Below are 115,343 nucleotides of genomic sequence, written 5' to 3'. Positions count from 1 at the left end.
GGGCATCACGTTCGCCATCACCGCGGTCGCCGCCTTCCTGTACGCGGGAGTCACGCGCCTCGCCTCCCCGCGCTACGCGACGGTCGTGGCCGTGCAGCCCGTACCGCTGCTGCTGGCCGAGCCGATGATCCAGAGCCCGGCCGGCTGGGGCATGGCCCTGACCGTGGTCGCCGTGCTCGACCTGCTGCTGCTCACCACGGTCATCCGCAGTGGCCGGCTGCTGCCCCAGTGGCCGTGGGGCCGTCCCGTGCCCGCCGACCGCGAGATCGTCGACCCCGCCCCACCCCGGCCCGAAGCCGCCGGCGAGGAACCCGACCTGGTCATCTCGGGCATGACCGGCCAGCGTCGCGGAGGCTGGCTGCGCAGCCGCATCTTCCCGGGCCCGCGTCCCGAGGGCGCGCCCCCGGCGGGCTCGGTCCCGGTCGAGCTGCCGGCCACCCCGCCCTCGGCCGACTGGCTCCGCGAGCTGACCTTCGCCCTGCTCTGCGTGGCCGGCGCGGGTGCGCTGCTCTATTCGTCGGTGGCGCTGCTGCAGGCCCGGGTGCTGCCCGACGCGCTGCGCTCCGGACTGGTGCTGGTGCTGGCCGCGCTCACCGCGTCGGCCGCGGCCTACCTGCTCGACAACCTGACCGCCCGCAACATCGCCGGCGGCGTGCTGACCCTGGCCGTGATCGGCGCGACCGCCCGGATCGCCGACGTCGTCTCGCCGCACTGGACGCTGGCCGTCGCCGCGGCCGTCATCGCGATCACCGGCGCCGTGGTCACGCTGGTGCCGGCCGACGTACGCCGCGGCCCGCAGATCGCCTCGGCCTTCGCGCTGGCCATCATCGGCCTGGTCCTGGTGCTCAACTGCATGCGGGCCGCGCTCGCCCCGCTGCAGGCGGCCCGCCCGGTCTGGGACGCCGAGACGGCCGGCTACGCCGGGCGGATGGCCGAGGCGGCGGGCGAACTCGGCTGGCTGCTGGCGTTCAGCGCCCTGCTGGTCACCATCGCGGCCGCCCTCGCCCTGCCGCCCAGCCTGCGCACCGAGGGCGCGGTCGTGGGCATCGCCCTGACCGCTCTGGCGCTGCCCGCCTCGCTCGGCCTGAACTGGTCCGAGGCGCCCTGGCCGCTGGTCATCGCCTCGGTCGCCATCGGTGCCGCCGGCCTGGCCGCGACCACCCGCCGGATCGCCATCGTGCATGTGGCCGCGGCCGGTGTGGTCGGCCTGTTCGGGGCCGGGGCCGCCCTGGGCGCGGCCTGGCTGACCGCCGCCGTGCTCACCGCACTGGCCGGCGCCGGCGTGATGATCGCCGTCGCGGCCCGGCAGATCCCGATTCGCCTCTACGCGTGGCTGGTCGGCGACTGGGCCTCCGGCGCGGCCGCCCTGGCCCTGCCCGGCGCCGTGGTCACCGCCGCGCTGGCCGTGGCCGACCGGGGCGACGGGCCGCCGCCGACCGAGGCGGTCACTGTCCCCGCGCTGGCCGTCGGCTTCCTGGCCGTGGCGGCCACGCTCAGCTACGCCGCCGTGTTCCAGGTGGCCCGCCGCGACGTCAGCCTGCCCCTGACCGTCGGCACCGGCCTCGGCGCGATCGCCCTGGCCCTGGCCGCGCTGCTCGCGCCCGGCGCCACCGCTCCCGACGTCTGGGTCGGCGCCCTGCTGCTGGTCGCGGCCGGCCTGCTGTTCTTCTCGAAGTCGATCGACAACGGCCGGCGCAGCGACCGCCTGCTCGACGGCCCCGACATCGCCGCCGCGGCCGCCACCGTGGCGATCTGCGGCGCCCTGGCCCGGGTGTTCGCGCTCGCCTTCCCGGCGGCGCCGCTCGCCGTGGCCGGTGTGGTCGTGCTGATCGTCGCGCTGGGTGTCGCCGTGCTGCCCGAAGACTGGAGCCGCGGGCCCAACCAGGGGCTCGCCGCGGCCGGCGTGGTCGTCGGGGCGATCGCCGGATATCTGGCGCTGGCCGGTGCCGTCCGCATGCTGGCCGTTCCGGCCGACCTCTGGAACGCCGACCTCACCACCTATCCCAGCCCCGGCCCGGGCGCCTGGCAGGCACCGTTCACCCTGGTCGCCATCGCGATCGCCGCCGCGCTGGCCGCGCCCCGCCCCTGGTCGCACCTGTTCTCGGCGATCGCCGGGGCGCTGGCCGCGATCGGGGCCCCGTTCGCGCTCGGGCTGCCCTGGTGGTCACCGCTGCTGATCGGCGGGGCGGTCGGGGTGGCGTACGCGATGGCCGCGGTCGCCGCCCTCGAACCGATCGCCGCCCTGTGCCGGGCCGGAGCGGCCGCCGTCGTGCTGCTGCACGCCGTGATCGCCTGCCTGGCCCGCCCCTGGTCCACCGCGCTGTCCCTGCTGCTCGTGGTGATGGTCGGCGCGCTCACCGCGGTCATGGCCCGCACCCGGGTCGCCCCGATCGAAGACCCGCCGCCCGGCACTCCCCTGCCCCCGCCCGGCCGTTTCTGGTCGCCGTCCACGGTCACCGAGACCGACCTGGCCCGCGACGACACCGGCATGCCCCGGCACCGGGCCCAGATCGGCGGCGCGGCCACCGGCGCCATCATGCTCGCGCTGCCCGGCGTCCTGGCCTCGGTCGCCGCCGACCAGGGGCACAACGCGCTCGTCGTGCTGACCGCGGCGCTGGCCGCCTCCAGCCTGAGCCTGGCCCTGCTGGCGCTGGCGGGCCGGCTCATCCCGCAGTTCCTGCCCTGGGCCACCGTCGGCCTGGTGCTGGGCGCGACGATCACCGCCTTCGCCTCGATCCCGACACCGCACCCGACCGCCCTCTACGCGGCCGCGGCGGCCCTGCTCGGCGTGATGGCCGAACTGCTGCGCGGCTCGATCCCCGCCCCCGGCCTCACCCTGGCCCGCGAGGGGGCGTTCTCGGGCAACCGTTACCGGGCCCGCCGCTGGACCACGGCCCGCCCGATCGGGCTGACCAACCGCTGGCTGGTCGACCCGGCCACCAGCGCGATCGTGCTCGCCCTGGTGCCGACGCTCCTGGCCATCTTCTCGATCGCCCCCGCCCTGCGCGCGGCCCTGATCGACCCGCTGGGCCAGATGACCCACATCTGGGACGGACCGATCCCGGCCCTGGCCGACCCCTCGTCGGGCTACGTCGACGGCGCCAGCGTGCTCGCGATCGTCCTGCTCACCGGCGCCTCGGCGCTGGCCGCGATCGGCTTCGGCGGCCGCGCGTCCGAGGCCGTCCCGGTGATCATGCCCGGCCTGGCCATCACCATCCTGATCACCCCGATCGCGCTGAACGCGGCCTACCCGACCGCCACCACCGCGGCCCTGGTCGTCTTCACGATCTCGATGCTCGGCCTGGCCCTCACCCCGCCGCCCGCCGGCCGCCGCTCGTCACTGCTCGGCACGGTCCGCGCGATCGTCTTCGTCATCGGCCTGCTGGCCGGCAACGCGGGCCTGGCCGGCAGCCTCGCCCAGCAGCGCCTCACGCTGTTCACGCTGGGCAGTGCGATCTTCGTCGGCCTGGCCGCCGCACTGGCCGGCCGCAGCCGCCACGCCCGCGTGCTGGGCTGGGTCTTCGCCGCCGTGATGGGTCAGTTCTTCGTGCTCACGGCCGCGATCGCGGCCGGCGTCGAACGCCCGTGGGCCGCCTTCGGCGTCCTCGCCGTCGGCGCCGCCCTGCTGATCCTCGAGGCCACCGTGCCGCGGCTCGGCCTCCCGCAATACCGCGCCGAGGCCACGACGATCGAGTGGAGCGGCTACGCGTCGGCGCTGCTGGCCGGCCTCATGGCGTGGGACTCACCGGCCCATCTGGCCGCGTTGCTGGCCGCCTGGGGCGCGGTGCTCGGCCTGGCCGCTGCCCGCGTGGGCCGCCCGCCCAACCAGCGCCGGGCCCTGTTCTGGACCGCGGTCGGCTTCGAGATCGTCGGCTGGTGGCTGTTCATCGCCCTGTCCGACGTCGCACTCCCCGAGGCCTACACGCTGCCGTTCGCTGCTCTGGCCCTGCTGGTCGGCGTCATCGAGTCGCGCGACCGCCCCGACCTGAGCAGCTGGGTCGCCTACGGTCCGGCCCTGCTGGCCGCGTTCGTCCCCACGATCGGCATCGTGCTGGCCGGCAACGGCGGCGAACTCCGCGAGGTCCTGCTCCTGCTGGGCGCGGTGGCCACCCTGATCATCGGTTCCCGCAACCGCCAGCAGGCCCCCGTCGTGGTCGGTGCCGCGGCCACCCTGATCGCCGCGATCCACTTCGCGGTCACCCTGGTCGGGCCGTGGCTGGTGCTGGTGCCGCTGGGCGTGATCCTGCTGTGGGTCGGCGCCACCAACGAAAACCGCCGCCGCACGCGCGAGGGTCTGCGCGGCGCTCTGGTCCGGATGCGATAAGAGCTTTCCCCGCCCGGCGTTGCTCTACGGCAGCCCCACCGGCTCGTCGGGCAGCAGCGGGCGCATGAACGTGCGGTCATAGCGCAGCACGCAACCCGACTCGTCGCGGATCCGGTCGGCCGCGATGAACTCGGGGTCGTGGCCGAACCGAGCGCGGTGATCACGCCCGAAACTACATTTGCGGCATGCGCACGCTCTACGTCGTCACCCACCCCGAGGCCACCCATCACGTCGACGGGCTGGTCGGCGGCTGGTTCGACTCCGACCTCACGCCGGCCGGGCTCGCACACGCCGCGAAGATCGCCGACGCCCTGGCCGCACGTACGGCAGCAGCCGAGATCTACTCGTCCGATCTGCTGCGCACCCGCCGTACGGCCGAGGTGATCGCGTCCCGCCTCGGAACCGGGGTCGTCTGGGACGGCGGGCTGCGCGAGAAGTCGTACGGGAAAGCCGGTGGTTGCCCTCAGTCCTGGTTGGACGCGCGTTTCGTGCCGCCGCCCCGCACCGGCGAGCGGATGCGGCACGACGAAGGTATCCCCGAGGCCGAAACCAAATACGACCTGGCCGCACGCGTGTACGCCGCGATGGACCGCATCCTCCGTTCGGACGCGGCCCATCAGGTGGTGGTCACGCACGGCATGGCCGCGACGTTCGTCGTGGCCGCGTGGATCGAGATGCCGCTCGAGGCGGCCGGGCGGGTCGCCTTCCGGTTCTCACCGGGCGGCATCACGACGCTCCACGAGGACGACCGTTTCCACAATCATGCCGTGGTCAGGCTCAACGAGGACGTTTCCTGAGAGCGAAGTGCCGCAGGCATGGTCGTGCCTAAGCCGCGGCCGAGCGACCGGCCACCGAGTTTCCGGGCTCACACCACCTGGTCAGCCCCGTCGTAGTAGGCCCACCAGTCGTCGCGGTGATGCTTGACGAGGGTGCCGTTCAGACGGGTGAAGAGCAGGTTGTCGCCGTTCTGCACGAAGGCGGCATCTTCCCCACCGCTGTCGAGCACGCGACGGACGAACGGCAACATGTTGAGCACCGACCGCTGGAGGTCGGCCGCCTTGTCCAAGCGGAAGGTCAGCGACACGAAGGGCGCCGGTTCCCACTCCCACCAGCCCGCGTCGCCCTGTGCGCTGACATAGCGATCTGGCCCGCTTCGCACGGTCAAGGTGAACCCGCGCCGGTCGGTGAGGTCGACCGAGAGCAGCGGTGCGTTTCCCGTCGGGCGGTCGTCCGGTTCCGCTGAGGCACGTTCAGCGACCTGATCGACCGACGACCGGCCGGCGAGGATCAGCACGTACTCGATAGCCATCCCGTCCACCCTCACTCATCCATCAGCGGCAGCTCGATCTGAACGACCTCACCGTCCCGCGTGATGGCCTTCACTTCCTTCAGCCCCTCGATCGGCCAGTCCAGAAATTGTCGCCGAAGCGCGGTGAGATCTCCGGACCAGTCCTCCAGATTCACGACGACCCGCTGCGTCTGTCCTTCTTTCACCTTGTCCTCCGCCTCCCACCAGATGCCGCGGACGGGCTTGCCGTCGTCGGGCGAGTAGCAGTCGAAGACACGGCCCTCGATCAGGTAGTCGGGCCGCGTCTCCGGTCGGCCAGTGTCTCCGGACTGATGCCGGGATGCCGCGACCCGTTGGCCGGACGCGTCGGTCTTTCGTGGAGTGCGTGTTGGATGTCCGCTCGGGGATCCGCCCGGGCTGCCGGTGCTCCGAGTGACCGATTCACCGAGCCGGCCGACCTGCGCCTTGCCGGCGGTCCGGATCTCGGCCTCTCGGATGGATCCCGGTTCGTCGCCGCCGTGAGAACGAGGTCGACCGCCACCGGTCCCTCCGGTGGCTCGTCTCCTCCGCCGTGCGGGCGCTTCGCCACCAGCCCATTGAAATCGACGGCGGCAAATGCGGGCTCAGTCGGCGGGGACGGCGGCCGGATTCGGGTGGCACAGCTGGGGATTGGCCAGCTCGGCGCAGGGGCGGTCGCCGTGGGCTCGGATGATGTCGGCGCCGACCTGGTTGGTCAGGTAGCGCAGGAAACTGGCCGCCAGTGAATGTGCGTCCGGGTCGCCGAACGTGTAGCCCAGTTCGGTCTCCCAGAACGGGTACGTGCCGTGATCAGCGTCGTCGACCGTTGCCGGGTGGCCGTCGATCCGGACCAGGGCCGAGCCGGACCGGCCGGTGGCGGCACCCAGTTCGCTGTAGCCGAGGGCACCCGGTGTATCCGCCACGGCCCGCAGCACGTCCTCGGTGGAGTTCCGGGCGCAGCGCACCACCCCGGCCGGCGTGCCCGGGTCGCGATCACGGCAATTGTCGGAGTTCGATCCGGGCTCGCGCACCCCGCCCAGCACCCGCCGCTGGAAGGCGGCCCGCGTCCCCGAGCCGGGATTGCGGCTGATCAACCGCACCGCCTCGTCCGCGCCGCCGATCTCCTTCCAGTTGCCGATCTCGCCGCGATAGAGCCGCCGGATCTGGGCCGTCGTCAGGTCTTTTACGCCCGTGTCCGCGTTCACGACCAGCGTGAACAGCACGAACGCGATCGGCCGGGCGACCAGGCCGGGCATGCCGTCGGGTTTCTCGCCGTCCGAGAAGGCCAGCTCGCCGGACTGGTCCAGGGCCAGCAAACCCTCGCCGCTGCCGCGCATCTCGAAGGCGAACTCGGCCGCCGGGCAGACGTCCTGATAGGACCGGGCCGCCTCGCGAATCACCGGTTCGAACGCCGTCGACCCGCTGATCGCCAGGCGGCCCTCGGCGCAGTCCAGCGGCGTCCGGGTGTCGCTGCGCAGGAACACCAGGGACTGCGCCACGACCAGCACGACCAGGAAGGCGATCAGCATCATGGCCCGCCTCGACGTTCCGATGCGGCTGCGCGTCTCGATGATGCGCCCGTCGCCGACGCCGCCCTTGATCGTGCCGACGACGATCGGGTCGGGATAGGCGCCGTCGGTCTTCTTCCGGCCGTCGGTGCTGTCCAGGGCGGCCAGCACCTTGTAGTGGTCGTGCCGGTTCATCGGCACTTTGGGCAGTTCGACGAGATCTTCCCGTACGGTCAATCCGCTCAGACTCGACCGCAGGTTCTCGTCACTCAACTCGGTCACCACCACACCCACGACACGACGGCCGGGGAAGCTGACCCTGATTCCGGCGCGGTCGTCATCCCGTACGGCGTAATCGTGCTCGTCGATGTTGGTGCGTCCGGTGTTCTCGATGCGGAGCAGGACGATGCTCGGGTCGACGAGCGGCACGCCCTCTTTGCTCAGCTCGCCCAGTGCCCCGGGCGCGGCCGTCTCGCCCACGTCGTTGGCCGTGGTGTCCATCTGGACGCGGTAGCCCAGACGCTTACGGCCCTTGACCAGGAACTCGTAGATCGCCGCGATGCCCGGCACGACGATGCCGAGTGACGCGAGCGCAACACTCCACCAGAAGTCGATGCCTCGAGATTAGGGGCCGCGCTTGAACGGCTAGTGAAGGTTACGGACCAGCTGAGGTGAAGGGTTCACATAGGACTCGCCGGGCGTGACGACCGTCGGCACCGTCTCGTTGCCGTCGGCCACGGCTCGCACCGAGGCGGCGGCTTCGGGATCGGTCCAGATGTCGACCCAGTGGTAGCGGCCCGCCTCGCGCGCCAGCACCGTACGCATCCGTAGACAGTAGGGACACCCGGGGCGCCAATAGATGATCGGGCGGCCGTCGGCGGCCTGTGCGGCCCGAGCCGTGGCGTCGGTGACCGAGCGGGGAAACGCCGGCGGCGAGACCAGCACACCGAGGACGACGAAGACAGCCAGGAACACGACGCCGGCGAGCACCGCGCCGTCACCGATCAGGGGCACGCCCGCGATCAGGCCGGCCGCGAGCAGAACGATCGACGGAAGCCAACGTCGCATGGGCCGAGGCTACCCGAGCAGGCGCTCGCGGAGAGCGGCGTCCTTCTCCTCGACCAGCTTCTCGAGCGAGGCCTGGAAGTTCGCCATCTTCGTCCGCAGTGCGGGGTCGGACGCCCCGAGGACGCGTACGGCCAAAAGCCCGGCATTGCGCGCCCCGCCGATCGACACCGTCGCCACCGGCACGCCGGCCGGCATCTGGACGATCGACAGCAGCGAGTCCATGCCGTCGAGGTGCTTGAGCGGCACCGGCACCCCGATCACCGGCAGCGGGGTCAGCGCGGCCACCATGCCGGGCAGGTGGGCCGCTCCCCCGGCGCCGGCGATGATCACCTGCAGGCCACGGTCGGCCGCCGACTGGGCGTAGGAGACCATTTTTCCGACCGTACGGTGGGCGGACACCACCCCGACCTCGAACGGCACCTCGAACTCGGCCAGTGCGACCGCCGCCGCCTCCATCGTGGGCCAGTCCGAGTCGCTGCCCATGATGATCCCGACGCGCGGCGCCACTTATCGGCCCTCCTGAAGCCACTGGGCGGCACGGACCGCGCGGGCCCGCACCGAGGTCATGTCGTCGCCGAGCACGGTGACGTGCCCGATCTTGCGGCCCGGGCGGACCAGTTTGCCGTAGAGGTGCACGCGAGCGCCCGGGTCTTGGGCGAAGAGGTGGTGCAGGCGCTCGTCGATCGACATGCCGCCCGGTTCGCCGCCGAGCACATTGGCCATCACGACCGCGGGCGCGGTGAGCGAGGTCTCGCCCATCGGATAGTCGAGCACCGCCCGCAGGTGCTGCTCGAACTGCGACGTGCGGGCGCCCTCGATCGTCCAGTGGCCGGAGTTGTGGGGGCGCATCGCGAGCTCGTTGACCACGATGCCGTCGTCGGTCTCGAACAGTTCGACGGCGAGCAGGCCGACCACGCCGAGCGAGTTGGCCAGGTCGATCGCCAGCTGCTGGGCCTCGAGGGCGAGTGACTCGGACAGGCCGGGCGCGGGGGCCAGCACCTCGACGCAAATGCCGTCCTTCTGCACGGTCTCGACCACCGGATAGGCCGCCACCTGCCCGAACGGCGAGCGGGCGACCAACGCGGCCAGCTCGCGGCGCAGCGGCACCTTCTCTTCGACGATCAGCGAGGTCCCGGTGGCGACCAGATCCTCAGCGGCCGCGGGAGAGGACAGCATCCAAACACCGCGACCGTCATAGCCGCCACGAGTCGCTTTGGCCACGACCGGCCACTCGCCGCCGGAGAAATCGGAAATGTCCGAAGCGGTGGAAACGTGGGCCCAGCGCGGAACCGGCGCCCCCAACTCAGCGAGCCGCGAGCGCATCGAGCCCTTGTCCTGCGCGTAAAGCAACGCCGCGGAACCGGGGAAGATCTTCACGCCCTCGGCCTCGAGAGCGGCGATGTGCGCGGTCGGCACATGCTCGTGGTCGAAGGTGACCGCCTCGCACCCCTTGGCGAACTCGCGCAGAGCAGCCAGATCGGTGTGCGAGCCGAGACGCACGTCGGCCGCGACCAGGGCGGCGCTGTCGTCGGGCGAGACGCTGAGCACGCGCAGCGACTGGCCGAGGGCAATGGCGGCCTGGTGGGTCATCCGGGCCAGCTGGCCACCGCCCACCATGCCGACTACGGGCAGACCGGTTCGGGTATCCATGACCCGCCCAGCCTAGCCAAGCCCCAGCTCAGGCCAGGCGGGAGGTCAGGTCGTCGGGCGAGGTCACCGGCCGGTCGCAGACAAAACCGCGGCACACGTACGCCGTGGGCAGCCCACCCTGCAGCGGCCGGTCGGCGAGCAGCGGCACCCCGGCCCGATCCGGCTCCCCCGCGACGATCACGGTTCCGGGCGGAGCGTGCCGGTACGCCGCGGCCAGCAGCGGTTCCCCGGCACCGGGCGGGGCCACGATGGCGATCTCGTACGGCCCGGTCAGCGCCGCCTCGGCCACGGCCGCCGCATAGCCGGCGTAGCGGGGATGCGTGCCGATCACCGGGCCACCCGTGGCCAGGGCCGCGTCGGCCGCCTCGCGATAGCTGGGCTCGCCGCTGAGGGCGGCGTACGCCACCAGAGCCGCACAGATCGCCGACAGCCCCGACGGCGTGGCGTTGTCGGTCGGGTCGGCGGGCCGGGTGACCAGGCGTTCGGTGTCGTCGGCGGTGTCGTAGAACCCGCCGTCACCGGTCCCGAAGTGGGCCAGCGCCGCGTCCAGCAGTTCCCGCGCCCGGTCGAGCCAGACCGCGTCGGCGGTGAGCTGGTGCACGGCCAGGAACGCCTCGGCCACGCAGCCGTAGTCTTCGAGCACCCCGACCGGTTCGCCCACGACGCCGTCGCGCGACACGCGGCGTAGTCGCCCGTCGATCACGTGCCGGTTCGCCAGGACGTCCGCGATCTGGACCGCCGCATCTTTCGAAACGCCGGTCAGAACGCTGTGTTCGACCAGCGCGGTGACGGCGAGCCCGTTCCACGAGGCCACGACCTTGTCGTCGCGAGCCGGCTGGGGCCGGGACGCGCGGGCGTCGAGCAGCCGCCGGCGAACGTCCTGCCAGCGGGCGACCAGCGACGGATCGGCGGCGTCGATGTCGCGGGCCAGCACGAGCACGCTGCTGCCGTGCTCGAACGTGCCCGCCTCGGTGACCCGGAACAGGTCGGCCGCCCACTCGCCGTCCTCCTCGCCGAGCGCCTCGACGAGCTGGGCGGGCGTCCACGCGTACGTGAGACCCTCGACCCCGGCCGCGTCCGCGTCGAGGGCCGAGGCCAGTCCGCCGGACGGGGTGCCCAGGTCGCGTACGAGGAACTCGGCCGTCTCGTCGGCGATGCGGCGGGCGTATGGATCACCGGTCAGCCGCCACAGCTGGGTGTAGACCCGCAGGAGCAGGGCGTTGTCGTAGAGCATCTTCTCGAAGTGCGGCACTGTCCAGGTGGCGTCGACCGAGTAGCGAGCGAACCCACCGGCCAGCTGGTCATAGATGCCCCCACGGCCCATCCGCTCGGCCGCGGACCGGACCGCCTCGAGCGCCTCTTCGGACCCGGTGCGCTGGTAGTGCCGCAGCAGGAACAGCATCGACATGTGCGGCGGGAACTTGGGCGCGCCGCCGAAGCCGCCGTTCGTCGTGTCCTGCTCCTTGAGCAGGCCGGCGGCACCGGCCGCCAGCAGCTCGGCCGAGATCGGGGCTCGCGGCCCGCCGACCAGTTGCGACCCGCCGATCGCCTTGACCACGTTGGCGCCCTGCTCGATCACCTGATCCCGCTGGTCGCGCCAGGCGGTGGTCACCGAGGAGAGCAGGTTGGCGAAGTTGGGCCTGGGATAGTAGGTGCCGCAGAAGAACGGGTCACCCTCGGGCGTGGCGAAGACGGTCATCGGCCAGCCGCCCTGCCCGGTCATGGCCTGGGTAGCGGTCATGTAGACGGCGTCGACGTCGGGCCGCTCCTCCCGGTCGACCTTGATCGCCACGAAACCGTCGTTGACCAGCTTCGCGATCCCCTCGTCCTCGAAGGACTCGTGGGCCATCACGTGACACCAGTGGCAGGCCGCGTAGCCGACCGAGATCAGCACCGGCACGTCCCGGCGTCTCGCCTCGGCGAACGCCTCGTCGGACCACTGCCACCAGTCGACCGGGTTGTCAGCGTGCTGAAGCAGGTAGGGCGAGGTCGCGCCGGCGAGACGGTTGGCCATGCCCCCAGCCTCTCACCCGAAGGCCTCGACCACCCGGCGCAACTCGGTGTTCACGTAGTACCCGTGGTCGTCGAGGAGCTCTCGCATCACTTCGAGAGAGGCTTTACCCCCTTTTCCCGTACGGATCATCGCGTATCGCGCCGCAGCCGCCGGTGTCCGGCTCTGGCCCGCCGCGCAGTGCAAGAGCACCCGGTGACCCTCGTCACGCATGGTCGCCACCATGCGGGCGGCCTGGTCGAGCGCGAACGCCGTGTTCGCGTTCGCACCCGGCTGGTCGACCAGCCACACCTGGGCCTGGTTCCCGGCCGGGATCCCGGCGAACTGGGCCCGCCCGACCCGGCACAACGACACCACCGCGGTCACGCCGGCCTCGACCGCGTCGGTCACCAGGTTGCCCAGGATCACGCCGTCGTCGTCCGGGTGCGGGGTCATCAGCGACCGCGGGATCGGCGCGTCCATCCGGTCGCAGCCGGGCCAGCCGACCCGGTCCGACTTTCCGCCGCCCGCGGTCAGCAGGCCGAGGGCGATCAGGTCGGCCGCGCGCTTGTGCTCCCATCCGTGCACGGCCCGCTGCCACGACAACGGGACGCCCGAGGTCCCCCACCGCGCGCCCAGCAGTGCCCCCGCGATCGCGGCCACGGTGTCGGTGTCGTTGCCCGCGCCGACCGCCGCGTACAGCGAGTCGCGCAGGTGATCGCAGGCGAAGGTGCACGCGCCCGGATCGTCGGCCGGCACCGGCGTACGGGAGATCGCCGACCAGGCCGCCTGCAGCGCGGTAACCACGAACCCGTTGTTCGGGAAGTGGGACGGCTCGTGCTGCTCGGCCTCGTCGATCCAGGCGGCCCACTGGTCGCGCCGCACGGCCGGGATCAGCTCGAGCCCTTCTCGCAGCCCGTCGAACGTCCCGTCGAGCACCGCCCGCCGCACGGCCGCGCACCACAGCACGCACCCGTCGCCGGCCAGCGGATCGAAGTGCGTCAGGTCGCTGACCACCCGGGCCGCCTCGGCCATCGCTTCCGGGTCGTCCAAAAATCCCAGAGCCACGATTCCCGTACGCATCAACGAGCCGTTCCCGGCACTCCGGCCCGTCTCCTCGTGCAGCACCCGGGCGGCATCAGCGACCGCCGCCCCCAGTCCGGCCACCGGATGATCGCGAACCGCGGTCAGCACCCGGCTCGTCTGTATGCCGACGTCGGTCGCCCCTTCGGCCCGCCACCGCACGAAGTTCGCCGCGATCCGGTCCAGCGCCTCCGGTTCCCGCACGTCGGCCCCGGTCGCCGCGACCTCGGCGATGCAGACCGCCATCTGCGTGTCGTCGCTGTACTCGCCGGGCGCGTAGTCCCCGAGCCCGCCCCCGGTCATCCGGGGCACCTGTCCGTGCGGTGGGGGCGTGCCGAACTCGTACGGGACACCGAGCGCATCCCCGCAGGCCGCCGTCAGCAAGACGCCGGCCGCCCGATCGCTCTGCACCGCGCTGAGACTCATGCGCTCGATTCTCGGCACCGCCGCGCGACTCCGAAAGCGTTTCGCGGATTCAGACGGCGTCGTCGGCGCGCAAGGGGCGGATGTTGTCCGGCGCCGCCTCGGCCAGCTGGGTCAGCGCCTGCACGATCTTGTCGGCCGGCATCGGCTTGCAGAAGTGGTAGCCCTGGGCCGTGGGGCACTTGAGGGCGATGAGGGCCGCCCGCTGTTCCGTGGTCTCGACGCCCTCGGCCACCACCCGCACGCCGAGCCGCGCGCCCAGCTCGACCGCGCCGCGGACCACGGCCTCGGCCGCCCTCGACTCGATCATGTCGTCGACGAACGAGCGGTCGATCTTGATCTCGTCGACCGGGGCGCGGGTGACTATGGCCAGCGACGAGTAGCCGGTGCCGAAGTCGTCCAGGGACAGCTGGATGCCGTGTCCGCGCAGCTCGGCCAGCACCTCGTCGACGATCCGCTCCTCGCTGACCGCCACCGACTCGGTGATCTCGAGGACCAGGTGGGAGGCGGGCGCGTGGTGCCGGCGCAGCGCCTCGGCGACCTGGGCCGGGAAGCCGGGGTCGAGCAGGCTGCGGGCCGAGACGTTGACCGAGACCGGCACGTCGACGCCGGCCGCGTGCCAGCGACCGGCGGCCTCCAGAGCCAGGTCGAGCACCCGGGCGGTGAACGCCGTGTGCAGCTCGGCCGAGTGCTCGACGACCGGGATGAACTCGGTCGGTGAGAGCTGGCCGCGGCGCGGGTGCCGCCAGCGGACAAGCGCTTCGACGCCGGTCGGCGCGGCGGTGACCAGGTCGACCGCGGGCTGCAGGTTGAGCATGATCTGGTCGTCGGCGGCGAGCGCGTCCTGCAGCTCGGCCAGCATGGCCAGCCCGTCGGTGGTTACCGCGTCCTGGCTCGCGTCGAAGACCGACACCGACACCTGCTGCCGCTTGGCCTGGCGCAGGGCGAGCGAGGCGCGGCGCACCAGTTCGCCCAGGTCGGCCCGCCCGGCCGAGGTGGCCGCGACACCGACCGCCACCTCGACGGCGATCCGGACGCCGGACACCTCCATCGGACGGTTCAGGTGCTCGGCCAGTTCGCGGGCCCGGCGGACGGCCAGCGGCAGTGACGAGGGCAGCAGCGCGGCCGAGTCGGCGAGGACCGCGACGGTGGGCACGAGCAGCGCGAACTCGTCGTCGCCGGTGCGGGCCACCAGCTCGCCGTCGCGGGACAGCTCGCTCAGCCGCTCGGCCACCACGCGCAGCACCTCGTCGCCGTGCCGGTGGCCGAGGGTGCCGTTGACCTCGCGGAAGTCGTTGATGTCGAGCAGCAGCAACGCCACCGGGCGCCGCCGGTCGAGCGAGCGCAGCCGCTGGTCGCCCTCGGTCAGCAGGGTGGCGCGGTTGAGCAGGCCGGTGAGCCGGTCGTGCGTGCGGTCACGGGCGAGCCTCTCCTCGAGCTCGGCCATCTGGCTGCGGGTCGCCGCGTCGTGCAGCGCGCCGGCCAGGGCGTCACCGAAGGCCGAGATGGCCGCCTCGTCGCGCGGCACCGGCAGAGTGGGGTCGGCCAGCCAGACGGTCAGTTCGCCGACCGTGTCGCCGGCCACCGCCATCGACCGGGTGATCGCGGGACCGGGCAGGCCGGCCACCGCGTTGTCCTGGCCCGGGCCGTCCTCGGCGTAGCGGCGCTCGCCGTCGCGGCCGCGCACCTCGATCTCGACCCGGCGGGCGCCGAACACGTCGAGCGCGGCGCCCAGACCGGCCCGGACGACCTCGGTCTCAGTGCCGGCGGGCAGGGTGGCGGTGGCGGCCGAGAACGCCTCCCACATCCGGCGCTCCTCCTCGCCCCGCAGGTGGAAGCGATAGGTGCGCTGGAGCAGCCACAGCCCGGGGAGGAAGGCGAGCAGCCAGAGCGGGCCGTCGACGAGCGCGTGGACGGCGGCCAGCCCGACCACCAGGTTGCCGACGAACATCGGGATCTTGGCGTACGAGGCCCGGACGATGATCTGCCGGGGCGGCGCGTCGCGGTGCAGCGTGAGGGTCAGTGTGGCCAGGCTGAACGTGATGAGCAGATAGGTGAGAGCGCCCGCGACCACCGCCCCCACCGTGCGGAGGCTCTGCACCGGAGCGTCCCCGGCCAGCAGCGTCGCCACCAGGGTAGCGCCGGCCGTGCCGAGGCTCAGCGAGGCCGCCAGGTGAACCGTCTCGGCCGGGTTGCGATGAGAGTCCCACCAGGACAGCAGGGTCCAGGCGGCGAGCGCGCCGACCAGGGTCGCGGCGGGCAGCCAGCCGGGTGGCGCCACCACGAAACCGATGATGAAGGCGGCCTCGCCCCAGCTGACCGACACCATGCCGCGGCCGAGCCGGAAACGCAGCCGGGCCAGTTGCGCGGCCACGACGAGTGCGAGGGCGACTCCGATGCCGACGACGGACTCGAGTGGACGGTCGGCCGGGCGGTGCACGGGCAGCAGCACCCCGAGCACGGCGACCACGAGGGCCGAACCGGCCACGGCGGCGGTGAACGCGCGGACCCCACGGGAGCGGCCGGCGAGGCCGGACAGCTCGATCCAGGAACGACGGACGCGGGCGCCGGCAACCGGCGGCGCGGTCACGAGAAACCCCACTTGAGCAGCGGCACTGGCGAATGCACGTGCATCTGCAGTGGAGTAATCCGGGGGCGGGGAGTGGTCATTTTCGGCGCCCCCTTCCGCGCAGGGATCGAGGGCGGTTAAGCCCCCGGCGGAAGGCTAAATCAATACCGATGAACAGAACAGGGCTTGACGCACGACGCGTATCACCCTTAGGTCAGACCAATACGGTGAGTGCTGTCGCCCAGCGCGATCAGACCGGCCGCGACGAGGTCAAACGCGACGCGCGTCGCCGTCTGCCGATCCGCCGTCACGTTGCGTAGTAATGCCCGTGACCTCGTCGTCTCCGGGGGCACCGGAGCCCGCCGATCGACTCGCGTCGACGTCCGTTGTGGTCTCACCGGCACCGGGAGCGTCGAGATCAGCATTCAGACGCGCGATCTCAGCCTCACGCTGCGTCTGCTTCGCGTCAGGAAAACTGTCGGGAAGCCGACGCAAGCGCTTGTTCATGTTGCGGATCAGCAGAACAGTCGCTATGGACATCAGCACGATCACGAACAGCCCCATCGGGCCGGCCAGGCCGCCCGAGCGGGTGTCACCGAAGTTGTTGACCGCCAGCAGGTCCATGCCGTCCATGAGCCCAGCTTAGGCGCCTTCGGTCCGCTCTCAGCCGGTGGGTCGGCGACGAAAGCGCTCAGATGATGCCACGACCGGGCCGGGCCGGCGCTGGTAACGCGCCGACCGGCCGGTGGCAGGCGTCAGTGCGCGTCGACCGACTCGCGGATGCCCGCGAACAGGTCGGACTCAGGGACCGGGCTGTCGACCAGCGAGCGGGCGAGCTCGAAGTCTTCGGTCGGCCACACCTTCTGCTGCAGCTCGAGCGGGATCTTGAACCAGAACCCGTCGGGGTCGACCTGGGTCGCGTGCGCCCGCAGCGCGTCGTCGCGGGTCTCGAAGTATTCGCCGCACTCGACCCGCGTGGTGATCTTGTCGCCCCGGTCGTCGCGGTCGGCCCACTTCTCGAGCCACTCGGTGTACGGCGACTCCAGCCCCGCCGCGATCATGCCCTCGTGCAGCGCGAGCATGCGCGCCCGGGTCCAGCCGGAGTTGTAGTAGAGCTTCCGCGGCTGCCACGGCTCACCCAGCTCGGGGTAGGCCTCGGGGTCGCCCGCCTTGTCGAAGGCCACCACCGACACCTTGTGACACATGATGTGGTCGGGGTGGGGGTAGCCGCCGTTCTCGTCATAGGTGGTCATGACGTGGGGGCGGAACTCGCGGATCAGCTTGATCAGCGGGATCGCGGCGGTCTCGGGGTCTTCCAGGCCGAAGGCGCCCTCGGGCAGCGGGGGCAGCGGGTCGCCCTCGGGGAGGCCGGAGTCGACGAAGCCGAGCCAGGCCTGCTCGACCCCGAGGATCTCGCGCGCCCGGTCCATCTCGGCGCGGCGGATGGCGGAGATGTTCTCCAGAACGTCGGGGCGGTCCATCTTCGGGTTGAGGATGCTGCCACGCTCGCCGCCCGTACACGTCGCGACCATGACGCGGACGCCCTCGGCGACGTAGCGCGCCATGGTGGCGGCGCCCTTGCTCGACTCGTCATCGGGGTGCGCGTGCACCGCCATGAGACGCAACTGCTCGGCCACTGAAGCTCCTCGGACCAGTACCCGCGGCGGGCGGGCCGGTGTCGACTGCGAAGATGGACACTGCCATTCTTGCGGATCCCCCCGACAAGAAACGCACGAGAGGTGCCCACGGTGAGCGAGACGCGCACCACAGAACCGGTCTTCCCGGCCGGTCGGTACGGCAAGCGCCGTTCCGGCCGTCGGCGTCCGGTGCTGCCGATCGTCGCGATCGTGCTCGTCGTCGCGGTCTCGCTGATGGTGTCGATCAAGCTCTTCCAGCAGTTCGGGCAGACCGACTACGACCCGCAGATCGTGGGCTGGCAGGAACCGTCCGACGCGGTGATGACCATCGAGTTCAACGTCAGCGTGCCCGCCGGCGGGGCGGCCGAGTGCCTGTTGCGCGCCCGTGACTACGACGGCTATCAGGTCGGCTCCCGTACGGTCGTGCTGCGCGCCCCGGCCGGCGAGAAATCGATCAAGGCCCGCGAGGATGTGCCCACCACCGCCCGGGCCAGCGTCGGCGACGTGGTGAACTGCCGCCCGGCCCAGTAAGACAGCGCGCAAAGACGGAAAGACAGCGCGAAAAATCGGACGCAATCGCGCAATCCTGGCCCCATGCGTACCGCTGGTAAGCTAAGTAATTCGCTCCGTTCAGCATCCCCTCCAGTGGTGTTGAGCGATTTTCCATATTCGGCCCCACCCCGTTCCAGCAAGGAGACCGACCGTGACCAGTTCAGAGGCGCCCAAGACCTGGCTCTCTCAGGACGCTTACGACCGGCTGCAGGCCGAGCTCGACGAGCTGATCGCCGGTCGTCCCGCGATCGCCGCGGAGATCAACGCGCGCCGCGAGGAGGGCGACCTCCGCGAGAACGGTGGCTACCACGCCGCCCGCGAGGAGCAGAGCCGCCAGGAGGGCCGGATCCTTTACCTAAAGGAGTTCCTGCGCACGTCCGAGGTCGGCGAGGCCCAGACGGCCAACGAGGTGACTCCGGGCTCGGTCGTGACGATCTATTTCGACGACGACCAGAGCGACACCGAGACGTTCCTGCTGGGCTCGCGTGAGATCGCCTCCACCACCGACCTCACGGTCTACAGCCCCGAGTCAGCTCTCGGCACCGCCATCCTCGGCGCGGGCGAGGGCCAGACCGTCACCTACACGGCGCCCAGCGGCTCCGACATCAAGGTGACCGTGGTGAAGTTCGGCCCGTTCGAGGGCTGACCCCCAGCATCTGACGTGGCCCGTGGCGATCGCCGCGGGCCACTGTCTTTAAAGAGCGTTACTGCGGCGTCGAGTCGGTCAGCAACGACACCAGGTAGCCGGAGTTCCGCAGGGTGCTGATCAGCGCGGCCGAGTGATCGGGCCCGCGGGTCTCGACCGACAGCGCGACCTCGGCCTCGCCGAAGTTGAGCCGCTCGCTCTGCCGCGAGTGCGAGACGTCGACCACGTTGGCCCGCTGCTCGGCGATCTCGCCCAGCAGCCGGGCCAGTTCGCCGGGCCGGTCGGGGCAGCGGACCGCGAGCCGCAGGAAGCGCCCGGCCGAGGCCAGCCCGTGCTCGATCACGCGCAGCAGCAGCATCGGGTCGATGTTGCCGCCGGACAGGATCGCCACCACCGGACCGTCCGCCGGGGGCACGTACGCGCCGGTCAGCAGGGCCGCCACGGCCGCTCCCCCGGCCGGCTCGACCACTGTCTTGTGCCGCTCGAGCAGCACCAGCAGCGCCCCCGACAGATCCTCGTCGGTCACCGTGACGACCTCGTCGACCAGCTTGCTGACGTGCGCGAACGGCAGGTCGCCGGGCCGCAGCACGCAGATGCCGTCGGCGATCGTGACCCCGCGCTCGAGCTTGGTCGGCGCCCCGGCGGCCAGCGAGGGCGGATAGGCCGCCGCGCCCGCCGCCTGCACCCCGATCACCCGGATGTCGGGGCGCAACGCCTTGGCCGCCACGGCCACACCCGAGATGAGCCCGCCGCCGCCGACCGCGGTGACGATGGTGGTCGCCTCGGGGCACTGCTCGAGGATCTCCAGGGCCACCGTGCCCTGACCGGCGATCACGTCGGGGTGGTCGAAGGGGTGGATCAGCACGGCTCCGGTGGCCGCCGCGAAGGCGTGCGCCGCCTCCAGCGAATCGTCGACCGCCGTCCCCGCGTACTCGATGGAAGCTCCGTACCCCTTGGTCGCGGTGACCTTGGGCAGCGGCGCCCCCTCGGGCATGAACACCGTGGCCCGGGTGCCGAGCAGACCGGCGGCCAGCGCCACCCCCTGGGCGTGGTTGCCGGCGCTGGCCGCGACCACCCCGCGGGCCCGCTCGGCGTCGGACAGGCGGGCGATACGGGTGTACGCACCCCGGACCTTGTAGGAACCGGCGCGTTGCTGGTTCTCACACTTGAGCCACACCTCGGTGCCGGTGAGCTCGGTGAGCGGGCGCGACGGGATCAGCGGGGTCGTCTTGACCACGTCGGTGAGCAGCTCACGCGCGGCCCGGACGTCGGCCAGGGAGAGCAGGTCGAGCGAGTTCATTCCCCGAATGCTGCCACGCCCGTTTAAACGAAGGCGTGGCGCTGCCAGGGGTTGAGCATCTCGAACTGGCCGGCCACGGCGAGCAGCAGCGCCTCGGAGTCGGGCGGGCCGACCAGCTGGACGGCGACCGGCAGCCCGTCCGGCCGGGTGCCGACCGGGACGACGATGGCCGGGAGCCCGGCGATGTTCCAGGGTGCCGCGAAGGGGGCGTACTTCATGCTCACCGACATGTTGTGCCGCCACGAGCCACCCGCATAGCCGTCGGCGGGCGGCGGCGCCGAGGCCAGCGCCGGGGTGAGCAGCAGGTCGAGGTTGTTGTCGGCGAAGAACTGGATCGACTTCTCACGGAACGCGTCCCGCTGCGACTGGCGGACCAACCCGGCCCGCAGCGCCCACTTGCCCATCCGGATGTGCTGCCGGGTGCGGGGCTGCAGCTCGGCCAGGGTGTACGCCTCGGCCTCGCGGTAGGCCGACGCGAACCAGGTGGCCAGCGTGCCGATGCCCAGCGTCTGCGGATAGCTCGGGTTGGCGGTGACCGTGTCGTGCCCGGCCTGCACCAGCAGCTTGGACGCGGTGGTCACGGCCCCGGCGTTGGGCTCGTCGGCCTTGACGCCGGCCAGCGGTGACCGGGTCGAGATGCCGACCCGCAGCCGGTTCGGCTCGACCAGCTTGATCGGATCACGGCCGGCCAGCACCGAGAAGCCGAGCGCGGCGTCGGACACCGTGGTGGTGAGCACACCGTTCTCGACCAGGTCGTACCAGTTGGTCACGCCCATCTCGGCCGGCACCACGCCGCGCCCGGGCTTGAGGCCGACCAGCCCGCAGCACGCGGCCGGGATGCGGATCGAGCCGAGCCCGTCGTTGCACTGCGCGATCGGCACGAGGCCGGCGGCGACGGCCGCCGCTGCGCCTCCGGACGACCCTCCCGGCGTACGGTCGCGGTCCCAGGGGTTCCGGGTCGGCGCGCCCGACTCGTCGGTGACCGCCCAGAGCCCCATCTCGGGCATCCGGGTGATCCCGACGACGACCGCGCCCGCTCCGCGCAGCCGCCGGACGACCTCGTGGTCCTCCTCGGCGACCGGGGTGCGGGCGGCAGCCGAGCCGTTCCAGGTCGGCAGGCCCGCGACCGGCGTGTTCTCCTTCACCGCGACCGGCACGCCGGCCAGCGGGAGGTTGGCCAGATCCTCCTGGTCGTCGACCTTCTCGGCCTCGCGGATCGCCTCGCCGTCGCGGGTCAGCCGGAACGCGTCCAGCGACGGGTCGGTGATCGCGATCTGCTCGAGATGGTCGGCGACGATCTGGGTGGCGGTCACGTCTCCGCGCCGCACCGCCCGGGAGATCTGCTTCGCGGTGGCGCCCACCCAGGTCGTCGCGTCCGTCATGCCGTGCTCCGTTTTTCTCAGCCGAGTGCCTGCTCCAGGTCGGCGAGCAGATCGTCAACGGTTTCGATGCCGACAGACAGTCGCACGAGATCGGCGGGGACTTCAAGCGCGGAGCCCGCAGCCGACAGGTGTGTCATCTGGCCGGGGTGCTCGATCAGCGACTCGATGCCGCCGAGCGACTCGGCGAGCACGAAGAGCTTTGTCCGGTTGCAGATCTCGATGGCCTTTTCCTTACCGCCGGCCGCCCGGAACGAGACCATGCCACCGAAGCGCTGCATCTGCTTGGCCGCGATCTCGTGCCCCGGGTGCGTCTCGAGCCCCGGATAGAGCACCTGGGAGACGGCCTTGTGCTCACGCAGGTAGCCGACGATCCGCTCCGCGTTGTCACAATGCCTTTCCATCCGTACGCCGAGGGTCTTCACGCCGCGCAGGGTGAGCCACGCGTCGAACGGCCCGTTGACCGCACCCATCGCGTTCTGGAAGAAGGCCAGCTGCTCGCCGAGGTCGTCGGTCGCGGTCACCAGCGCACCACCGACCACATCGGAGTGACCGCCGAGATACTTCGTGGTCGAGTGCACGACGACGTCGGCGCCCAGGGCCAGCGGCTGCTGCAGATAGGGCGAGGCGAACGTGTTGTCGACCACCAGCAGACCGTCGTACTCGTGGGCCAGCCCGGCCAGCGCCGCGATGTCGGCGATGTTGAGCAGCGGGTTGGTCGGCGTCTCGGCCCAGATCATCTTGGTGACGCCGGGCCGGAACGCGGCGCGCACCTGGTCGAGGTCGTCGAGCGGAACGGCCGTCCAGTCCAGGCCCCAGTTCTCGGCCACCTTGGCGAAGAGCCGATACGTTCCCCCGTACGCATCACCCGGGATCACGACATGGTCGCCCGGACGGCACACGGCGCGGATCAGCGTGTCTTCGGCCGCGAGCCCGCTCGCGAAGGCGAGGGCGCGGCGTCCACCCTCGATCGCGGCCAGGCACTCCTGCAGCGCGTCGCGGGTGGGGTTGCCGGAGCGGCTGTATTCGTACCCGAGCCGCGGGGAGCCGACGGCGTCCTGGGCGTACGTGCTCGTCTGATAGATCGGAGGCACCACCGCGCCGGTCCGGGGGTCCGGATCCGAGCCGGCGTGGATGGCGAGGGTGTCGAACCCGTAGTCGTTAGCCGTCATGCTGCGCAAGGCTAGTCTCAGCTGGTGGCATCCTGCGTGTTCTGCGACATCGTGGCGGGGTCGGTGCCCGCTTTCCAGGTGATCGACTCGCCCGACGGGGTGGGGTTCCTCGACACCCGCCCGGTCTTCAAGGGTCACGTGCTGATCGTGCCGCGCGCGCACGTGGTGACGCTCGCCGACCTGCCCGTGGCCGATCTGCCCGGATATTTCGGACTGGTGCAGCGGGTGGCCGCGGCGGTTCCCGATGCGCTCGGGGCGCAGGGGACATTCGTGGCGAACAACAACGTGGTGTCGCAGTCGGTGGCACATCTGCACTTCCACGTCGTACCGCGTACGAAGGGAGATGGTTTGCGGGGTTTCTTCTGGCCCCGGACCAAGTACGCGGACGATGAAGAGGCCACGTCCTACGCCGCATCCATCGCCGCCAAGCTCGGGTAAGGGTTGCGCGTCCCCTGGTGTTACATCACCGGATGAAGGGAGTGACCGTGTTCCTGCGGCACAAGAAGCTCGAGCTGATTACCCCCGACCAGGCCCTGCCGGGCCGCCCCCTGGAGATGCCGGTCGCCGACACGCACACCGTGCTCGGCACCCCGCTCAAGGGTCCGTGGCCGGCCGGCTTCGAGGTCGCGGTCTTCGGGATGGGTTGTTTCTGGGGCGCCGAGCGGATCTTCTGGCAGTTGCCGGGCGTCCACTCGACCTCGGTCGGCTATGCGGGCGGTTTCACCCGCAACCCGACGTACGAGGAGACCTGCTCCGGCTCGACCGGCCACGCCGAGGTGGTCCAGGTCGTCTACGACCCGAGCCAGATCAAGTACGAGGACCTGCTGAAGGCCTTCTGGGAGAACCACGACCCGACCCAGGGCATGCGCCAGGGCAACGACGTCGGCACCCAGTACCGGTCCGCGATCTACACGACCACGGACGACCAGGCCCGCATAGCGCAGGCCTCACTGGAGGCGTTCCAGCCGGTGGTCACCGCGGCCCGGCACGGCCAGATCACGACGGAGATCCGGTCGCTCGGCACCTATTACTACGCCGAGAACTACCACCAGCAGTACCTCTCGGACGCCAAGAACCCGTACGGCTACTGCAACCACGGCCCCAACGGCATGACCTGCCCGGTCGGCGTCGCCCGCACGGCCTGATCAGGCGCTACCGCCCCCGGCAATCGCCGGGGGCGGTTTTCATGCCTGGGGGTGGAAAAGATCGACATGTCCCGACACGTTCCGCAGACTGGAGATCGATCGCGGTACAGCGGGAGGTGGGACGTGCCGACCTTTTACAACAACGACGAGCGCCAGGCCTGGAATCTCGCGGAATCGCTCACCGAGCAGGCCGAGGAGTCGATGCGGGAGGCCGAACAGGCCCTCGAGACCTGGAAGACCGGCAAGGAGATGAACCGGCTGCGCTGCATCCGGAAGGGGATCAGCGAGTCGGACGCGGAGATCCGGTGGTCGGCGTCGACCACGGCCAAGAACTCGATCACCAACAACGGCTTCTACGTCGGGCTCGCGACCATGTATTACAGCGCCGCCGCGGCCAACTACTCACGCGCGCTCTATCTGCGGAGCCTCGGCGGCCGGCCGATGGCCGCTTAAGAAGGATCCTTCTCGGCGACCGGCGCGGGCTTGGACTGCGCCGGACCGTTGTCGCCGGGCGCCGCCGAGGCGGGTGCGGCCAGAGCCAGACCGAGCACGGCGCCGGCACCGATCAGGCCGAGGCCGGCCAGCGAGATGGGTCGGCGATCGGTCTTCTCCATGTAGAGCCTCCTCAGAGCCAAGACCCACCACGGTGCCAGCAACACCTGTGACCCGGCTGTGCAGAACCTGCCAAACGCTTGGCCTGTGGGACGGTCACCCGTTCGGGCATCATTAACGGATGGAGATCGCCAGCGAAACAGAGCGTAAATACGACGTGCCCGCCGAGTTCGAGCTGCCCGATCTCACCGGCAAGGCCGGTATCACCAGCACGACCGGGGCCGAGACCCACGACCTCGACGCGACCTACTTCGACACCGACGATCTCGCCCTGATGAAGAACCGCCGGACGTTACGCCGCCGCACCGGGGGCGGCGACGCCGGCTGGCATCTGAAGACCCCGGGCGAGGGCACCAGCCGCACCGAGCACCGGGTGCCGTTGAACGGGAATCCGGACACGGTGCCGGCCGAGCTGATCGGGCAGGTGCGGGCGATCATCCGCCGCCAGCCGGTCAAGCCGGTGGCCCGCCTGCGCACGCACCGGGTCGAGACCCCGCTGCGCGACGCCGACGGCCGGACGCTCGCGCTGGTCGCGCAGGATCAGGTGATCGCCCTGACCGACGGCCACGAGCAGCGCTGGCAGGAGGTCGAGGTCGAGCTTGTCGACGGCGGCCCGCGGGTGCTCAAGGCGGTGGAGAAGGTGCTGCTCAAGGCCGGCGCCAGCCCCGCCTCGGGCCCGTCCAAGGTCTCCCGCGCGGTCGGCGACCGGGCCAAACCAGAGCCACAGATCACCAGCAAAGATCCCGTTCTCCGGTACGTGCGGGAGCAGCGCGACGCCATCGAGGCGTACGACCCGGGTGTCCGTCAGGGCGACCCGGAAGCGGTGCACAAGATGCGCGTCGGCACGCGGCGCCTGCGCAGCACCCTCAAGACGTTCAAGCGCACCTTTCCCGAGGCGGCCGACCTGGGCGACGAGCTCAAGTGGCTGGCCGACCTGCTCGGTCAGGTGCGCGACGGTCAGGTGCAGGAGGGCAAGCTGCTGGCCGGACTCGACGAGCAGGGTGAGCAGTTCCGGCCGGTGGCCGCGCGCATCCGTGAGCACCTCGACCGGCAGGTGGCCGAGGGCCGGGCCGCGCTCGACGAGGCGCTCGAGGGCGAGCGCTATCTGACCCTGCTCGACCGGATCGACCAGCTGGCCGCTCAGCAGACGGTGGAGAAGGACTCCATCGCCCGTACGCGGAAAAGCCTCGCCAAAGCCGACGGGCTGCTCGACGAGGCCCTGGCCCACGGCGAGGATCACGAGCTGCACGACGCCCGCAAGGCCTACAAGCGCGCCCGCTATGCCGTCGAGGTGTTCGAGGCGGAGGGCGGCAAGCCGGGGAAGCAGCTGGTCAAGTCGCTGACCGACCTGCAGGACGTGCTCGGCGCGCATCAAGACTCGGTGGTCGCCCGCGAGCTGCTGCACGAGCTCGGGCAGGACAGTTTCTGGTTCGGCGTCCTGTGGGCCCGGCAGGAGCAGGTGGGCAAGGACACGTACCGGGAACTGCCGGTGGTGGTCGAAGAGTCGCGCCGGAAGCGCCTGCGCTCGTGGCTGGGCTGAATGTTCATCTGCTGAACCGTTGAGTTGTCACCCGTACCGGGTATGTATTCGTCTTATGCAGTCGGAGGCGGAGCACACGCATCACAACGGCCACTTGGATGACTCGGACAACACGACGCCGCCCTATTCGGGGCCGATCGCGGAGCTGGGCGGCTATCGGGTTGCCGATGACGACGACGATGACCCGGTGCTGCTCAACGCCGACGGCACGCCGATCGACACCTGGCGCGAGGAGTACCCGTACGGCGAGCGCATGGCCCGCCACGAGTACGACCACCACAAGCGGCTCCTCCAGATCGAGCTGCTGAAGCTGCAGAACTGGTGCAAGAGCACCGGCGAGCGGATGGTGATCCTGTTCGAGGGGCGCGACGCGGCCGGCAAGGGCGGCACGATCAAGCGCTTCATGGAGCACCTCAACCCGCGCGGCTCCAAGGTCGTGGCGCTGGAGAAGCCCAGCGAGAAGGAAAGCACGCAGTGGTACTTCCAGCGCTACATCAGCCACCTGCCGTCGGCCGGTGAGATCGTGCTGTTCGACCGTTCCTGGTACAACCGGGCCGGCGTCGAGCGGGTGATGGGCTACTGCACCCGCCAGGAATACCTCGAGTTCATGCGTCAGGCCCCCGAGCTCGAGCGCATGCTGGTCCGCTCGAACATCAACCTGGTCAAGTTCTGGTTCTCGGTGACCCAGGGCGAGCAGCGCACCCGCTTCGCGATCCGGCAGGTCGATCCCGTACGGCAGTGGAAGCTCTCGCCCAACGACCTCGCCTCGCTCGACAAGTGGGGTGATTACACCGAGGCCAAGGAGGCGATGTTCTTCTACACCGACACCGCCGACGCGCCGTGGACCGTGGTGAAGAGCAACGACAAGAAGCGGGCCCGGCTCGAGGCGATGCGGCACGTGCTGGCCCGCTTCGACTACGACAACAAGGACCACGAGATCGTCGGCACGCCCGATCCGCTGATCGTGGGGCCGGCCGCGCTCGCCGTGGAGGGCACCGAGATGTCCCCGCGCGTATTCCCGCGTCTCTAGTGATTCAAAAATCCTTGGCGGTGCCGCCTCCCGGTGGTTAACGTGGCCGTACACGTGAAGGGAGGTGGTCCGAAGTTGTATAGCAACGGGACTCGTGAGGTGGCTGTCCGCTAGCCGCTGTCCTCGACAGCTTCGTAGTACTACGTCGAGACCGTGTGGCAGCGGTGCGGCGAATTCGAGATAGCCACCCGACCCCTGGGGATCCGGCCTTGTCCGACCGGACCACGCATGCGTGTGTGGAAGTCCCCAGGGGTCGCTTCATTTCCGATGGGGATTGCTGTGCGTGAGTTGGTCCTGCTCGGTACGGCGAGTCAAGTGCCGACCCGGCTGCGCAACCACAACGGCTACCTGCTGCGCTGGGACGACGAGGTGATCCTCTTCGACCCGGGTGAGGGCACCCAGCGCCAGATGCTGATGGCCGGTCTCGCGGTCAGCCCGCTGCGCCGCATCTGCATCACCCACTTCCACGGCGATCACAGCCTCGGCCTGCCCGGCATCCTGCAGCGCATCTCGCTCGACAAGGTGCCGCACCCGGTCACCGTGCACTACCCGGCGGACGGCCAGGAGTTCTACGACCGCCTGCGGCACGCCACCAGCTATTGGGACAACGCTTCCATCGTCGCTTCGCCCATCGCCGGCTCTTCTTGGAATGACGGACCGCTCACGGCGTTACCCCTAAGACATTCCCTTCCCACGTACGGCTACCGGCTGGACGAACCGAGCGGCCGTCGCATGGTTCCCGAGCTGCTGGCGGCCCACGGCATCGCCGGGCCCGCGGTCGGCGAGTTGCAGCGGACCGGCCGCGCCGGCGACGTCACGCTCGAGCAGGTCAGCGTCGAACGACCCGGGCAGAGCTTCGCCTTCATCATGGACACCGGCCTGTGCGACAACGTGTTCGCGCTGGCGGCCGGGGTCGACCTGCTGGTGATCGAGTCGACCTTCCTGACCGAGGACGCTGAGATGGCCGCCCAGGTGGGGCACCTGACCGCGGCGCAGGCGGGCCGGGTCGCGCGCGAGGCCGGTGTACGGACGCTGGTGCTGACCCACTTCTCGCAGCGCTATCCGGACCCGTCCCGGTTCCTCGACGAGGCCCGCGCCGAGTTCGACGGCGACATCGTGGTCGGGGCGGACCTCGAACGGGTTCCGGTGCCCCCGAGGCGGGCGGCCACCGCCGGAGGATGAGTGCGGCTACCGTCGGGCGATGAGCGTCTCCCTGCGTACGGCGAAAGAATTTGATCTGATCGCGGTCGGCGAGGTGCATCAGCGCTCGCGGGTCGCGGCCTATGCGGGAATCCTGTCGGCGTCGACGCTGGAACTGCGGACGGCGGCGGCGTTCGGCGAATGGTGGAGCGAACGGTACCGCTGGGAGCAGGACACGCACCGGATGACGGTGGCGGTCTCTTCCTCCGGTGCCGTCGTGGGGTTCACCTATGTGGGGCCGTCGGAGACCGAGGGGGCGGCCGAGCTGTACGCGATCCACGTCGCGCCCGAGCAGATCGGCACCGGGGTGGGGCGCCTGCTGATGGTGGACGCGCTGGAGAAGCTGGCCGGGCTCGCGGATCGGGCCGTGCTGTGGGTGCTCGAGGACAACACGCGGGCGCGGGGTTTCTACGAGGCCGGGGGCTGGCACGCGGACGGTGCCACGCGGGTCGAGCCGGTCAACGGGGAGCCGGTCGCGCAGTGGAGATACAGCCGAGCACTTCGTTGACGGCTGGGCAAGGGTAGCCTAACCTAACTCAGGACACTCACCTGGCCGCCACGTCAAGGTGTGGTCCACCGAGGACGATGTGCATGCCGCTGTCACGGTCCGTGCATCGCATACTCCCGGTACGTCCGGTCTTGCCGGGTCGGACGTGCCGGGAGTCTTTCGTTTGTGCTTCGGCTGGGCGGGAGTGCGAGACCGTGATGGAACGGGGGAACCTGTGGTCCCGCACTCCCGCCAACCGTCCCGCCCGAACCGGGGGACGCGTCTGGCCGGAGACGCTGGACCGACGGAGGCATGCCGGTCCTGGCCAGTTCAAGGGCGGGTCTTCAAGGCGGGAGATCGCGACGCTGGCGGGGCGCAGCGGACTCTCCGCCGGGCGACGTCATCCCGGGCCGGGTAGCCAGGCCTGCCGGGGGAGGTCAAGCTGACGGGCGACGTCGAAGACCGGATGAAGTTGTCCTAGTCGAAGCGGCCGCGGTTCGGCGCGACGCGCCGGCGGTCGTCCAGGCCGGGCATGGCCCGGATGCTGTTCAGGTCGTGGCGGACGGTCCACGCCTCACGCCACGGCCGGCGGGACGCGGCGTCGGCCCGTTCGGCGAGCCGCCGTGGTGCACACGGCCACTGCCATCCACACCAGACGCAGTTGTCGTCGCCGTCCGGTTCGGCGTGGCGTCCCAGCATCTGCTGCGCGTCCTGCCACAGCAGGATGTCCACGATGTCGGCCGGCATCGACTGGTCGGCGATGACCATGCGGTTCCCTCCGTCATACGTCCTTCTCGACCCATACAACCGCGATGCACCATCATCCGGTCGGACTTTCTGTGCGATTAGCGCGACCCAGAGTGACGGCCCGTTTCGCCGTGGGCGTACGGCACCCGGGCATCGACGCTGTTCGGCGCCGTGTTGAAGCACTCATGGATACCGAACACACGGGTGTCGATTCCGGGGCACTCGATGCCTACAGCCGTGTGGTGACCGGCGTCGCCACCAAACTCCTGCCGTCGGTCGCGGCCCTCTCCGTGCGCACCCCGCGCGGTCAGGGCGCCGGCTCGGCGGTCACCTTCACCGACGACGGATTCCTGCTCACCAACGCTCACGTGGTGTCCGGGGCGAACGGCGGAACCGCCGACTTCGCCGACGGCACCGAAACCCGCTTCGACGTGGTCGGCGCGGATCCCCTCTCCGACCTGGCCGTCGTACGCGTGCACCACCCGGGCGCCCCGGCCGCGCCGCTGGGCAACGCCGACGACCTCAAGATCGGCCAGCTCGTGGTGGCCGTGGGCAACCCGATGGGCCTGGCCGGCAGCGTCACGGCCGGCGTCGTGTCCGGGCTGGGCCGCTCACTCCCGGCCCGCGACGGCCAGCGTCTGCGCATCATCGACAGCGTCATCCAGACCGACGCGGCCCTGAACCCGGGCAACTCCGGGGGCGCACTGGCCGACTCGACCGGCACTGTGGTGGGCATCAACACCGCGGTGGCGGGCTACGGCCTGGGGCTCGCCGTCCCGATCAACGCGACGACCCGCTCGATCATCGGGGACCTGGTCGCCAACGGTCGCGTCCGCCGGGCGTGGCTCGGGGTGGCCGGGGTGCCCGCCCCGCTGCCGCCGGCGCTGGCCTCCCGACTGGGCCAGAAGCTGGGGCTTCGGGTGGTCGAGGTCGTGCCCGGCAGCCCGGCTGGAAGCGCCGGGATCTATCTGGGCGACATCCTCATCACGGCCGGCGGTCAGCCGACGCAGAGCGTGCAGGCGTTGCAGCGCCTGATGCTGGGCCCGGCGATCGGCACCGACCTGCCGATCACGCTGCTGCGCAAGAACGCGCTGGTGGACGTGGTCACCGTCCCGGCCGAGCTCACCTGAGAAAGCCGAGCTCACCTGAGAAACCGGACGGCCGCGCCGGAACCGCGGTGGGATACTCCCCCGCATGATCGAATCCGGCGCGGCCGTCCTGCTCGTGGCCATCGTGGACATGTCCGCGGCCGATCCCGCCGCGGGCCGCCGATACGAGGACGCGGTGCTGGCGCTGCTCCCCCGGCACGGCGGCTCCCTCGAGAAGCGGCTGCACAGCACCGACGCTCACGCCGAGGTGCATCTGATCCGCTTCACGTCGCGGTCGGGCTACGAGTCGTTCATGGTCGACCCGTCACGATTGGCGCTGCGCGCCGAACTCGGCACAGTGGCCCCGACAACCCGGGTGATCGAGGTCGACGGCTGATGGGCTCGAGTTAGAAGCGGCCCCCGCCCCCGCGTCGCCCGCCGCCGCCACCGCCGCCGCCGGACGTACGGCGTCCCCGTGAACCGCTGCCGCCGAAGCCGCCGCCCGAATAGCCGCGTGATCGTCCGCCGCCCCCGGAGAGGATGCCGCCCAGCACAGCCCCCGCGAACGCTCCCGCGTCGAACCCGCCCGACTGCCCCGGCCCGCCACCCCAGCCGGACCCGCCGCCGCCTCCCCAGCGCTGCACGTCGAGCCGGGCCGACTGCCCCGCGTTGGCCGCCAGCCGCCGGGCCTGACGGGCCTCGGCCAGCGCGGTCGCGGGATCGGTCTCGGCCAGGCTCTCGGCCACCGACAGGTGCCGCAGTGCCTCGGAGAGCGTCGCCCGCGCCCCGGAATCGACCGCGCCCCGCCGGGTCGTGATGAAGTCGTTGGTCGCGGCCACCTCGGCCCGGGCCACCGGCAGTTCCTGGGCCAGCAGGCCGCGATCGTGGGCCAGCCGCTCGGCGGCGTCTCGTGCCTCGGCCAGCGCCGCGTCCAGAGCCGCGTCGGCCGCCTGCAACTTGGCCACGGCCTCGATCGGGTCGGGCCGCGAGATCGCCAGCGCGGTCGCGACCTCGGCCAGCACCTGTTCCCCACCGCTGATCGCCGCGGCGAGACCCGCCGGAGCCGCTCCGCCCCCGTTCAGCGCCGCCTGCCCGGCTGCGATCTCACCGGTGATCTCGGCGATCAGCGCCTCGGCCGCCGCCCGCGCCGCGGGGAGGTCCGTCGCGGCCCGCCCGACGGCCGCGACCAGTTGCTCGGCCTGGTCGATCGCCTGCTCCGCCGCCCGTACGGCCAGTGCCGCCTCGGCCCGATCCCCACCCGGGACGTCGCTCGGCGCCGAACCGCCGGTTCCGCTCAGTTCGGCCCGCGCCTTTTCCAGCGCCGAAGCCGCGAACGAAAGCCGCTCCCGCGCCTGATCCAGATTGGTGGCGATCGCCGTGACCGCCCCACCCGAGTACCCGGTCAGCACCTGCTGCGCGGTCACCTCGGCCTGAGGCAGGGAGGCCTCGATCCCGGTACGGCGTCGATCGAGCTCGTCGGCCGCCTCGGCCGCCCGCCCCTCCAGGTCACGCAGCCGGTCGAAGGCTTCTGATTCCGCATCCAGCCGGTCGTCGGCGCCCCGGCAGAGCTCGACGATCCGGGTCAGCGTCTCGCGCCGCCGGGCCTCGTCCGGGGCCGGCTCCTCGTCGAGTGTCATCCGCAACCGGAACGCCTCGGCCACGTCCCGCCTCGACGCCTCGAGCGCGGCCGGGAACGGCGCTGTAGCCGTCGCACCGTACTGCGCCGCCGCCAGCCCGAGCTCCCGCTCCCCCGCCCGCAGGTCGTCGTCGAGCTCGATGAGCAGCGCGTTGGCCTGGTTGGTCAGTTCCTCGATGCTCGGCCCGGCGGGCGCGGCCGGAGCCGGGGCCGGGGCCGCCGGTGATGCCGCCTTTCGCCGCCGCCGCAGCCAGAACCAGGCGAGCGCGACGATCACCACCAGGACGACGACCAGCCACACCCACCCGGAGCCACCGCCGCCGTTCACGGCTTCGGCGTAGCCGTTGGCCCCCGCGATGACCGCACCCGACCAGTCGTTCCGGCTCAGCGCGGGCTCGATGTCGTCGGCGGCCACGGCGGACAGTTCGCTGTCGCTGAGCCGGGAGTCGTCGGGGAACGAATAGGCGTAGGCCCGGTCGCCGGTCGCCACCGCCAGCAGCGCGTCCCGGTCGCCGAGGTCACTGAGCCGGGCCGTCTCGTCGGTCCACTCCTGCGCCGGCGTCCCGTCGAACGAGTCGACCACGACCACGAACAGCTGCAACCCGGTCTTCTGCTGCAGCTGGCTGAGCGCGGCGTCGACCCCGCCCCGGTTGCTGAGCACCCCCGCCGGATCGGTCACCTGGGTGGCCAGCCGCTCGGGCGCTTGAGCCGCCGCCGGACCCGCCCCCACCAGCAGAACAGCGGCCGCAGCCACCAGCGGAAGAACAACCAGGCGACGCAGCTTCGATCTCACGAGCCCAACCTAAGCCCAAGAGCGTTCCCCGTACGCCTCAGTCCCAGCCCTGTGGATAACTCAGCGGCTGGTGATGACCAGCAAGTCCCCGTTTCATTTCGACGGGCTTACATTCAGCCTGTTCACAGCATTCCGAGGCTTCCTCGATCAGCTTCACCCCGTACGCTGGTCGAGCACGTCATACGTGCCTCAACCTCAAAGGGAGGCTGGACACAGTGAAGACTTCCAACCCGGTGCTCTCGCGCCTCGGCCAGGCGGCCGAGCGGGAGCGTACGGCCGGGTACGGGGCTTACGGCCCCGCCGGTGCCGCCCCGGGTTACGGTCAGCCGTATCCCGGCGCGTCGGACTACCCCGCCGCTCCGCCCGCCGTCCAGCCCATGACGGTCGACGACGTCGTCGTCAAGACGGTCACGCTGCTCGGCATCACCGGTGTCTCGGCGGTGGTCGCGTGGAACGTGATCCCCGACGCGATGACCGGTGCCGCCTGGATCGGTGCCGCGGTCATCGGCCTCGTTCTCGGCCTGGTCATCTCCTTCATGCGGATGGCCAACCCGGCTCTGATCGTGACCTACGCGGTCGTCGAGGGCGTCTTCGTCGGCATGGCGTCCAAGGTTTTCTCGGTGATCGCCGGCTACCAGGGCGTCGTGCTGCAGGCGGTGATCGCCACCTTCGGCGTCTTCTTCCTGACCGCGTTCCTCTACAAGGCCAAGGTCATCCGAGCCACGCCGAAGTTCCAGCGCGGCATGATCATCGTGATGGGCGGCCTGTTCGCCGTCATGCTGATCAACATCGTGCTGTCGCTGTTCGGCTTCAGCACCGGCCTGCGTGACAACGGCCCGCTCGGCTACATCTTCAGCATCGTCTGCATCGTGGTCGCCGCCCTGAGCTTCATCCTCAGCTTCAACGAGGTCGAAGAGGGCGTGCGCGCGGGCCTGCCGCAGCGCTACAGCTGGGTCGCCGCGTTCGGCATCCTGGTCAGCCTGGTCTGGCTCTACCTCGAGATCCTGCGCCTGCTGAGCTTCCTGCAGGGCGGGGACGACTAGCAACCGCCGCAAAGCAGAAGACCCGGGCTACCGACGTACGGTGGCCCGGGTCTTTGCTTGTGGTTCGAAAGATTAGTCTGACTGTTGTGACCGACTTCGCGACGTCGATCGACCGGCTGCTCAACCAGATCCGCGTGTGGGAGCAACCGCGCTGGAACGTCGACGACCGCGCCGAACGCACCTTCGCCCTGGTGCAACGGCTGGCCGACATGGGTGCCGACGCCGAGGGCCGCCCCCGCCGGCCGGTGCCGCGCGACCACGACATGATCCTGCCCGACCAGGTGCGCGTGCTGGCCGACGACCTGATCGCCGCCGGTGACGAGCGGGCCCTCCTCGGCGCGGCCGCCGCGGTCGACGAGTTGCGCAGCAACCTCAACACATAAAGCAGCAGCCTCAACACATAAATCCGCCGAGCCCGGCCGCTCGTGGCAGACCGGACCCGGCGGTGATCCGGGGGGAGCGGGCTAGCTGAGGCGCTCCAGGACCATGGCCATGCCCTGACCGCCGCCGACGCACATCGTCTCGAGGCCGATGCTCTTGTCGTGCCAGTCCAGGGCGTTGAGCAGGGTGCCGGTGATGCGGGCGCCGGTCGATCCGAACGGGTGACCGATGGCGATCGCGCCGCCGTTCACGTTCAGCTTCTCGATCGGGATGCCCAGGTCGCGGTACGACGGGATGACCTGGGCGGCGAAGGCCTCGTTGATCTCGACCAGGTCGACGTCGTCGATGGTCATGCCGGCCCGCTTGAGCGCCTGCCGCGACGCCTCGACCGGGCCCAGGCCCATGATCTCGGGGCTGAGCGCGGTCACGCCGGTCGAGATGATCCGGGCCAGCGGGGTGATGCCCAGCTCACGGGCCTTGGTGTCGCTCATGATGACGACCGCCGCGGCGCCGTCGTTGAGCGGGCAGCAGTTGCCCGCGGTGACCATGCCGTCGGGGCGGAACACCGGCTTGAGCTGCGACACCGCCTCGAGCGTGACCCCGGCGCGGGGGCCGTCGTCCTGCGACACGACCGTGCCGTCGGGCAGCGTCACCGGGGTGATCTCGCGCTCCCAGAAGCCGTCGGCGATCGCCTTCTCGGCCAGGTTCTGGCTGCGTACGCCGAACTCGTCCATGTCGCGGCGGGTGACGCCCTTGATCTGGGCCAGATTTTCCGCGGTCTGCCCCATGGCGATGTAGACGTCCGGGATCTGGCCGTCCTCGCGCGGGTCGTGCCAGGTGCGGCCGCCCTCGGCGTACGACTTCGTGCGGGCACGCGCCTCGTCGAACTTCGGGTTCTCCCAGCCGCCGCCCAACTGGGCCTGCAGAGCGCTGGGCAGACCGTCCGAGCTGCCGCGGGCGTACCGGGAAACGGTTTCGACTCCGGCCGACAGGAAGATGTCGCCCTCGCCCGCCTTGATCGCGTGGAAGGCCATGCGGGTGGTCTGCAGCGAGGAGGAGCAGTAACGGGTGACCGTCGCCCCCGGCAGCCCGTCGAGCCCGAGCTGGGTGGCGACCACGCGGGCCATGTTGAAGCCCTGCTCACCACCGGGCAGGCCGCACCCGAGGTAGAGGTCCTCGATCAGGGTCCGGTCGAGCTGCGGCACCTTGGCCAGTGCGGCGTCGACGATGGTGGCGGCGAGGTCGTCGGGACGCAGGTCCCTCAGCGATCCCTTGGCTGCACGGCCGATGGGGGATCGGGCGGTGGCGACGATGACAGCTTCCGGCATGGGCCCAATTTAACTCGCGAGTAACTTAGCCGGAAGTACAAATTCGTCACACACGCGGCATGTTCGACTACGGAGCCGTCATTGACCGTTCATCCGGCGGGCGTCATGGCCGCCTTGACCACGGCCGGATAGAGGGCGTGGGCCCAGACCCGGTAACCGTCGGCCGACGGGTGGAAGCCGTCGTAGCAGAGCGTGCCCGCGTCGGCCCGGAACACGGCGCCGGTCTCGTCGGCCAGCTGGACCACCGCGCCGCCCGCGGCCGTGACCGCCTTGGCCTGCGCCTTGGCCATCCGGCGACCCATCACCCCGGCGATCTGGCGCAGCGGCGGAGCGATCGCCCGCAGCGCGCCCAGGTCGGGGCAGGTGCCGACCACGACGCGTACGCCCGCATCGCGCAGCCGCCGCACGGCCGTGCCCAGCTGAGCCGCCGATTCCTCGGGGCTGCGCAGGCTGGTCGCGTCGTGCGCGCCGATCAGCACCACGGCCACGTCGGGCCGCTCGCCGAGCAGGGCCCGGGCCACCTGGGTGGCCAGGTCGGACGATCGCGAACCGGCCACGCCGACGCTGGACAGCAGCACGTGCCGCTCGCCGGTCTCGGGAGTGCCCTCGGCCAGCAGGCGGGCCAGCTGGCCGCCCACGGTCTCGCTCAGCCACTCGACGCCCACGCCGATCGCCGCCGAATCACCCAGCAGCACCAGCCGCAACGGCGGAGCCGAGACCGGGCCCATCGACGTGCGCAGCGCCAGGCCCATGGTCGGCTTGGCGTAGCGCCGGGCCTTGGCCGCGAGCACCTCGCCGATCAGCAGGGCGGCCCCGCCCACCGCGCCGGCGAGCACACCGGTGGCGGCCGCCTTGCCGATTCTCGCGTTCAGCCCCGCCATTCTCGCCTCCCTGCGTGACGCTGCATGGTCAGTGATCCTCCGGGGTCCACCCTACGGCGCTCGATGCCGAGCGGCCGCTGGGAACGGCTTCCGTCGCCGTCGCGGACGACGCCGAACGGTGGCCGAACCACGTGCGTGGCTCGCCGAACCACGGGTGCCGGCGCAGGACGGCCCACCGGCCCGCCGCGCTGACCTCCGTGCCCGGAGCCTGGACCGCCTCTTGAGCGGCCTCCTGAAGATTGCGTACCCCGTCGGCGGCCGGTGGAACCGTCCGATCGTCCTCGCCGAGGACGGCCATCAGCGTCGGCATCACCACGGCGGCGGCCCGCGCGTAGCCCTCGACCGACGGGTGGAACCGGTCGGAGCCGAACATGCGTACCGGGTCGGCCTCGAACATCTTCCCGAGCAGGCCACCGATCGACACCGTGCGCCCGCCCGCCTCGACCACCGCGACCGTCTGGGCCGCGGCCAGGTCACGGCTCCACTTGCGGGCCAGCCAGCGCAGCGGCGGCTTGATCGGCTGGATCGCGCCGACGTCGGGGCAGGTGCCGACGACGACCTTGCAGCCCACCTCGCGCAGCCGCCGGACCGCCTCGCCCAGGTGGCGTACGGCCCCGGACCGGTCGGACACGTGGGTGACGTCGTTGCCGCCGATGAAGATGACCGCCACATCGGGCCGGTATTCGAGAGCGTTGTCCACCTGATAGGGCAGGCCGGACGACATCGACCCGACAACGGCCAGGCGATGCAGCCGTACGGGTCGTCGCAGCCGCCGCGACACGCCGGTGGCCAGCAGCGCCCCCGGTGTCTCGCGGGGACGGTGCACGCCGTAGCCGGCCGCGGTCGAATCACCCAGGATGACCATGCTGATCGGCGGCCCGCCGAACTTGGCACCATAGAGGCCGTCGCCGCGCGGGGGCGGCGCCTCGGCCATCGGGATGATCCGGCGGGCCTCCGCGGCCTGCCGCAGCAGCAGACCGGCCGACACCGCGGTCACCGTGGCCAGGGCGCCCGTCACGCCACCGAGGACCTGACCGGCCAGCTTGATCCGCCGCCGGTCCTCCGCAGTGAATGAAATGGTGCTCACAGGCTCCCTCGCTGTCGCTCTGCCATCAGAATCCCGGAAACGGCAGGGGAATTCGAGGCTATCGCGCCGCTGCGAGAGGCAATCATGGCGCACACCGGTCATGCTGGTATGACCGGAAGGAGAACAGCATGGCGAAGACGCTGAAACGGGCGGCGGCGTTCACCGCGCTCGGCAAGGCCCTGATGTCCGGCTCCCGCGGCGGCCCGTCGCTGTCCACCCGCATCGCCGCGATCCCGCGCATGATGAAGGCCACCACCAAGGGTCAGTACGACGGCGGCATGCGCCTGGCCATGATGGCCGCGGCCACCGCCTACGTGCTGTCGCCGATCGACCTCATCCCCGAGGCGTTCCTGCTGATCGTGGGCCTGGCCGACGACGCCGTGATGGTGGCCTGGCTGGCCGGGTCGGTGCTGGCCGAGACCGAGCGCTTCCTGGAGTGGGAACGGGAGCAGGCCCGCATAGTCGTACCCTAGGGCGTGCGCTACTACGACAACGTCGTCGACATCATCGGGGACACCCCCCTGGTCAAGCTGAACAAGGTCACCGAGGGCATCCAAGCCACCGTGCTGGCCAAGGTCGAATACTTCAATCCCGGCGGCTCGGTGAAAGACCGGATCGCCCTGCGGATGGTGCTCGACGCCGAGGAATCCGGCCTGCTCCGGCCGGGCGGCACCATCGTCGAGCCCACCAGCGGAAACACCGGTGTCGGGCTGGCCCTGGTCGCGCAGCAGCGCGGCTACAAGTGCATCTTCGTCTGCCCCGACAAGGTCAGCGAGGACAAGCGCAACGTCCTGAAGGCGTACGGGGCCGAAGTGGTCGTCTGCCCGACGGCGGTCGCCCCCGAAGATCCGCGCTCCTACTACAACGTCTCCGACCGCCTCGCCCGTGAGGTGCCCGGCGCGTGGAAGCCCGACCAGTACTCGAACCCGGCCAACCCCCGCTCGCACTACGAAGAGACCGGCCCCGAGCTGTGGAAACAGACCGAGGGCAGGATCACGCACTTCGTCGCGGGCGTGGGCACCGGCGGCACGATCAGCGGGGTCGGTCGCTATCTGAAAGAGCAGGGTTCCGTACGTGTCATCGGCGCCGACCCCGAGGGTTCGGTCTACTCCGGTGGCACCGGGCGGCCCTACCTGGTCGAGGGCGTGGGCGAGGACTTCTGGCCCGACGCGTACGACCGCACCATCTGCGACGAGGTCATCGAGGTCTCCGACTCGGACTCGTTCGAGATGACCCGGCGCCTCGCCCGCGAGGAAGGCCTGCTGGTCGGCGGCTCGTGCGGCATGGCCGTGGTGGCCGCGCTCGACGCGGCCCGCCGGGCCAAGGCGGGCGACGTGGTGGTGGTCCTGCTCCCCGACGGCGGCCGCGGCTACCTGTCCAAGATCTTCAACGACGACTGGATGGCCCGGTACGGCTTCCTGCACCCGGTCGACGGTTCGCCCACGGTGGCCGACGCGCTGGCCCGCAAGGACGGCGCGATGCCCCCGCTGGTCCACGTGCATCCGACCGAGACGGTCCGCGACGCGATCGACTACATGCGCGAGTACGGCGTCTCCCAGCTCCCGGTGCTCAAGGCCGAGCCCCCGGTCGTGACCGGCGAGGTGGCCGGCTCGATAGCGGAGAAGGCGCTGCTCGACGCCCTGTTCACCGGCCAGGCCCACCTGCACGACACGATCGAACGGCACATGGGCGAGCCGCTCCCGATGATCGGCGGCGGCCAGCCGGTCAGCGAGGCGGTGGCCATGCTCGAGAAGGCCGACGCCGCCATGGTCCTGATCGACGGCAAGCCGGCCGGCGTCCTGACCCGCCAGGACCTGCTGACTCACCTGTCCTGATCACGCATTCCCGGGCCGGCGCGGCGTCTCGTTGCGCCGGCCTCGGCGCGGCGTCTCGTTGCGCCGGCCTCGGCGCGTCTCCGAAGACGGATCATCAGGGTGCCCGGGGCGGGTCTCGAACCCGCACGCCTTCGTGAGGCAGCCGCTTTTAAGGCGGCCGTGTCTGCCGTTCCACCACCCGGGCCGGGCCGTCCGGCAGCTCCGCGCGCGGAATTACCGGTCTTAGGGCAGTCCCACGCGTGGGACTGCCCTAAGACACCGTATACGTCGGGACGACAGTAAGGGAGCCCGCCTCAGCGGGACCCGGCACCGACCGAGGGACGCTCGCCGGACGACTGCACCGGCGGGGTGACGTCGGTGAAGTCCTCGCGCGGCGAGTGCAGCTGGTTGAGGGCCACCGTCTCGCGCTTGAACAGCATCGCGAGGGTCCAGTCGGCGACCACGCGGGCCTTGCGGTGGAACGACGGGATGTGGCTCACGTGGTAGGAGCGGTGCATGAACCACGCGGGCCAGCCCTTGACCTTGATGCCGTAGACGTGCGCGACACCCTTGCCCAGGCCGAGACCGGCGACACTGCCGATGTACTTGTGCTTGTACTCCTTGGGCTCGCCCCCGAGGACGACCTGCCGGATGTTGTCGGCCAGCACCTTGGCCTGCCGGACGGCGTGCTGGGCGCTCGGCGAGCACCAGCCACCGGGGTTGGTCAGGTCGGGCACCTGGGCACTGTCGCCGGCGCTCCACGCGCCCTCGAGCACGTTGCCGTCGCTGTCGGCCACCTGCAGCGTGGGCAGGCAGTTGACGTGGCCCTTGGGACCGCGGGGCAGGTCAGTGTGGTCGAGCATCGGCGACGGCTTGACGCCGGCCGTCCAGACCAGGGTCTCGGCCCGGAATTTGTCGCCGTCGGAGAGCACGATCTCGCCGTCGACGCAGGAGTTGAGGAAGGTGTCGAGGCGCAGCGAGATGCCGCGCTTGTCGAGCTGACGGGCCGCGTACGCACCCATCTTGGGACCGACCTCGGGCAGGATCCGGTTGGTCGCCTCGACCAGGACGAACTTGATCTCGTCGGCGTCCAGCTCGGGGTAGTACTTCATCGCGTCGCGGACGACGTCTTCCATCTCGGCCAGGGCCTCGATGCCGGCGAAGCCGCCGCCGACGAAGACGAAGGTCAGCGCCGCCTTGCGCACCTCGGGGTCGGGCGTCACGGCCGCGACGTCGAGCTGGTCGAGAATGTGGTTACGCAGGTAGATGGCCTCACCGATGGTCTTGAGGCCGATGCCGCGCTCGCTCAGTCCGGGGATCGGCAGCGTCCGCGAGACGGAGCCCGGGGCCACGATGATGTGGTCGTAGCTCATCTCGGTGGCCGGGCCCTCGATGGGCTGGATGGTCACCGTCTTGCGTGCGTGCTCCACCTTCGTGACCTCGCCGGCCACTACGCGACACTTCTTGAGCTCGCGGCGGAGCGGCACGACGCTGTGCCGCGGGGAGATGTTGCCGGCCGCTGCCTCGGGGAGGAACGGCTGGTACGTCATGTGCGGCTGCGGGTCGATCACCACGATCTCGGCCCGGCGCCGGTTGAGCTTCTTCGACAGGCGCAGGGCGGCGTAAAGACCAACGTGCCCTGCACCGACGACGACGATGCGCTGCGGATTCACGTACGCCATTCTGCGCGTCCGGAAGCCCTCCGCGCCTCCTGGTGTGATGTTCGCCAATCCCATTTGTCAAGTGCTATGACACACAAGTTGCAGGGATATTTCACGCTCTATGAACAAGGCGTGATATCAGCAGCGTGGCGGTGGCCGCCCCGGCCAGTCCGACCACCGTGGCCACCAGGAACGGGCCCCCGGCGAGCTCGGTGGCCAGGCCGAGCGCGAACACGGTGAGCACGGCCGAGACCAGCACCACGGCCAGCGCCCGCAGCAGCCACAGGCCGACGACGTCGATGTTCACGACCGCGTCGTACGGCAGGACGGCGGCCAGCGCGGTGAGCGAATGTCCGAGGTAGAGCGCCGTCGCGATGGTCAGAACCCGCCACAGCGTCACCTCGGCGCCCTGGAAGGCGGTGTCGACCAGCCAGCCACCGATCACGACCAGCGCGGCGAACGTCGCCCCCCGGCCGCGCGGGGCGAACGCCGGGTAGAGGGCGACCACGGCCAGCGGGACGAAGAACTGGGTGCCGAACAGGGCCGACGGCCAGGCCACGGAGACCGCGACCAGGCCGCACACGGCGATCGCGACCCGCACCAGGAAAGGCAGCACGGTGGCCCGGGAGAAGCTGCGGCGCGCACCGCTGAGGCGGCGGGAGATCATCTCGATCATCAACGCCCCCGCGGGGCCGAGGCGAGCCGGGACACGTCACGCAGGACCAGGTCGAGGCTGCCCGCGCCGGCCCACTCGACGACCGGAACGCCGTGCTCGCGCAGCCGGCCCAGCACATTCTCCCGCTCGATCCGCCACAGCCGGGTGGCCAGCGGCGTCCACGGGCTGCGCACGTCGGGGGCGGCCTGCGCGGGCAGGGTGTCGACCGCCACCACGTACCGGCCGGACTGGGCCAGCGAGGCCAGCATGTCGGCCGACCGCGGGTCGATCAGCGGCGTGAGAACCATCACCAGGGCGTCCGACGACACGTGATGGGCGCCGAAGTCGCCCTCGCGCTCCATCGGATCGGGACGCACGTCGAGCAGCCACTCGAGCGCGATCAGATATTGCCGGCGGCCGGTCGCGGGACGCAGGCGCCGGGCGCCGGCCCCGTATTCGAGCAACGAGACCCGGTCACCGCGCTGCAGATAGTGCTCGGCGATCGCGGCACTCGCCCGCACCGTGGTGTCGAGCACCGATGCGCTGCCGGCCACACCGCCCGAGAGGCCGACCTCGCCCAGCACGTCGAGCAGCAGCACCACCTCGGCGTCCCGGTCGGACAGGGTGGAGGCGACGTGCAGGTCGCGCGTACGCAGGGAGACCCGCCAATCGATGCGCCGGAGACGGTCGCCCGGCGCGAACGGGCGTACCCCCGCAAGCTCTCCGCCCTCACCCATGCGGCGGGACCGGTGCGCGCCGACCAGACCGGCCGCGGCGGGCATGGCCTCGATCGCGTTGAACGGCTCGGTGACCGGATAGACGCGGACGCCGAGGGCCGGGGTCACCACCGGACGGCAGGCGAGCAGGCCACCGCAGGCGGCGACCCGGGCCGCGGCCGGACCCACGTCCTGCCGGCCCCAGCGCAGCGCGTCGCCGGACAGGTCGACCGCGGCCCACCCGTCCGAGGGCACCGTGATGGCGAACGGGCGGTCGGCGTGCTCCAGCTTGAGCCAGCGCGACGTGCGGGTGCGGACCACCACCAGGTCGTACGGGATGTCGTCGGGGTTGGTCACGGTGACCGAGGCCTGCACCTGACCGCCCTCGACCAGCAGCTCCTCGTCGGCGACAACCGCCAGTTCGGGCACGGCCCGGGGCATCCGGCGCAGATGGACCGCGGCGCCGATCGCGAACGGCGCGGCCAGCAGCACCAGATCGACGCGACCGAACGCCACGCCGAGCACCAGCAGCAGGCCGGTGAGCAGCACGGCACGGCCGAGCGCGCGGGTCGGCACCCAGGACGGGCCGTAGCCCCCCTCGGCCGACGCAGCCGGCGGCACGGCACGGCGCAGCAGCGGCTCCGGACCGGTCACGTCGCGGTGTACCCCGTCGCGTAGGTGGGCAGCGCGCCGCTGGCCGGGGCGGGCGTCGCCTGCAGCACCTCGTCGACCACGAAGGCCGGGTCGACCCGGCGCAGCCACATCTCGGGGCGCAGCGTGATGCGGTGGGCCAGGGCGGGGACGGCCACGTCCTTCACGTCTTCGGGCACCACGAAGTCACGACCGGCCATCGCGGCCCGGGCCCGGGCCAGCAGCAGCAACGCCAGCGAGCCACGCGGCGACGAGCCGACCAGCACCGACGCGTGCTCGCGGGTGGCCGAGGCCAGCGACACGCAGTAGCGCCCGATGGAGTCTTCGACGGCGATCGTCTCGAGCGCCGCCTGCATCGACTGCAGCGTGGCCGAGTCGACCACCGGCTGCAGGAAAGCCTCCTCCTGGCGGCGGGACATCCGGCGCTGCAGCACCTCCCACTCCTCCTGAGCGGTCGGATAGCCGAACGAGACGCGCAGCAGGAACCGGTCGAGCTGGGCCTCGGGCAGCGGGTAGGTGCCCTCGTATTCGATCGGGTTGGCCGTGGCCAGCACGTGGAACGGCGGGTCGAGACGGTAGGTCACGCCCTCGACCGAGACCTGCTTCTCCTGCATCGCCTCGAGCAGGGCGGCCTGCGTCTTCGGCGGCGTCCGGTTGATCTCGTCGGCCAGCAGCATGTTGGTGAACACCGGGCCGGCCCGGAACGCGAAATCGCCCTTGCGCTGGTCGTAGAGGAACGAGCCGGTCACGTCGGCCGGCAGCAGGTCGGGGGTGAACTGCAACCGGCGGAAGTCGAGGCCGAGCGCCTGCGCGAAACAGCGGGCGGTCAGCGTCTTGCCCAGACCGGGGAGGTCTTCGAGCAGCACGTGCCCGCCGGCCAGGATGCCCGCCAGCACCAGTTCGAGCGAGTCGCGCTTGCCGACCACGACGCTGCCGACCGAGTCCAGGACGGCACCGGCCAGCCTGCCCACCTCGTACGGGGGAAGGGCCTTCACGCCTGTCTCCGTCACCACGCCATCCTTCTCACAGTCGTTCCAGAACGTCTACGTAGGACTCCAGATCACGAGCCTTGGGCATCCGCCGCCCGCGCTCGTGCAGAGCCTCCCAGAGCGGCTCGCCGAGCAGCTCACGGGCACGCCGCGGATCGGTCGCCCGGGTGATCCCGTGACGCAACCGCAGGCGCTCGTCGGTGAGCTCGGCCAGCACCGGCAGAACGTTACGCGAGTACAGATCGTCCTCGGCGTTGGCCCGCTCGAGATTCTGCTCCCAGCGGCGCACGGCCGCGCGCAGCGAATCGGTTCCGGCGCTGCCGTCCGAACCGGCCCGCCGGTCGGAGCGCTTGGGGGCCGCCGGGGCCCGCACCTCGGCCACCGCCAGCAGGATCAACCGCAGCCCGGCCAGGGCGGTCACCACAAAGATGATCGAGATCTCGTAGTCGGCCGAGCGCAGCACGGCCACCACGACCACGGTGGCCAGCGCGATCAGCAGCAGGTTGCGTAAGGCCCAGGCCGTCCACGAGCGCCGGCGTTCGGGCGCGGGCTCGTCGGCGACCGGCGGTTCCTCGCGCTGACCGAAAAGATCCTCGAGTCCGCCCGTGCTCACGCCGGCACCCCCGCGCCCAGGTCGGCCCGCAGGCGCTCGAGAGCCGAGCGGGCCTGGCGGCGCATCTGGTCGTCCACCGTGTGCGTGGCGTAGCGGGCCTGCCGGTAGACATCGAGCAGCGCGGCCAGCACCTGCGCGTCGACCTGCTGCTCGCGCAGAAGGCGGCCGACCAGGTCGGTCGGGCTGTCGCCGGGATGCCGCAGGGTGCCCGCGGCGGCGGCCGCCTGTTCCAGCCGCACCCAGCACGCGATGACGGCCCGGCGCGGGTCACGGTCGGTGTCGGACAGCTCTTCCAGGCCGGCGTCCAGAGCGTCGATCAGTTCCTCGGCCGTACGCGGTGGTTCCTTACGGTTCGGGCGACGCCGCTTGTTCTTGCCCGACCGGCGCCGGCGATCGCGGATCAGGGAGTAGATCAGCAGCCCGACGATGACCGCACCGATCACGATGAGGACGACCAGAGCCGCCTTATTGATCCAGTCGGGCAGGCCCTGGGCGGCCTCGGGCGGCGCGGCCGACGGCTGGTTGGACGGCCGGACGGTCGGCAGCAGCGGCGCCTGGGTGGTCGGCTCGTCGCGGACGATCTGCTCGAGGCGGGGCTCGGACCGGGTCGCGGCCAGCGCCGTGCCGAAGAGCAGCACGAGGACGGCGGCCAGGGGCCACCAGCGTCTGATCGCCGCGAGGGTCATCGGTCCGTTCCGTTACATCCCGGCCAGCCGCTTCGCCTCGGTGAAGACGTCGTCGAGCATGGCCGGGGTGAGCTTACCGGTGAAGGTGTTCTGCTGACTGACGTGGAAGCACCCGAGAAGATCAGGCACACCCGGTTGGCTGACCTTGGCGCCGTGCCCGAACTTCGGACGGGGCACCGGCGGCCGCACACCGTAGACCGCGGTCATCGCGGGCCACCACGCCTGCCAGGCGAAAGCCCCGAGCGCGACCACCACCCGCAGCGTGGGGCGGATCAGCTCGAGCTCGCGGTGCAGCCACGGCGCGCACCGGTCACGCTCGGCCGGGAGCGGCTTGTTGTCCGGCGGGGCGCACCGGACGGCGGCGAAAACGCGCAGGTGACGCAGGGCCAGGCCGTCGTCGGCGGAGACGCTCGTCGGCTGGTTGGCCAGGCCGGCCCGGTGCAGGGCGGCGAACAGCACGTCACCCGACCGGTCGCCGGTGAAGATGCGGCCGGTGCGGTTGCCGCCGTGCGCGGCCGGGGCCAGGCCGAGAATGCCGATCTCGGCGTCGGCCACGCCGAACCCGGGGACCGGGCGGCCCCAGTAGTGCTGGTCGCGGAAGGAGGCGCGTTTGGTCGCGGCGACCTCCTCGCGCCAGGCGACCAGGCGCGGGCAGGCGAAACAGTCCGCGATCTCGGCGTCCAGGTCGGCGAGCGTTGCGGCTTTCGTCGTACGCGGGTCGGAGTTCACGCCTTCGGTTTCAGGCACAACAGGTAGCCATTGTCGCTGCCACTCGCGTAGACGTAGAACTCTTCCTTGGGCTGGAAGTACTTGTTGCACGAGTCGCTGTGCGTCGAGCTCTTGCCGTCGACCCGGGCCACGACGGAGAACCGGGCGTCGGGCGCGGTGCAGTCGACGATGTTCGCCCCGGTCTCGGTGGTGCCCTCGTCGGAGACGGACTTGTCGGACGCGATGCAGTCACCCGCCTTGGCGTCACCGGCCGCGTCGCCGCCCAGGAAGAGGGCGCTGACCGCATAGACGGCGGCGGCCACCACGACGGCGATGACCACAGCCGCGACAAGCACGCTCCCCCGCCGCTTGGGCTCGTCGACGGCGGTCTCGGGGGCTGTGCTCACAGAGGGTCCTCTCACCAGGGTGGGCCGGTCGACCATAGCGACCGGCCCGCACTCGTGGCGAACCCGGACGTCAGCCTTTCGGGCGCAGGCAGAGCACGTAACCGCCGCCCGCGGTGCTGCCGTAGACGAAGTACTTCTCGTCGTCGGGGAAGAACTTTTCGCAAGCGGTGCTGTCGGGGGAACTCTCGCCCTCGACGCGGGCCACGACGGTGAACTCGGCCCGCGGTGAGGTGCAGTCGATGCGTTCGGCCGAGGTCTCGGAGGTGCCGGTGTCGGCGACCGTGCCGGAGGCAGTGAGGCAGTCGCCGGCCCGGGCGTTCTTGGCGGGATCGGCGGCGGCGGCGATGAGGGCGCTCACGCCGAAGGTGCCCAGGCCGACCAGCAGGATGGCGCCTAGTGCTACGGCCATCAGCACTACCTTGAGGACGCTGCGCGGCTTGGGCGCGGGTGCGCCCGGCTGCGGATAGGCGGGGTAGCCCGCGGGCGGGTAGCCGGGCTGACCGGCGGGCGGAAAGCCTGGCGGCGGATAGCTGGGCGCGCCGAACTGCGGCTGGGCGAACTGGGGCTGGGCGGGCGGCGGACCGAACTGCGGCTGCGTGGGCGGCGGACCGAAGTGCGGCTGGGCGGGCGGCGGCGGACCGAAGTGCGGCTGCGTGGGCGGCGCGGTGAACTGCGCCTGCGACGTGAACTGAGCCTGTGGTACCGCGGCATTCGGCCCGGATTGGGGCTGAACGGGCGGCTGCGGGGGCTGCCACGGGTTGGGCGGCGGTCCGTTGTACGGCGCGAACGTGGGGTCGGCGGGCGGGATGTCGCTCACGGGTGGTCCTTTCCGCGAGCCCGGCCCTGGGCGGAAGGCCGGATCACGCGGAGCAGACAGTAGCGATCACCACGAATCCCCGCGACCCCTATGAGCGCGTGGGAGCAGGCGTCGGAGGCTCGGCCGGCTCACTCGGCGACACCGACACCGACGCTGACGGCGGGGACGACGGCTCCTGGTCCAGGAACGAAGCGCTGGGCTCGACCGTCCGGGACGCGGCCGGGGCCGGGGAGCCGAACGGCGCGGCCTCCGGGCAGTACGGGTAGCCCATCGACCGGGAATGCCACGACTCCCCGGTGTCGGGGTCGTTGCAGTACGCGTTGCCCATCTGGATCGGCGAGCCCTCCTGGTCGAAGAGCCGCGCCCCCGGCACCAGCTTGCCCTGGCTGTCGTAGACGAAGACGTCGGTCACGTAGTCGTACGGGTTGCCGCCGCCCGAATAGCCCACGTCGCTGTAGCCGGGGTCTCGCACATCACTGTCGGCGCTGAAGAAGCCGCCGATCGCGAACAGCGCCAGGAACACCGCGCCGAAGTTCACCGCGTAGCGCTTCCAGCCGGTGCCGGTCAGGTCGCGCCGGCCGACCAGGATGGAGCCGACCACGCAGCCGCCGAGCAGCAGCAACGCGATGAACGTGCTGCCGCCGACGCGCGGGAGCAGGCCGGGGCTCTGTGAGCCGGCGTCGAACAGGTAGGCCAGCGCCATCGCGGTCAGGTAGCCGCGCAGCACCCACCACGCGGGACGCAGCAGGCGGAGGAAGTCGCTCGCCTTGTCGTACCCGATGACCGGCCCGATTTTGACGTCGGCCCGGCCGAGGATGCGGACGACGTCGGCGCGGGCCTCCATCAGCGGGGCGAAGTTGGTGCGCTTGGGCGGGTCGGGGAAGCCGCCGACGAAGCCGGCCGCGGTGGAGCGCAACTCCGCCGCGTACGCCTCGGGGGCGCCCAGCCGGTCGGTCAGGGTGACCGTGTCTTCGGCCCGGATCTCGGCCAGGTGCTCGGGCAGGTCTTCGAGCAGTTCGGCCCGGGTGGCCTCGGGCAGGTCGGCCAGCGCCGCGCGGACACGCTCGACGTACTCGGTGATCTCGTCCTGTGCCGTGGTGTTCACGCCGTCCCCCGCTCGCGAAGCAGATCGTCCATGGTGGATGCGAAGCCGTGCCACACTTTGCCCGATCGCTGCAACTCGGCGTGCCCGGCGGCGTTGAGGCCGTAGTACTTGCGGTGCGGACCCTCGATGCTGGGCACCACATAGCTGTTGAGGTAGCCGCCGGCGAAGAGGCGCCGCAGAGTGCCGTAGACCGAGGCGTCGCCGACGTCTTCGAGCCCGGCCGTGCGCAGGCGGCGAAGGATGTCGTAGCCGTAGCCGTCCCCGTCGCGGAGCACGGCGAGCACGGCCAGGTCGAGGACACCCTTCAGCAGCTGGGTCGTATCCACGCGGTGGACAGTACTGCGCAATGCGAAATACCGTCAAGACGAGAGTAGTGACCAGGCCGTCACCGGGCCGATCTCCAAAAAAGATCAGGCGAGCGAGTAGCAGATCCCGTCGAGGATGTCGTGCTCCGAGGCGATCACGGTCGAGTGGCCGGATCGTTCCATGACGATGCGCAGGATCAGGGCCCCGGCACCGATCACGTCGGCCCGGCCGGGGTGCATCACGGGGAGGGCCCGCCGCTGCTCGACCGTCATGGCCAGCAGGTCGGCGGTCACCCGGGACACGTCGTCCAGGCTCACCGGGGAATGGTGGATGGCGTCGGCGTCGTACGCGGGAAGGCCCATGGCCAGGGCGGTGACGGTGGTGACCGAGCCGGCCAGCCCGACGATGGTGCGGGCCTCGCGGCCGGGCACGGCGGTCAGCGCGATGTCGACCGCCGCCGTGATGTCGCGCTCGGCGTTGTGGATCTCGGCCGCGGTGGGCGGGTCGCTGTGCAGGTGCCGTTCGGTCATCCGGACGCAGCCGATGTCCATCGAGATGGCGTGGTCGACCGCGGCCGCGCCGGTGACGAACTCGGTCGAGCCGCCGCCGATGTCGAACACCAGGTAGGGCTGCTCGGCGGTGAGGCCGGCGACCGCGCCCGCGAACGAGAGCCGGGCCTCCTCGTCGCCGCTGATCACCTCGGGGTCGACGCCGAGCACGCCGCGGACCATGTCGCGGAACTCCTGCGCGTTGGACGCGTCGCGCGAGGCCGACGTGGCGCACATGCGCACCCGGCTGATGCCCAGCTCGGCGATCTCCGCGGCATAACCGAGGAGGGCTTTCCGCGTACGGGACAAAGCCCCCTCGGACAGCCGTCCGGTGCGGTCGACGCCCTCGCCCAGCCGGACGATCTCCATCCGGCGGGACACTTCGGTGAACCCGCCGCCCGAGGAGGCCACGTCGGCGATGAGCAGGCGGATCGAGTTGGTCCCGCAGTCGATCCCGGCTACCCGTTTCATAGGTGCAGCAGCATTCTCGTGTTCCCCAGGGTGTTGGGCTTGACCCGTTCCAGGTCGAGGAATTCGGCGACACCTTCGTCGTACGAGCGAAGAAGCTGCTCGTAGACCGCATGCGGAACCGGCGCGCCGTCGATCTCGGTGAACCCGAACGAGCCGAAGAACCGGGTCTCGAAGGTGAGGCAGAAGACCCGCCGGATGCCCAGGTCGCGGGCCACACCGACCAGGCACTCGACGATCTTGTGGCCGATCTTCTGGCCGCGGTGGGCCGGATCGACGGCGACCGTGCGGATCTCGGCCAGGTCTTCCCACATCACGTGCAGGGCGCCGCATCCGAAGACGTGGTCGTCGTCGTCCACCGCGACCCAGAACTCCTGCACCGACTCGTACAGGGTGACGGTCGCCTTGCTCAGCAGCCGGCGGTCCGAGGTGTATTCGTCGACGAGGGCACGGATGGCCCGGACGTCCTTGGTGCGCGCGCGCCGGATCTCCACGGTCACTCAGCCTTGGGTACGCAGGGGCCCTCGGCCCACCACGGTTCGACCGCGTCGCGGACCTCGTCACCGAAAGGATTCACGCCCCGGCCCACGGCCAGCGCGTGTCCGAGGTGAACATGCAGGCATTTCACCCGATCGGGCATGCCACCGGCGGCCACGTGCGCGATCTCGGGCACGTCGTCGATCGCCTTGCGCCGGGACAGGTAGTCCTCGGTGGCCAGTTTGTACTGCGCGGCCAGCTCGGGATCGGTGGCCAGGCGCTCCTGCATGTCGCGCATGACCCCGGCCGACTCGAGCCGGCTGCAGGCCGCGGTGGCGTGCGGGCAGGTCAGGTAGTAGAGCGTGGGGAACGGGGTGCCGTCGTCCAGGCGCGGCGCCGTCTCGACCACATCGGGGTTGCCGCACGGGCAGCGGTGCGCGATCGCACGCGTGCCGCGGGGGCGACGGCCGAGCTGGGCCTCTACTGCATCAAGATCTTGTTCTGACGGTTGTGCCATGTCAGTTGGTGGACTCCGCGTCGGCGGCTCGGACGCTGCTCCACAGCGTGTCGTACCAGCGGTCGGGTGCGGCCGCCGGGGCATTCCTCCCGGCGTCGGCAGCGGCGCCGGCCGGATCGTTGGTGACCACGAGCGCGGTCTCTCCCTGCCTCACGTAGAAGAGTTTCTCGCGCGCCTGCGCCCGCAGATATTCCGGGTCCTTCCACTTCTGCAGGTCCTGCGTCTTCTGCGCGATCTGCGCCTGCTGGGCGGCCCGGTCGGCCTCGAGCTGGGCGATCTGCGATTCCTGAGCCAGATAGACCCGCAGCGGGTAGGTGTAGGCCAGCGCGAGCGCGACGAACACGCTGATCAGAACCATCGCCCGGCCGGTCAGGGCGCGAGGCCGGGGCGCGGCCGTGCGCTTGGTGGCGCCTCGGGCTGCGTTTCCCGTACGCCGGGAGGCCGTCGGACGGTTCGCGCCTTTGCTCGCGGCGACGTTCTTGCTCGTGCTGGTGCGCGCCGCCGCCGCGCCGCTCCGGACATTTCCGGTAGTCCGGACCGGCCCGGTGTGCCGCACGCGCGACGATCCGGGGCGGCGGGATGGACCCTGACCGCTCGGTGATCGTCGCTGTGTCGTCACCCCAACCCCTCCGTCACGTGTCGTGGCGCCCGCTGGAAACCTATGCCCGTTTCCGCGGGCGCCACAACTCCATGATCTAGCGGGCGTCCGTCACGCCGTGCGGTAACGCGGGAAAGCGCCCGCACCGGCGTACCGGGCCGCGCCCTCCAGCTGCTCCTCGATGCGCAGGAGCTGGTTGTACTTCGCGACCCGGTCGGACCGCGCCGGAGCACCGGTCTTGATCTGGCCACTGCCCACCGCGACGGCCAGGTCGGCGATCGTGGTGTCCTCGGTCTCGCCCGAACGGTGGCTCATCATCGTCTTGAAGCCGGCCCGGTGGGCCAGGTCGACGGCGTCGAGCGTCTCGGTCAGCGAGCCGATCTGGTTGACCTTGACCAGCACGGCGTTGGCCGCGTTCTCGGCGATGCCCCGGCCGATGCGGGTCGGGTTGGTGACGAACAGGTCGTCGCCGACGATCTGGAGCTTGCCGCCGAGCTCGGCCGTCATCGCGCTCCAGCCGGCCCAGTCCTCCTCGTCCAGCGGGTCCTCGATCGAGACGATCGGGTACTCGGCGGCGAGCTTGGCGTAGTACGCGATCATCTCGTCGGTCGACTTCGGGGCGCCCTCGAAGACGTACGAGCCGTCCTTGTGGAACTCGGTCGCGGCGACGTCCATGGCGAAGACGATGTCGGTGCCCACGGTGAAGCCGGCGGCCTGCACGGCCTCGGTGATCAGGTCGAGGGCGGACGCGTTGGACGGCAGGTTGGGCGCGAAGCCACCCTCGTCGCCCAGGCCGGTCGAGAGGCCCTTCTTCTTCAGCACCGACTTGAGCGCGTGGTAGACCTCGGCGCCGGTGCGCAGAGCCTCGCGGAAGGTCGGGGCGCCGATCGGCGCGATCATGAACTCCTGCACGTCGACGTTCGAGTCGGCGTGGGCGCCACCGTTGAGGATGTTCATCATCGGCACCGGCAGGACGGCCGCGTTGGGGCCGCCCACGTAGCGGAACAGCGGCAGCTCGGCGCTCAGCGCGGCGGCCTTGGCCACCGCGAGGGAGACGCCCAGGATCGCGTTGGCGCCCAGCTCGCTCTTGTCGGCGGTGCCGTCCAGGTCGAGCATCTTCTGGTCGATCAGGCGCTGCTCGCTCGCCTCGTAACCGACGAGCTCGTCGGCGATCTTGTCTTCGACGTTCGAAACTGCCTTCTCGACGCCCTTGCCCAGGTAACGGCCCTTGTCGCCGTCACGCAGCTCGATCGCCTCGAACGCTCCCGTGGAGGCGCCCGAAGGCACCGCGGCGCGGCCGACCGTGCCGTCGTCGAGCCCGACCTCGACCTCGACGGTCGGGTTGCCCCGGGAGTCGAGGATCTCGCGGGCGACGATCGCTTCGATGGTGGCCATGTGTCGTGTCGCTCCCTTGTTGTAAGGCGGCCGCTCACTGCTCCTGGGGTGCCTCACAGGGAGGCAGCCCGCTCAGATGCATGGGGCCCGCCAAATCACCGACCGCGACCCTGCGGCCGACCACAGCAAGAGCGTATCGAGCCCTGGAAGCGTACGTGCGGCTGCCCTGCGCTTTCCACGGCGAGGTTTTAACTAAGGTCCTCCTCGGGTTCACCGATTACCCCGGCACTATGAGCACACCATCGCTTCCCGCCGGCGGGTCGTTCATCGAGATGACCGCGTACGGCGAAACGCAGTCCGGAGTCCGCGTCGTGTCGGCCGAAGGCACCGCCGTGACGCTCTCGCTCGCGCTCGCCGACGTGCCCGCGGCCGGGTCGACGGTGACACTGCATTGGGCCACGGCCCAGCGCGGGCGCTATGCCTCGCTGGCCACGGTCGCCGCCGTGGACGGCAACCGGGTCGAGGTCCACCTGGCCGGTGAGCCCTCGTTCGAGCAGAGCCGCGACTACGTCCGCGGCGGGGGCGGCGAGCCGATCGTGCTCCTCGTGCCCTCTTTTTCTCCGGCTGAAGGCCACGTACGCGACCTGAGCGAGCACGCCGTGCGGGCGCAGTTCACCGACGTCGAGGTGCAACCCGGCGACGAGATCACGCTGCGTATCCAGGTCGGCGACGACGTGGTGGAGTTCGGCGCCCAGGCGGTCAAGGTGAGCTCGATGCGGCAGCGGATCCCCCGCCGCGGGCCGATGATCGTCGAGATGGTGGCCGTCTTCACCGAGTCGGACGAGTATCAGGCCAAGGTCATCCGGCGTTACATCATGCACGAGCAGTTGATGTCACGGGCACGCAGCGCAGCCGCCCAGTAACTGGTTTGCCTCGGGTTGCGCGCATGGGCCAAGGTGTCAGTCGTGCTCACCGTTACGCGCCTTACGACCGCCGGCCTCGCCGCCGCGTGCGTGGCGCTGCTGGGCCTGTCCGGCTGCGGCGACATCGACGAGGCGAGCGCGTCCCCGCTGAGCCGCGACGACCTGATCACCGAGACGGCCGACCAGCTGGCGGCCGGGGCCAACCTCACCTATTCGGCGAAATATCAGGTGGCGGGCGGCGAGACGGCGACCGTGAATCGGGCGCAGAGACCACTGCGTTCCTCGTACGTATATCCCGGCGGCCGCCTCATCGTCACCACCACGGTGACGGTGAAATGCACGGGCTCGACGGTGTGCGACTCGCGGGCGGCCGACCCCGCGGCCGCGGCCACGCTCAACGACGGCCCGCTGATCTCCCCCGAGGCCGCCCAGGCCATGCTGGCGACCGCGGCGCTCGACCCGATCGTCGACACCAAGTCGCACGACACCACGATCGCCGGTCGCCACGCGACGTGCCTGCTGCTCGACGGCGTCGACGGCACGCCCGCCAAGAAGTTCGACCTGTGCGTGACCAACGAGGGCGTGCTGGCCAGCTTCACCGCCACGATCGACGGCGTCCGCATCGACCAGGCCCTGACCGCGTACGCGGAAGAGCTGCCCTCCGACGCCTTCCTGGTGCCGCCGGGCGCGAAGCTGGTCGACAAGTCCCCTCGGTAGGCTCGCGCACCATGTCGTACTCGCCGGTGCCCGAACTCAACCTCCTCAAGGCGTTCCAGGAGCAGACGGGCGGCAGCTACTACGCCGACGGCTTCGCCCTGACCGACTACGACGACAAGTCCGGTTTGACGGCCGGCTGGTCCGACGACGCCGAGTTCCTGGCCGGCCTGACCCCGTTCGCCGAGGCCACGGGAAGCGGCTCGTTCTACGCCTTCTGGCACCTGGACGACCGCTCCGACCCGCCGGTGGTCGTGTTCGGCGACGAGGGCGGCCAGCACGTGGTGGCCCGCAACGTCCGCGAAGTGCTGATCCTGCTCACGTTCGACGCCGAGCCGATGGTCGACTGGGACGAGGTGACGTTCTACCGCGCCCCCGACGACGAGCACAGCACCGCCCACGACGCCTACGTGACGTGGCTGGCCGAGCACTTCGACCTGTCCCCCACCGACGACCCCGACGCCATCGTCAAGGTCGCCCAGGCCGAGTTCGGCGACCGCTTCACGGCTTGGGCCGACGCCCACCTGCCCAGCTGACCCCGGGCGGTCAGACGCCGAGCAGGGTGCGCAGGTGGCGGGGCGGCGGGGAACCGTGGGCCAGCATCGCGTCGTGCCAGGCTCGCGGGGTGGCGCCGAACGGGCGGGCGGCGGCGATCGCGGCCACCTCGGTGTAGCCGACGAAGTAGGTGGAGAGCTGGGTCGACGTGAGGAGTGCGCGGCGCCACTTGCCGGCGGCCTCGCCCTCCTCCTGGAAGCCGGCGCCGGTCATCATCGCCATCGCGTCGGCCTCTTGCAGGTCGTCGCAGTGGACCAACTGGTCGATGATCGCGTTGAGGCTCATCCGGAGCTGCATCTTGAGCTGCTGGAGACGGACCGGGAGGCCACCGAAGCCCAGGTCGGCCATCGCCTCTTCGGTGTAGACGGCCCAGCCCTCGACGAACGGGCCGGACCAGCCCAACGCGCGCACCCGGGTCGCGGCCCGGAAGCGGCGGGAGTGGGCCAGCTGCAGGAAGTGGCCGGGCATCGCCTCGTGCACGGTCAGGTCGCGGATCATGTGGTTGTTGTATTCGCGGTAGAACGACTCGACCCGCTCGGCCGACCAGTCGGACGGGGTCGGTGAGATGCAGTAGAACGTGGGGACGTCGGCCGTCTCGAGCGGGCCGGGCGGGTCGCAGTAGGCCACCGCGACGCCCCGGGCGAACTCGGGCATCTCTTCGATGACGCACGGGTCGTCGATCAGGCTGACCAGGTCGTGCTCGCGGACGAAGGCCGTCGCCTCCGCCATCGTCAGCTTGGCCAGATCGACGATCGTGTCGTCGGCCGGGTGCTGGGCGCCCAGCTCATTCAGGGCGCGCCGCACCGTCTCGTCGGTGGCCGGGCCACCGGTCAGCTCGGCCGCGGCCTCGCGCAGGCGCTCGCTGGTGCGTTCGAGGTTGGCCTGGGCGCGGGCCAGCACCTCGGCCGCGGGCAGCTCGGTGTCGAGGGTGTGCCAGAGACGCGCCTCCCACAGTCGGCGGCCCAGGCGCGGGTCGCGGCCGGGATCGCCGCGGTCGAGCAGGCCGCGCAGGAAGCCGTCGAACTCGTCGAGCGCCTTGAGCGCGGCCGCCGAGGACGGCTCGAGGGCCGGGCGCATGCCGGGTTCCTGCTCGAGCAGCGGCGGCAGCTCGTCGCGGATCAGCGCCGCCGTGCCGGCGAACTGGCCGATCGCCGTCTCGGCGTGGATGCGCGGCACGTCGCGCAGCACCGCGCGAGCCGTGGCCAGGGCGTCGGGGATGGCCGCGAGCCGGCCGCCAAGGCTGGCCAGGCGTTCCTCGGCCGGGGCGAACTGGCGCGAGATCAGCGCGTGCAGCAGCGGGCCGGGATTGTGCTCGAGCGGGTTCCACTCGTGCTCGCGGATGTCGCCCAGCTCGAACAGGCCGCGCTCGGCCATGGCGCTGAGCATGGCGTGGTCGACCTGGTCTTCGGGGTCGAGGGCGTCGGCGTCGATGCCGGAGAGCGCGTCGGTGGCGTCGCGCAGCATGGCGACCTGGGCCCCGACGGCACCGGGGGAAAGGTCGGGCAGCCGGTCGTCGAAGCGGTGGTCACCGGAGAAGGTGGCCAGCCCGGGGCTGCTCTCGAGGAGGGCGTCGACGATACGTTCGGCGAGGGGTACGAACTCCGGCATGCCGTGAAACCTACTCCGCGGCTCTGACCGCCTTCGCGTATTCCAGCGCGGCGCGGCGCAGGGCCTGCTCGGCGTCGGGTTCCTCGGCGACCATCCGGAGCAGCCGGGACCCGAGATCCGAACCGTCGGGCAGGGGTACGGCGAGGCCGGCTCGATGCGTACGGGAAAGAATCTTGGCGGCCAGGGACAGTGCCGGCTGACTCAGGGCAATGCCGTCGAGCGCCGAATCGCGGGTCTTCTCGGCCTTCTTGATGTCGTCCCAGTTGCGGGTGATCTCGTCGAGGTCGGCCACCTCGACCCCGGCGAAGACGTGCGGGTTGCGGCGCACCATCTTGTCGACCAGCCCGGCGGCCACGTCGTCGACGGTCCAGGCCTCGTCCTCGGGCAGTTCCTCGGCCAGCCGCGCGTGCAGGACGATCTGCAGCAGCACGTCGCCGAGTTCCTCGCGCAGTGCGTCGGTGTCGCCCGACTCGATCGCGTCGAACGCCTCGTAGCTCTCCTCGAGCAGGTAGGGCGCGAGCGTCTCGTGCGTCTGGGCCCGCTTCCACGGGTCGCCGCCGGGCGAGAGCAGCCGGTCCATCACCGCGACGGCGTCGAGCAGGCGGGCGCCCGGCGGGTCCCACGAGCCGTACATCAGCTCGAGTTCGGCCAGGCCGGGCTCGCGGGCCAGGCGCAGGCCCAGGCTGCGGGCGAACGACTCGTCACCGGCCGGGCCGGCCAGCCAGACGACGGCCTCGTGGCCGGCCAGCTCGGCGATCAGGGTCTCCGGGTCGCCGACCAGAATCGTGACCGGCACGCCGCTCTTCCGCAGCGCGTGCGCCTGCTCGGTCTCGGCCGCGGCAAAAACCGGATTTTCCCGTACGACGTCCCAGGCGGCCGCCGTGAGCAGGCCGGCCGGGAGTCGGGGCGACGTGACGAGCAGGTAGATCCGTGCGGTCATGCTCGCAACTTTGCCAGTTTTCGCGGAGTAGCCATCCCTAGCCCCCACCCGCCCTGGGGAGAAGGAAGGGAGACTACCGCGCTGTCAAATCAGAAGAGCCGGTTATCCACAGGGAAGGACACAGGCCGTCAGGAGACGTCGGTGACCGGGCTGCCCTTGTCCTCGCCGAGGGGGACGACGACGAGCGGCTTGAGCTCGCCCTGCTGGGTCTGGAACTCGAGCACCGGGATGCCGAGCGGCTGGTAGCGCGGGTTCACCGTGATGTCCATCGTGCCGGTGAGCTCGGCGACCTCTTTCTTCACGGCGGCCGCGGTCTTGACCAGCGTCAGGTTCTCGGCCGGCAGCTGCTGCTTGAACGCCTCGAACGTGGTGCCGGCCGGCACCTCGCCCGACGTGGTCAGCACGTCGAAGACCTCGCGCAGGTCGTCGTCGGTGGCGTTGGCGGCCGACGACTGCACCTTGGTGCGCAGCGCGCGGATCAGGCCGTCGAACTCGGCGTAGAGCCGCACGTACTCGGCCGACTGCGGCAGGCGCAGCTGGCTCGCGTAGTCGCCCAGGGCCAGGTCGGTCGGCACGCTCACGCTCTCGCGCTTGGCCACGGCCATCATCACGTCGTGGCCGACCAGGGTGCGCACGATGTCGGCGCGGGTGATCGGCAGCTTCACCGCCGCGCCGGAGGCCTCCGGCTGCTGCGCGGCGGCGCTGGTGAGCGCGGCCGACGCGTTGTCCCAGACCTCCTGCACGCGGGCCTCGGTGACCTTGGCGGTGTCACCGACATAGGCGGCCACGGACGGCTCGGCCCGGCAGGCGGTCAAGCCGGCCAGCCCGAGAGACGCAACGACGACGATGGATGCCAGTCGGCGAGCACGACGCATGACGTCGACTCTCTCACGTCAGTTATGAGCGAGATCACCCGACCCCGGCCTTTGCGGGGACCGGCACGTCGCCCAGCACGTCCTTGAGCAGCTGGGCGCACCACTCCAGCAGCGCCTGGTCGCGCAGCGGCTCGCCGCCGACCCGCCGGGTGCTGGGCCGGGGCACGCTCACCTGGTCGGTCGCGTGCTTGTAGACCGAGTCGGGGTGGTAGCGCTTGAGCCGCAGCTGCTTCGAGTCGGGCAGCGGCAGCGGCGAGAACCGGATGTGCTTGCCCTGCATCGAGACGTCGGTCAGCCCGTACGCCCGGGCGGTCTGCCGGAACCGGGCCACCGCGATCAGGTTGGCCACCTGGGCCGGCGGCTCGCCGTAGCGGTCGGTCATTTCGGCCACCACCTCGTCGAGGGCCTTCGTGTCGCGGGCCTCGGCCAGCTTGCGGTACATCTCGAGGCGCAGCCGCTCGACCGCGATGTAGTCGACCGGCAGGTGCGCGTCCACCGGCAGATCGATCTTGACCTCGGGCTCCTCCTCGGGGCGTTCGCCCTTGAAGGCGCTGACCGCCTCGCCGACCATGCGCACGTAGAGGTCGAAGCCGACCCCCTCGATGTGGCCGGACTGCTCGCCGCCGAGCAGGTTGCCGGCGCCGCGGATCTCGAGGTCCTTCATCGCCACGTACATGCCGGCGCCGAGCTCGGTGTGCTGGGCGATGGTGGCCAGCCGCTCGTGCGCGGTCTCGGTGAGCGGCTTCTCGCGCGGGTAGAGGAAGTAGGCGTACGCCCGTTCCCGTCCCCGGCCGACCCGGCCCCGGATCTGGTGCAGCTGGGCCAGGCCGAGCAGGTCGGCCCGCTCGACGATCAGCGTGTTGGCGTTCGGGATGTCGATGCCGGACTCGACGATCGTGGTGCAGACCAGGACGTCGAACTCCTTTTCCCAGAAGCCGACCATCACCTTCTCCAGCTGCTCCTCGCTCATCTGGCCGTGCGCCACCGCGACCCGGGCCTCGGGCACCAGCTCACGCAGCCGGCGGGCCGCCTTGTCGATCGACTCGACCCGGTTGTGCAGATAGAACACCTGGCCGTCGCGGAGCAGCTCGCGGTGGATGGACGCGGCGACCTGCTTGTCGTCCTGGGCACCGACGAAGGTGAGCACCGGGTGCCGTTCCTCGGGCGGGGTGGCGATGGTCGACATCTCGCGGATGCCGGTGATCGCCATCTCGAGCGTGCGCGGGATCGGCGTGGCCGACATGGTCAGCACGTCGACCGAGGCGCGCAGGGCCTTGAGCTGCTCCTTGTGCTCGACGCCGAAGCGCTGCTCCTCGTCCACGATGATCAGGCCGAGGTTTTTGAACTTGGTCGAGTTGGCCAGCAGGCGGTGGGTGCCGATGACGATGTCGGCGGTGCCGTTGGCCGCCTCCTCCAGGGTGATCGTCGTTTCCTTGGGTGTCTGGAACCGGGACAGCTGACGGATCTGCACCGGGAACTGGCTCATCCGCTCGGTGAACGTGTTGTAGTGCTGCTGGGCCAGCAGCGTGGTCGGCACCAGCACGGCGACCTGCTTGCCGTCCTGCACCGCCTTGAACGCGGCCCGGACGGCGATCTCGGTCTTGCCGTAACCGACGTCGCCACAGATCAGCCGGTCCATCGGGACCTGCAGTTCCATGTCGTGCTTGACCTCGATGATGGCGGCCATCTGGTCGGGGGTCTCGGTGTAGGGGAACGCGTCCTCCAGCTCGCGCTGCCACGGGGTGTCGGGGCCGAACGAGTGGCCCTTGGAGGCCTGCCGGGCCGCGTAGAGCTGGATCAGCTGGGCCGCGATCTCGCGGACCGCCTTCTTGGCCCGGGCCTTGCTCTTCTGCCAGTCGGCGCCGCCCATCTTGTGCAGCGCGGGCGACTCGCCGCCGACGTAGCGGGAGAGCTGGTCGAGCTGGTCGGTCGGCACGTAGAGCCGGTCGCCGGGCTGGCCCCGCTTGGACGCGGCGTATTCGAGCACGATGTATTCGCGGTCGGCGCCGTTCACCGTCCGCTGCACCAGCTCGACGTAGCGGCCGATGCCGTGCTGTTCGTGCACCACGAAGTCGCCCGGCTTGAGCTCGAGCGGGTCGATCGTGTTGCGCCGCCGGGACGGCATCTTGCGCATGTCCTTGGTGGACGCCCCGCGCCCGCCGGTGATGTCGTTGCCGGTGATGACGGCGAGCTGGGAGGTCGCGTCGACGAAGCCGTGGTTGAGCCCGCCGCAGGTGACCAGCAGCTGACCGGCCTCGATCGGGGTCTCGATGGAGTCGGCCGGGGTGACCCCGAGGCCGGCGTCGCGCAGCACCTCGGTGGCCCGCTGGGCCGTGCCGTGGCCCTCGAAGACCAGCGCGATGGCCCAGCCCGCGGCGGCCCAGTCGTGCAGGTCGGCGGCGAGCTTGGCGGTGTCGCCGTGATAGAGCGGCACCGGTTGCGCGGCCAGCGCGACCGCGTCACCGAGATCGGGCGCGACCTCGACTTCAGGCTTCTCGAGCCACGGTTGATCATCTTCAGGAGAGGACGAGGCCAGGCCGAACGGCGAAACGGTCCACCACGGCTGCTTCAAAGTCGCAGCGTGGGAACGTACATCCGCAAGGGTCTTGAACGCCACGGCCCCGACATCGATCGGGGCCTGACCACCGACGGCAGCGGCGGCCCAGGACGCCTCGAGGAACTCGTCGGACGTACGGGTCAGGTCGTGCGCGCGCGTGCGGATGCGCTCGGGGTCGCACAGCAGCACGTGGGTGCCGGCCGGCATGCAGTCGATCAGCAACTCCATGCTGTCGGTGCCGTCGAGCAGCGCCGGAGCCAGCGACTCCATCCCCTCGACCGGAATTCCTTCGGCCAATTTGTCCAGAATTTCCGCAAGCTCCGGGTGCAAAGCAGACAAATCAGAGGCGCGCGAACGGACCGCGGGAGTCAGAAGAAGCTCACGACAGGGCGGCGCCCATAACGAAGAAACCGGGTCAATGGTCCGCTGGTCAGCGACGGCGAAGGTACGAATCTCCTCCACCTCGTCGCCCCAGAACTCGACCCGCGACGGGTGCTCGTCGGTCGGCGGGAAAACGTCGAGGATGCCACCGCGTACGGCGAACTCCCCGCGCTTGGTCACCAGGTCGACCCGGGCGTACGCCATATCGGACAGCCGCCGCGACACCCCTTCCAGCTCGGCCGAGCCACCCGTGGTGAGCTCGACCGGCTCGAGATCGCCGAGCCCCTTGAGCTGCGGCTGCAGCAACGAGCGGACCGGCGCCACCACGACCTGCACCGGCTCGGACCCGGGGTGGGCCAGCCGGCGCAGCACGGCCAGCCGGCGGCCGACCGTGTCGGAGCGGGGCGAGAGCCGCTCGTGGGGCAGCGTCTCCCACGACGGGAAGACCGCGACCCGGGCCGGGTCGATCAGGCAGCCCAGCGCGTCGGCCAGGTCGTCGGCCTCGCGCGAGGTCGCGGTGACCGCGAGCACGGGCCGCCCGGCACCGCCGATGTCGGCCGCGCCGGCCACCGTGGCGACGACGAACGGCCGCAGCGAGGCGGGCGCGGTGAGGTCGAGGGCGTCGGACTCCACGAAGCCCTGACGCGCGAGGTCGCGGGCCCGCGCGAGACCGCGGTCGCGGAGGGCGGCCGGAATGAGACCGGAGAGCTGCATGAAAAGACACCTCGAACACGTCGAAAAACCCCAACGCCCAAAACAGGCGGGGGTACGGCGCCAAGTTTAGTCCGCCCCACTGACATCCGGAGTGAGCGGCGATACAACGCACACTATGTCCGACAAAGCCATCGATACCGGGGCAATAGTGGGCAGCAGCAGAACAGCATCCCTGGGGAGGCAACGTGCGAATCCTGCTGCTCGTTACGGCGTTCAACGGCTTGAGCCAGCGCGCGTGGTGCGCGCTGCGCGAGGCCGGCCACGACGTGGGCGTGCAGCTCGCCACCGGCGCCGACGACATGATCCAAGGCGTCCGGGACACCGACCCCGAGCTGATCCTGTGCCCGTTCCTCAAGCACCGGGTGCCGGCCGAGGTCTGGTCGAAGTGGCGCACGGTGATCATCCACCCCGGTCCGGTGGGTGATCGCGGGCCGTCCTCCCTGGACTGGGCGATCGTGGAGGGCGCCCGGACCTGGGGAGTCACGGCCCTGCAGGCGGTCGAGGAGATGGACGCCGGGCCGATCTGGGCGACCCGCACGTTCACCATGCCGGCCACCCCGCCGCGCAAGTCGTCGCTCTACAACGGCCCGGTCGCCGACGCGGCCATGGAGTGCGTTCTCGAGGTGGTGGCCAAGGCCGCCGACCCGGCGTTCGAGCCCGAGCCGCAGGCCCCCGACGCCAAGCCGCGGCCCCTGATGAAACAGGACGACCGCGCGTTCGACTGGTCCGACTCGACCGAGCACATCCTGCGCCGGATCCGGGCCGCCGACGGCTCCCCCGGCGTCCGCACCGAGATCGCCGGGGTGCCGGTCTTCGCCTACGACGCGGTGCCCGGGCTGGGCCGCCCGGGTCGCCCGGGCACGCTGCTCAGCCGCCGTCAGGGGGCCGTACTGGTCGGCACCGGCGACGGCGCCCTGTGGCTGGGCCACCTGCGGAAAGACGACAAAACGGCGTTCAAACTGCCGTCGACCACGCTGCTGGGCGCACGACTGCGCGGGGTGCCGAACTCGCCGCTGCCGGTCGGCGCCGAACCGGAGTCGCCGCGGGCCTACCGCCAGGTCCGCTACCGCCGCACCGGCCGGATCGGCTGGCTGGCCTTCGACTTCTACAACGGTGCGATGGCGACCGGTCACTGCCGCCGGTTGCTCGCGGGTCTGCGGCACGCGGCCGCCCAGGACACCGAGGTGCTGGTGCTGCGCGGGGCCACCGACGCGTTCAGCAACGGCATCCACCTCAACGCGATCGAGGCCGCGACCGACCCGGCCATCTCCGCGTGGACCAACATCCGGGCGATCAACGACATCTGCCGCGAGATCATCACCTGCACGAAGCAGGTCGTCGTGGCGGCGTACGCGGGAAGCGCAGGCGCCGGTGGCGTGATGCTGGGTCTCGGCGCCGACATCGTGGCCGCGCGCGAGGGCGTCGTGTTCAACCCCTACTACGAGATGGGGCTGTACGGCTCCGAGCTGCACACCTTCACGCTGCCGCGCCGGGTCGGGGCCAAGGAGGCGCAGCGCCTGGTCGACGACAAGCTGCCGATCTCGGCCGGGCAGGCGGTCGAGCTCGGACTGGCCGACGAGGTCGGTCCACGCCACCCCGGGGCGTACACGCAATGGCTGACCGAGCTGGCCGAGCGCGAGAGCGACCCCCGCACGGCCCGTCGCCGCCGCCAGGAGAAGACCCGTCGCCTCGCCGCCGAGCGCACGCCGCTGGAGGTCTACGAGACCCGGGAGCTGGCCGAGATGAGCCGCGACATGTTCGGTGACCGGTCCGGTTTCGCGGCCGCCCGGCACGCTTTCGTCACCAAGGCCGAGCCGACCGGCACCCCCGTCCGTCTGCAACTGGCCTCGCGCCGCAACGTGAGCCGTCTCGCGCCGAAGGAACGCCAGCCGGTGGTGCGCCCCGCAGTGCCGCTGTCCGCCTGATGAGCCGGTTGCAGGAGAAGGTTCCCACCGGGCGGGTCCGGGTCAGCGCGGCCCTGCAGGCGGCCACGATGCTGCTGCCCGCCCGCTACAACTACAGCGCCTACAGCGTCCTGGCCGGGCCCGCCGATCCGCCGCCACAAGGCGAAGATCAAGACCGTTTCCGCGTACGCATGAAGCACGTGGCCCGCCGTCGCCCGGTGCTCACGGTGCTCATCACGCTGTTCGCGTTCGCCTTCGAGAGCACGTTCTTCGGCTGGCTGATCGCATCGATCGCGATCCCGGACCGCGCCCTGCATCCGGCGCAGTTCTTCGGCGCGTACGTGATGATCGGCGCGACCGCCACCATCGAGCTGTTCCGGCTGGTCAACGTGGTCACGCTGTGCCTGGCGACGCTGTTGGCGCGCGACCCGGTGCCGGTGGTGCCGGACACCACGATGCGGGTCGCCTTCCTGACCACGATCGTGCCCGGCAAGGAACCGGTCGCGATGGTCGAGAAGACACTGCGCGCGGCCCGGCACGTGCGCTACGGCGGCACGTACGACGTGTGGCTGCTCGACGAGGGCGACGACCCCGAGGTCAAGGCGATGTGCGCGCGGCTGGGCGTGCACCACTTCAGCCGCAAGGGCCGGGCCGAGTTCAACACCGGGTCGGGCGCGTTCAAGGCGAAGACCAAGCACGGCAACTACAACTCGTGGGTCGAGGTCAACGGCGACGACTACGACGTGTTCGTCTCGGTCGACCCCGACCACGTGCCGCTGCCCAACTTCTGCGAGCGGTTGCTCGGCTACTTCCGCGACGAGCGGGTCGGGTTCGTGGTCGGGCCGCAGATCTACGGCAACTACGACAACCTGGTCACGCGCTGGGCCGAGTCTCAGCAGTACCTGTTCCACTCGCTGCTGCAGCGGGCCGGCAACCGGCGCGGCATCGCCATGCTGGTGGGGACGAACAACGCCGTACGCATCAAGGCCCTGAAATCGATCGGCGGGCTCCAGGACTCGATCACCGAGGACATGGCGACCAGCCTGGCCCTGCACGCGGCCAAGTGGCGCAGCGTCTACACGCCGGACGTGCTGGCCGTGGGCGAGGGGCCGTCGTCCTGGACCGACTACTTCACCCAGCAGCACCGGTGGTCGCGTGGCACCGACGAGGTCGTCATGCGCAAGTTCGCGCGCCTGGCCCTCAAGCTCGGGCCGGCCAAGGCGCTGCACTACGGGCTGCTGATGTCGTACTACCCGCTGACCGCGCTGGCCTGGCTGCTCGGCGCCCTGAACGCGTTCTGCTATCTCGCGCTCGGGGCCCAGGGCGTGCACGTGCCGCAGGAGGTGTGGCTGATGCTCTACATCGACGCCGCGCTCTTCCAGATCGGGCTCTACCTGTTCAACCGGCGGCACAACACCAGCCCGCACGAGGAGGCCGGCTCGTCCGGGCTGACCGGCATGGTCGCGTCCACGTTGTCCACCCCGATCTACGTGTCGTCGTTCGTGGGCGCGCTGCTGCGCCGCAAGGCCGGCTTCGTGGTCACGCCCAAGGGCGACTCGACCAGCCCGGACCGCCTGGCCACGTTCGCGCCCGGCCTGCGCTGGTCGGTGTTCTTCGTGGTGCTGCTGGTCATCGCCGCGGTCACCGGGCACGTGGACAACGCCATGTTCGTCTGGCCCGCGCTCAACCTGCTCATCTGCCTGACCCCACCGGCGTTGTGGTTCGCGCAGCGCTTCCAGAGAAAAAAGGAGCCCACTGAATGAAGCCCCGCCCCCGCCCCAGTCTCGCGCGCCGGATGGCCAGCGGAACCGTCGCGGTGGTGGTGCTCGCCGTGGTCGCGTTCGCGAACCGGCCGGTCCTCGCGGCCGGCTCCGAGGCGTTGCACAACTACAACATCAACCGCCAGTCCTACAAGGAGAAGTACGGCCACTGGGCCGGGCTGCCGGTGCCGGCCGGCTTCCGGGTCAACGCCATCCACGCCGCGATGCTCAGCACGGGCAAGGTGCTCATCGTCGCGGGCAGCGGCAACAACCGCGAGCAGTTCGAGCGCGGCACCTTCCGTACGGTCCTGTACGACCCGCGCACCGAGAAGTTCAGCGAGGTGGAGACTCCGACCGACGTGTTCTGCGCCGGGCACAGCTTCCTGCCGAGCGGGAACCTGCTGATCGCCGGGGGCACCAAGTCGTACGAGGTGCTCGAGAAGGACGTGCAGCGGGCCGGCGGCGTCATGAAGATCAAGAACGAGTCGCCCGATCACGGCGCGCGCGCCTTCGTGAAGGGCACGACGTTCCGCTCGGCGTCCGGGTTCGAGTACAGGAGCCGGACCGCCGTGACCGTGCCCGCCGCGAGCAAGGTCATGCACGGCACGCACGCGCAGGTCACCGCGGGTGAGGTCGAGGTCTGGGTGGACGCCGTCCGCCCGGGCGACGCCGCTGTCGTCCGGGCGGGTGCTCAATACACGATCGCCGGGCTGACCGGCTCCGACGCCCGGAACATGTACGGCGTGGCCGACAAGATCACGCGCGAGAAGCAGGAGTACGGCGGGGACAAGACGTCGTACGAGTTCGACCCGCGGACCGAGCGCTACGTGAAGACCGGCGACATGGTCGAGCACCGCTGGTATCCGACCCTGGTCACGCTGGCCGACGGCGACGTGCTCGCGGTCTCCGGGCTGGACCAGTTCGGCCGCGTGCTGCCCGGGCGCAACGAGGTCTACGACGCGAGCAAGCGCCGGTGGTCGGAGTCGCCCCGGCACGAGCGCTACTTCCCGACCTATCCGAGCCTGCACCCGATGGCCGACGGGCGGATCTTCTACTCCGGCGCGAACTCCGGCTACGGCTCCGACCAGGAGGGGCGTACGCCGGGAATCTGGTCCCTGGACAGCAACAGATTCCAGCCCGTGCCCGGACTGCGGCAGCCCGAACTCAACGAGACCGCCACCTCGCTGATGCTGCCGCCGGCCCAGGAGCAGCAGGTGATGATCTTCGGCGGGGGCGGGGTCGGTGACTCGCCGATCTCCACCGCCCGCACCGACATCGTCGACCTGCGCGGCCGCAAGCCCGCCTATCGGCCCGGACCCGACCTGCCCAGGCCGGCGCGCTACCTGTCCACCGTCGTGCTGCCGGACGACACCGTGTTCACCAGCGGCGGATCGTCCGGCTACCGCGGCGGGCCCTACCGGGGCGAGAAGCGCAGCGACCTGTTCAACGCGCAGTTCTACCTGCCGAAAACCAATTCCTTCCGTACGGCGGCGGAGTCGACGGTCGGCCGCAACTACCACTCCGAGGCGATCCTGCTGCCGGACGGCCGGGTCATCACGATGGGCAGCGACCCGCTCTACGACGCCACGGGCAAGGCTCCGGGCACGTTCGAGCAGCGCATCGAGGTCTACAGCCCGCCCTACCTGTTCCGGGGCGAGCGGCCTGCGATCGCCCACGCGCCGGGCCGGATCACCCGCGGGGCCGCGTTCACCGTGGCCAGCCCGCACGCCGCCCGGATCACCTCGGCCCGGCTGGTGCGGCCGAGCTCGGTCACCCACGGCACCGACACCGACCAGCGCTCGGTCGCCCTCGGTCTGAAGCGGGCGGGCGGCCGGCTCGAGCTGCGCGTGCCCGAGCAGGCCGGGATCGCACCGTCCGGCTGGTACATGCTCTTCCTCGTCGACGACCAGGGCCGGCCGTCGGTCGCCCGCTGGGTGCGGGTGAGCTGATGGCGCGCCGAGGCCGACTGCCGTTGATCTTCACCTGCTCGCTGATCGTCCTGGGCGCGGTCGCGGTCGCCGCCGGGGCCCGCGAGCGGGATCCGGCGGTCCGCACTCCGATCCCGGCCCGGACGGTGAGCTCGCACCTCTATGTCGACCCGACCGGTGCCGCCGTCGCGGCCGTGCGCGCGCTCGACCAGGCCGGGCGGACGGCCGAGGCGACGATCGTGCGCCGGATCGCCGTCCAGCCGGTCGCGACCTGGTTCACCGACGGCTCCCCCGGCTACATCGCGCGGGCCCGCCGGCTGGTCACGGCGGCCTCGGCCGCGGGGCGCACGCCGGTGCTGACGCTCTACAACATCCCGCACCGGGACTGCTCGGGGCACTCGGCGGGCGGTGCGGCGAGCGCGGCCGTCTACCGGGTCTGGGTGAACAACCTGGCCGCGGCGCTGCGCGGGCACCGGGCGATCGTCGTGCTCGAACCGGACGCGGTGGCCCAGGCCGTGCAGGGCTGCCTCACCGCCGAGCGGGCGGCCGAGCGGTACGCGCTGCTCCGGCACGCCGTGGCCGCCCTGCGGAAGGCGCCCGGGGTGGTGGTCTATCTCGACGCGGGCAACCCGACGTGGATCGCGGCCGCCCGGATCGCACCGGCCCTGCGCGCGGCCGGGGTGGGATCGGCCACCGGATTCGCCCTGAACGTCGCGAACTTCGAGGGGACGGCGGACAACATCGCGTACGGGAAAGCGGTCTCTGCCCTTTTGACCGGAAAACACTTCGTCATCGACACCAGCCGCAACGGCAACGGGCCGGCCCTGCGCGGCGCGGGCGACCGGCACTGGTGCAACCCGCCCGGACGGCGGCTCGGGCGCGTGCCGACGCTGCACACCGGCCAGCCGCTGGTCGACGCGTACCTGTGGGTGAAACGTCCCGGGGAGTCCGATGGCGCCTGCGGTCCCGGCCAGCCGGCGGCGGGGCATTGGTACCCGGCCTATGCACTTGGGCTGGCCCGGTGATGCATTCCCTGGGCAATGGGTGAGACTTGACTCAATTCCCCCTTCACGGGGGTCACGCCGATACGATCGGCGAAGTCGGGACAGCGCTGTCCTGGAGCACCTTTGAGGCTAAGGAGCGCCCCCGATGACCGACCAGCACGGCCACCTCGACCCCGACGGGCCGGACGCCGCCCTTCGCGCCGACATCCGGCGGATCGGCACCCTGCTCGGACAGACCCTGGCCCGCCAGGAAGGCCGTCCGCTGCTCGACCTCGTCGAGGAGATTCGCGCGCTGGTCCGCCAGGACCCGCAGGCCGCGGCCGACCGGCTCGCCGCGATGGACGTCACCACCGGCACCAAGCTGGCCCGCGCGTTCTCGACCTACTTCCACCTGGCCAACATCACCGAGCAGGTGCACCGCTCGCGTGACCTGCGCCGGCGCCGCGCGCACGACGGCGGATGGCTCGACCAGGCGGCCAAGCGGATCGCCGAGCAGGGGGTGCCGGCCGACGAGATCGCCGCCGCCGCCCGTCGCCTGGCCGTCCGCCCGGTCTTCACCGCGCACCCGACCGAGGCCGCCCGCCGCTCGATCCTGTCCAAGCTGCGCCAGCTGGCCGACGCGCTCGACACCGAGGCCGCGGCCGCGGTGCTCTACGGGCAGACCGACACCAGCGCGTCGACCCGCAAGCTGGCCGAGCTCATCGACCTGCTGTGGACGACCGACGAGCTGCGGCTCGACCGGCCCGACCCGACCGACGAGGCGCGCAACGCGGTCTACTACCTCAAGGACCTCTACGCCGAGGCCGCCCCGCAGGTGCTGGCCGACCTGGCCGAGACGCTGCGGCAGCTCGGCGTCGAGACCGCGCCGACGGCCCGCCCGCTGACCTTCGGCTCGTGGATCGGCGGCGACCGCGACGGCAACCCGTTCGTCACGCCGGCCGTCACCCGCGACGTCCTGATGATCCAGCACGAGCACGGCATCCAGGCCACCGAGGCCGCGATGGACCAGCTCATCGACGTGCTGTCGGTGTCCCGCAGGCTGCGTGGGGTGTCCCTCGACCTCTCCGCGTCGCTGGCCAAGGACCTGGACAACCTGCCCGAGGTGGCGCCCCGCTTCCGTCGCACCAACGCCGAGGAGCCCTACCGCCTCAAGGTGCGGGCGATCAAGGCGAAGCTGGCCAACACCCGCACCCGGCTGCGCAACGGCACCGCGCACGTGCCCGGCCGCGACTACCTGGGCAGCGACGAGCTGATCAGCGACCTCGAGCTGATCCGGGCCTCGCTGGCCCGCAACTCGGGGCAGCTCACCGCGGTGGGCGTGGTCGCCACCGCGATCCGTACGGTCTCGGCCTTCGGCCTGCAGCTGGCCACCCTCGACGTCCGCGAGCACGCCGAGAAGCACCACGAGGTGCTCCAGCAGATGTACACGCAGGTCGGCGAGGTCGACGACTACGCCGGACTGGACCGGGCCGACCGCACCAAGCTGCTGGCCACCGAGCTGACCGGGCGCCGTCCGCTGGCCAGTGCCGACACCCCGCTGACAGACTCGGCCCGCAAGACGTTCGACGTGTTCAACACGATCCGCGACGTGCAGGACCGGTTCGGCGCCGACGTCATCGAGACGTACATCATCTCGATGACCCTGGGCGTCGACGACGTGCTGGCCGCGGCCGTGCTGGCCCGCGAGGCCGGCCTGGTCGACATCCACAACGGCCGGGCCCGGGTCAACATCGTGCCGCTGCTGGAGACGCCGGCCGAGCTCGACGCGGGCGGCGACCTGCTCGACGAGATGCTGTCGCTGCCGGCCTACCGCGAGATCGTCAAGGCCCGCGGGGACGTGCAGGAAGTGATGCTCGGCTACTCCGACTCCAACAAGGAGGGCGGCATCACCACCAGCCAGTGGGGCATCCACAAGGCGCAGCGCTCGCTGCGTGACGTGGCGGCCCGGCACGGCGTACGGCTGCGGCTCTTCCACGGTCGTGGCGGCACCGTCGGCCGTGGTGGTGGCCCGACCCACGAGGCGATCCTGGCCCAGCCGTACGGCACGCTGGACGGCGCGATCAAGGTCACCGAGCAGGGCGAGGTGATCAGCGACAAGTACACGCTGCCCGCCCTGGCCCGGGAAAACCTGGAGCTCACGGTGGCCGCGGTGCTGCAGGCGACGCTGCTGCACACCGCGCCGTCGGTCGACCTCGAGCGGCTGGCCCGCTGGGACGCCACGATGGACACGGCGTCGGACGCGGCCTTCACGCAGTACCGCTCGCTGGTCGACAACCCCGACCTGCCCGCCTACTTCTGGGCGGCCACCCCGACTGAGCTGCTGGGCGCACTCAACATCGGCTCGCGTCCGGCCAAGCGGCCCAACGCGGACGCCGGACTGGGTGGCCTGCGGGCGATCCCGTGGGTGTTCGGCTGGACCCAGACGCGACAGATCGTGCCCGGCTGGTTCGGTGTGGGCACCGGCCTCCAGGCGGCCCGCGAGGCCGGCCACGCCGAGACGCTGCAGGAGATGTACGGCAACTGGCAGTTCTTCAAGACGTTCCTGTCGAACGTCGAGATGATGCTGACCAAGACCGACCTGACCATCGCCAAGCGTTACGTCGAGACCCTCGTACCGGAAAATCTCCACCCGATCTTCGACAAGATCAAGTCGGAGTACGAGCTGACCGTGCGCGAGGTGCTGGCCATCACCGGCACGTCGGAGCTGCTGGAAAATCAGCCCGAGCTCAAGCGCACGCTGGACGTCCGCGACACCTACCTGGAGCCGCTGCACCACCTGCAGGTCGCGCTGCTCCGGCAGTACCGCGACGCCGGCGAGGACGAGCGCCAGACCGTGGTGGCGCCGGGCTCGCGGCGGGTGCCGTCCGATTCGACGGCCCTCGAGCGGGCGCTGCTGACCTCGGTCAACGGCATCGCCGCCGGTATGCGCAACACCGGCTGACCCCTCTTGTCGCCGTACGGGCCGCTCCCCTTTCGCCGGGGAGCGGCCCGTTGCGTTCAGGGCTGCTCTCTCTTTGCCTGGGAGCGGCCCGCTGCGTTCAGGCCGCGGCCAGCACGGCTTCCGGCTGGGGCGCGGTGGCGGCCTTGCGGCGGGAGCGGGCGGCGCCGAGAACGGACAGGACGACACCGAGGGCCAGCCACGACACCAGCACGACGATCGAGTGCGTGGCGCCCTGGCCGTCGAAGAACGCGGTCGAACGCAGCAGCTGGTTCCCCGCGCCCGGCGGCAGCAGCTGACCCAGCGTGCCGGACCAGCCGGGCAGCATCTGGGGTGCCGCGGTGCTGCCCGAGAGCGGGTTGCCGATAAGCAGCATGACGACCGCGCCGATCCCGAATCCGGGATAGCCGAACAACGACTCCAGGCCGAGCAGAGTCAGCGACACCGCGGCGATGCTCAGCGCGATCGCCCCGGCGTTGGCCAGGTAGGAACCGTCGAGCGAGCCGAACCAGAACTCCAGGATCGCCGCCAGGGCCAGCCCGCCGGTCACCGCGAAGACGAGCGCCCCGGTGATGCGCCGGCTCGCCCCGCGAAGCAGGTTGGTGAGCAGCACGGCGGCGAGCATGCCGCCCATGACCAGGGGCAGCGCACCGGCGGCGAGACCGGCACCGCGCGGGTCGTCGGCCGGGAGCGCCACCACATCACGGACGGTCACGGCCGGAGCGGCACCGGCCTGGGCCTGGCCGAGAGCCGTGGCGACCGACTGGAGGGCCTGGGCCACCTGGACGCTCCCGGCCGAGGCGGTCAGCACCTGCGGGGAGCCAGTGCTGAGGTCGATCGCCCCGTACACCTCGCGGTCGCGGATCAGCTCCTCGGCCGTGGCCGTGTTGTCGACCCGGGTGACCGTGAACGCGTCGGGCATCCGCTGATCGAGGGCGGCGGTGACCTGCGCGACGGCGGGCGCCGGACCGGACACGGCGATCGGCACGTCGTGCAGCGACGACCGCACCGACGGCCAGGCGAAGGCGGTGAGCAGGACGCTGACGGCCACGGTCAGCAGACCGACCGCGACGGCCACCTTGCTCCAGGGCGACGGTTCCGTCGTCTCCGTCTGCGTCGTGGACATGGCAACTCCTTAAAAGAACGGTTATTCGTTTTTAGTCTGGGACGCGATACGCTCGGTGTCAAGAACGAACGTTCGCTTTTAATGTGAGCCCTTCGTGAGCCCTTCGTGAGCCTTGGAGGTGGGATCCATGCCACGCGTGACGGACGAGTACCGAGCCGCCCGCCGGGCCGAGATCATGGCCGCGGCCGCCCGGCTGTTCTCGGTCAACGGATTCCACGCCACGTCGATGGCCGACATCATCGCCGAGGCCGGCATGTCGGCCGGCGCCGTCTACGGCTACTTCCGCGGCAAGGAAGAGCTGATCTTCGCGGTGGCCGGGGTCGCCCTGTCCGCCGCGGACGAGGCTTTCGCCAAGATGCTGGCCGGCGACGCCACTCCGGCTCCGGCCGAGGCCGTCGCGACCATCATCGAGGCGATCGACACCCGGATCGCCCACGACCCGGACACCGGCGTCGACCTGACCCGCATCGGGGTCCAGGTCTGGGCCGAGGCGTTGCGCAATCCGCAGATGCTGGCCAGCGCCGGCGAGGTCTACCTACGGTTGCGCGGCAACTGGACCGAGGTCGCCCGCCGCTGGCAGCGTGCCGGAAACATGCCCGCCGACGCCGACCCGGCGCAGGCCGGGGCGGCTCTGCTCAGCCTGGTGCAGGGCTTCATGCTGCAGAAACTACTGATCAGCGGCCTCGAGACGAGCGACTATCTGGACGGCGTACGGGCCCTCCTGGCCGCCGGCCCCAGGGATCGATAAACGCACTCCGTTTGCAGCCATCGACGGTTACGGCTATGGTCCGTGGGAGCGCTCCCACGTCCCCCTCTCCCCCCGATGGAGCATCGATCCCCCATGCGTAGATGGAGAATCCTCGCCGGCGTCGCCGTGGTGGCTGCCGCCGCCACGGTGGCCACGGTCATCGCCCTGCCGGCCAGCGCCGAGACCGCCGCCTTCACGGTCACCAACTCGTGGAGCTCCGGTTATCAGGCCCAGGTCGAGGTCAAGAACAACACCTCGGCCTCGATCAACACCTGGCGCGTGCAGCTCACCCTGCCCGCCGGCACGACCGTCGTCAACTCCTGGAACGCCACCCAGTCGGTCTCGGGCTCGACCTACACGTTCACGCCCGCGGGCTGGAACGGCACGCTGGCCGCCGGAGCGTCCACTTCGTTCGGTTTCGTGGCCAACGGCACCGGTCGCCCCACGTCGTGCCAGGTCAACGGCGCGTCCTGTGACGGATCGACGTCGCCCACCACTCCCCCGACGACGCCGCCCACGACGCCTCCGACCACTCCGCCGACCAATCCCCCGGCCGGCACCACTCCGGTCGCGATCAACGGGCAGCTGCGGGTGTGCGGCACCAAGCTGTGCAACGCCAACGGCAAGGCCATCCAGTTGCGCGGCATGAGCACGCACGGTCTGCAGTGGTTCGACAAGTGCTACAACAAGGCCTCGCTCGACGCCCTGGCCAACGACTGGAAGGCCGACCTGCTCCGCATCTCGATGTACGTGCAGGAGGGCGGCTACGAGACCAACCCGGCCGGCTTCACCGCGCGGGTCAACAGCCTGGTCGACGAGGCCGAGAACCGTGGCCTCTACGCCCTGGTCGACTTCCACACGCTGACCCCGGGCGACCCGAACTTCAACCTGGACCGGGCCAAGACGTTCTTCCGCGAGGTCTCGGCCCGCAACGCCAATAAGAAGAACATCATCTACGAGATCACCAACGAGCCGAACGGCGTCAGCTGGGCCGGCATCAAGAGCTACGCCGAGCAGGTCATCCCGGTGATCCGGGCCAACGACCCGGACGCCGTGGTCATCGTCGGCACCCGCGGCTGGTCGTCGCTGGGCGTCTCCGAGGGCGCGAACTCCGGCGAGATCACCGCCAACCCGGTCAACGCCGCCAACATCATGTACGCGTTCCACTTCTACGCGGCGTCCCACCTGGACAACTACCGCGCCGAGGTGCAGCGGGCGGCGGCCTCGCTCCCGCTGTTCGTGACCGAGTTCGGCACGGTGACCTACACCGGCGGTGGCCAGGTCGACCTGGCCAGCAGCGCGACGTGGCTCGACCTGCTCGACCGTCTGCAGATCAGCTACGCCAACTGGACGTACTCCGACGCCGGCGAGAGCAGCGCCGCCCTCAAGGCGGGCACCTGCAACGGCTCGAACTACGGCACCAGCGCGCTGAGCGAGTCGGGCACGTTCCTGCGCAGCCGCATCAGCACGCCGGACAACTTCTGACCGGCATCCCCTGATCCGCGTGTGCCCCGGGCTTCCCACCAGGCCCGGGGCACACGTGTCACTTCCGGACGGTCAGCCGCTCGGCGATGATCAGGGACGGCCGGGTCCAGGCGGCCAGCAGCGCGTCCAGGTCGGGTGTCTCGCCGAGAAACCATCCGGAGTGGAACGTGCCGGTGGCCCATTTGCGGGTCTGTGACATGCGGGTCACCTGCGTCAGCCGCGGTTCGAGACCGAGCCGGTCGGAGACGTACACGTCGGTGCCGATCTGACGACCGACCGACAAAGCCGCCGGGGTGGGCGTACAGCCCTCGGAGTGCAGAACGGCATAGGCCGGATCGAGCGCCGTGCAACACGCCTCGAGGTAACGCAGCACGACGGCCTGCCGGGCCTCGGCCGCCGCCCGCTCCTCGTCGTTCCACAACGCCCGCGGAATCGAGAACGCGCCGGCCTCGACCGTGACGTCGATCGGGTGCCGCTCGCCCGGGGCGTCCTCACCCGGGGTCGCCTCGAACGAGACCGCCGCCGGCCCCACCCCGGGCAGGTTCATCGCGACCCGGTAGGCACCTCCGTCCCGCAGGCAGCGCCGCACCTCGCGGGCCGAGCGCTCGCCCGTATAGGTGACGCCCGGCGCACCCGGAAGACGCGAGAACGACAGCCCCGGCGGCCCGAGGAACATCCCGCCGGTGTAGGTCGCGCCCAGTCGCTCCAGCACATCGCCGACCGCAGCCGGCGCCGGCTCGTCCATCCGCCGGTCGAACCAGAGTCCGAACGACAGGAAGACCCCGCCCGGCCATATTGACGTCAGTCCCATGTCTGGAGAACGCGCCGAACCCCACTCAGGTAATTCTGAGAGCAGGCTGAGAGACCCCCGACGGTCTCTCAGGGTTTAACCGGATCCGGCCGGGTGCGGTCTGTTCCTAGGCTGAGGCCGTGACCATCATCGCGACACAGTCGCTAACCAAGACGTACGGGGGCGGTGTGACCGCTCTCAGCGAACTCACCGTCGACGTCGAGGCGGGCGTGATCGGGCTGGTCGGCGCGAACGGCGCCGGCAAGAGCACGTTTATCAAAATCATGCTGGGGCTCACGGCGCCCACCAGCGGCGACGTGCGCGTTTTCGGGCTCGACCCGGTGACCGAGACCGACCAGGTGCGGGCGCGGGTCGGCTACATGCCGGAGAACGACTGCCTGCCACCCGACGTCTCGGCCGCCGAGTTCGTGACCCACCTGGGCCGGCTCAGCGGGCTGCCCAAGACCGCCGCCCGCGAGCGGGCCTCCGAGGCGCTGCGGCACGTCGGCCTCTACGAGGAGCGCTACCGCCAGATCGGTGGCTACTCGACCGGCATGAAGCAGCGCGTCAAGCTCGCCCAGGCCCTGGTGCACGACCCCGACCTGCTGCTGCTCGACGAGCCGACCAACGGCCTCGACCCGGCCGGCCGCGACGCCATGCTCAACCTGGTGCACCGCATCGGCAACGAGTTCGGCATCTCGGTCGTCGTCTGCTCGCACCTGCTCGGCGAGGTCGAGCGGATCTGCGACTCGCTGATCGCGATCGAGGGCGGGCGCCTGCTGCGGGCCGACCGCATCTCGGCCATGACCGCGGCCTCCGACATCCTGGCCGTCGAGGTCAGTGAGGGCACCGACGAGCTGGCCGACATCCTGGTGCAGCGCGAGCTGACCGTGACCCGTGAGGGCCGGATGCTGCTCGTGCCGCTGACCAGCGAATCCGCGTACGACGAGATCCTGCGCGCCGTGGCCGAGCTCGACCTGCCGCTGCACCGCCTCGACCAGCGACGCCACCGGGTGGCCGAGCTCTTCACCACGAAGGAGACGGCCGATGTCTGACGCCGGCGTCATCCACGACATCGGATATCAGCGCTACGAGGGCCCGCGCCTGGGCCGCTCGGCGATGTTCGGCGCGATCTACCAGCACGGCCTGCGCGCCTCGTTCGGGCTCGGGCGCTCGGCCAAGGCCAAGATCTTCCCCTGGCTGGTGGTCGGCATCGTGCTGCTGGTCGCGGTGATCAACGCCGCGGTCAAGGCGCAGGCCAACATCATCCTGTTCGACTACTTCTCGTTCGACGACACGCTGAGCTGGCTGGTCATCTTCTTCGTGGCGATCGTCGCGCCCGAGCTGGTCTCACGCGACATGCGGTCCGGGGTGCTGCCGCTCTACTTCAGCCGGCCGCTGCGCGCCTTCGACTACATCGGAGCCAAGTTCGCGGCCCTTGCGTCGGCGGTGTTCCTGCTGCTCGGCGTGCCGCAGTTCATCATGTTCCTGGGCGGGGCGTTCACCACCAAGAACGGCGCCTCGGGGGTGTGGAACGAGTTCCTCGACCTGCTGCCGGGCTGGGGCTACAGCGTGCTCTGGGCGCTGCTGTTCGCGTCGATCAGCCTGCTGGTCGCCTCGTTCACCGGCAAGCGCGCGTTCGCGGCCGGCGGCATCGTGGCCTTCTTCCTGATGACCGCCCCGGTCGTCGGCGTGCTGAGCATCCTGCCCTCGAAGACCGCGCAGCACCTGGCCGGCCTGGCCAACCCGATGTCGCTGCTCACCGGCGTGCAGTCGTGGCTGCGCGGCAAGACCGACCTCGGCCTCGACATCGGCGACTTCGGCGTGATCTACGGGATCGAGCTCTTCTGCCTGGTCACCGCGTGCGTCCTGCTGTTGCTGGCCCGCTACCGGAAGGTGGCCTCCCTGTGAGCACCGTCGACCTGCAGAACGTCTCCCGCTGGTACGGCAACGTGGTCGCCGTCAACGACATCAGCATGAGCCTGCAGCCGGGCGTGACCGGGCTGCTCGGCCCGAACGGCGCCGGCAAGACCACGGTGCTGCACATGATGGCCGGCTTCCTCGCCCCGTCGAAGGGCACGGTCACCATCGACGGCTCGCCGACCTGGCGCAACCCGGCGATCTATCACACCCTGGGCCTGGTCGCCGAGCGGGAGGCGGTGCACGGCTTCCTGACCGCGTACGAGTTCGTGCTCGCCTGCGCCCGGATGCAGAAGCTCTCCGACCCGGTGGCCGCGACCAAGCGGGCGCTCGAGCGGGTCGAGATGACCTCGGCCCAGGACAGGCGGATCGACACCTTCTCCAAGGGCATGCGGCAGCGCACCCGGGTCGCCGCCTCGCTGGTCCACGACCCGCAGGTGCTGCTGCTGGACGAGCCGTTCAACGGCATGGACCCGCGGCAGCGCATGCACATGATGGAGCTGCTGCACTCCCTCGGCGACCAGGGCCACACGATCCTGTTCAGCTCGCACATCCTGGAGGAGGTCGAGCAGCTTTCCGGTCTGGTCCAGGTGATCGTGGCCGGTCGGCTGGCCGCCTCGGGCGACTACCGGCGCATCCGCCGGCTGATGACCAACCGGCCGCATGTGTTCGCCGTGCAGAGCTCGGACGACCGGCGCCTGGCGGTCGCGCTGATCGGCGAGAAGTCGGTGAGCGGCATCGAGATCGAGGCCACCGGCTTGACCGTACGGGCGTCCGACTACGGCAGTTTCACTCGCGCGCTCCCGCGCATCGCCCTCGGTGAGGGCATCCGGCTGCGGAAGCTGCTGCCGTCCGACGAGTCGCTGGAGAGCGTCTTCTCCTACCTGCTGGAGGCATGATGTCCACGGTCGCCTACATCACCGCGCGCGGTCTGTTTGGCCGTCGCCGGGTGCTTCTGCTGCTGCCCCTGCCGCTGTTGCTGATCGGCCTGGCGCTGATCTGCCGGGCCTACGACGTGAGCCCCGACCAGTGGGGGCAGCCGGTCGTGCAGGGGCTCGGCCTGGCCGTCATGCTGCCGGTGATCGCCCTGATCGTCGGCACCGGCGTGCTCGGTTCCGAGGTCGACGACGGCACGATCGTGCACATCCTGACCAAGCCGCTGGCCCGCCGCGACATCGTCCTGGCCAAGCTGCTGGTGGCGGCCGGGGTGAGCGCGCTGACGTCGGCGATCCCGCTGTTCGTGGTGGGGATTCTCGCTGATTCCGTACGATTCGGCCTGGCCCTCGCCGTCGGTGCGGCGGCCGGCGCGATCGCCTATTCGGCGCTGTTCCTGCTGCTGAGCCTGGTGACCCGGCGGCCCGTGCTGCTCGGCCTGGCCTACATCCTGGTGTGGGAAGGGCTGCTCGGCCGGTTCGTCAGCGGCACCCGGGTGCTGTCCATCGAGCAGTACGTCATCTCGTTCGCCGACAAGATCGCCCCCACCGGCATGCTCGACGGCAAGGTCGGGATCCCGGTCGCGATCGTCATGACCGTCGTCTTCGCGATCGGCGGCACGATCTACGCGGTCAACCGGCTCGCGGCCTTCAGCGTGGCCGGCGAGACAAGCTGAGGCGCGGCCGGCGAGACGCGCTGAGTGATCGACTTGTAATCGAAGTCCAGGAAATGTCCGGTGCGGGCGCTGGTTGGATGCACTTTTCGTGGTCATCCAAGCCGGGGAGCACGCATGACCCAGCCCGCGCACGCGATCCGCACCCGGCGCCGATGGCCGTGGGTGGCAGGAGTTCTCGTCCTGCTGCTCGCGGCCACGGGCGTCTGGTTCTTCGCCCTCCGCGACGCCGACGCCGGGGAACTGGTGATGACCAGTGGCGCCGGGCTCGACCGGCCGGCCCGGGACGGCGCGTTCACCTTCACGGTCAGCTCGGTGCGCTGCGGGATCGCCGTGGCGGGCGACGAGATGGTGCAGGCCACCGCCAAGGGCTCGTACTGCTTCGTCGACCTGACCGTGCGCAACAGCGGGGGCAAACCCGCCCTGTTCAACAGTTCGGCGCAGAAGGCGTACGACGAGAACGGTGGTGAATTCTCCACCGACGCGCGGGCCGAGGTGCTCGAGAATCCCGGCCTGCCCGCCTTCCTCGGCGACATCGGGCCGGGCACCGAGGCCCGCGGCACCCTGGTCTTCGACATTCCGGACGGAGTCCGCGTCTCGTTCCTGATGCTGCACGAATCGTTCTCGTCGGCCGGGGCACCGATCTCACTGCGCTGAGCAAAACCAGCCGTTCGGGCCGCTGCGGACAGTGACCGCGCTGGTTTGGATGAGTGCATGACCGAGCCCGGGCCCGTCGAGATCGACGACGAGGAGGAGGACGACCTCCCGCCCCGGCCGTTGTGGCCGTGGGTCGCGGGCGTCCTCGTGCTCGCCGTTGTCGCCGCGTTGAGCTGGTATTTCGTGCTGCGGTCGGACAATCCGGGCGAGAGCGTGAGCACCACCGGGGCCGGGATCGGCAAGCCGGCCCGCGACGGCGCGTTCGTCTTCACCGTCACCACCGTGCGCTGCGGGGTGGCCAAGGTCGGCGACGAGTTCGTCAACCTCGAGCCGGACGGTGCGTTCTGCCTGGTCGACGTCGAGGTGAAGAACGGCGCGACGACGGCCGAGTACTTCGACAGCACTTCACAGAAGGCGTACGACGGGAACGGGGTGGAATTTTCCACCGACATGCAGGCCGAGGTGTTCGTGAACTCGGCGACGCCCGGTTTCCTGGACGAGATCGCGGCCGGTGGTCAGGTCAAGGGCACGCTGGTCTTCGACGTGCCGGTGGACAGCAGCCTCGCGTCGGTCGTGCTGCACGAGAGCTTCGCGTCCACCGGCACCCGCATCGCCGTGAAGTGACGTGACGGTCTAACGACGGGGCGTGACCGCGACCTGGAACAGGGGCAGATTCCCGAGCTTCCGGTACGCGCTCAGGGCGGCCGGCGTGCTGTCCACCCGCGAGTCCTGGCCCTTCTGGTTGCTGGGCGTCTCGAACTGCACCATCGCCTTGATCCGCGGGAACTTGCGGAGCTCGCTCCCCAGCCGGCGATAGAAGTCGGCCTTGTAGCTGGGGTTCCGTTTCGACGACCAGACCCCCCACTCGGCGATCATGAGCGGTTTGGAGCGGTGCCGGGTGATCGCCCAGTTGTAGAAGCCGGGCCAGGACCGCTGCCCCTTGCCCTCGAGCTTGCGGTTGAAGACCTGGGAGAACTGCCCGTGGCCGTAGCCGGGATCGCTGTACGCGTAGGTGTCGAGCCCGATCCAGTCGACGACGTCGTCCCCCGGGTACATCGAGTTGAACCAGCTCTTCTGGGCGTGCGGCACGTACGCCATGTGCACCAGCACCGTGACGATGTTGGTGGCGCCCTTGGCCCGCAGCCGCTTCACGACGTGCCGGTACATCGCCGCGTAGTCCTTGGCCGTGTAGCCGGAGCCGGCCCGCTCGCGGACGTCGTTCTCGCCCTCGTGGTGCACGGCGAAGAAGAACTGCTCGGGGAAGGTCTTCTTGATGTGCACGGCGAGCCGGTCGAGGAACGCGTCGGTCCGCCGGTCCCCCTTGGCGATCTTGGCCCAGGACGCCGACTCGGGCTTCCAGTTGAGGAACAGGATGCGCCGCTTTCCGGGCTGGTGCGCGATCGCGATCTCCTGCTCGGTCGGGAACAGCTGGCGGGTCCCGCCGTGGTAGGCGTGGTAGATCGCCTGGTGCCGGCCGGTCTTGCGCTCGAACCGGGCCAGCGCCGACGCGCCGCGGCTCTCGGTGTGCGCGCCGGGCGCCACGCCCCAGAGGACGCCGCAGGTGGGCACCAGGTTCCAGCCGGTGTAGCAGTGTCCCCCGCGACGCTGCTGCGTGGTGTCGGCGACCGGCGCCATCCGCCCCTGGGGAGCGAGCGTGGCCGGAAGTTCCGTCTCGGCCACGACTGCGGACGACGTCGAGGCCGCGGACGACGCTGCGGACGACGACGCCGATGAAGCCGCCGAGGAAGCGGACGGGGAGGACCGCCGCGCCGGGGCGAGCGCGTCCGGGATGCCGGGCTGCTCCGCGGTCGGCGACAGCACGGGCACCGAGACGGTCGGATCGCCCAGCACGCCGGCCGGGAGTCCGATCTGGTCGACGCCGCCGGTCCAGGCCCAGGCGAGCGTGGTGGCGACGGAAAGAACGAGGGCCGTAGGAACGGCGGCTATCTGAACGAGCCGGAAACGGCGCGGGCGACGATTCACGATTCGCCAGTATTGTGACTTAAGTCTGTTTTGTCTATTACCGGACGGGAAATGAAGCAACTGAGGCCCGTCTCGACCACGATCAGCGGGACTGCGAAACTGTCAGCTAATCGGCTGCAGGGGGATACAGAAGTGAATGGTTCGGTGCTGCCCGAGGACGTGCTGCGCGACGCCCCGTCGTACACGCCGCAGCCGCACGAGCTGGCGGATCTGGAACTCCTGCTGTCCGGGGCGTACGCGCCGCTGACCGGGTTCCTGGGCCGCTCCGACCTGACCGCGTTGCGCCGCCGGGGCCGGCTCGCCGACGGCACGCCGTGGCCGGTCGCGGTAACGCTGGAGATCCCACGGGAACTCGCCGAGCGGCTGGATCTCGACGATCCGCTGCGCCGGACGATCATCCTCACCGACCCCGAGGGTGCGCCGGTGGCCGCGCTCGAGGTGAGCGACGCGTGGCCGGCCGGCGAACGCAGCTCCGGTGTGGGCGGCGTGGTGCGCCGGATGGGCGACGGCGGGCACGGGCCGTTCCAGCGGCTCCGCCGGACGCCGGAAGAGGTCCGCGCCCTGCTGCCACCCGGCCGGGTGCTCGGCGTGATCGCCGACCGTCCCCTGCACCGGCCGCAGCTCGCCCAGATCGCGCACGCGGCCCGCACCCTGGGCGCCCATCTGCTGATCATGATTCCGGTCAGCGGCCCCGGCCCCGACGGCCTGCCGCCCGAGGCGCTGGTCCGGGCCATCTTCGCCGCCCGCGACCGGATGCCCCCGGCCACGATCGTCGCCGTCCCGCTGCTCACCCGGGGCGACGAGATGCGCGACGCCCTGCTGCGGGCCCGGGTGCTGGGCTCCTACGGGGTCACCCACGCGCTCTCCACCGGCGAGATGCTGACCGGTGGCAACCTGCGGGTCCTGGTCCCGCGTGAGCTGGCCTACGACAACCGCGACGGCCAGTGGCGCTGGCGCGACGACATCCCGCTGCGCAACCGGCGCCTCGCGATGACCCCGGCCGAGGTCGACGACCTGCTCGACCGCGGCTTCCCGCTGCCCGAGTGGCACACTCCCCCGGCCGTGGCCAAAGAGCTGGTCCGGGCCCGGCCGCCGCGCCGCCACCGGGGTCTGGTCGTCTTCTTCACCGGCTTCTCCGGCTCCGGCAAATCGACCATCGCCCGCGGCCTGGCCGACTCGCTGCGCGAGGGCGGGGAACGCACGATCACGCTGCTCGACGGTGACGTGGTGCGCCGCGAGCTCTCGGCCGGGCTGGGCTTCAGCAAGGCCGACCGCGACGCCAACGTACGCCGGATCGGCTGGGTGGCGGCCGAGGTCGGGCGGCACCGGGGCGTGGCCGTCGCCTGCCCGATCGCGCCCTACGAGAAGGCGCGGGCGGCCGTGCGGGCGATGGCCGTCGAGGCGGGCGCGGGCTTCGTGCTGGTGCACGTCAACACCCCGCTCGAGGTCTGCGAGCAGCGTGACCGAAAGGGCCTCTACGCCCGGGCCCGGGCCGGGCAGCTGCGCGGGATGACCGGCATCGACGACCCGTACGAGGAGCCGGCCGACGCCGAACTGACCATCGACACGACGACCATCTCGGTCGCCGATGCCATCGAGATGGTGGTGGCCCATCTGATCGAGCACGGCTGGGTGGAGCCGAAAATGCAGTAGACCCATCACGAAGGCGGGAGTGAGCCGTTTACCCCCTCGGGGGCGAAACGCCCGATTGCATTTACCTTCTCACTCCATCCCCGAAAGGGCCGCCAACCGATGGAAGCGTCTCGCCCTGCCGATGTCTCGCACTATCTCGGCGTGTTCCGCCGGCACTGGTGGATCGCGCTGATCGCGACGGGGGCCGGGCTGGGCGGGGGCGCGGCGCTGACCTCGGCGATGCCGAAGGTCTACCAGTCCTCGACCGCTGTGCTCGTGCAGGCCGTCGACCAGGACACCAACGCGCAGGGTGGCCGCACCAAGGGCATGGTCAACCTGGACACCGAGGCCCAGCTGGTCGGCTCGGGCGCGGTCGCCGCCAAGGCCGCCACCCTGCTGCGCAGCCCGCGCTCGCCGATCGAACTCGCTCGCGACGTCTCGGTCGAGGTGCCGGCCAACACCACCGTCCTGATGGTGACGTTCCAGGCCGGCACGCCGCAGGAGGCGCAGTCCGGCTCGCACGCGTTCGCCGAGTCCTATCTGCGCAACCGCGAGGAGACCGCGCAGAACGGCCTCAACCAGCAGATCCGGACGCTGACCGCGAAGATCAAGCAGCTCACCACGACGCTGGCCGGGATCAACGCGCGGCTCTCCCGGGCCACCAAGGGCAGCTCGGACGAGAGCAACCTGCTGAGCCTGCGGTCGAACTCGCAGAACCAGCTCAACGGCATGACCGGCAAGCTCAACGAGCTGACCACGACCACCATCGGCGCGGGCAGCATCATCAGCGACGCCCGCCTGCCGGAGCAGCCGGTCAGCCCCAACCCGATGATCAACATCGCCACCGGCGGCATGCTCGGCCTGCTGCTCGGGCTCGGCCTGGCGTTCGTGCGGGAGCGCTACGACCGACGGCTGCGCTCGGCCAACGACGTCCGCGACCGCGGCCGCATGCATGTGCTGGCCGCCCTCGACGAGCGCACCACCCCGCACTTCGACGACGTCCTGCAGCCGTACGGGGCGGGTGGCCGGGTCTTCAACCGGCTGCGCAACGAGGTGCTGGCCACCCTGCCCGCGGGCGACCAGGTCATCGTGGTCACGGGGGCCAGCCGGGGTTCGGCCAGCACGCTGGTCGCCGCAAATCTGGCCGCGGCCCTCGCCCGTACGGGAAACGACGTCGTCCTGATCGGAGCGCACCTGCCGGACAGCGTCGTCGAGGCGGCGCCCCTGGCCCGCATGCTCGGCGTGTCGGCCGTGCCGGGCCTGTCCGACCTGCTGGCCGGTCGGGTCGGCCTGGCCCGCGCCCTGCAGCGCACCCCGCGCATCCCGTCGCTGCGGGTGATCACCACCGGCGGCGCCGCCACCGCGGCCGGGCTGATGCAGTCCCAGCGGCTCAAGGACACCCTGCAGACACTGCGCCAGCAGGGCGGCTACATCGTCATCGAGGCCCCCTCGACGGCCAGCAGCGCCGACGCGCAGAGCCTGGCCAGCCTGGCCGACGCCGCCATCCTCGCGGTCGAGCTGCGCAAGGCCCGCCGCCCCGCCCTGATCGACGCCGCCGAGCAGCTCCAGCGGGTCGGCACCCCGCTGCTGGGGGCCGTCGTGCTGCCCCGCCTGTCCAACCTGCGGGTGCCCGAGCCGACCGGCCCGGCGGTGACCCTGAGCCCGCCGGTGGCCACCGGGCCGCGGCCGGACGAGACCGCCGTGCTCGACCGTGACCTGATGCCGCCGCGCCGCTTCCCGACCAACACGATGTCGGCCGCGGACAAGGCCGCCACCACCCAGCAGGTGCAGCGGCAGCGGGTGGCGGACAGCGCCGAGGAGATCACCGCGGTCATCGACATGTCGGGCGCGGATCTGACCAGCGCCGACAGTCCCTCGACGCCGGACGGCGACAAGAAGTGACCCAGGCCGTCACGGCCCCTCCCCCGGCGAATACGGGAAAGAAGCTGCGCCTGCCGGCCTGGCCGGTAGCGAGCATCCTGGCGTTCTATCCGGTCTGGTGGGCGCTCGGCCTCGGCGTGCTGATCTTCGCGCTGATGGCCGTGCCGATGCTGTTCCTGCTGATCCGGCGGCGCGCGGCCGGGCGACCGCTGCGGTTGCCGCCGGGCTTCGGGTGGTGGGCCGTCTTCCTGATCGCGGTGGTGGTCAGCATCGGCGCGCTCGGGGCCGACCCGGCGGGCACGGTGGCCGGGCACGCCGTGGGTCGCCTGCCCGGGGCCGGTTACAAGGCGCTCATGTACGCCTCCCTGACCGTCCTGCTGGTCTACGCCGGCAACCTGACCGAGGCCGAACTGCCCCGCCGCCGCCTGGTCAAGCTGCTCGGCTGGCTGTTCGTGGTGACCGTCCTGGGTGGACTGCTGGGGATGGTGGCGGGCAACTTCCAGTTCACCTCCCCGGTCGAGTGGCTACTGCCCTCCGGCGTACGGAACAAAGGGTTTGTGCAGTCGCTCGTGCACCCGTACGCGGCTCAGATCATGGACATCGTCGGGGAGGGTCAGCCCCGCCCGGCCGCGCCGTGGGGTTACACGAACACCTGGGGCAACAACTTCTGTCTGCTGGCCGGATGGCTCGTCGTGGCCGCCTGGCAGACGAGGAGCGGCAAGGCGAAGTTCTGGGCCGTGGTGTGCCTGGTCGTCTCGGTCGTGCCGGCCGTGGTCTCGCTCAACCGCGGCCTGTGGATCGGCATCGGCGTCCTGATCGTCTACGTGGCGATCCGCTACGTGATGGCGGGCAAGCTCTGGGTCCTCGGTGCCGTCGCCCTGGCCGCCGCCGCGCTCGGGATCGCCCTGGTCGCCACCCCGCTCGGCGACACGGTCGGCGCCCGCCTCGACAACGGCAAGTCCAACGGCGTGCGCTCGTTCCTGATCGACCGGGCCGTCGAGGGTTTCCAGGGCTCGCCGGTGATCGGCTACGGCGGCACCCGCAACACGCTCGGCGGCCGCAACTCGATCACGGTCGGCGAGAGCGCCGGCTGCGAGCGCTGCGGCAACTTCACGGTCGGCGGCAACGGCCAGCTGTGGCAGCTGCTCTTCGCCCACGGCGCGGTCGGCACGGTCGGCTACCTGGGTTTCTTCGCGTACGGGTTGTGGCGTTTCCGCCGCGATCGAAGCGCCATCGGGGTCGCCGCGAGCGGCGCCATCGTCACGTCGTTCTCGGCGATGCTCTGGTACAACTCGCTGGTCACCCCCCTGGCCTTCATGGTTCTGGCGTTTGCGCTGCTCTGGCGCAACTCGATCGAGGGGGAAACGACATGAGTCCGGTGAAGACCGCGCCCGCCGAGCTGACCGCGCGCGACGCGGAGCTGCGGACCCGGTACCTGACCGAGGTGCTCGACCTCCTCTATCCGCACCCGTGCCGCACCGACGGGTCGCCCGGCACCCCGATCGCCGAATACCTGGTGGTCCCGGACGCCCGGCGCCCGCGCCTGCTGGTGCCGTCGGGTTCGCGCCGGGTGGCCGCCGCCGCCGTCCGCCGCTACGCCGAACCGCAGTCCCGCGCGGCCAGGCTGAAGCGCGAGGCCGTCGTGGCCGCCGTCCGCACCGGCGCCTCGAGTGTGCTGCTGCGCGACCGGATCCGGGTCACCGGCCCGTTCTCGCACAGCATCGACGGCTACCTGAGCGAGGCCCTCGGCCGCGAACTGGCCGTCAGTGTCCACATCGGTCCGGCCCGGGCCAACCGCAAGCCGGTGCTCCAGCTGATCGGCCCGGACGGCGACACGTTCGGCTTCGGCAAGCTCGGCACCGGCCCGCTCACCCAGGGCCTGGTGCGGGCCGAGACGGCCGCGCTGACCTCGCTCGGCAACAGCGGCCTGACCAAGCTGACCGTGCCCCGGGTGCTGCACGCCGGCAAGTGGCGCGGGCTGGAGGTGCTGGTGCAGTCGGCCCTGCCGGTGTGGCTGCCCCGGGCCCCGCTGAGCCAGCGCCGGCTGGTCGCCGCGATGCTCGACGTGGCCGGCTGCTGCGGTTATACGACCGGTGCCCTGTTCGGCAGCGGCTACTGGCAGGCGCTGCGGGAACGACTGGCCGTGGTGACCGACCGGCCCGAGGGGGTCGCCCTCGCGTCGGCCGCCGAGCTGCTGATCGAGCGGGCCGGCGACATCGTCTTCCGCTACGGCGCGTGGCACGGCGACTGGGCCCCCTGGAACATGGCCAACCTGACCGACGCCCTGGTGGTCTGGGACTGGGAACGGTTCGCGACCGGCGTGCCGCTGGGCTTCGACGCCGTGCACCACGAGTTGCAGCGACGCATCCAGACGACCGGGGACGCCACCGAGGCGGTCGAGGCCACCGTGAAGCGCGCGGCCGAGCTGCTGGCCCCGTTCGGCGTGCCGGTGGCCGGTCGCGAGGTGACCGCCCTGCTCTACCTGGTCGACCTGGCCACCCGTTATCTGACCGACCGCCAGGCCGAGGCCGGCGCCCGTCTGGGCGTGCTCGGCACGTGGCTGCTGCCGGTGCTGATCCGGCGGGTCGAGGAGCTCTGAGGAGAAGCATGGACGTACGCAAGATGCCCGCGCCGATAAAGAGCGTCGTGCACCTCGGTTCCCGTTCCTACGGCCGGCTGACCTCGCCCGGGCGGATGACGCCGACGTTCCTGATCTGCGGCGGCCAGCGCTGCGGCACGACGTCGCTCTATCGCGCGCTGGCCGGGCACCCGGTGGTGCTCAAGGCCGTGCTGCACAAGGGCGTGCACTACTTCGACACCTCGTACGCCCGGGGGATGAGCTGGTACAAGGCGCACTTCCCGCTGGTGCGCAGCGGCGAGAAGCTGGGCGAGCGGTACGGGGTCGCCCCGCAGACGTTCGAGTCGAGCCCCTATTACATGTACCACCCGCAGGCGGCGGCCCGGATCGCCCGCGACCTGCCGCAGACCAAGCTGCTGGTGCTCGTGCGCGATCCGGTCGAGCGCGCCTATTCGCAGCACCACCACGAGGTCGCCCGCGGCTTCGAGACCGAGCGTGACTTCGGCGCCGCCCTGGCCCTCGAACCGGCCCGCCTGCACAAGCAGGAGGAGCGGCTGGCCGAGGACCCGGAGTTCTACAGTTTCAGCCACCAGCACCACGCCTACCGGGCGCGCGGCGAGTACGCCCGCTATCTGAGCGTGATGGCGCAGCACGTCGGCCGCGAGCGCATCCACGTGGTCGAGAGCGAGCGCTTCTTCAGCGACCCCGAACCCGTCTACGACGAGGTGTGCGAGTTCCTGGGCCTGCCCAGCTATCTCGAGCGGCCCGCGTTCGAGCGGCACAACGCCCGGCCCCGGCAGGCCGACATGGACCCGGCCCTGCGCCGTGAGCTCACCGACTACTACCTCCCCCACGACGAGGCGCTCGCGCGCTGGCTCGGGCGCCCTCCGGTATGGCGGTCCTAGACCGCCCGGCGGCCCGGGGCGCGGCGCGCGGCGGTCTGGCCAACATGGCCGGCTCGGCGCTGGCCGGCGGCACCGGGGTGGCCGTCACCTGGGTCGTGGCCCGGGCGCTGGGGGCCGAGCAGGCGGGCGCGTTCTTCGCCGCCACCGCGGCCTTCGTGCTGGCCGGCGGCCTGGCCAAGCTGGGCACCCAGACCGGGCTGGTCTACTGGACGGCCCGGTTGCGCGCCACCGGTCAGGCCCACCTGCTCGGCGCCTGTCTGCGCACCGGTCTGGTGCCGGTCGCGGTGCTGTCGGTCGTGCTGGCGGTAGCGATGTGGCTGACGGCACCGGCGATCGCCCGGGTGACCGCGCACGAGGCCGGGCATCTGATCGACGCGCACACCGCCGGTCTGCGCGTGCTGGCCGCGTTCCTGCCGTTGCAGGCGCTCACCGACGCACTGCTGACGGCCACCCGCGGTTACCGCGCGATGCGTCCGACGGTGATGCTCGACCGGGTGCTGCGCAGCGTGTTGCAGGTGCTCTTCGTGGGCGCCGCGGGCGTCGCGACACTGTGGACGGTGGGCTCTCTGCCGGGCTTCGCGCTCGCCTGGGTCGCCCCTTATCTGCCGGTGACGATCCTTTCCGCGTACGCCCTCAGAAAGGTCTACCGCGCCGGGAAGCCCCCCGGATCGACCACCCGACGGGCCGAGCGGGCCGGACTGCGCCGCGACTTCTGGCGTTTCACCGGCCCGCGCGCCGTGGCCAGCGTGGCCCAGCTGGCCCTGCAGCGCATCGACGTGCTGCTCGTGGCCGCGTTCGGCGGTCTGGTGGCGGCGGCTGTCTACGCCGTGGCGGGCCGGTTCGTGGTGCTCATCCAGTTCGCCAACCAGGGCATCTCGCAGTCGGTGCAGCCCCGCCTGGCCGAGGCCCTGGCGGTCGGCGACCGGCGCACCGCGAACGACCTCTATCAGACCGCGACCGGCTGGCTCGTGCTGGTCACGTGGCCGGTCAACCTGCTGGTGATCTTCTTCGCCCCGGTGTGGCTGCGGCTGTTCGGCGAGCGCTACGCCGACCACGGTGTTCCGGTGGTGGCCGTGCTGGCCGCCGCGATGCTGATCGCCACCGGCTGCGGGATGGTCGACATGGTGCTGGCGATGGCCGGCCGCACCTCGTGGAACCTGGTCAACGTGCTCGTCGCGCTGACCGTCACGGTCGTGCTCGACGTGCTGCTCATCCCCCGGCTCGGCGCGCTCGGTGCGGCGATCGGGCTGGCCTGCTCGATGGTGGCCAACAACCTGCTCCCGCTGATCCAGGTCGGGCGGTCGGCCGGGCTGCACCCGTTCGGCCGCGGCACCCGGGCCGCCGCCCTGCTCTCGGTCGCCTGCTTCGGCCTGCTGCCCTGGGCCGTCGTCGCCGTGGCCGGGACCGGCGCCGCAGGCCGGACCCTCGCGATGCTCGCCGCCGTGCCCGCGTTCCTGGCCGGCACCTGGCTCCTGCGCGTTCCTCTCGCACTGGACGCGTTCAAACCCATGAGGAGGACTCGTTGACCACCGACTACACCAAGGTGTTCCAGGACACCGATGCCGTCGAGAAGTACGAGAACGTCACCTACGCCCCGGACAGCTACGCCTCGCAGATCAACGAGCGCCAGCAGGACTACCTGCGCACGCTGGTGGCGCGGGAGTTCGGCCCGCTGGCCCCGGTGCAGCACGACTTCGCCTGCGGCACCGGCCGGGCCATCCGTACGCTGCACGGCCTGGTCCGCGAGGCGCACGGCTACGACACGTCGGCCGAGATGATGGCCAAGGCGGCCGAGGTCGGCTCGCGGGCCCAGTGGCACCAGGTCGCGCCGGACGGGCCGGTGCCGCATCCGGTGCCGGCCGGCTTCCCGGCCATCGTGACGATGTTCCGGCTCCTGCTCAATGTGGACGAGGCGATCCGGGACCGGGCGCTCGCCTTCGCGGCCAAGGCGCTGCCCACCGCCGAGTCCGGCGTCCTGGTGGTCGAGAACCACGGCAACGCGGATTCCGTACGCCATCTGCGCGCTCGCAGGCACAAGGGCGAGCGCTGGTTCGCCGAGCTCTCCCACGAGCAGGTCGCGACGCTGCTCGACCGGCACGGCTTCGTGATCGTCGAGCGCCGCGGCTTCTCGATGATCACCCCCTCGCTGCACGGCAACCCGGTCGCGCGGGCCGCCGACGCCGCCATGCGCCGGATGCCGGGCAGTGACGCGTATGCGGTCAACGTCCTCTACACCGCCCGCCGTGTCCATGCGTAAGCTCCTCGTCCCCGTTCTGCTGCTCGCGCTGCTGCTCGCGGGCTGTTCCTTTGGCAAGGACGAGAAGCCCCCGCAGCCGCCCGCGCCCGACCTGACCAGCGCGCCGGGTGCGGTCGCAGTGAACCCGGGCCCGTTCGAGTCCGGCCCGGTCCGGGCGCCCGCCCGCGGGGCGTTGTTCGGGGCCTGGATCAAGCCGGACGCGCTGACCCACGTGGGCCGGCTGGCCGCGGTCGACACCCTGCAGACCGAGCTCGGCCGGCCGCTGAAGATCGTGAACACGTACCGGCGCTTCGAGCAGATGGTCGGTACCCCGTCGGACAAGGAGTTCCTGGCCCGCGGGGCGACCCTGATGGTCAGCTGGGCCACCGGCGACAACCGGTCCATCCTGGACGGTGAGCACGACGACCTGATCCGCAAGCAGGCCCGGGCCGTCCGCAAGATCAAGGTGCCGATCCTGCTGCGGATGCGCTGGGAGATGGACCGGCCCAACCTGCGGGCGACCATGTGGTCGGGCGAGGACTACGCCGCGGCCTGGAAGTACGTCCGCAAGATCTTCACCGAGGAGGGCGCGACCAACGTCTCGTGGGTGTGGTGCCCGACCGCCGAGGGCTTCATGCGCGGTGACGCGCCGGGCTTCTATCCGGGCGACGACCAGGTCGACTGGACGTGCGTGGACGTCTATGCGGGCGAGAAGTTCCAGCCCATCGGCGAGCTGATGGCGCCGTTCCTGACGTGGGCCGCCCAGCGCCCCAAACCGATCGTGATCGGCGAGTTCGGCGTGGCCAAGGCGTGGGGCTCGAGCGGCCGGGCGGCCTGGATCAAGGACGCGCGGCGCACCTTCAAGGCGAACCCGCAGATCAAGGCGATCGCCTACTTCGAGTCCAACCCCGAGGGCAACGGACCGACGAAACAGTTCCAGCTGTCCGGCGATCCACCGGCGTTCAAGGCGTTCGAGGCGATGTCGACCGATCCGTACTTCAATCCTTGATCTCCGCCGGCTCGAGAAATTCGAGCCGGTTGCCGTGATCGTCCTGTGCGTAGAACCGCCGGTGGCCCGGAAAGTGGGGATCCCACGTGACCGGGCGGCCGGCGGTTTCCAATTGCCGGGCCAGATCATCAAGACCGTTCACGAGTACGCCGGGATGCGCGCGACGCTGCGGCGAGAAGTCCTCGACCGGGCTGACATGCACCTCCCAGCCCCCGCTCCGGAACCAGCACCCGCCGCGCGCTTTCAGTTCGGGGGGCTTGGCCACCTCGGTCATGCCGAGGACTCCGCCGTAGAAGGCGCGGGCGGCATCCTCCCCGCCCGGCGGGCACAGAATCTGAACGTGGTGCAGCCGTTCGAACATGCCACCCATTAAACCGTACGCTCGTACTGTTTGGCCAAGCACATTTTCCTCGCCTCGGCGGACCGGCACACGGGTTCCGTCAAGTCGGACCCGATAGGGGTAGGCGCACTTAGCGTGACGATGCCGATACCCAGCCGGAAGCGGGGGAAACATGTCGCGAAAAGTCTTACTATCCGCCGCCGCGGCCGGGTTGCTGGGCGCCGCCCTGCTGGTCGCACCCACTCCGGCCGCCGCCGTCGGCGGCACGTTCGACGTGACGGTCGTCGCGGGTGACGGCACGAACAAGACCCCGGCCGACAACGACATCACCGGCATCGGCGTGCCGTGGGGCGTGACATTCGATCCGTCGGGCGACATGTATGTGACCGATGGCAGCACCTGTCGCGTCATGAAGGTGACGCCGGCGCGCGTCCTGACCGTCGTCGCCGGCACCGGCGGATGCGGCCCGGCGACCCCGGGCGCACCGACCCGGGTCGGCTATCCGTATGCGATCGCCCGGCACAACGGCGACACCTTCATCGGCGATCGCACCTACAGCAAGATCCTGAAGATCGACTCGAACGGGGTCCTGTCCAGCATCTCCGGGCCGAACTACGGCTTCCCGCTGGCCGACGGGCCGCTGGCCACCGCCAACGTCAGCTACCCGAGCCAGTTCGTGGTGGTCGGCGACTGGCTCTACATGTCCGCCAACCGGCAGGTCGCCAAGGTCGACCTCAACACCATGCAGCTCACCCTCATCGCGGGCAACGGCATGGGCGGCGGACCGGCCGCCGACGGGCCGGCCACCCAGACCTCACTGGGCAACCTCACCGGCATGGCGGTCGCCGCCGACGGCACCGTCTACATCTCCGACGGCGGCAACGACCGGATCTACCGGGTCACCCCGAACGGCACCCTGTCGACCGTGACCACGAGCACGTACTGGCCGTCCACGCTCGCCATCGGCCCGTCCGGCGATCTCTACGCCGGTTTCGTCAACTACCGGGTCGTCAAGGTGGACACGTCGGTCACCAACGGAGTGAACGCCTTCACGACGGTGGCCGGCACGGGCATGCCCGGAGTCGCCGTCAACGGTCCCGCGCTCAGCTCGCCGATCAGCTATCCGCAGTCCATGGCGTACTCGCCCAGCGGCGAACTCCATGTCGCCAACTACATGTCGCCGACCATCGTCAAGCTGACACCCTCGGGCCCGAGCGCACCTCAGCCCCCGACCGCGGTGGGCGCAACGGTCGGGGACGGCAGCGCCGCCGTGAGCTGGACGGCCCCGGTCAACAACGGCGGGTCGGCTGTGACGGCGTACGCGGTGCAGGCCTATCAAGGGGGTGTGACCGCAGCCGGCAAGACGTGCGCGGCCACCGCACCCGCGGTCACCTGCACGGTGAACAATCTGGTGAACGGTGTCGCCTACACCTATCGCGTCACCGCCACCAACCTGGCCGGCACCAGCAGTGAGTCGACCGACTCGGCCGCGGTCACGCCGATCGGCGCTCCGGGTGTGCCCACCCTGGTGTCGGCCGCGTCGAACGCCACCGGCGACGCGACCCTCACGTGGACCGCGCCGGGCAGCAACGGCGGTGCGGCGATCAGCTCGTACACGGTGCAGGCCTATCAGGCCGGTGTGGCCGTCGCCGGCAAGACGTGCACCGTGACCGCACCCGCCCTCACCTGCACCGTCAGCGGGCTCACCAACGGCACCGCCTACACGCTGCGGGTCAAGGCCTACAACGGCACCGCGTACAGCCTCGAATCGGCCGACTCGACGCCGGTCACGCCGGCCGTGCCGCCGATCCCGGCTCCGGGCGCTCCGGGTCGTCCGACCGTGCGGGGCGGCACCTCGTCGATCGCGGTCTCGTGGGCCGGCTCGAGCGGTCAGGTGACCGGCTACACCGCGGTCGCGACGCCCGGCGGCAGTTCGTGCACGTCGTCCGCCACCAGCTGTGTCATCGGCGTCGAGGCCGGCACCGCCTACACGGTCACCGTCGTCGCGCAGGGGCCGGGCGGCAACTCGAGCGCGTCGGCGCCGTCGGACAGCGTCACCCCGCCCGCGCCCGTCCCACCGGCGACCGTGCCGACCGATGCGCCGGCCACGCTGACCACGGACAAGGGCAGGCTGTCGCTCGCGCTGCCCAAGCAGGAGATCACCATCATCGGCACCGGGTACGCGCCGAACTCGACGGCCACGATCGTTCTCTACTCGGAGCCGATGGTGCTGGGCACCGTCACCACCGATTCCACCGGCGGCTTCTCGCTGCCGGTGACCGTGCCGGCCGGCGTGGCCACCGGCGAGCACACGTTCCTGGCCCAGGGCGTCGATTCCACCGGCACCGCCCGGCAGATGTCCCTCCCGGTCACGGTTCCGCCGACCAGTCCCAACACCTCCGGCGCGGACGACCACGACCAGGACACCGACCTGCCGGTGCCCCACGGCGGCAGCATCACGCTGCTGAACGCGAACGGCACCCCGGTCACCAGCGTGGTCGTGGCCGGCCAGGGCACCTACACGCTGAACACCGCCACCGGCCACATCACGTTCACACCGGTCCGCGGCTTCGCCGGGCGGGCCACCGCGGTCCGCTACCGCATCACCGACTCGGTCGGCACCGTGGTGCTGGGCAGCTACACCGCCGTGGTGACGCCCTCGGCCACGCCGAAACTGACCGTGCCGGCCCGGCTGGTCACCCGGGTCGACGGCACCACCCTGGTACGCGTCACGCACAGCGCCGCCGTCACGGGCCGCACCACCGTCGCGTTGTGGAGCACCGTCGACGGCAAGCGGGTCAGCTTCGGCAGCGCGACCCGGGCGGCCGGCCGCTCGATCGTCGTGCCGGTGCCGCTGAACGCGCTGGGCCGCAAGATGACCGCTCGCCCGGGCGGTTACACGGTCACCGCGATCGTCACGACCACACCGGCGCGCGGGCCGGTGCAGCGCGCACTCACCCTCACCCGCGTGGTGCTGCAGCACTTCCAGCTGCCCCGATCGGTCCACTTCCCGTCCGACGGCGCGAATGTCAGCCGGGACCAGGCGGATTATCTGCGCGGCCTGCGACCACAACTCGCCGGCGTCCGCGCGATCACGTGTGCCGGCTGGACCGACGACACCGGCACCGACGCCTGGGCCCGGAAGCTGTCCGCCCGCCGCGCCCAGGCGGTGTGCCGCGCGCTGGCCGTCGGACTCGGCATCCGCACGATCCTCGTGATCCGCGGGAAGGCCACGACCGGCAACGACTCCGCGGCCGGCAAGGCCCGCAACCGCCGCACCGACATCACCCTTCACTACTGAGCCGGGGACCCATGTTCAGAAAGACTTCTCAGGCCGCGGCGGCCGGGCTGGTGGGCCTCGCCCTGCTCGCCGTGCCCGCGCCGGCCGCCGCCGTGGTCGTCGGCACCTACGACGCGACGGTCCTGGCCGGCGACGGCGTCGCCGGGCCGCCGGTCGACCACAGCCTGACCAAGGTCGGCAATCCGTACAACATCGCGTTCGACCCGTCGGGCGACATGTACTTCACCGACAGCTACGACTGCGGCGTCGTGAAGCTGACGACCGGCGGCGACCTGACCGTGATCGGCGGGGAGAACGGGTGCGGCAACGCGACCCCGGGCACGACCATGCAGGTCGGAGATCCGCGCGCCATCGCCCGGCACAACGGCGACACCTACATCGGCGACGCCCTGGACGACCAGATCGTGAAGATCGATTCTCACGGCGCCCTGTCGATCGTCTCCGGCCCCAACAACTACCAGCCCCTGACGAGCGGGCCGCTGTCCAGCACCGGCATCCAGTACCCGAGTTCGTTCGAGGTGGTCGGCGACACGCTCTATCTGGTCGCCTACCGGCAGGCGGCCAAGGTCGACCTGAACACCATGCAGCTGACCCTCATCGCCGGGAACGGCACCAACAGCGCGGGTGTCGCCGGGCCGGCGACGCAGAGCCCGATGGGCATCCTCAGCGGCATCGCCGTCGCCACCGACGGCACCGTCTACCTCTCCGACCAGAACTTCGCCCGGATCTACCGGGTCACCCCGGGCGGCACCCTGTCGACCGTGACCACCGGCTCCAACTGGCCGACCAGCCTGGCCATGAGCCCGGCCGGTGACCTGTTCGCGGGTCTCGGCAACTCGACCGTCGTCCGGGTGGACACGACCGCGACCAACGGCGCAGACGCCTGGACCCCGATGGCCGGCAGTGGCTCGTCCGGGCCGCCGGTCACCGGTCCCGCCCTGAACACCCCGATGTTCTACCCCCGCGGGCTGGCCTTCTCCCCCGCCGGGGATCTCCACGTGGCGGCCTACCTCGACCCGGCCATCGTCAAGCTGACGCTGTCGTCGGCGCCGGTCGCACCCCAGCCACCGACCCTGCCCGTGGCCCAGGCCGGCAACGCGAGCGCCACGGTCAGCTGGACCGCACCCACCAACAACGGCGGCTCGGCCGTCACCTCGTACACGGCCCAGGCCTACCAGGCCGGCGTGGCCGTGGCCGGCAAGACCTGCACGGCCACCGCACCCACGGTCACCTGCACGATCGCCGGGCTCACCAATGGCACCGCCTACACCTACCGGGTCACCGCCACCAACTCGGCCGGCACCAGCGGCGCCTCGGCCGACTCGCCCGCGGTCACGCCGGTCGCACCACCGTCGTCCACGATGGACCTGACGATCGTCGCGGGCAACGGCGGCACCGCCATCCCGGTCGACCACGACCGGACGAAGATCGGTACCCCGTGGGGGCTCACCTTCGATCCGTCCGGCGACATGTACATCGCCGACAGCAGCTACTGCCGCATCATGCGGATGACCACCAGCGCCGACCTCACCGTCGTGGCCGGCAGCGGTGGGTGCAACATGGCGACGCCGGGCACCCCGACCCGGGTCGGTTTCCCGTACGCCATCGCCCGGCACAACGGTGACACGTTCATCGGTGACCGCCTGAGCAACGCCATTCAGAAGATCGACTCGCAGGGTGTCCTGTCGACCGTCTCCGGCTCTCTGCCGTTCTCGACGCTGACCAACGGGCCTCTCTTCGCCGCGACCGTCAACTATCCGAGCTCGTTCGTCGTCGTCGGCGACACCCTCTACCTGACCTCGGCCCAGCAGGCCGCCAAGGTCAACCTCAACACCATGCAACTCACCCTGATCGCGGGCACCGGGTTCGACGGCACGGCGGCCGTCGGCGGGCCGGCGACCGCGTCCCCGATGGGCTACCTGGGCGGGATCGCGGTCGCCACCGACGGCACCGTCTACCTCGGCGACCAGTGGCACAACCAGATCTACCGGGTGGCACCGAACGGCACGTTGTCGATCGTGACCACCGCCGCCGCCGCCGTGACGTCTCTGGCGCTGAGCCCGGCCGGCGTCCTGTACGCCGCGCTCAGCAACTACCGCGTGGTCCGGGTGGACACCACGGCGACCAATGGCACCAACGCCTACACCACGGTGGCCGGCACCGGCGCCGTCGGCGTGGCCGTCAACGGGCCCGGCCTCAGCTCGCCGATCTACCGGTCGATCGCCATGGCCTTCTCACCGGCCGGCGATCTGCACGTGGCCGTCGCGAACGCGCCGACCGTCGTCAAGCTGACCCCGTCGTCGGCGCCGGTCGCGCCGCAGCCGCCGACCCTGCCGGTCGCGCTGGTCGGCGACGAGAGCGCGGTCGTCAGCTGGACCGCGCCCCTGGTGAACGGCGGGTCGCCCGTGACGTCGTACACGGCGCAGGCCTATCAGGCCGGTGTGGCCGTGCCCGGGAAGAGCTGCACGACCGCCACGCTCACCTGCACCGTTCAGGGCCTGACCAACGGTGTCAGCTACACCTACCGCGTCACCGCCACCAACTCGGCCGGGACGAGCAGCGCCTCGGCCGGCTCGCCCGCGGTGACGGCGTTCGGTCCGCCGGACCCGCCGGCTCTGGGGGCCGCGTCGACGACCGCGCCGGGCAGCGCCACGCTGGCCTGGACGGCGCCGGCCGACAACGGCGGCACACCGGTCACGTCGTACACCGTGCAGGCCTACCAGGGCGGTGTCGCGGTGGCCGGCAAGTCCTGCACCACGGCCACGCTCAGCTGCACGGTCAGCGGTCTGATGAACGGCACCACCTACACGCTCCGGGTGTCCGCCACCACGGCCTTCACCACCGGGGCGGAAACGGCTGACTCGGCCACGGTCACCCCGATCGGACCGCCGAACGCGCCCGCGATCGCCTCCGTGGTGAACGGCTCCGGACAGGCGACGGTCACCTGGACCGCACCGGTCGGCACCGGCGGGTCGGCCGTCACGTCGTACACCGTGCAGGCCTACCAGGCCGGCGTGGCCGTGACCGGCAGGACCTGCACCACCGCCACCCTGTCGTGCACCGTTCCGGGGCTCACCAACGGCGTCACCTACACCTACCGGGTCGCGGCGGCCAACATCGCCGGCGCCGGTGCCGAGTCGGTGGACTCGGCCGCGGTCCAGGCCCTGGGCCCGCCGGACGCCCCCACGGCCGGCCTCGCGTCGTCCAGCGCCTCCGGCGACGCGACCCTGGCCTGGACGGCACCGGTGAACGACGGCGGCACGGCCGTCGTGGCGTACACCGTGCAGGCGTACCAGGCCGGTGTGGCCGTGACCGGCAAGACCTGCGCGACGGCCACGCTCGCGTGCACCGTCAGCGGGCTCACCAACGGCACCGCGTACACCCTGCGCGTCTCGGCCACCACCGCCTTCACCACCGGCGCCGAGTCGGCCGATTCGGCGCCGGTCACCCCGGTCGGGCCGCCGGGCGCACCCACCATCGCGTCGGTGCTGGGCGGATCCGGGCAGGCGACGCTGACCTGGACCGCACCCGTGTTCACCGGCGGGGCGCCCATCACGTCGTACCTCGTGCAGGCCTATCAGGGCGGTGTGGCGGTGACCGGCAAGACCTGCACAACCGCCACCCTCACCTGCACCGTCAGCGGATTGACCAACGGCACCGCCTACACCTTGCGGGTCACGGCGGGCAACGGCACGACCACCGGTCCGGCGTCGGCCGACTCCACATCGGTCACCCCGCTGGCTCCGGTCGTGCCGGTCATCCCGGCCGTCATCGCCGCGCCGGGGACGCCGACCGTACGGGCCGGCACCTCCTCGATCACCGTGTCGTGGCCCGCGTCCACCAGCAGCACTGTCACCGGATACACGGCGGTCGCCGCGCCCGGCGGCAACTCGTGCACGTCGGCGACGACCACCTGCGTGATCGGCGCCGAGGCGGGCAAGAGCTACACCGTCACGGTCACGGCCCAGGGCACCGGCGTCAGCTCCGCCCCGTCGGCGGCGTCCGAGAGCGTCACGCCCACCGCCCCGGTCGCACCGACCACCGTGCCGGTCAGCGCACCGCAGACGCTGACCACCGACAAGGGCCGGTTGTCGCTCGCCCTGCCCAGCCAGCAGATCACCGTGATCGGCACCGGATTCGCGCCGAACTCGACGACTCAGGTCGTGCTCTATTCGACCCCGACCGTGCTCGGCACGACCACCACCGACGGGACCGGCTCGTTCGCGCTGCCGGTGACCGTCCCGGCGTCGCTGGCCGCCGGTGACCACACGTTCCTGGCCCAGGGCGTCGACACCGACGGCTCGGCGCGGCAGATGTCGCTCCCGGTCACGGTGCCGCCGACCAGCACCGGCACCTCCGGCAACGGCGGGGAGAACCAGAACACCACGCTGCCCGTGCCCAGCGGTGGCCGCATCACCCTGCTCGACGCGAACGGCGACGCGGTCCGTCTGGTGACGATTCCGGGCCAGGGCACGTACGCCCTCGACAGCGCCACCGGCCGGATCACGTTCGCGCCGATCCGCGGATTCACCGGCCGGGCCACGGCGGTCCGCTACCGGATCACCGACTCGGTCGGCACCGTCGTCACCGGCACCTACACCGCCGTGGTGGCGTCCGCCGTCCGGCTGTCGGTGCCCACGCGCCTGGTCACCACGGTCGACGGCACCGCGCTCGTCCGGGTCGCCCCGGCCGGCCGCCACACGGTCACGCTCTGGAGCACCGTCGGCGGCAAGCGGGTCAGCTTCGGGCGGGCCACCGCGACCGGCACCGTCGTCCCGGTGCCGCTCAACGCGCTCGCCCGCAGGATGGCCGCGCGTCCGGGCGGTTACGTGGTCACGGTCACGACCGGACGGGCCGGCATCACATCGAGGCTGGTGCTGCAACACTTCGAGCTGACCCGATCGGTCTACTTCGCGCCCGACAGTGCGGCCGTCAGCCGTGACCAGGCGTCCTACCTGGCCGGTCTGCGGTCACAGCTCGCCGGCGTCCGCGCGATCACCTGCACCGGCTGGACCGACAACACCGGCACCGACGCGTGGGCCCGGAAACTGGCCGCCCGCCGGGCGCAGGAGGTGTGCCGGACGCTGACCGCCGGTCTGGGCATCCGCGGCATCCTGGTGAGCCGCGGAAAGGCCACAACCGGCAACGACTCCGCGACCGGCAAGGCACACAACCGCCGTACGGAAATCATGCTGCACTACTGACGGACACGCGCCCGTTGCGACGGGGCCTGGGCGAGCAGCCGGAGCGCGTACGGGGCGTCGTGGCGCAGATAGCGTCCGGCCAGCCGGCGCGGTTCGGTGCCCAGGCGGTGGGCCCATTCCAGGCCGGTGCGCTGCATCCAGCGGGGTGCGCGCTCGACGTCGCCGGCCACGAAGTTGACCGCGGCGCCGCAGCCGAGGAACCAGGTCTCGGGCAGTTCGGTGCGCAGGCGGCTGATGAAGCGTTCCTGCTTCGGATAGCCGAGCCCGACGAACACCAGGTCGGGCCGCGCGTCGACCACCTTCGCGCAGAAGTCGGCGTAGGTCAGCGGGTCGCGGTCGAACCCGAACGGCGGGCAGGCCGTCCCGGCCAGGCGCAGGCCGGGGCAGTTCTGCCGCAGCCGGTCGGCGGCGCGGGTGGCACCGTCGGCGGTCGCGTCGTCGGGGGCCGGGGTGCCGCCGATCACGAAGATCGAACGGCCGTCCAGGCCCAGCCCGGCCGACAGCGACCAGATCAGGCTGCTGCCGGCCACCCGCTCGGGCAGCGGCGCCCCGCTCAGCTTGCTCGCCCACACCAGCGGCATGCCGTCGGCCACGATCAGGTCGGCGTCGGCCAGGTGGCGCCGGCACTCGTCGTCGCGCTGGGCCCGGCGCAGGATGTCGATGTTCGGGGTGAGGATCCGGCCGCCGCGGCCGTGCGCGAGCGCGTCCCGCACGACGGCCACGACCTCGGCCTCGGTGATCCGGTCGATCCCCGTTCCGTCCAGCTCGACGCGGTCGAAAGCCTCGACTGACACGCAACGCCTCCTTCGCGGTTGTTGGCTCGTTATATGGAGCGAAACGAGCGAAGGTGGGCCAAAGTGGCACGGGTGCTATTTCTGGGTGGATTAGGGCGAAGTGGGACAACGCTCGTCGAACGCCTGCTAGGCGAACTGCCCGGGGTGTGCGCACTGGGCGAGGTCGTCCACCTGTGGCAGCGCGACATCCGCGACGACGAGCGCTGCGGCTGCGGCGCCAGATTCTCGGCCTGCACGTTCTGGCAACGAGTGGGGCGGCTGGCCTTCGGGGGCTGGCACAACGTCGACGTCGACCGCGTGCACGCGTTGCGCGACGCCGTCGAACGCACCCGGCACATCCCCCGGCTGGCCACCGCCGTCGAGGCGCCGGACGAGGTGCACGAATACGCGCACTTCTATGCCCGGATCTACTCGGCCGCGGCCGAAGTGTCCGGCGCCCGGGTCGTGGTCGACTCGTCCAAGCACTCCGCGCTGGCCCACGTGCTGCGCTGGGCCCCCGACATCGACCTGCGCGTACTCCACGTGGTGCGCGATGCGCGCGGGGTGGCGTACTCGTGGACCAAGACGGTGTCCCGCCCCGAGACCGACGGCGCCGAGGAGATGACCCGCTACTCCCCCGGACGCTCGGCTCTCTTGTGGAACGCTCACAACGCCGCCTTCGGACTGCTCGCCAAGCGGGGTGTGACCGTGCACCGGCTGCGCTACGAGGAGTTCCTGGCCGACCCCCGGGCGGCACTGTCCATGATCGGCGATTTCGCCGGGCTGCGGCTGCTGCCCGAGGACCTCGCCTTCGTCGGCGACGGCTACGCCGACCTGCGGGTCGGGCACAGCGCGGCTGGCAACCCGATGCGCTTCACCGTCGGGCGGCTGCCGTTGCGGCGCGACGACGCCTGGAAACGCTCGCTCCCCCGGAACGCCCGGCGCCTGGTCGGGACGGTCTGCGCCCCGATGCTGCGCGCGTACGGATACCCGCTTTCGCCCGTCGAGGAGAACTGATGAACTGGCCGTCCGTGGGCGTCGTCATCCCCACCCGCAACCGCCCCGAACTGGTGCGCAAGGCGATCGCGTCGGTACGCGACCAGCACTATCCGGGCGAGGTCAAGGTGCTGGTGGTCTACGACCAGACCGAGCCCGACTACCTGCTCGCCTCCACCGAGGGCGTACAGGTGCTGGTGCTGACCAACTGGCGTACGTCCGGACTGGCCGGGGCGCGCAACACCGGCATCCTCGCGCTCGACACCGAGTTCGTGGCCTTCTGCGACGACGACGACGTGTGGCAGCCCGACAAGCTGCGCCGCCAGGTGGCCGCCGTGCTGGCCGAGCCGGACGCCGAGTTCGCCACGTGTGCGATCGAGGTCGAGTACGAGGGCAAGTGCACACCACGCCTGGCCGGGCGCAGCCGCGTCACGATCGACGAACTGGCCCGCTCCCGGATGGCGATGCTGCACTCGTCGTCGTTCCTGATCCGCCGCTCGGCGCTGACCCCGGAAGCGATCGGCCTGGTCGCCGAGGACGCGCCGGGCAGCCAGAACGAGGACTGGGACCTGCTGCTGCGGGCGGCCCGGCGGACACCGATCATCCACCTCGACGAGCCGCTCGTCCGGGTGCTGTGGGGTCGCACGTCGCACTACGCCTACGAGTACGCCACGAAGATCAGCTCGCTGCGCTGGATGATGCAACGGCACCCCGAGATCAGCGGCTGCCGGCCCGGTGCGGCCCGGGTCTATGGGCAACTGGCCTGCTGGTCGGCCGCCACGGGTAACCGGAGCCAGGCCTGGCAGTTCAGCAAGGAGGCCGTACGGGCGAACTGGAAGGAACCTCGTACGGCGATTGCTCTTGCGGCAATGACCGGAGCAGTGAAGGTTGAGAACGTTCTCTCCGCGTTGCACAAGCGGGGGCGAGGTATCTAGCACACCTTAAGGCCCACTCTTTCGCTCATGCCTTATCACCAGGTAGTGTTCGGGCGTGTTCGAATTAGTGCGGTTCCCGGCGGAGGTCCGCTGATGTTGGCACAGCAGCGACAGGCAGCCATTCTCGACCGGGTCCGGGCCGCCGGCGGCGTCCGGGTCAGCGAGCTCGCCTCGGAATATGGCGTGTCCGACATGACCATCCGCCGTGACCTCGAATCGCTGGCCGACCGGGGTCTGCTGGCGAAGGTACACGGCGGAGCGACCACGGTCAGCCCTGGTTCGGCCCACGAACCCGGGTTCGCGGCCAAGAGTGTGCGCCAGCGTGCGGAAAAGGCCGCCATGGCCATGCGCGCGGCCGCCCTGGTCTCGCCCGGCGACGCGATCGCGCTGTCGGCCGGCACCACCACCGCCGGCCTGGCCCAGCGGCTGGTCGACGTCCCCTCGCTGACCGTCGTGACCAACTCGATCCCGGTCGCCGACATCTTCTATCGCGCCGGGCGCCCCGACCAGACCGTGGTGCTGACCGGCGGCACCCGTACGCCGTCGGACGCGCTGGTCGGCCCGGTGGCGGTGGCCGCGATCGGCACGCTGCACCTCGACATGCTGTTCCTGGGCGTGCACGGGATGAGCGAGCGGGCCGGCTACACCACGCCCAACCTGATGGAGGCCGACGTCAACCGGGCGCTCGTCGAGGCGGCCGAACGCCTGGTCGTGCTGGCCGACCACACCAAGTGGGGCACGGTCGGCATCTCCTCGATCGTCGCCCTCGAACGCGCCGACGTCCTGATCACCGACGACGGGCTGGACGAGTCCGCCCGCACCCTGCTGTCCGAGACGGTCCCAGACCTCGTGGTTGTGAGCGCCCAGTGACTTTCAAGAGCCGTACGGCGATCCGTCTCTCCGACGGACGCGAGCTGATCTACTTCAACGAGGAGGCACAGACCCACCGGGCCGACTACCCCGACACCCGCGAGCTGCCGCCTCCGCCGCCGACCTCGCAGCTGCGGTACGACCCGCTGGTCGACGAGTGGGTGGCCGTCGCCGCGCACCGGCAGACCCGCACCTTCCTGCCGCCGAGCGACGCGTGTCCACTGTGCCCCTCCAAGCCGACGTTCGCGAGTGAGATCCCGGCACCCGACTACGACGTGGTCGTCTTCGAAAACCAGTTCCCCTCGTTCAGCGACCGGATCCCGGCCGACGAGATCACCGAGCTGACCGACCTGGTGCCGGTGCGGCCGGGCATCGGGCGGTGCGAGGTGGTGTGCTTCACCAGCGACCACAACAGCTCATTCGGAGCGTTGACCCCTTCCCGCGTACGGACGGTGGTCGATGCCCTGGCCGACCGCACGGCCGAGATGTCCACGTTGGAAGGTGTGGCGCAGGTCTTCCCGTTCGAAAACCGGGGCGTCGAGATCGGCGTGACGCTGCATCACCCGCACGGGCAGATCTACGCCTACCCGACCGTGCCGCCGCGTACCCGGTCCATGCTGGCCGCCGCCGCTAATTACAAGGAACGCACCGGCGGCGACCTGTACACCGATGTGCTGGCGGCCGAGCGGGCCGACGGCGCGCGCATCGTCGCCTCCAACGAGCACTGGACGGCGTACGTGCCGGCCGCCGCGCGCTGGCCGTTCGAGGTGCAGCTGGCCCCGCACCGCAAGGTCGCCGACATCCCGGCCCTGTCCGACGCCGAGCGGGACGCGTTCGGGCCGCTCTACCTCGACGTGCTGCGGCGCTTCGACGGCCTGTTCGGCAAGCCGATGCCCTACATCTCGGCCTGGCACCAGGCGGTCGTCGGCGAGGGGCGCGAACTCGGCTACCTGCACCTGCAGCTGTTCACGATCCGGCGGGCGGCCGACAAGCTGAAGTATCTGGCCGGCTCCGAGTCGGCGATGGGCTTCTTCGTCAACGACGTCGTGCCGGAGAAGGCGGCCCAGATGCTGCGCGACGCCTAGTCTGGGCCTCATGCCGGGTCATCGCGCGGAGCTGGAACGCCTGCAGGCCGAGGCCTCGCTCGAGATCGAGACGCTCGAGCAGGATCTTCGGGCGCTGTTCGAGGCGTCCCGCGACGACAACGCCGACGACGAGCACGACCCCGAGGGCGCGACGATCGCGTACGAGCGGGCCCAGCTGACCGCTGTCCTGACCGCCGCGCGCCATCAGCTCGCGGCGGTCGTCGAAGCCCTGTCCTGCCTCGACGCCGGCACCTACGGGCGCTGCGAGAGGTGCGGTTCGTCGATTCCGGCCGAGCGTCTGGCCGTCCGACCCTTCGCCACCACCTGCGTGACCTGCTGAATCGCAGTTATCCACAGGGCTGTGGATAGAGGGGCGGGGGGCCCGGGACAGGACCCCCCGCAGGGAAGGGACGGCAGGCGCGTGCTCCGCCTACGCCGGACGCGGGGGATCGAGGGAACCGGTCGGCGCCCGGGACAAGGCGGCCGGACCGGTGGGCGACCCCTCGGCGTCGCGTCCGTCATCCGTTCTGCCAAGAGAAACGAAGCGCCTAACCACTGGTTACGGAATCAAACATGCCTTTTGTCGCATGTGATCAGAAGCGCTCGCTCTTACTCCCCCACGAAATCGGGCCGCCCAGGAGAACCGGGCGGCCCGAAAACGTCGTACGGGAAAGAACTAAGCCAGCTTGCGGGCCAGGTTCTCGTCGAGCGCGTTCATGAACTCGTCGGTCGACAGCCATGGGGCGTCACGCGAGATGAGCAGCGCGAGGTCCTTGGTCATCTGGCCGCCCTCGACGGTCTCGACGCAGACCTTCTCGAGCGTCTCGGCGAACTCGGTCACCGCGGGGGTGCCGTCGAGCACGCCGCGGTGCTTGAGGCCGCCGGTCCAGGCGAAGATCGACGCGATCGGGTTGGTCGACGTCTTCTCGCCCTTCTGCCACTGGCGGTAGTGCCGGGTGACCGTGCCGTGCGCGGCCTCGGCCTCGACGGTCTTGCCGTCGGGCGTCATGAGCACGGAGGTCATCAGGCCGAGCGAGCCGAAGCCCTGGGCCACGGTGTCGGACTGCACGTCACCGTCGTAGTTCTTGCAGGCCCAGACGTAGCCGCCCTCCCACTTCATGGCCGCGGCGACCATGTCGTCGATCAGGCGGTGCTCGTAGGTCAGACCGGCGGCGGCGAACTCCGACGCGAACTCGGTCTCGAAGACCTCGGCGAACAGATCCTTGAAGCGTCCGTCGTACGCCTTGAGGATCGTGTTCTTGGTCGACAGGTAGACCGGGTAGTTGCGGGCCAGGCCGTAGCGGAACGAGGCCCGCGCGAAGTCGCGGATCGACTCGTCGTAGTTGTACATCGCCATCGCGACGCCGCCACCCGGGTAGTCGGCGACGTGGAACTCCATCGGCGCCGAGCCGTCTTCGGGGGTGAACGTGACGGTCAGCTTGCCGGCGCTGGGCACCACGAAGTCGGTGGCCTTGTACTGGTCGCCGTGGGCGTGCCGGCCGATGATGATCGGTTTGGTCCAGCCCGGTACGAGCCGGGGGACGTTGGCCATGATGATCGGCTCGCGGAAGACGACACCGCCGAGGATGTTGCGGATGGTGCCGTTGGGCGACCGCCACATCTTCTTGAGGCCGAACTCCTCGACGCGAGCCTCGTCGGGGGTGATGGTGGCGCACTTGACGCCGACGCCGTGCTGCTTGATGGCGTTGGCCGCGTCGATGGTGACCTGGTCATCCGTCTCGTCGCGGTACTGGATCGAGAGGTCGTAGTACTCGAGCGGGACATCCAGGTAGGGCAGGATCAGCTGCTCCCGGATCTGCTTCCAGATGATCCGGGTCATCTCGTCGCCGTCGAGCTCCACGACCGGGTTTGTGACCTTGATTTTCGCCATGCGGCCGGCGCTCCTCTCCCGAAAAAGCTTTAGCAGTACGAGCGTACTGCAGGGGGCTCGAAGATCATCGCCCGCCCCCATCGCGTGACCCGTCTCTACGATGTCACTCGTACGGGCGTCACGGGGCTGGAGGGCGTGATCGGGCACAGACGCAGGCCTCCGCGACGCGTGGACAACGCCGTCACCCTCATCGTCGCGGCGCTGGCCACGGCCACGCTCGTCGTCGTCGTCTTCGGCGAGACGCTTCGCGTGGGCGTGCTGGAGACGGCCCGCACGCTTACCGGCGCCGGCCACCGGGGCATGGCCGCCGCGGCCTGGGCACTGGTGATGCTGCCGATCTGGTTCGCCGGCCTGGGGCTGCTGATCTTCCCGCGGCTGCCGCGCTGGCTGGTGGCGACGTGGCTGGTGATCGCGGCGATGCTGCTGGCCCCGATCGCGCCGTTCGTGCCGGGCCGCAGCTCGGAGATCGCCGACCTGGTCGACGGCCCGGGCGCGGCCGGGTTCGCCACCGGGCTGCGCTGGACGCTATGGACGATCCCGGCCCTCCTGTGGCTGCTCGTGATGAGCGAGCGCACGTCGTACGCGGGCCGGAAAGGCCTCGGCGCCGCCGTCGTCGTGGCGACCGGCGCCGCTGCGCTGACGATCGCCCTCATTCGCGCTTCCTGACGTCGTCGCGTTCGAGGACGCCGTCGGGATAGGTGATGCCTGGGTCGCTTGGCTGCGGGCGTCTGTGGCGCTTACGGCAGGCGGGCGCGCAATGAGCGGCCGGCGCACCCCGCGGGCTCGACCTGCGCGGCGTGCTGTCCATAGCGGCTGCGAGAGCCGAAGCGGTGTCGACTGTGGACCGAGCGTCGGGAGGGCGGCGGCGTTGGCAAGATGGGGCCATGTCTGATCACGGGGTCGGGTCCATCACTGTCATTGCTCTCGAGGACGCCGCAGGGCCGTTCTTCGCGCCTCGGGTCGAGGCGTTTCCCACGGCCACGAGCGAGCAATGGGCGGCGGCCGACGAGGCCGATCCGGCGGCGCGCACGGACGACGGTGAGTGGCTGCTGCGGTTTCGGAGCTATGCCGTGCGCGTGGGTGACGGGCCTGTGATTCTGGTCGATGCGGGTATCGGACCGGCCGGATCGTTGGCGTCGGACTGGGCTCCGGTGCCGGGGCGGCTGCCGGAAGCGCTGGCCGAGGCCGGGATCGCGCCCGCCGACGTGTCGGCGATCGTGCTGACACACCTGCACAACGATCACATGGGGTGGGCCGTGCCCCGCGACTCGCCGTTCACCGAGGCCCGCGTCGTGGTGCAGCAGGCCGACGTCGACGCGTACGCGGCCAACCGGGAGCACGCCGGGCAGTACGACCTGCTGGTGGAGCCGCTGCGGGCGGCCGGGCGGCTGGAGATGATCGACGGGGATCGCGGGCTGGCGCCGGGCGTCCGGGTGGTGGCGACGCCCGGTCATACGCCGGGGCACCAGTCGGTCTGGGTCGAGTCGGACGGGGACAGCCTGCTCGTCACCGGGGATCTGCTGGTGCACGCGATCCAGCTCGTCGACCCCGAGCTGCCGTACGCGAGCGACATGGATCCCGCCCGAGCACGGGAGACGCGGCGATCAATGCTCGCGGCGGCACGGGAACGAGACGCGACGTTGGCTGTGTCGCACCTGGGGGACGCATTCCGCGCCTTCTCGTAGGAGCGAGGCCGGCCCGTACGGGAAAAAGGGCCGGAGCCAAACGGCCCCGGCCCTCCGCACGACAGAAAAATCAGAGCGTCGCGACGTCCGCCTGCTTGGCGCGGACGGCCTCGGCGGCCTCCTTGAGACCGGCGATCTCGGTGTCGGTGAGCTTCTCCTCGACGACCTTCTTGATGCCCTCGGCGCCGATCTGGGCCTCGACGCCCAGGTAGACGCCGGAGATGCCGTACTCGCCCTCGACCCAGGCGCACACCGGCAGGACCTCGCCGGAGTCTTCGACGACGGCCTTGGCCATGCGCGCGGCCGCGGCGGACGGCGCGTAGTAGGCCGAGCCGGTCTTGAGCAGGGCCACGACCTCGGCGCCACCGTTGCGGGTGCGGACGACGAGCTCCTCGATCTTGTCGGCGGGGAGCAGGTCGGCCAGCGGCTTGCCGTCGACGGTGCAGCGGGACGGGACCGGGACCATGGTGTCGCCGTGCGAGCCGAGGGTGAGCGCCTTGACGCTCTTGACCGGCACCGCGAGGGTCTCGGCGATCGAGTTGGTGAAGCGGGCCGTGTCGAGGACGCCGGCCTGGCCGAAGACGCGGTTCTTGGGGAACTGCGTGGCCAGCTGGGCCAGCGCGGTCATCTCGTCGACCGGGTTCGACACGACGATGACGACGGCGTTGGGGGCGTACTTGGCGATGTTCTCGGCGACCTGGCGCACGATCTTCGCGTTGACCTCGAGCAGGTCCATGCGGCTCATGCCGGGCTTGCGGGGCAGGCCCGCGGTCACCACGACGACGTCGGAGCCCTCGATGGCCTCGTAGCCCTCGCCGTTGGTGCCGGTGGTGACGCCGACGACCTTGGTCTCGAAGCCCTCGATCGGCCGGGACTGGTTCATGTCGAGGGCGAGGCCGGCCGGCTTGCCATCGATGATGTCGGTGAGCACCACGGTCTCGAAGATGTCGTACTCGGCCAGGCGCTGCGCGGTCGTCGAGCCGTAGAAACCGGCACCTACGACGGTTACCTTCTTGCCCATAGCTTCTCTCACTCCCATGTCCGGGACGATTTTCCGGACCGTATCAGTCGGTTAACGGCGCATTACCGGCCGGTCGCCTCAACGCGAGTTAAGCCACTGTCGCGCCGTACGCGGTGGCGAAACGCACCGCTTGATCGAGGTCGATGGTCGCCCCGGTGAGGTCGACCCCCCGCAGTTCCACCCCGTCGAGGTCGGCGCCGCGCAGGTCGGCGCCCTTCAGGATCACGTCGGTCAGCCGCGCGTGGGACAGATCGGAGTCGCGCAGGTCGGCCCGCGTGAGGTCGGCCCCCATCAGGTCGGCCTCCCGCAAACGTAGCCCGGCCAGGGTCACGCCGGTCAGGTTCTGCCCGCGCAGCGACACGAAACCCCAGTCACCGCCCGCGATTTTCAAAGGCCGCAGCCCGCAGTCGACGAACTGGGTGCCGGTGAGCTTGCAGTCGGTCACGGAGGCGTCGAAGAACGAGCACCGCTGGAGGGTCGACTGCAGGATGGCCGTACGTTCGAGGACCGCCGCGTTGAAGCGCACGTTGCCGAACGTGCAGTTGGTGAAGACGCAGCCGGTGAGCTGCGCCTCCGACCAGTCGACGTCGTGGAACGCGCAGTCCTCGTACCGGACACCGACGACCTCTTCCAGCGCCCAGTCACGGGCGCGGAAGGTGGTGTCCTGCACGAGGTCGGACATGAGGGTCAGCCGTGGTAGAAGTGCCGCGTGCCGGTCAGGTAGACGGTGACGCCGGCCTTCGCGGCCACCTCGATCACCTGGTCGTCCCGGATCGAGCCGCCGGGCTGCACGACCGCCTTGACGCCGGCCGCGATCAGCACCTCGAGCCCGTCGGGGAACGGGAAGAACGCGTCGGACGCGGCCACGCTGCCCTTGGCCCGGTCGGCGCCGGCCCGGTCGACCGCGAGGTGGGCCGAGTCGACCCGGTTGACCTGGCCCATGCCGACGCCGACGGTGGCGCCGCCCGAGGCCAGCAGGATCGCGTTGCTCTTGACGCTGCGGATCGCCCGCCACGCGAACGCCAGGTCGGCCAGTTCGTCGGCCGAGGCCGCCTCGCCGGTCGCGAGGGTCCAGGTGGCCGGGTCGTCGCCGGGGGCGTCGATGCGGTCGGGCGTCTGCACGACGGCTCCGCCGCCGATCTGCTTGACCTCGGCCCGGGCCGGCTGCCAGACCGGGGCGATGAGCACGCGCAGCTTCTTCTTCGTACGGAAGATGTCGAGCGCCGCCTCCTCGTAGGCGGGCGCGATGATCACCTCGGTGAAGATGCCGTCGAGCTGCTTGGCCAGCGCCTCGGTGACCACGCGGTTGGCCGCGATGACGCCGCCGAACGCCGAGACCGGGTCGCAGTCGTTGGCCTTGCGGTGCGCGTCGGCGATGTCGGACCCGATCGCGATGCCGCACGGGTTGGCGTGCTTGATGATCGCCACGCACGGCTCGGTGAAGTCGTTGGCACTGCGCCAGGCGGCGTCCGCGTCGACGTAGTTGTTGAACGACAGCTCGCCACCGTGCACCAGCTCGGCCTGAGCCAGACCGGCGGGCGCGCCCGCGTCGACGTAGAGCGCCGCCTGCTGGTGCGGGTTCTCGCCGTAGCGCAGCGTGTTCTGCCGGGTCAGCGCGATGCCCGCGAAGGCCGGGAAGCCCGCCTCTTCGACCAGAGTGGAGGCCGTCCAGTTGGCGACCGCCACGTCGTACTCGGCGATGTCGGCGAAGGCCCGGGCCGCGAGCGCCTTACGCTGGGTGAGCGTGAAGCCGCCGTTTTCCAGAGCTTCCGCGATCAGCCCGTACGCCTCCACGGTGGTGACCACGGCGACCGAGGGATGGTTCTTGGCGGCCGCACGCACCATCGCCGGCCCGCCGATGTCGATCTGCTCGACGCACTCGTCGACGCTCGCGCCCGACGCCACCGTCTCGGTGAACGGGTAGAGGTTGCTGACCAGCAGGTCGAACGGCGCGATGTCGAGCTCGGCGAGCTGGGCCGCGTGGGTGTCGAGCCGCAGGTCGGCCAGCAGACCGGCGTGCACCCGGGGGTGCAGCGTCTTGACCCGGCCGTCGAGGGTCTCGGGGAAACCGGTGAGCTGCTCGACCCGGGTCACCGCGACGCCCTCGGCCTCGATCGTCGAGGCGGTCGAGCCAGTCGACACGATCTCGACGCCGGCCGCGGCGAGCGCCCGGGCCAGGTCGACGAGGCCGGTCTTGTCGTACACGCTCAGCAGTGCCCGCTTGATCGGACGACGGCCCTCGGTCATGGAATGCGTACCTTCCTGTTCTGAATGGTCCAGCCCTCGCGCACCAGGCGGCCGACGAAGTCGACCAGCTGGGCCCGCTCGGCCACCTTGATCCGCTCGGTCAGCGCGTCTTCCGTGTCGTCGTCGAGCACGGGGACCGCGACCTGGGCGATGATCGGTCCGGTGTCGACGCCGGCGTCGACGAAGAAGAGGGTCGCCCCGGCGATCTTGACGCCGTAGGCGAGCGCGTCGCGCGGCCCGTGGATGCCGGGGAAAGCCGGCAGCAGAGCGTTGTGCGTGTTGATGTAACGGTCGCCGAACGCGGCCAGGAACTCGGCCCCGACCAGCTTGAGGAAGCCGGCCGAGATGACCAGGTCGGGCTTGAACTCGGCCACGTGGGCGGCGAGGGCGGCGTCCCAGTCGTCACGGGTCTCGTAGGCCTTCACCGAGTCGACGAAGGTCGGCACTCCCGCGGCGGCGGCGCGGTCGAGGCCGGCGATGCCGTCACGGTCGGCGCCGACGGCCACGACCTGGGCGCCGTAGGCGGGGTCGGCCGAGGCGTCGAGCAGGGCCTGCAGGTTGCTGCCCGAACCGGAGACGAGGACGACCAGGCGGGCGGGCGCGGGGTCGGTCACCCGAGCACCCTATCCCCGCGATGCGGGACGGCGGACAACGGGGCAGGGCCGCGGGGCAGGCGAAACACCTGATCTTCGGTTACGCTGCGGGGCCCCTCACCATTGGATCTTTCGCACAGGAGGAACAGCTCGTGACTACCCCACCCCCGTACTACGGTCCTCCGGGCGGCGAGCCGGGCGGTGTACCGGCTGCTCCCGAGAACACCCAGGGTCTGGTCGGCATGATCCTCGGTATCGTGTCGATCCCCCTGGCGTGCTGCTTCTACCTGGGCATTCCGGTCGGCATCGCGGGCGCGATCGTCAGCTACCTGGGCCTGCAGAAGGCGAACACCGGCCGGGCCACCAACCGCAGCCAGGCCATGGCCGGCCTGATCACCGGCGCGATCGGCGCCGTCGTCGGCATCGGCCTGCTGATCTGGGCGATCGTCTACGGCAGCAGCATCAACTGGGAAGACTTCAGCAGCACCAACTGAGGCCGGCCGAGGAAGGGGGACGCTGCTGCGTCCCCCTTTTTCATGCCTTGGGGGTGGGCCGGAACAGCTTGCCCGCGGCCGCGCCGAGCACGGCCGAGACGCCCAGCACGAGGGTCGCGACCAAGCCGACGGCCCACGGGTCGGGGCCGATCGTGGCCAGCCGGCCGTCGCCCAGGGGTCCGCCCGACACCTTGGCCAGCAGGCCCAGCATCAGCCCGGCGGCCGGGCCGGCGACCAGACCGCTGCCGATCACCAGCGACCACGGCGGGGCACTCTCACGGGCCAGGCGCAGGTGCAGCAGCCAGCCCGCGGCCAGCCCGGCCAGCACCGGCAGGGCCAGCACGAGGGCGCCGGAGGCTCCCATCGGGCCGTTGGGCAGCCCGGCCAGCAGGGGCAGGGTGGGCAGCGGGCCGGCGGTGACCTCGGTGAGGCGGATCACCGAGCCGGTGCCGAGCGCGAAGCCGGGGCCGAGCAGGTAGGCCGCCGCCCAAATCACGCCGTTCACCCCGTAGGCGAGGCTGACCAGGGTGATGCCGGCCTGACCGGCCACCCCGGTGCGGTAGGCCGAGATCATGTCGGCCGCCTGGCCACCGCCGACCGCCACCGAGAGGCCGGTCACCGCGGCCCCGGCGGCCAGCACGAGCAGAGCGGCGACCACGCCCGTACGCAGGCCGTGGCGCACCGGTCCGGGCAGGCGCCCGGCCCAGACGCTGAGGGCGTCGGTGCCGCGCAGCGAGCCGATCAGCGCGCCCAGGCCGCCGATCAGGAAGAAGTTGAGGGCGGCCCGGCCGGCGGTGACCTCGGTGCCGCGGCCGTCGACGAGCAGCGCGCTGACCGACCCGAGCAGCGAATAGCCGAGACCGATGGCGAACGCCACCGCCAGGGCCCGCGCGGTCGAACCCGAGCGGCGGGCGCCGACGGCCCGGGTGACGTGCAGGCCGGCCCGGTTGAGCCGCCAGACGACCAGCATGCTCAGCAGCAGCGGGGGCAGCCCGAGGGAGCCGATCGAGGTGCCGATGGGCACGCCGTGGCCCAGCAGCCAGCCGGCCAGACCGGCGTGGGCGGCGCCGCCGAGGCCACCGCTGCCCTCCAGTGTGCGGGCCAGGCCGATGACCGCGGCGACCGGCAGATAGGACAGCAGGGCGGCCCACAGCGTGGCGAAGGCCGCCGCCACCGGGAGCGGGGCGCGGCGCTGGGGGCGCTGGGGTGGGCGGCGCTGCGTGGGCAGCCGGACCGTCTCGCGGTTGGCCAGCACCTTGTCGTCGACGACGACGGTGCGCTGTTCCTTGGGCCGTTCCGGCGCGACGGCCTCGGTGTCGCGCTGCACCTCGACCGACACCGTTTCACGGGCAACGTCAGTCGCCTCGGCGACGGCGAAGTCGTCCGAGTCGTCGGGACGGTCGGGTGTGCTCGGCATCGCCGCCTACTTTTCCACGCCGGAGGCGGGTGGGCGATGCAGAAACGGCGGCGCGCCGCCATTCGGGTCGATCAGACCTGAACGGCGGCGCGCCGGCCGCGTGGACTGCGTGGTCAGCTCATGACCTCACGCATCAGCTGGGCGGTCTCGCTCGGCGTCTTGCCGACCTTGACACCCGCGGCCTCGAGGGCCTCCTTCTTGGCGTCCGCGGTGCCCGCGGAACCCGAGATGATCGCGCCGGCGTGACCCATGGTCTTACCGGGCGGGGCGGTGAAGCCGGCGATGTAGCCGACCACCGGCTTGGTGACGTTCGCCTTGATGAACTCGGCGGCCCGCTCCTCGGCGTCGCCGCCGATCTCACCGATCATCACGATGGCGTCGGTGTCGGGGTCGTCCTGGAACGCCTTCAGCGCGTCGATGTGCGTGGTGCCGATGACCGGGTCACCGCCGATGCCGAC

Annotated in this window: 102 protein-coding genes, 1 tRNA gene and 1 pseudogene (2 of these 104 only partly in view); 51 read left to right on the top strand and 53 right to left on the bottom strand. The window is 70.9% G+C overall.

Annotation, left to right across the window (positions count from 1 at the left end; all coding sequences use genetic code 11):
* Together KOI35_RS35620 and KOI35_RS35615 are read left to right on the top strand one after the other, a co-directional pair.
* Positions 1 to 4,324 carry the 3' portion of an SCO7613 C-terminal domain-containing membrane protein gene (locus KOI35_RS35620; protein ID WP_215793073.1) on the top strand. The gene continues 764 nt to the left of window position 1, outside the view, so the window shows 4,324 of its 5,088 coding nt (coding positions 765–5,088); the start codon falls outside the window, past its left edge; it ends in the stop codon at positions 4,322 to 4,324.
* 185 nt (positions 4,325 to 4,509) lie between these two features.
* Positions 4,510 to 5,121, top strand: coding sequence for a histidine phosphatase family protein (locus KOI35_RS35615; protein ID WP_215793072.1), 612 nt, complete (start codon positions 4,510 to 4,512; stop codon positions 5,119 to 5,121).
* A gap of 68 nt (positions 5,122 to 5,189) precedes the next feature.
* Here the strand turns inward: KOI35_RS35615 and KOI35_RS35610 are convergent, their stop codons facing one another.
* From KOI35_RS35610 to mca, 11 genes and pseudogenes are all read right to left on the bottom strand, one after another.
* Positions 5,190 to 5,633 carry a SitI3 family protein gene (locus KOI35_RS35610; protein ID WP_215793071.1) on the bottom strand — a complete coding sequence of 148 codons (444 nt, stop codon included), beginning with the start codon at positions 5,631 to 5,633 and terminating at the stop codon, positions 5,190 to 5,192.
* An 11-nt stretch (positions 5,634 to 5,644) separates the two neighbouring features.
* Positions 5,645 to 6,006, bottom strand: a pseudogene (locus tag KOI35_RS47910) (CdiA C-terminal domain-containing protein).
* Positions 6,007 to 6,235: 229 nt separating this feature from the next.
* Complete coding sequence (locus KOI35_RS35600; RefSeq protein ID WP_308121295.1) at positions 6,236 to 7,708, bottom strand: substrate-binding domain-containing protein; 1,473 nt, start codon at positions 7,706 to 7,708, stop codon at positions 6,236 to 6,238.
* Between the two features lie 75 nt (positions 7,709 to 7,783).
* Complete coding sequence (locus KOI35_RS35595) at positions 7,784 to 8,206, bottom strand: glutaredoxin domain-containing protein (protein WP_215793070.1); 423 nt, start codon at positions 8,204 to 8,206, stop codon at positions 7,784 to 7,786.
* A gap of 9 nt (positions 8,207 to 8,215) precedes the next feature.
* On the bottom strand, positions 8,216 to 8,713 hold the full coding sequence (purE, locus tag KOI35_RS35590) for a 5-(carboxyamino)imidazole ribonucleotide mutase (RefSeq protein ID WP_308121294.1): 498 nt from the start codon (positions 8,711 to 8,713) through the stop codon (positions 8,216 to 8,218).
* Complete coding sequence (locus tag KOI35_RS35585; RefSeq protein WP_215793069.1) at positions 8,714 to 9,856, bottom strand: 5-(carboxyamino)imidazole ribonucleotide synthase; 1,143 nt, start codon at positions 9,854 to 9,856, stop codon at positions 8,714 to 8,716. It abuts the gene before it with no gap.
* Between the two features lie 28 nt (positions 9,857 to 9,884).
* A complete protein-coding gene (locus KOI35_RS35580) occupies positions 9,885 to 11,870 on the bottom strand; it encodes a thioredoxin domain-containing protein (RefSeq protein WP_215793068.1) in 1,986 nt (661 codons plus the stop codon).
* 12 nt (positions 11,871 to 11,882) lie between these two features.
* A complete protein-coding gene (locus KOI35_RS35575; protein WP_215793067.1) occupies positions 11,883 to 13,355 on the bottom strand; it encodes an ADP-ribosylglycohydrolase family protein in 1,473 nt (490 codons plus the stop codon).
* Positions 13,356 to 13,404: 49 nt separating this feature from the next.
* Positions 13,405 to 15,954 carry a putative bifunctional diguanylate cyclase/phosphodiesterase gene (locus KOI35_RS35570; protein WP_308121293.1) on the bottom strand — a complete coding sequence of 850 codons (2,550 nt, stop codon included), beginning with the start codon at positions 15,952 to 15,954 and terminating at the stop codon, positions 13,405 to 13,407.
* A gap of 237 nt (positions 15,955 to 16,191) precedes the next feature.
* Positions 16,192 to 16,545, bottom strand: a complete 354-nt coding sequence (locus tag KOI35_RS35565; RefSeq protein WP_215793121.1) for a hypothetical protein — start codon at positions 16,543 to 16,545, stop codon at positions 16,192 to 16,194.
* Between the two features lie 131 nt (positions 16,546 to 16,676).
* On the bottom strand, positions 16,677 to 17,558 hold the full coding sequence (mca, locus tag KOI35_RS35560) for a mycothiol conjugate amidase Mca (protein WP_215793066.1): 882 nt from the start codon (positions 17,556 to 17,558) through the stop codon (positions 16,677 to 16,679).
* Between the two features lie 111 nt (positions 17,559 to 17,669).
* Here mca and KOI35_RS35555 point away from each other — a divergent pair, with 111 nt between their 5' ends.
* Positions 17,670 to 18,089 carry a DUF4307 domain-containing protein gene (locus tag KOI35_RS35555; protein WP_215793065.1) on the top strand — a complete coding sequence of 140 codons (420 nt, stop codon included), beginning with the start codon at positions 17,670 to 17,672 and terminating at the stop codon, positions 18,087 to 18,089.
* 172 nt (positions 18,090 to 18,261) lie between these two features.
* Positions 18,262 to 18,756, top strand: a complete 495-nt coding sequence (greA, locus tag KOI35_RS35550) for a transcription elongation factor GreA (protein WP_202993466.1) — start codon at positions 18,262 to 18,264, stop codon at positions 18,754 to 18,756.
* 58 nt (positions 18,757 to 18,814) lie between these two features.
* Here the strand turns inward: greA and ilvA are convergent, their stop codons facing one another.
* From ilvA to KOI35_RS35535, 3 genes are read right to left on the bottom strand one after another with little or no spacing between them, the layout of a single operon-like run.
* Positions 18,815 to 20,056: a threonine ammonia-lyase gene (ilvA, locus tag KOI35_RS35545; protein ID WP_215793064.1), complete on the bottom strand. Its 1,242-nt coding sequence runs from the start codon at positions 20,054 to 20,056 to the stop codon at positions 18,815 to 18,817.
* A gap of 23 nt (positions 20,057 to 20,079) precedes the next feature.
* On the bottom strand, positions 20,080 to 21,438 hold the full coding sequence (locus tag KOI35_RS35540) for an amidase (protein ID WP_215793063.1): 1,359 nt from the start codon (positions 21,436 to 21,438) through the stop codon (positions 20,080 to 20,082).
* 17 nt (positions 21,439 to 21,455) lie between these two features.
* Positions 21,456 to 22,607, bottom strand: coding sequence for a cystathionine gamma-synthase (locus tag KOI35_RS35535; RefSeq protein WP_215793062.1), 1,152 nt, complete (start codon positions 22,605 to 22,607; stop codon positions 21,456 to 21,458).
* A 24-nt stretch (positions 22,608 to 22,631) separates the two neighbouring features.
* Between KOI35_RS35535 and KOI35_RS35530 the strand changes: the two genes are divergently transcribed.
* From KOI35_RS35530 to KOI35_RS35520, 3 genes are all read left to right on the top strand, one after another.
* Complete coding sequence (locus tag KOI35_RS35530; RefSeq protein ID WP_215793061.1) at positions 22,632 to 23,045, top strand: HIT family protein; 414 nt, start codon at positions 22,632 to 22,634, stop codon at positions 23,043 to 23,045.
* A 47-nt stretch (positions 23,046 to 23,092) separates the two neighbouring features.
* Positions 23,093 to 23,752 (top strand): peptide-methionine (S)-S-oxide reductase MsrA, encoded by a 660-nt coding sequence (msrA, locus tag KOI35_RS35525; RefSeq protein ID WP_215793120.1) that lies wholly within the window; start codon positions 23,093 to 23,095, stop codon positions 23,750 to 23,752.
* A 123-nt stretch (positions 23,753 to 23,875) separates the two neighbouring features.
* Positions 23,876 to 24,205 (top strand): hypothetical protein, encoded by a 330-nt coding sequence (locus tag KOI35_RS35520; protein WP_215793060.1) that lies wholly within the window; start codon positions 23,876 to 23,878, stop codon positions 24,203 to 24,205.
* Here the strand turns inward: KOI35_RS35520 and KOI35_RS35515 are convergent.
* Positions 24,202 to 24,366 (bottom strand): hypothetical protein, encoded by a 165-nt coding sequence (locus tag KOI35_RS35515; RefSeq protein WP_215793059.1) that lies wholly within the window; start codon positions 24,364 to 24,366, stop codon positions 24,202 to 24,204. The genes KOI35_RS35520 and KOI35_RS35515 overlap by 4 nt on opposite strands.
* 119 nt (positions 24,367 to 24,485) lie before the next feature.
* On the opposite strand from KOI35_RS35515, the gene KOI35_RS35510 reads away from it, so the two are divergent.
* The 4 genes from KOI35_RS35510 (at position 24,486) to KOI35_RS35495 (ending at position 28,642) form a co-directional block, all read left to right on the top strand.
* Positions 24,486 to 25,904, top strand: coding sequence for a CYTH and CHAD domain-containing protein (locus tag KOI35_RS35510; protein ID WP_215793058.1), 1,419 nt, complete (start codon positions 24,486 to 24,488; stop codon positions 25,902 to 25,904).
* A 94-nt stretch (positions 25,905 to 25,998) separates the two neighbouring features.
* Complete coding sequence (ppk2, locus tag KOI35_RS35505) at positions 25,999 to 26,934, top strand: polyphosphate kinase 2 (protein ID WP_246614257.1); 936 nt, start codon at positions 25,999 to 26,001, stop codon at positions 26,932 to 26,934.
* Between the two features lie 273 nt (positions 26,935 to 27,207).
* The gene (locus KOI35_RS35500; protein ID WP_215793119.1) at positions 27,208 to 28,116 is read left to right on the top strand and encodes a ribonuclease Z; all 909 of its coding nucleotides are present in this window, start codon (positions 27,208 to 27,210) and stop codon (positions 28,114 to 28,116) included.
* Positions 28,117 to 28,135: 19 nt separating this feature from the next.
* Positions 28,136 to 28,642 (top strand): GNAT family N-acetyltransferase, encoded by a 507-nt coding sequence (locus KOI35_RS35495; protein ID WP_215793056.1) that lies wholly within the window; start codon positions 28,136 to 28,138, stop codon positions 28,640 to 28,642.
* A 456-nt stretch (positions 28,643 to 29,098) separates the two neighbouring features.
* Here KOI35_RS35495 and KOI35_RS35490 read toward each other — a convergent pair whose 3' ends face one another.
* Positions 29,099 to 29,389: a hypothetical protein gene (locus KOI35_RS35490; protein ID WP_215793055.1), complete on the bottom strand. Its 291-nt coding sequence runs from the start codon at positions 29,387 to 29,389 to the stop codon at positions 29,099 to 29,101.
* Between the two features lie 164 nt (positions 29,390 to 29,553).
* Between KOI35_RS35490 and KOI35_RS35485 the strand changes: the two genes are divergently transcribed.
* A complete protein-coding gene (locus KOI35_RS35485) occupies positions 29,554 to 30,498 on the top strand; it encodes a S1C family serine protease (RefSeq protein ID WP_215793054.1) in 945 nt (314 codons plus the stop codon).
* A 64-nt stretch (positions 30,499 to 30,562) separates the two neighbouring features.
* Positions 30,563 to 30,853, top strand: coding sequence for a hypothetical protein (locus tag KOI35_RS35480; protein ID WP_246614255.1), 291 nt, complete (start codon positions 30,563 to 30,565; stop codon positions 30,851 to 30,853).
* A gap of 10 nt (positions 30,854 to 30,863) precedes the next feature.
* On the opposite strand, the gene KOI35_RS48585 is transcribed toward KOI35_RS35480, so the two are convergent.
* Positions 30,864 to 32,885: a TPM domain-containing protein gene (locus tag KOI35_RS48585; RefSeq protein ID WP_308121292.1), complete on the bottom strand. Its 2,022-nt coding sequence runs from the start codon at positions 32,883 to 32,885 to the stop codon at positions 30,864 to 30,866.
* Between the two features lie 215 nt (positions 32,886 to 33,100).
* Between KOI35_RS48585 and KOI35_RS35470 the strand changes: the two genes are divergently transcribed.
* Together KOI35_RS35470 and KOI35_RS35465 are read left to right on the top strand one after the other, a co-directional pair.
* The gene (locus KOI35_RS35470) at positions 33,101 to 33,928 is read left to right on the top strand and encodes a Bax inhibitor-1/YccA family protein (RefSeq protein WP_215793053.1); all 828 of its coding nucleotides are present in this window, start codon (positions 33,101 to 33,103) and stop codon (positions 33,926 to 33,928) included.
* 86 nt (positions 33,929 to 34,014) lie between these two features.
* Entirely contained in the window at positions 34,015 to 34,311 is a 297-nt protein-coding gene (locus KOI35_RS35465; RefSeq protein WP_215793052.1) for a hypothetical protein, read from the top strand.
* An 81-nt stretch (positions 34,312 to 34,392) separates the two neighbouring features.
* Here KOI35_RS35465 and KOI35_RS35460 read toward each other — a convergent pair whose 3' ends face one another.
* The 3 genes from KOI35_RS35460 to KOI35_RS35450 form a co-directional block, all read right to left on the bottom strand.
* The gene (locus tag KOI35_RS35460; RefSeq protein WP_215793051.1) at positions 34,393 to 35,637 is read right to left on the bottom strand and encodes an acetyl-CoA C-acetyltransferase; all 1,245 of its coding nucleotides are present in this window, start codon (positions 35,635 to 35,637) and stop codon (positions 34,393 to 34,395) included.
* An 89-nt stretch (positions 35,638 to 35,726) separates the two neighbouring features.
* Positions 35,727 to 36,518 carry an SGNH/GDSL hydrolase family protein gene (locus KOI35_RS35455; RefSeq protein ID WP_215793050.1) on the bottom strand — a complete coding sequence of 264 codons (792 nt, stop codon included), beginning with the start codon at positions 36,516 to 36,518 and terminating at the stop codon, positions 35,727 to 35,729.
* 28 nt (positions 36,519 to 36,546) lie between these two features.
* Complete coding sequence (locus tag KOI35_RS35450; protein WP_215793049.1) at positions 36,547 to 37,605, bottom strand: SGNH/GDSL hydrolase family protein; 1,059 nt, start codon at positions 37,603 to 37,605, stop codon at positions 36,547 to 36,549.
* A gap of 128 nt (positions 37,606 to 37,733) precedes the next feature.
* Between KOI35_RS35450 and KOI35_RS35445 the strand changes: the two genes are divergently transcribed.
* Positions 37,734 to 38,078, top strand: a complete 345-nt coding sequence (locus KOI35_RS35445) for a YkvA family protein (RefSeq protein WP_215793048.1) — start codon at positions 37,734 to 37,736, stop codon at positions 38,076 to 38,078.
* 3 nt (positions 38,079 to 38,081) lie between these two features.
* Entirely contained in the window at positions 38,082 to 39,440 is a 1,359-nt protein-coding gene (locus KOI35_RS35440) for a cystathionine beta-synthase (RefSeq protein ID WP_215793047.1), read from the top strand.
* A 100-nt stretch (positions 39,441 to 39,540) separates the two neighbouring features.
* Here the strand turns inward: KOI35_RS35440 and KOI35_RS35435 are convergent.
* From KOI35_RS35435 to eno, 17 genes are all read right to left on the bottom strand, one after another.
* A tRNA-Leu gene (locus KOI35_RS35435) sits at positions 39,541 to 39,624 on the bottom strand.
* Between the two features lie 109 nt (positions 39,625 to 39,733).
* Complete coding sequence (locus KOI35_RS35430; protein WP_215793046.1) at positions 39,734 to 41,092, bottom strand: NAD(P)/FAD-dependent oxidoreductase; 1,359 nt, start codon at positions 41,090 to 41,092, stop codon at positions 39,734 to 39,736.
* A gap of 100 nt (positions 41,093 to 41,192) precedes the next feature.
* Positions 41,193 to 41,756: a hypothetical protein gene (locus tag KOI35_RS35425; RefSeq protein ID WP_215793045.1), complete on the bottom strand. Its 564-nt coding sequence runs from the start codon at positions 41,754 to 41,756 to the stop codon at positions 41,193 to 41,195.
* Entirely contained in the window at positions 41,756 to 43,087 is a 1,332-nt protein-coding gene (locus KOI35_RS35420) for a DUF58 domain-containing protein (RefSeq protein WP_215793116.1), read from the bottom strand. Before KOI35_RS35420 ends, KOI35_RS35425 begins: the two co-directional genes overlap by 1 nt.
* A 14-nt stretch (positions 43,088 to 43,101) precedes the next feature.
* The gene (locus tag KOI35_RS35415; RefSeq protein WP_215793115.1) at positions 43,102 to 44,112 is read right to left on the bottom strand and encodes an AAA family ATPase; all 1,011 of its coding nucleotides are present in this window, start codon (positions 44,110 to 44,112) and stop codon (positions 43,102 to 43,104) included.
* 13 nt (positions 44,113 to 44,125) lie between these two features.
* Positions 44,126 to 44,704, bottom strand: a complete 579-nt coding sequence (locus KOI35_RS35410) for a hypothetical protein (protein WP_215793044.1) — start codon at positions 44,702 to 44,704, stop codon at positions 44,126 to 44,128.
* Positions 44,701 to 45,390, bottom strand: coding sequence for a DUF4129 domain-containing protein (locus KOI35_RS35405; protein WP_215793043.1), 690 nt, complete (start codon positions 45,388 to 45,390; stop codon positions 44,701 to 44,703). The genes KOI35_RS35410 and KOI35_RS35405 overlap by 4 nt, the downstream gene beginning before the upstream one ends.
* Before the next feature lie 12 nt (positions 45,391 to 45,402).
* Complete coding sequence (locus KOI35_RS35400; RefSeq protein ID WP_308121291.1) at positions 45,403 to 46,119, bottom strand: uracil-DNA glycosylase; 717 nt, start codon at positions 46,117 to 46,119, stop codon at positions 45,403 to 45,405.
* Entirely contained in the window at positions 46,116 to 46,505 is a 390-nt protein-coding gene (locus KOI35_RS35395; RefSeq protein ID WP_215793041.1) for an LppU/SCO3897 family protein, read from the bottom strand. The genes KOI35_RS35400 and KOI35_RS35395 overlap by 4 nt, the downstream gene beginning before the upstream one ends.
* Before the next feature lie 70 nt (positions 46,506 to 46,575).
* The gene (locus KOI35_RS35390; RefSeq protein ID WP_215793040.1) at positions 46,576 to 47,322 is read right to left on the bottom strand and encodes an LppU/SCO3897 family protein; all 747 of its coding nucleotides are present in this window, start codon (positions 47,320 to 47,322) and stop codon (positions 46,576 to 46,578) included.
* A gap of 88 nt (positions 47,323 to 47,410) precedes the next feature.
* On the bottom strand, positions 47,411 to 48,427 hold the full coding sequence (locus tag KOI35_RS35385; protein WP_215793039.1) for a DUF1700 domain-containing protein: 1,017 nt from the start codon (positions 48,425 to 48,427) through the stop codon (positions 47,411 to 47,413).
* A complete protein-coding gene (locus tag KOI35_RS35380) occupies positions 48,424 to 48,753 on the bottom strand; it encodes a PadR family transcriptional regulator (protein ID WP_215793038.1) in 330 nt (109 codons plus the stop codon). The genes KOI35_RS35385 and KOI35_RS35380 overlap by 4 nt, the downstream gene beginning before the upstream one ends.
* Positions 48,754 to 48,837: 84 nt before the next feature.
* Complete coding sequence (locus KOI35_RS35375) at positions 48,838 to 49,752, bottom strand: Ppx/GppA phosphatase family protein (RefSeq protein WP_215793037.1); 915 nt, start codon at positions 49,750 to 49,752, stop codon at positions 48,838 to 48,840.
* Positions 49,749 to 50,243 carry an amino-acid N-acetyltransferase gene (locus tag KOI35_RS35370; protein WP_215793114.1) on the bottom strand — a complete coding sequence of 165 codons (495 nt, stop codon included), beginning with the start codon at positions 50,241 to 50,243 and terminating at the stop codon, positions 49,749 to 49,751. The genes KOI35_RS35375 and KOI35_RS35370 overlap by 4 nt, the downstream gene beginning before the upstream one ends.
* 2 nt (positions 50,244 to 50,245) lie before the next feature.
* Positions 50,246 to 50,743, bottom strand: a complete 498-nt coding sequence (locus KOI35_RS35365) for a DUF501 domain-containing protein (protein WP_215793036.1) — start codon at positions 50,741 to 50,743, stop codon at positions 50,246 to 50,248.
* Between the two features lies 1 nt (position 50,744).
* Entirely contained in the window at positions 50,745 to 51,101 is a 357-nt protein-coding gene (locus tag KOI35_RS49125) for an FtsB family cell division protein (RefSeq protein WP_308121290.1), read from the bottom strand.
* A gap of 351 nt (positions 51,102 to 51,452) precedes the next feature.
* Positions 51,453 to 52,736, bottom strand: coding sequence for a phosphopyruvate hydratase (gene eno / locus KOI35_RS35355; protein ID WP_215793034.1), 1,284 nt, complete (start codon positions 52,734 to 52,736; stop codon positions 51,453 to 51,455).
* A gap of 230 nt (positions 52,737 to 52,966) precedes the next feature.
* Here eno and KOI35_RS35350 point away from each other — a divergent pair, with 230 nt between their 5' ends.
* The 3 genes from KOI35_RS35350 to KOI35_RS35340 are packed head-to-tail and all read left to right on the top strand — an operon-like array spanning position 52,967 to position 54,849.
* A complete protein-coding gene (locus tag KOI35_RS35350; RefSeq protein WP_215793033.1) occupies positions 52,967 to 53,599 on the top strand; it encodes a hypothetical protein in 633 nt (210 codons plus the stop codon).
* Between the two features lie 42 nt (positions 53,600 to 53,641).
* Complete coding sequence (locus KOI35_RS35345; RefSeq protein WP_215793032.1) at positions 53,642 to 54,316, top strand: hypothetical protein; 675 nt, start codon at positions 53,642 to 53,644, stop codon at positions 54,314 to 54,316.
* Positions 54,317 to 54,327: 11 nt separating this feature from the next.
* A complete protein-coding gene (locus KOI35_RS35340) occupies positions 54,328 to 54,849 on the top strand; it encodes a hypothetical protein (RefSeq protein WP_215793031.1) in 522 nt (173 codons plus the stop codon).
* Between the two features lie 10 nt (positions 54,850 to 54,859).
* Here KOI35_RS35340 and KOI35_RS35335 read toward each other — a convergent pair whose 3' ends face one another.
* From KOI35_RS35335 to mfd, 4 genes are all read right to left on the bottom strand, one after another.
* Positions 54,860 to 56,476, bottom strand: a complete 1,617-nt coding sequence (locus tag KOI35_RS35335; RefSeq protein ID WP_215793030.1) for a DUF885 domain-containing protein — start codon at positions 56,474 to 56,476, stop codon at positions 54,860 to 54,862.
* A gap of 10 nt (positions 56,477 to 56,486) precedes the next feature.
* Entirely contained in the window at positions 56,487 to 57,416 is a 930-nt protein-coding gene (locus tag KOI35_RS35330) for a nucleoside triphosphate pyrophosphohydrolase (RefSeq protein WP_215793029.1), read from the bottom strand.
* 128 nt (positions 57,417 to 57,544) lie between these two features.
* Positions 57,545 to 58,291 carry a hypothetical protein gene (locus KOI35_RS35325; RefSeq protein ID WP_215793028.1) on the bottom strand — a complete coding sequence of 249 codons (747 nt, stop codon included), beginning with the start codon at positions 58,289 to 58,291 and terminating at the stop codon, positions 57,545 to 57,547.
* A 34-nt stretch (positions 58,292 to 58,325) separates the two neighbouring features.
* Positions 58,326 to 61,943 (bottom strand): transcription-repair coupling factor, encoded by a 3,618-nt coding sequence (gene mfd, locus KOI35_RS35320; RefSeq protein ID WP_215793027.1) that lies wholly within the window; start codon positions 61,941 to 61,943, stop codon positions 58,326 to 58,328.
* A 185-nt stretch (positions 61,944 to 62,128) separates the two neighbouring features.
* On the opposite strand from mfd, the gene KOI35_RS35315 reads away from it, so the two are divergent.
* From KOI35_RS35315 to ppc, 5 genes are all read left to right on the top strand, one after another.
* Entirely contained in the window at positions 62,129 to 63,868 is a 1,740-nt protein-coding gene (locus KOI35_RS35315) for a hydrogenase maturation protein (protein WP_215793026.1), read from the top strand.
* Positions 63,868 to 65,610, top strand: coding sequence for a glycosyltransferase family 2 protein (locus KOI35_RS35310; RefSeq protein ID WP_246614252.1), 1,743 nt, complete (start codon positions 63,868 to 63,870; stop codon positions 65,608 to 65,610). The genes KOI35_RS35315 and KOI35_RS35310 overlap by 1 nt, the downstream gene beginning before the upstream one ends.
* Positions 65,607 to 67,556 (top strand): radical copper oxidase GlxA, encoded by a 1,950-nt coding sequence (glxA, locus tag KOI35_RS35305; RefSeq protein WP_215793025.1) that lies wholly within the window; start codon positions 65,607 to 65,609, stop codon positions 67,554 to 67,556. The genes KOI35_RS35310 and glxA overlap by 4 nt, the downstream gene beginning before the upstream one ends.
* Positions 67,556 to 68,560, top strand: a complete 1,005-nt coding sequence (locus KOI35_RS35300) for a glycoside hydrolase family 6 protein (protein ID WP_215793024.1) — start codon at positions 67,556 to 67,558, stop codon at positions 68,558 to 68,560. The genes glxA and KOI35_RS35300 overlap by 1 nt, the downstream gene beginning before the upstream one ends.
* A 124-nt stretch (positions 68,561 to 68,684) precedes the next feature.
* On the top strand, positions 68,685 to 71,480 hold the full coding sequence (gene ppc, locus KOI35_RS35295) for a phosphoenolpyruvate carboxylase (RefSeq protein ID WP_215793023.1): 2,796 nt from the start codon (positions 68,685 to 68,687) through the stop codon (positions 71,478 to 71,480).
* Between the two features lie 97 nt (positions 71,481 to 71,577).
* Here the strand turns inward: ppc and KOI35_RS35290 are convergent, their stop codons facing one another.
* Entirely contained in the window at positions 71,578 to 72,603 is a 1,026-nt protein-coding gene (locus KOI35_RS35290; RefSeq protein ID WP_215793022.1) for a hypothetical protein, read from the bottom strand.
* Positions 72,604 to 72,730: 127 nt separating this feature from the next.
* On the opposite strand from KOI35_RS35290, the gene KOI35_RS35285 reads away from it, so the two are divergent.
* Positions 72,731 to 73,351: a TetR/AcrR family transcriptional regulator gene (locus KOI35_RS35285; RefSeq protein ID WP_215793021.1), complete on the top strand. Its 621-nt coding sequence runs from the start codon at positions 72,731 to 72,733 to the stop codon at positions 73,349 to 73,351.
* A 93-nt stretch (positions 73,352 to 73,444) separates the two neighbouring features.
* On the top strand, positions 73,445 to 74,836 hold the full coding sequence (locus tag KOI35_RS35280; RefSeq protein WP_215793020.1) for a cellulase family glycosylhydrolase: 1,392 nt from the start codon (positions 73,445 to 73,447) through the stop codon (positions 74,834 to 74,836).
* A gap of 58 nt (positions 74,837 to 74,894) precedes the next feature.
* Here the strand turns inward: KOI35_RS35280 and KOI35_RS35275 are convergent, their stop codons facing one another.
* Positions 74,895 to 75,647 (bottom strand): hypothetical protein, encoded by a 753-nt coding sequence (locus KOI35_RS35275; RefSeq protein WP_215793019.1) that lies wholly within the window; start codon positions 75,645 to 75,647, stop codon positions 74,895 to 74,897.
* A 119-nt stretch (positions 75,648 to 75,766) separates the two neighbouring features.
* Between KOI35_RS35275 and KOI35_RS35270 the strand changes: the two genes are divergently transcribed.
* The 6 genes from KOI35_RS35270 to KOI35_RS35245 all read left to right on the top strand — a co-directional run bounded on the left by KOI35_RS35270 (position 75,767) and on the right by KOI35_RS35245 (position 80,433).
* Complete coding sequence (locus KOI35_RS35270) at positions 75,767 to 76,681, top strand: ABC transporter ATP-binding protein (protein ID WP_215793018.1); 915 nt, start codon at positions 75,767 to 75,769, stop codon at positions 76,679 to 76,681.
* On the top strand, positions 76,674 to 77,537 hold the full coding sequence (locus tag KOI35_RS35265) for an ABC transporter permease (protein WP_215793017.1): 864 nt from the start codon (positions 76,674 to 76,676) through the stop codon (positions 77,535 to 77,537). The genes KOI35_RS35270 and KOI35_RS35265 overlap by 8 nt, the downstream gene beginning before the upstream one ends.
* Positions 77,534 to 78,445 carry an ABC transporter ATP-binding protein gene (locus KOI35_RS35260; RefSeq protein ID WP_308121289.1) on the top strand — a complete coding sequence of 304 codons (912 nt, stop codon included), beginning with the start codon at positions 77,534 to 77,536 and terminating at the stop codon, positions 78,443 to 78,445. Before KOI35_RS35265 ends, KOI35_RS35260 begins: the two co-directional genes overlap by 4 nt.
* Positions 78,445 to 79,155 carry an ABC transporter permease gene (locus KOI35_RS35255; RefSeq protein WP_215793111.1) on the top strand — a complete coding sequence of 237 codons (711 nt, stop codon included), beginning with the start codon at positions 78,445 to 78,447 and terminating at the stop codon, positions 79,153 to 79,155. The genes KOI35_RS35260 and KOI35_RS35255 overlap by 1 nt, the downstream gene beginning before the upstream one ends.
* 114 nt (positions 79,156 to 79,269) lie before the next feature.
* Positions 79,270 to 79,809: a DUF4352 domain-containing protein gene (locus tag KOI35_RS35250; RefSeq protein WP_215793016.1), complete on the top strand. Its 540-nt coding sequence runs from the start codon at positions 79,270 to 79,272 to the stop codon at positions 79,807 to 79,809.
* A gap of 57 nt (positions 79,810 to 79,866) precedes the next feature.
* Positions 79,867 to 80,433, top strand: coding sequence for a DUF4352 domain-containing protein (locus KOI35_RS35245; protein WP_215793015.1), 567 nt, complete (start codon positions 79,867 to 79,869; stop codon positions 80,431 to 80,433).
* A 9-nt stretch (positions 80,434 to 80,442) separates the two neighbouring features.
* Here KOI35_RS35245 and KOI35_RS48580 read toward each other — a convergent pair whose 3' ends face one another.
* Positions 80,443 to 81,792, bottom strand: a complete 1,350-nt coding sequence (locus KOI35_RS48580) for a glycoside hydrolase family 26 protein (RefSeq protein WP_215793014.1) — start codon at positions 81,790 to 81,792, stop codon at positions 80,443 to 80,445.
* 132 nt (positions 81,793 to 81,924) lie between these two features.
* On the opposite strand from KOI35_RS48580, the gene cysC reads away from it, so the two are divergent.
* From cysC to KOI35_RS35200, 8 genes are all read left to right on the top strand, one after another.
* Positions 81,925 to 83,445, top strand: a complete 1,521-nt coding sequence (gene cysC, locus KOI35_RS35235) for an adenylyl-sulfate kinase (RefSeq protein ID WP_308121288.1) — start codon at positions 81,925 to 81,927, stop codon at positions 83,443 to 83,445.
* Between the two features lie 99 nt (positions 83,446 to 83,544).
* Complete coding sequence (locus KOI35_RS35230; protein ID WP_215793012.1) at positions 83,545 to 85,326, top strand: Wzz/FepE/Etk N-terminal domain-containing protein; 1,782 nt, start codon at positions 83,545 to 83,547, stop codon at positions 85,324 to 85,326.
* The gene (locus KOI35_RS35225; RefSeq protein WP_215793011.1) at positions 85,323 to 86,678 is read left to right on the top strand and encodes a hypothetical protein; all 1,356 of its coding nucleotides are present in this window, start codon (positions 85,323 to 85,325) and stop codon (positions 86,676 to 86,678) included. The genes KOI35_RS35230 and KOI35_RS35225 overlap by 4 nt, the downstream gene beginning before the upstream one ends.
* Positions 86,675 to 87,904, top strand: coding sequence for a hypothetical protein (locus KOI35_RS35220; protein WP_215793010.1), 1,230 nt, complete (start codon positions 86,675 to 86,677; stop codon positions 87,902 to 87,904). Before KOI35_RS35225 ends, KOI35_RS35220 begins: the two co-directional genes overlap by 4 nt.
* Before the next feature lie 8 nt (positions 87,905 to 87,912).
* Positions 87,913 to 88,788, top strand: coding sequence for a sulfotransferase domain-containing protein (locus KOI35_RS35215; protein WP_215793009.1), 876 nt, complete (start codon positions 87,913 to 87,915; stop codon positions 88,786 to 88,788).
* Entirely contained in the window at positions 88,776 to 90,314 is a 1,539-nt protein-coding gene (locus tag KOI35_RS35210) for an MATE family efflux transporter (RefSeq protein WP_215793008.1), read from the top strand. Before KOI35_RS35215 ends, KOI35_RS35210 begins: the two co-directional genes overlap by 13 nt.
* Positions 90,311 to 91,045: a class I SAM-dependent methyltransferase gene (locus tag KOI35_RS35205; RefSeq protein ID WP_215793007.1), complete on the top strand. Its 735-nt coding sequence runs from the start codon at positions 90,311 to 90,313 to the stop codon at positions 91,043 to 91,045. Before KOI35_RS35210 ends, KOI35_RS35205 begins: the two co-directional genes overlap by 4 nt.
* Complete coding sequence (locus KOI35_RS35200; RefSeq protein ID WP_215793110.1) at positions 91,038 to 92,033, top strand: glycosyl hydrolase; 996 nt, start codon at positions 91,038 to 91,040, stop codon at positions 92,031 to 92,033. The genes KOI35_RS35205 and KOI35_RS35200 overlap by 8 nt, the downstream gene beginning before the upstream one ends.
* Here KOI35_RS35200 and KOI35_RS35195 read toward each other — a convergent pair.
* The gene (locus KOI35_RS35195) at positions 92,023 to 92,394 is read right to left on the bottom strand and encodes a VOC family protein (RefSeq protein ID WP_246614251.1); all 372 of its coding nucleotides are present in this window, start codon (positions 92,392 to 92,394) and stop codon (positions 92,023 to 92,025) included. The genes KOI35_RS35200 and KOI35_RS35195 overlap by 11 nt on opposite strands.
* A 151-nt stretch (positions 92,395 to 92,545) precedes the next feature.
* On the opposite strand from KOI35_RS35195, the gene KOI35_RS35190 reads away from it, so the two are divergent.
* Together KOI35_RS35190 and KOI35_RS35185 are read left to right on the top strand one after the other, a co-directional pair.
* Positions 92,546 to 95,674: a fibronectin type III domain-containing protein gene (locus KOI35_RS35190; RefSeq protein ID WP_215793005.1), complete on the top strand. Its 3,129-nt coding sequence runs from the start codon at positions 92,546 to 92,548 to the stop codon at positions 95,672 to 95,674.
* Between the two features lie 11 nt (positions 95,675 to 95,685).
* Positions 95,686 to 100,878: a fibronectin type III domain-containing protein gene (locus KOI35_RS35185; protein ID WP_215793004.1), complete on the top strand. Its 5,193-nt coding sequence runs from the start codon at positions 95,686 to 95,688 to the stop codon at positions 100,876 to 100,878.
* Here the strand turns inward: KOI35_RS35185 and KOI35_RS35180 are convergent.
* Complete coding sequence (locus tag KOI35_RS35180) at positions 100,872 to 101,672, bottom strand: WecB/TagA/CpsF family glycosyltransferase (protein ID WP_215793003.1); 801 nt, start codon at positions 101,670 to 101,672, stop codon at positions 100,872 to 100,874. The two genes, KOI35_RS35185 and KOI35_RS35180, sit on opposite strands and share 7 nt — an antisense overlap.
* A gap of 63 nt (positions 101,673 to 101,735) precedes the next feature.
* Here KOI35_RS35180 and KOI35_RS35175 point away from each other — a divergent pair, with 63 nt between their 5' ends.
* From KOI35_RS35175 to KOI35_RS35155, 5 genes are all read left to right on the top strand, one after another.
* Positions 101,736 to 102,668 carry a sulfotransferase gene (locus KOI35_RS35175; RefSeq protein WP_215793002.1) on the top strand — a complete coding sequence of 311 codons (933 nt, stop codon included), beginning with the start codon at positions 101,736 to 101,738 and terminating at the stop codon, positions 102,666 to 102,668.
* Positions 102,668 to 103,582, top strand: a complete 915-nt coding sequence (locus KOI35_RS35170; protein WP_215793001.1) for a glycosyltransferase family A protein — start codon at positions 102,668 to 102,670, stop codon at positions 103,580 to 103,582. Before KOI35_RS35175 ends, KOI35_RS35170 begins: the two co-directional genes overlap by 1 nt.
* Positions 103,583 to 103,675: 93 nt before the next feature.
* Positions 103,676 to 104,452 (top strand): DeoR/GlpR family DNA-binding transcription regulator, encoded by a 777-nt coding sequence (locus tag KOI35_RS35165; RefSeq protein WP_215793000.1) that lies wholly within the window; start codon positions 103,676 to 103,678, stop codon positions 104,450 to 104,452.
* Positions 104,449 to 105,537 (top strand): galactose-1-phosphate uridylyltransferase, encoded by a 1,089-nt coding sequence (galT, locus tag KOI35_RS35160; RefSeq protein WP_215792999.1) that lies wholly within the window; start codon positions 104,449 to 104,451, stop codon positions 105,535 to 105,537. Before KOI35_RS35165 ends, galT begins: the two co-directional genes overlap by 4 nt.
* Positions 105,538 to 105,547: 10 nt before the next feature.
* Positions 105,548 to 105,877, top strand: coding sequence for a TraR/DksA family transcriptional regulator (locus KOI35_RS35155; protein ID WP_215792998.1), 330 nt, complete (start codon positions 105,548 to 105,550; stop codon positions 105,875 to 105,877).
* 336 nt (positions 105,878 to 106,213) lie between these two features.
* On the opposite strand, the gene KOI35_RS35150 is transcribed toward KOI35_RS35155, so the two are convergent.
* The gene (locus KOI35_RS35150; protein WP_215792997.1) at positions 106,214 to 107,428 is read right to left on the bottom strand and encodes an NADP-dependent isocitrate dehydrogenase; all 1,215 of its coding nucleotides are present in this window, start codon (positions 107,426 to 107,428) and stop codon (positions 106,214 to 106,216) included.
* A 168-nt stretch (positions 107,429 to 107,596) separates the two neighbouring features.
* On the opposite strand from KOI35_RS35150, the gene KOI35_RS35145 reads away from it, so the two are divergent.
* Both KOI35_RS35145 and KOI35_RS35140 read left to right on the top strand, forming a co-directional pair.
* Positions 107,597 to 108,094, top strand: coding sequence for a hypothetical protein (locus KOI35_RS35145; RefSeq protein ID WP_215792996.1), 498 nt, complete (start codon positions 107,597 to 107,599; stop codon positions 108,092 to 108,094).
* A gap of 218 nt (positions 108,095 to 108,312) precedes the next feature.
* Entirely contained in the window at positions 108,313 to 109,113 is an 801-nt protein-coding gene (locus KOI35_RS35140; protein WP_215792995.1) for an MBL fold metallo-hydrolase, read from the top strand.
* A 70-nt stretch (positions 109,114 to 109,183) separates the two neighbouring features.
* Here the strand turns inward: KOI35_RS35140 and mdh are convergent, their stop codons facing one another.
* The 4 genes from mdh to purN all read right to left on the bottom strand — a co-directional run bounded on the left by mdh (position 109,184) and on the right by purN (position 112,995).
* On the bottom strand, positions 109,184 to 110,134 hold the full coding sequence (gene mdh / locus KOI35_RS35135) for a malate dehydrogenase (protein ID WP_215792994.1): 951 nt from the start codon (positions 110,132 to 110,134) through the stop codon (positions 109,184 to 109,186).
* An 88-nt stretch (positions 110,135 to 110,222) separates the two neighbouring features.
* The gene (locus KOI35_RS35130; RefSeq protein ID WP_215792993.1) at positions 110,223 to 110,816 is read right to left on the bottom strand and encodes a pentapeptide repeat-containing protein; all 594 of its coding nucleotides are present in this window, start codon (positions 110,814 to 110,816) and stop codon (positions 110,223 to 110,225) included.
* Between the two features lie 5 nt (positions 110,817 to 110,821).
* Positions 110,822 to 112,381, bottom strand: coding sequence for a bifunctional phosphoribosylaminoimidazolecarboxamide formyltransferase/IMP cyclohydrolase (purH, locus tag KOI35_RS35125; RefSeq protein WP_215792992.1), 1,560 nt, complete (start codon positions 112,379 to 112,381; stop codon positions 110,822 to 110,824).
* On the bottom strand, positions 112,378 to 112,995 hold the full coding sequence (gene purN, locus KOI35_RS35120) for a phosphoribosylglycinamide formyltransferase (RefSeq protein ID WP_215792991.1): 618 nt from the start codon (positions 112,993 to 112,995) through the stop codon (positions 112,378 to 112,380). Before purN ends, purH begins: the two co-directional genes overlap by 4 nt.
* A 131-nt stretch (positions 112,996 to 113,126) precedes the next feature.
* On the opposite strand from purN, the gene KOI35_RS35115 reads away from it, so the two are divergent.
* Positions 113,127 to 113,468, top strand: coding sequence for a hypothetical protein (locus KOI35_RS35115; protein ID WP_215792990.1), 342 nt, complete (start codon positions 113,127 to 113,129; stop codon positions 113,466 to 113,468).
* Between the two features lie 40 nt (positions 113,469 to 113,508).
* Here the strand turns inward: KOI35_RS35115 and KOI35_RS35110 are convergent, their stop codons facing one another.
* Positions 113,509 to 114,885 (bottom strand): cell division protein PerM, encoded by a 1,377-nt coding sequence (locus KOI35_RS35110; RefSeq protein WP_215792989.1) that lies wholly within the window; start codon positions 114,883 to 114,885, stop codon positions 113,509 to 113,511.
* A 113-nt stretch (positions 114,886 to 114,998) separates the two neighbouring features.
* Positions 114,999 to 115,343, bottom strand: the end of a protein-coding gene (gene sucD, locus KOI35_RS35105; RefSeq protein ID WP_215792988.1) for a succinate--CoA ligase subunit alpha. Its footprint extends 537 nt past the window's final position; only the last 345 of its 882 coding nucleotides appear in the window; its start codon lies off the right edge, out of view — the gene reads right to left on this strand; it ends in the stop codon at positions 114,999 to 115,001.

The organism is Paractinoplanes bogorensis (genome assembly GCF_018829635.1).
Taxonomy (GTDB): Bacteria; Actinomycetota; Actinomycetes; order Mycobacteriales; family Micromonosporaceae; genus Actinoplanes; species Actinoplanes bogorensis.
Note: the sequence above shows the minus strand (reverse complement) of the source record. Positions and strands in the feature narration are given on the sequence as shown.

Bases quoted from the DNA above. Each gene is read 5' to 3' on its own strand.
- KOI35_RS35275 (WP_215793019.1), bottom strand. From the start codon at position 75,647: ATGGGACTGACGTCAATATGGCCGGGCGGGGTCTTCCTGTCGTTCGGA.
- KOI35_RS35425 (WP_215793045.1), bottom strand. From the start codon at position 41,756: ATGATCGAGATGATCTCCCGCCGCCTCAGCGGTGCGCGCCGCAGCTTC.
- ppc (WP_215793023.1), top strand. From the start codon at position 68,685: ATGACCGACCAGCACGGCCACCTCGACCCCGACGGGCCGGACGCCGCC.
- KOI35_RS35565 (WP_215793121.1), bottom strand. From the start codon at position 16,545: ATGGACCTGCTGGCGGTCAACAACTTCGGTGACACCCGCTCGGGCGGC.
- KOI35_RS35165 (WP_215793000.1), top strand. From the start codon at position 103,676: ATGTTGGCACAGCAGCGACAGGCAGCCATTCTCGACCGGGTCCGGGCC.
- KOI35_RS35285 (WP_215793021.1), top strand. From the start codon at position 72,731: ATGCCACGCGTGACGGACGAGTACCGAGCCGCCCGCCGGGCCGAGATC.
- KOI35_RS35280 (WP_215793020.1), top strand. From the start codon at position 73,445: ATGCGTAGATGGAGAATCCTCGCCGGCGTCGCCGTGGTGGCTGCCGCC.
- KOI35_RS35580 (WP_215793068.1), bottom strand. From the start codon at position 11,870: ATGGCCAACCGTCTCGCCGGCGCGACCTCGCCCTACCTGCTTCAGCAC.
- KOI35_RS35230 (WP_215793012.1), top strand. From the start codon at position 83,545: ATGGAAGCGTCTCGCCCTGCCGATGTCTCGCACTATCTCGGCGTGTTC.
- KOI35_RS35155 (WP_215792998.1), top strand. From the start codon at position 105,548: ATGCCGGGTCATCGCGCGGAGCTGGAACGCCTGCAGGCCGAGGCCTCG.
- KOI35_RS35215 (WP_215793009.1), top strand. From the start codon at position 87,913: ATGGACGTACGCAAGATGCCCGCGCCGATAAAGAGCGTCGTGCACCTC.
- mdh (WP_215792994.1), bottom strand. From the start codon at position 110,134: ATGGGCAAGAAGGTAACCGTCGTAGGTGCCGGTTTCTACGGCTCGACG.
- KOI35_RS35265 (WP_215793017.1), top strand. From the start codon at position 76,674: ATGTCTGACGCCGGCGTCATCCACGACATCGGATATCAGCGCTACGAG.
- KOI35_RS35245 (WP_215793015.1), top strand. From the start codon at position 79,867: ATGACCGAGCCCGGGCCCGTCGAGATCGACGACGAGGAGGAGGACGAC.
- KOI35_RS35510 (WP_215793058.1), top strand. From the start codon at position 24,486: ATGGAGATCGCCAGCGAAACAGAGCGTAAATACGACGTGCCCGCCGAG.
- KOI35_RS35540 (WP_215793063.1), bottom strand. From the start codon at position 21,438: ATGACGGACGCGACGACCTGGGTGGGCGCCACCGCGAAGCAGATCTCC.
- purH (WP_215792992.1), bottom strand. From the start codon at position 112,381: ATGACCGAGGGCCGTCGTCCGATCAAGCGGGCACTGCTGAGCGTGTAC.
- KOI35_RS35200 (WP_215793110.1), top strand. From the start codon at position 91,038: ATGCGTAAGCTCCTCGTCCCCGTTCTGCTGCTCGCGCTGCTGCTCGCG.
- glxA (WP_215793025.1), top strand. From the start codon at position 65,607: ATGAAGCCCCGCCCCCGCCCCAGTCTCGCGCGCCGGATGGCCAGCGGA.
- KOI35_RS35250 (WP_215793016.1), top strand. From the start codon at position 79,270: ATGACCCAGCCCGCGCACGCGATCCGCACCCGGCGCCGATGGCCGTGG.
- KOI35_RS35595 (WP_215793070.1), bottom strand. From the start codon at position 8,206: ATGCGACGTTGGCTTCCGTCGATCGTTCTGCTCGCGGCCGGCCTGATC.
- KOI35_RS35455 (WP_215793050.1), bottom strand. From the start codon at position 36,518: ATGGCGGGGCTGAACGCGAGAATCGGCAAGGCGGCCGCCACCGGTGTG.
- KOI35_RS35335 (WP_215793030.1), bottom strand. From the start codon at position 56,476: ATGCCGGAGTTCGTACCCCTCGCCGAACGTATCGTCGACGCCCTCCTC.
- KOI35_RS35210 (WP_215793008.1), top strand. From the start codon at position 88,776: ATGGCGGTCCTAGACCGCCCGGCGGCCCGGGGCGCGGCGCGCGGCGGT.
- KOI35_RS35460 (WP_215793051.1), bottom strand. From the start codon at position 35,637: ATGCCGGAAGCTGTCATCGTCGCCACCGCCCGATCCCCCATCGGCCGT.
- KOI35_RS35585 (WP_215793069.1), bottom strand. From the start codon at position 9,856: ATGGATACCCGAACCGGTCTGCCCGTAGTCGGCATGGTGGGCGGTGGC.
- KOI35_RS35490 (WP_215793055.1), bottom strand. From the start codon at position 29,389: ATGGTCATCGCCGACCAGTCGATGCCGGCCGACATCGTGGACATCCTG.
- KOI35_RS35290 (WP_215793022.1), bottom strand. From the start codon at position 72,603: ATGTCCACGACGCAGACGGAGACGACGGAACCGTCGCCCTGGAGCAAG.
- KOI35_RS35130 (WP_215792993.1), bottom strand. From the start codon at position 110,816: ATGTCCGACCTCGTGCAGGACACCACCTTCCGCGCCCGTGACTGGGCG.
- KOI35_RS35615 (WP_215793072.1), top strand. From the start codon at position 4,510: ATGCGCACGCTCTACGTCGTCACCCACCCCGAGGCCACCCATCACGTC.
- KOI35_RS35220 (WP_215793010.1), top strand. From the start codon at position 86,675: ATGAGTCCGGTGAAGACCGCGCCCGCCGAGCTGACCGCGCGCGACGCG.
- KOI35_RS49125 (WP_308121290.1), bottom strand. From the start codon at position 51,101: ATGGTTCTGATCAGCGTGTTCGTCGCGCTCGCGCTGGCCTACACCTAC.
- KOI35_RS35300 (WP_215793024.1), top strand. From the start codon at position 67,556: ATGGCGCGCCGAGGCCGACTGCCGTTGATCTTCACCTGCTCGCTGATC.
- KOI35_RS35140 (WP_215792995.1), top strand. From the start codon at position 108,313: ATGTCTGATCACGGGGTCGGGTCCATCACTGTCATTGCTCTCGAGGAC.
- KOI35_RS35185 (WP_215793004.1), top strand. From the start codon at position 95,686: ATGTTCAGAAAGACTTCTCAGGCCGCGGCGGCCGGGCTGGTGGGCCTC.
- KOI35_RS35365 (WP_215793036.1), bottom strand. From the start codon at position 50,743: ATGGCACAACCGTCAGAACAAGATCTTGATGCAGTAGAGGCCCAGCTC.
- KOI35_RS35485 (WP_215793054.1), top strand. From the start codon at position 29,554: ATGGATACCGAACACACGGGTGTCGATTCCGGGGCACTCGATGCCTAC.
- KOI35_RS35515 (WP_215793059.1), bottom strand. From the start codon at position 24,366: ATGGAGAAGACCGATCGCCGACCCATCTCGCTGGCCGGCCTCGGCCTG.
- KOI35_RS35195 (WP_246614251.1), bottom strand. From the start codon at position 92,394: ATGTTCGAACGGCTGCACCACGTTCAGATTCTGTGCCCGCCGGGCGGG.
- KOI35_RS35445 (WP_215793048.1), top strand. From the start codon at position 37,734: ATGGCGAAGACGCTGAAACGGGCGGCGGCGTTCACCGCGCTCGGCAAG.
- KOI35_RS35110 (WP_215792989.1), bottom strand. From the start codon at position 114,885: ATGCCGAGCACACCCGACCGTCCCGACGACTCGGACGACTTCGCCGTC.
- eno (WP_215793034.1), bottom strand. From the start codon at position 52,736: ATGGCCACCATCGAAGCGATCGTCGCCCGCGAGATCCTCGACTCCCGG.
- KOI35_RS35575 (WP_215793067.1), bottom strand. From the start codon at position 13,355: ATGAGTCTCAGCGCGGTGCAGAGCGATCGGGCGGCCGGCGTCTTGCTG.
- ilvA (WP_215793064.1), bottom strand. From the start codon at position 20,056: ATGAACTCGCTCGACCTGCTCTCCCTGGCCGACGTCCGGGCCGCGCGT.
- KOI35_RS35190 (WP_215793005.1), top strand. From the start codon at position 92,546: ATGTCGCGAAAAGTCTTACTATCCGCCGCCGCGGCCGGGTTGCTGGGC.
- KOI35_RS35480 (WP_246614255.1), top strand. From the start codon at position 30,563: ATGATCGAATCCGGCGCGGCCGTCCTGCTCGTGGCCATCGTGGACATG.
- KOI35_RS35170 (WP_215793001.1), top strand. From the start codon at position 102,668: ATGAACTGGCCGTCCGTGGGCGTCGTCATCCCCACCCGCAACCGCCCC.
- KOI35_RS35405 (WP_215793043.1), bottom strand. From the start codon at position 45,390: ATGACCCTCGCGGCGATCAGACGCTGGTGGCCCCTGGCCGCCGTCCTC.
- KOI35_RS35350 (WP_215793033.1), top strand. From the start codon at position 52,967: ATGAGCACACCATCGCTTCCCGCCGGCGGGTCGTTCATCGAGATGACC.
- KOI35_RS35330 (WP_215793029.1), bottom strand. From the start codon at position 57,416: ATGACCGCACGGATCTACCTGCTCGTCACGTCGCCCCGACTCCCGGCC.
- KOI35_RS35325 (WP_215793028.1), bottom strand. From the start codon at position 58,291: ATGCGTCGTGCTCGCCGACTGGCATCCATCGTCGTCGTTGCGTCTCTC.
- KOI35_RS35255 (WP_215793111.1), top strand. From the start codon at position 78,445: ATGTCCACGGTCGCCTACATCACCGCGCGCGGTCTGTTTGGCCGTCGC.
- KOI35_RS35310 (WP_246614252.1), top strand. From the start codon at position 63,868: ATGAGCCGGTTGCAGGAGAAGGTTCCCACCGGGCGGGTCCGGGTCAGC.
- KOI35_RS35610 (WP_215793071.1), bottom strand. From the start codon at position 5,633: ATGGCTATCGAGTACGTGCTGATCCTCGCCGGCCGGTCGTCGGTCGAT.
- mfd (WP_215793027.1), bottom strand. From the start codon at position 61,943: ATGCAGCTCTCCGGTCTCATTCCGGCCGCCCTCCGCGACCGCGGTCTC.
- KOI35_RS35375 (WP_215793037.1), bottom strand. From the start codon at position 49,752: ATGAAACGGGTAGCCGGGATCGACTGCGGGACCAACTCGATCCGCCTG.
- KOI35_RS35495 (WP_215793056.1), top strand. From the start codon at position 28,136: ATGAGCGTCTCCCTGCGTACGGCGAAAGAATTTGATCTGATCGCGGTC.
- KOI35_RS35150 (WP_215792997.1), bottom strand. From the start codon at position 107,428: ATGGCGAAAATCAAGGTCACAAACCCGGTCGTGGAGCTCGACGGCGAC.
- KOI35_RS35535 (WP_215793062.1), bottom strand. From the start codon at position 22,607: ATGACGGCTAACGACTACGGGTTCGACACCCTCGCCATCCACGCCGGC.
- KOI35_RS35340 (WP_215793031.1), top strand. From the start codon at position 54,328: ATGTCGTACTCGCCGGTGCCCGAACTCAACCTCCTCAAGGCGTTCCAG.